We start from the raw sequence: 114,191 nt of genomic DNA on the forward strand, positions 1-114,191 counted from the left end.
ACTTGGGGTTCCGGTGGGTTCCCCCAAACATACTGCCACACCCCACGGGTGGGGGGGCCACTCCATGCTTGGTGGCTGTTGTGGTTGGCCCCCGCGCTGGCAACAACCACAACTGACAGTCAGGTGGGTCTTACTTGATCAGTGCCGCGGCCTGGTTGACGAGATCCACTGCCCTGGCGATCGCCTCTGCCTCGGTCTTGCCGCCATAGGCCAAACCGGTGATGACGACGCCATCCTTTGCACCCCGGACCAGGATCGTGGACTGCGTTCGCCCGTCGGCGAGGACCGAGTCGGTCCGCAATGCCATGGAGAGCGGAGTGGATACCGTCGCTTCGATTTTTCGTGCTCTAAGGGTCACTGTCGTTTCCCCCATCGTCATTGTCATCCCAGCGCAATCGCTGATTTGATCCTGCTTCGCGAAATCCGCCTGAATAAACTCCTCGTCGAGTCCGGAAGACAACGTGACACCGGTGGACGTACCGGTGGAGGTATCGAGGCTTGTCCCCACAACACCTTTCACATTATCGGTGGGGAGAAGGCTTGCCAGCATCAGTTCCTTGCACGCGGCTGGCTCGATGACAGCGCCCTCAAACATCGCCCGGCTCTGCTGTTCCACTCCACTGGCGTCGGCCATGGACATAACGGACAGTTTCAGCCCGTTGGCATCACGCAACTGCAGCGCAATCGCCGTGAGCTCCTCCGAGGTGTACTGCTTAGCCGGTGTGGGCGACGGCGTGGGTGTCGTAGTCGCTGTCTCGCTTACAGGTACCGAAGCGGCCTCATTTGACACAGCTGGCCCGCCACAAGCAGTGAGCCCCACTATCAGCAGTGCAGCGGCTCCAAATCCGCGCAGCGCTATTTTATTCATTTGTTCCCCAACGAAATTTGAGTGAAGTGCTGACAGACGTCAGCGGAGACAAGAATACAAGCAGGAAGCCGCAGGCCTAGAAAAGAACCGTGGCGAAGGTTCCCACTTGTTCGAAGCCCACCCGCTCATAGGTGGCGCGGGCTTTGGTGTTGTAGTCATTGACGTAAAGACTCGTCACCGGTGCGAAGGTTCGCGAGAGATTTACGACGGCGGCCATGTAGCCTCCGCTTTGGCCACGCCCCCGCAACTCGGGATTCATCCACACCCCTTGGACCTGCGTGACATCCCGCGTGACTGCCCCCAGCTCGGCTTTGAAAACCACCGTGCCGTTGGCGTCGATGTGGACCAGCGAGTGGCCCTCCCGAATGAGCCCTGCAACGCGCCTGCTATAGAACTCCTGCCCTCCCAGGAACGGAGAGTAGCCCACCTCTTCTTCGAACATGGCGGCGCAGGCGGGCAGAATGCGATCGAAGTCCCCCATGGAGCCAAAGGTCAGGGACGGGTTGGCGCCGACGATGGGCGGGCCAGAAATGGTGAGCAGCGGTTGCTGGGAGCGCACTTCGTGCGCAGCGTGGCCCAGTTGCTCGAAACGGGCATAGAGCGCCATGACAGTTTCGGCCGGACCGAAAATGGAGGCGTAACGGCGCCCTGTTTCATGGGCAGCGGTGGCCACATATCCCGCAAGGCCGGGATCGAGCTGAACCGGGACCAGGTTTGCACCCGCCCAGCATGCGCCGAGAAGCGTTTGGCCCTCGAAAACTCCGAAAATACAGGCACCACCGCTGGTTGGCGCTGCTGAACCGGTACTTTCCAGATGGGCGAGGATGAACACGTTGGCCACCGCATCCTCGCTTGCAAGCGCGCGAAGAGCCAGGGTGTCGGCACTTCCGAGCACCCTGACTCCCAAGCCGTTCTCGTTACGAGACGCTAACCACGGGGCTACCCTTGACAGCATCTTCGCCATCGGCCTCCCCCATCTCTTCGGCGATGCGCATGGCCTCTTCGATCAGTGTCTCAACAATTTCGCTCTCAGGCACAGTCTTGATGACTTCGCCCTTCACGAAAATCTGGCCCTTGCCGTTTCCGGAGGCCACCCCAAGGTCGGCTTCACGGGCTTCGCCGGGTCCGTTGACGACGCATCCCATTACGGCCACCCGCAACGGAATCTCCATGCCTTCCAAGCCTGCGGTGACCTGTTCGGCCAACGTGTACACGTCCACCTGGGCGCGTCCACAGGACGGGCAGGAAACGATCTCGAGCTTGCGCGGACGCAGGTTCAAGGACTGCAGGATCTGGTTGCCCACCTTGATTTCCTCCACCGGAGGGGCGGAGAGGGAAACGCGAATGGTGTCCCCAATGCCGCGGGACAGGAGCGCGCCGAACGCCGTGGCGGACTTGATGGTGCCCTGGAATGCCGGTCCGGCTTCAGTGACGCCGAGGTGCAGGGGCCAGTCGCCCTTCTCGGCGAGCATCTCGTAGGCGGCCACCATGATCACGGGGTCGTTGTGCTTGACGGAGATCTTGAAGTCGTGGAAGCCGTGCTCCTCGAAGAGGGAGGCTTCCCAGACGGCGGATTCAACCAACGCTTCCGGGGTGGCCTTGCCGTACTTCTTCATGATGCCGGGTTCAAGGGAGCCTGCGTTGACGCCAATCCGGATGGATGTTCCGTGGTCCCGGGCCGCTGCAGCGATTTCCTTGACCTGGTCATCGAATTTGCGGATATTTCCCGGGTTCACCCGGACTGCGGCACAGCCGGCCTCAATTGCGGCGAAGACATACTTCGGTTGGAAGTGGATATCCGCGATCACGGGAATCTGGGACTTACGGGCAATGATCGGCAGCGCCTCGGCATCGTCGGCAGACGGGCAAGCAACGCGCACGATGTCGCATCCGGACGCCGTCAGTTCAGCGATCTGCTGGAGGGTGGCATTGATATCCGTGGTGGGTGTGGTGGTCATGGACTGAACGCTGATGGGCGAGTCAGAACCGACGCCAACGGACCCTACCTTGATCTGCCGCGTCTTACGGCGCGGGGCAAGGACGGGGGGTGGGGCTGCTGGCATTCCCAGGCTGACCGAGGTCACGTGGACTCCTTGGGTTAGGGGTGGATCGTTGTGGTGAAGGACGTCCGGGCTAGGACACGTGGGCAGCCAGGACACCGATGATGGGGGCCCATTCCGTGGTGCGGATACCGGCGATCACGCCTGCTTCGGCGAACGGATCCTGTTTGAGGAGGTCATTGAGTTCGGTTTCGTCAGCGGACTTGAAGATCAGCAGAGCACCGGCGCCGTCACCGTAGGGGCCACTGGCAAGCAGTTTGCCTTCCTCGGCCAGTTCCCCGAGCCAGGAACGGTGGGCGGGGCGGGCTTCGTCGCGGAGGGCGCCCGAATCGGCGACGTATACGTACTCAACAGCGAAAACAGTCATGGAGCTAGCCTATCCCGCCTGCTGAGCGGAAAATGCTCACTCCTCAGCCGAAAATGTTCACGGGCTTGACGATGTCCGCGTAGATCAGGAGTGCACCCATGGCCATCAGCAGCGCTGCCACGACGTACGTGGCCGGCAGCAGCTTGGCAATGTCGAAGGCGCCCGGGTCCGGTTTGCCCATCAGCTTGGCCACCCGGCGTCGGGCACCTTCGTAGAGCGCGCCGGCCACATGGCCGCCGTCCAGGGGCAGGAGCGGGATGAGGTTGAAGATGGCCAGCGCAAAGTTGAGTCCGGCGAGCAAGCCGATCAACGTGCCGATCCGTGCCTGCATGGGTACTTGTTCCATGGCCGCTACCTCGCCGGCAACCCTGCCGACGCCCACCACGCTGATGGGCCCGTTGGGGTCACGGGGTTCTTCGCTAAAGGCTGCTTTTGCCACCCCCACCACTCTGGCCGGCAGGTTGAAGATCACACCGGAAATCTGTTTGATGTTCTCCCCTGCCATGGGCAGAACGGCCGACGCCGGTTGGGGAACCAAAGCGCTTTGGGCTCCAATACCCAGGAAGCCGACTTCCTGGTACTGCAAAACTCCGTTGGCGTCTTGTGCCTGCCGACCGTCGGGGCCCACCACGGGCCGGGAGGAGAGCACAGGCGTTACCGTGGTCTCCACGGGAGCCCCGTTGCGCGTCACGGTGACGGGAACGTCCTTGCCGGCGGAGGTCCGGATCCAGCTGGTGAGTTCGTCCCAGCTGGTGACGGCTTTTCCGTCGAAGGAGGTGATGGTGTCATTTGGCTGGAGTCCTGCGGCCGCGGCCGGGGTCAGCTTGCAATCGGCCGAGTCGGGGTCAACGGTCTCCCCGGCGGCAACCTGGCATTTGGAAACGTCCGCGATGGTGGTGGTCGCCTGGGCAGTGCCGAAGCCCATGAGCAGGACGGCCAGGAGGATCAACCCGATCAGCATGTTCATGGCGGGCCCGCCGAGCATGACGATGATTTTCTTCCAGACAGGCAGCTTGTAGAAGACTCGGTTCTCGTCGCCAGGACCCACTTCCTCGTGCGCCATGGACCGCGCCTCGGTGGCGAGGGTCTGGAACATGCCTGTACTGGAGGGGCGAACGGTGCCGTCTTCTTTGTTCGGCGGGTACATACCGATCATGGACACGTAGCCACCCAGCGGAAGCGCTTTGAAGCCGTATTCGGTTTCGCCCTTCTTCCTGGACCACAGCGTTGGCCCAAAGCCGATCATGTATTTGGTAACGCGTACTTTGAAGAGCTTCGCGGGCACAAGGTGGCCTACCTCGTGCAGCGCGATGGAAACAGCTACGCCGATCGCGACGAAGACGACTCCGAGAATGAAGAGAAGGACGGGACTCATGCCGGTGGGACTGCTTCCGTAAAGGTTGTGAGCTACAGGGCGCTGCTGGCTAAACGATCAAGGGTTCGGGCACGTGCCCACCTCTCAGCATCCAGCACGGACTCCACCGTTAGCTCGGAAGAGCCTGAATGTTCGCTGAGGACGGATTCAACGGTATCCACAATGTCTGTGAAGCGGATGCGCCCGGCGTGGAAGGCCTCTACTGCTTCCTCATTGGCGGCGTTGAATACCGCCGGGAAAGTGCTGCCCTGCTTGGCGGCGTCCTTGGCCAGGTCCACGGCCGGGAATGCCACGGTATCCAGGGGCTCGAAGGTCCAACTGGTGGCTTGGGTCCAGTCGCAAGCCTGGGCGGCACGCGGGACCCGGTCCGGCCAGCCCAGCCCGAGCGCGATGGGCAGGCGCATGTCCGGAGGTGATGCTTGGGCAATGATGGAGCCATCCACGAACTGGACCATGGAGTGCACCACCGATTGCGGGTGGACCACAACATCGATCCTGTCCAAAGGAACATCGAACAACAGGTGTGCCTCGATGACTTCCAAGCCCTTGTTGACGAGGCTGGCCGAGTTTGTGGTGACCATGAGGCCCATGTCCCAGGTGGGGTGGGCAAGGGCTTCCTGCGGCGTGACGTTGTGTAGTTGCTCCCGCGTACGGCCTCGGAACGGGCCACCGGATGCCGTCAGGATCAGCTTTTCAACTTCCTGGCCAGTGCCCGAACGCAGGCACTGGGCGATGGCGGAGTGCTCTGAGTCGACGGGGACGATCTGGCCGGGGCTGGCGGCGGCTTTGACGAGGGCGCCACCGACGATCAGTGATTCCTTGTTGGCCAGCGCCAAGGTGGCTCCTGTGCCAAGGGCAGCGAGGGTTGGCGCCAGCCCGATGGAACCGGTGATGCCGTTGAGGACGACGTCGCACTCAATGGCTGCTATCCGGGTGGAGGCGTCCGGTCCGGCAAAGATCTCCGGAGCAAAGTTGCGTACGCGTGCCTCGGCAGCGGCGGCGTCGATCAATTGCCGAAGGGCTTCCGGATCGCCCGTGGCAATTCCCACAGCTTGCGCCCTGGTGTGGACAGCCTGCTGTGCAAGGAGTTCAAGGTTTCCGCCGCCCGCGCTGAGGGCCACCACCTCGAAACGGTGTGGTGCGGCATCGACGACGTCAATCGCTTGTGTGCCGATGGAACCGGTGGACCCGAGGATGACGATCTTGCGCGGCTGCATGACTTAAGTATCCCTGCCACTGCCGGGGGCCGCGAACGGGCACAGGCGTATGTGGAAAATCGATACCGCTTGACCAGCCCCCTCCCGTGCGTACCGTGGAATGGTGGAGTGGTTGTCCTGGTTCGATGCGCGGGACTACGAATTTGCCCGGCAGGTGTTGCAGCGTGGCACAGCCGCGCTGTACGCGGCTGCCTTCCTCTCCACGGTGAACCAGTTCCCGGCACTCCTGGGCGAGCACGGACTGTTGCCGGTACCGGCTTACTTGGACATGGCCCGCCGGCTGGGCCGGCCCACCCTTTTCCGGTGGCGCTACTCTGACGCACTGCTCCGGGTCGTGTGCTGGACGGGCATCGGGGTGTCCATTCTGTTGGTCATCGGCCTCCCCCAAACAGGTCCTCCGTGGCTGCCCATGCTGGCTTTCCTTGCCCTGTGGTTCCTCTACATGTCGATTGTGAACGTGGGCCAGACGTTCTACGGTTTTGGTTGGGAGATACTTCTCCTCGAGGCCGGATTCACTGTGGCTTTCCTCGGTTCAGACCAGACTCCCCCACCTGCGACCATCCTCATACTCATTCTGTGGCTGCTGTTCCGGCTTGAGTTCGGTGCCGGCATGATCAAGATCCGCGGCGGACGCGAGTGGCGGGACATGACGGCCATGTTCTACCACCACGAGACACAGCCGATGCCCGGGCCACTCAGCAGGCAGGCGCACCTGTTGCCGGGTCCACTGCACAAAGTGGAGGTGGTGGGCAACCATTTCGCGCAACTGGTGGTCCCCTTTTTCCTTTTCGCGCCCCAACCGCTGGCCAGCGTCGCTGCGGGCATCATCATAGTGACGCAGTTGTGGTTGGTGGGAACCGGAAACTTCGCGTGGCTGAACTGGGTGGCCATCGTCCTGGCTTTCGCCGCCGTCAGCGACCCCGTTGCACACGCGGTCTTTCCGTTCATCCCGCTGGAGTGGCATCCGGGTGCCGATACCTCAGTGTGGTGGCTCGCCGTCGTCGTGCTGGTGACGGTTTTGTTGCTGGTGTTCAGCTACCGTCCGCTCCTGAATCTCTTCTCCAGTCAGCAGTTGATGAACGCCAGCTTTAACCGCTGGCGACTGGTCAATGCCTACGGCGCTTTCGGGACGGTGACAAAGCAGCGCATCGAGATGGTGGTTGAGGGCACCATGGACGAGGATCCGCAGGCGCCGGACGAACAATGGTTGGAGTACGGCTTCAAGGGCAAACCTGGGGATGTACGCCGACTCCCCCGGCAGTGGGCGCCTTACCACCTGCGCTTGGATTGGCTCATGTGGTTCCTGCCACTGAGAACAGTCCACGAGGACTGGTTTTACGCGTTCCTGGACAGGCTCCTGCAAGCCGATCCACCAACGCTTGGGCTGCTTCGACAGGACCCGTTCGACGGCGAACCACCCCGTTGGGTGCGGACGCGCAGTTACCTGTACCGTTTCGCCAGCCGTGGGGAGTTCCGTGGGACGGGCGACCGTTGGGTGCGGGTGCTGCTGTATGAAGCAATCCCGCCGGTGCAGCTAGACCCGGGACGGCGACTTTCCGGGTGAGGCTGATTCCCGGGGTGGCGCTGTGGATTCTCGAACCACCAGGTGGGTTGCAAGCTCCACGCGCCGGGAGTCGATCTCTTCACCCTGCATTTGGCGAAGGATGAAGTTCAGCGCGGAACGCCCTATCTCCTGAAGCGGCTGGCTCACCGACGTCAAAGGTGGCGTGGATTCTTCCGCCTGGTAAGTTCCATCGAACCCTACGAGGCTCATTTCCTCGGGGATCCGGATGTCCTGCCTCCGCGCCTCGGCCAGGACTCCCATGGCGATACTGTCGCTTCCGGCGAACACTGCAGTGGGCGGATCTTCCAAAGCCACCAAGGATTTGAAGGCTGCCGCTCCGGTCTCGGGCCGGAACTGGCCGGCGGAAACGTATTCGTGTTCCACGGTGATTCCCTCTGCCATCAGTGCGGCCATGTAGCCGTGGAGGCGGGCCTGGCTGCATTCGGCGGTGGCAGGCCCCCCAATATAGGCAATGCGTCGATGCCCTAGCGCCAAAAGATGCGTGGCGGCGGCTTTCCCACCGGCCCAGTTGCTGGAGCCCACGCTGAACAGATCAGCAGGTGGCGGGTTCAGGGGGTCGATCACCACGATGGGAATCTGGCGCCTTTGGAAGGCTTCGAGCTGCGCTGTTCCAAACGCCGAGGTCACCACGATCATGCCGCTGCGGCCCTCATCGACCATGCGCTGTGCACGTTGCTCCGGGCCCAGCGGAGGCGCTGCCTGCAATCCGGTCACCGAGAGGATCACCTCCATGTCCGAAGCGTTGGCCTGCTCCATGATCCCCTTAAGGACTTCCATGTTGTAGGCCGAGTTCAGTGAGTCAAACACCGCTTCGACAGTCCGCTGGACAGGGTTGCCCTTGCGCTGGAGGGGCGATTTGTACCCGGTCCGCTGCAGGGCTTCCAGAACGCGGGCACGGGTCCCCTGGGCCACGTCGCCGCGCCCGTTGACCACTTTGGACACGGTGGGTACGGACACTCCTACCTCCTGCGCAACGGCAGAAAGGGTCAGCTTGGAGGGTCGTTCATCTGGGCTCACAGTTACCGCTTTCGAAAAGTTTCGGTTGCTGACAGTCTGCACGGGGAGAGGTCTGAGCGTCAAATAGGCAGCAAACTACCTAATTTTCGTCTCTTCCGGGCCTTGACGGTGTTGCGGGTCACGGCTAAGTTTGGTTGGCACTTCCGAAAGGACTCTCGAAACATTTCGAAAAGTTGCTGGAGCTGGGTATCGAAGTTGATCCGCAGACCGCGAAGTGCGGCTTTTATACGCACAACCGGGCAATCAGCGTCGAGCCCGAAGGACGAATGGAACTGCACATGAATAATCTCAAGTTGCGCACCGCCGGAATGGCCGTTTCTGCAGCCGCATTGTCGATCTCACTCGTAGCCTGCGGATCCTCAGGTCCGGCCGGAACAGGTGCCTCGGCGGACTCGGCAACCATGTGGGGACTGACCGGTGGTGACCAGCCTGTGTTCCAAGCATCCGTGGAATCGTGGAACAAGTCCCACCCCGACTCCGCCATCAAGCTCGACTTCTTTGCCAACGACGCCTACAAGACCAAGGTCCGCACCGCCGTCGGCGCAGGCCAAGGACCCACGCTCGTTTACGGCTGGGGCGGCGGAGTCCTCAAGTCCTACGTCGATGCCGGCCAGGTGGATGACCTGACGGGATTCCTCAAAGAAAACCCTGACGTCCAAAGCCGTTACCTTCCCTCCATCCTCGAGAGCGGCGTGATCGACGGTAAGACGTATGCACTGCCCAACAACAAGGTCCAGCCCGTAGTGCTCTACTACAACAAGGAAGTCTTCGACAAGATCGGGGCAGCTGCGCCCAAGACCTGGGATGAGCTGATGGCGCTGGTGCCGAAGTTCAAGGCTGCCGGAGTGGCACCGTTCTCCCTGGGCGGCCAGTCCAAGTGGCCTGACCTGATGTGGCTTGAATACCTTGTGGACCGGATCGGGGGCCCTGAAGTCTTCGCAAACATCGCAGCCAACAAGCCGGGCGCCTGGTCCGACCCCGCAGTGATCGAGGCGCTGACCAAGATCCAGGAACTGGTGGATGCCGGCGGCTTCATCAACGGCTTCTCCTCCATTGCCGCTGACAGCAACGCAGACCAAGCCCTGTTGTACACAGGCAAGGCAGCCATGATTCTGCAGGGCAGCTGGATCTACCAAGGCATGAAGAAGGACGCCGGCGAGTTCGTATCAAGCGGCAAGCTCGGTTACACCCCCTTCCCCACCGTTGAGGGTGGCAAGGGTGATCCGGCCAACGTTGTGGGAAACCCGTCCAACTTCTGGTCCGTTTCGTCCAAGGCCACAGAAGAGCAAAAGAAAACCGCCCTGGAATACGTCAAGGACGGAATGTTCAACGATGAGAACGTCCAGGGCTTGATCGACTCAGGCGCTGTACCTGTGGTCACCGGCATTGAGGACAAGCTCGCAGCCTCCCCGGACAAGGACTTCCTGAGCTACGTATATGACATGGCCAAGGATGCCCCGGACTTCACGCTTTCCTGGGACCAGGCACTGAGCCCCGCCCAAGGAGATGCGATGCTGGCCAACCTCGACCAGATCTTCCTGAAGAAGATCACTCCCGAGCAGTTCGCTTCCACCATGAACGCGACGATCGGGAAGTAATTCGGTGTCCACTACAACCACCACCCCACAGCGGGAGTTGGGCACCGGACGCACAACAGGCACCCGGCGGACCTTGGAAAAGGGTCCGTCAGGGTGGCTCGCTGTCCCCGCGCTCGCCTTTTTCATGCTCTTCGCCATCCTCCCACTCCTGGGAGTCCTGTTCCTGAGCTTCACCCGATGGGACGGCTTGGGCGAAATCAAGCTTGACGGACTGTCCAGCTGGAACACCGTCCTGGCCGATCCCGTCACAGGCAACGCCCTGTTGGTGACGGCCAAGATCATGTTCTTCTCCTTCATCGTCCAGGCACCCATCAGCCTCCTGCTCGGCGTCTTCACGGCTGCAAGTCAGAAGTACCGGGCGGCTTTGGCTGTGCTCTACTTCGTGCCGCTGCTCCTGTCATCTGCCGCGGTAGCCATCGCTTTCAAGGCGCTGCTGGATCCGAACTTCGGGCTCGGCCCGGGCCTGGGACTGCCGATCCTGGCGCAGGACTGGCTGGGTAACTCTGATCTGGTGTTGTTCGTGGTGGTCTTCGTGATCGCCTGGCAGTTCGTGCCGTTCCACACCCTGATCTACCAAGGCGGCGTACGGCAGATTCCTGCCTCGCTGTACGAAGCTGCCCAGATTGACGGAGCCGGCCGTGTCCAGCAGTTCTTCAACATCACCTTGCCGCAGCTGAAGTACACCATGATCACTTCCTCCACCCTCATGGTGGTGGGATCCCTGGCGTACTTCGACCTGATCTTCGTCCTGACCGCCGGCGGACCCGGCTACTCCACCAGGCTCCTGCCACTGCACATGTACCTCACCGGCTTCAAAGCGAACGATATGGGGGCTGCGAGCGCCTTGGGCGTCATCCTCGTTGTCATCGGCCTGGCCTTGGCATTGTTCCTGCAACGACTCGGCGGCAAGAACCGCAACGCCAGCCAATTGGAAGGTGCGTAATGGCTTCCACCACTGAACTCCCCCCAGCACCGGCGGTGTTGCCCCAAGCGGTGACCACCCGCCGTCGGCCGTCAAAACTTGGCCGTTCGCGGCCAAACTTCCTGGGCGGCCTGGGCGGCTGGATCTGGCTGGCAATCATCATTGTGCCCGTGTACTACGTGGTCATCACCAGCCTGAAAAACCAGGCAGGCTTCTTCACCTCAAACCCGATGCTCCCACCGGCAGAGCCAACCTTGGACAACTACAAGCTTGTCCTGGAGAACGACTTTGCCAAGTACTTCACCAACAGCCTCATCGTTACCGTGGGCAGTGTGGTTCCGGCGCTTTTCGTCGCCTTTATGGCCGCTTACGCCATTGTCCGCGGCAAAGGCAGATTCCTCAGCTGGACCAACAACGTCTTCCTCCTGGGCTTGGCCATTCCGCTGCACGCAACCATCATCCCCATCTACTGGATGATCACCAAGGCTCATATGTATGACACCTTGTTGGCTCTGATCCTGCCCTCCATTGCCTTCGCTATCCCGGTGTCGGTGCTCATCCTTTCGAACTTCATGCGGGATGTCCCCAATGAACTTTTTGAGTCGATGCGCTTGGACGGTTGCTCTGACTGGGCCATGATGTGGCGCCTGGCGTTGCCCATGACCAAGCCTGCCGTCATCACAGTGGGCATCTACAACGCACTGCATGTGTGGAACGGGTTCCTGTTCCCGCTGATCCTCACGCAAAGCCCTGACACCAGGGTTCTGCCGTTGTCGCTGTGGACGTTCCAAGGTGAATTCAGCGTCAACATCCCGGCGGTGCTCGCCTCCGTGGTACTGGCAACGCTTCCGTTGCTGGTGATCTACGTGGTGGCGCGCCGGCAGTTGCTCAGTGGCCTCACCGCAGGTTTCAGCAAGTAACCGGCGAACCAACCAGAAAGGACTTCCGTTGACAGAGACTCGACCCCTGCGCGTGGGCATGGTGGGGTATGCCTTCATGGGCGCCGCCCACTCCCATGCGTGGCGTACTGCTCCACGCTTCTTTGACCTTCCCCTCGCTCCGGAGCTGACTGCCGTGGCGGGCAGGAATGAGGAAGGTGTGCGGGCAGCAGCCGGCAAATATGGCTGGGCGTCCATCGAGACCGACTGGCGCAGACTCATTGAACGCGATGACATCGACCTCATTGACATCTGCACTCCCGGCAACACCCATGCCGAGATAGCGATTGCAGCGCTCGAGGCCGGCAAGCATGTCCTCTGCGAGAAGCCGTTGGCCAACTCGGTGGAAGAAGCCGAGAAGATGACCCAGGTGGCTCAGGCCGCGGCGGAACGCGGGGTGCTCTCCATGTGCGGCTTCAGTTACCGGCGCACCCCTGCTTTGGCACTGGCCAAGCGGATGGTGGACGAGGGCCGTCTGGGCGAGATCAGGCACGTCCGCGCGCAGTACCTTCAGGACTGGCTCAGTGACGCCGACGCGCCGCTGACCTGGCGCCTGGACAAGTCCAAATCCGGGTCCGGTTCACTGGGCGACATCGGCGCGCACAGCATCGATGCCGCCCAGTGGATCACGGGACTGAACATCTCCGGCGTCTCGGCACTGCTGGAGACCTTCGTGAAGGAGCGCCCGGTGGGTGGCGACTTTGTGGGCCTGGGCGGTCACGGCGGCTCTGACGGGCCGCGCGGCCCGGTGACCGTGGACGACGCCGCGCTGTTCACCGCCCGTTTTGAGGCCAAGCACGACGGCGGTGCTGACGCCGGCTCCCGCAGCCGGACCGCGGCCGGACCAATCGGCATCTTCGAAGCAACCCGTTTTGCCTTGGGACGGAAGAACGCCATGCGCCTGGAACTGAACGGCACCAAGGGTTCCATCGCCTTTGACTTCGAAGACATGAACTCACTGCAGTACTACGATTCCGCGCTGGAACCTGACGCCGGCTTCCGCAAGATCATGGTCACTGAGCCGTCCCACCCCTACGCCGCCAACTGGTGGCCTACCGGTCACGGCCTCGGATATGAGCACGGCTTCACCCATCAGGTGGTTGACCTCGTCACTGCCATCGGCGCAGGCGAGCAGCCCACGCCGTCGTTCGCTGACGCTTTGCAGGTGCAAAAGGTGCTGGCTGCAGTAGAAGCCAGCGCGGAGAACGCCAGCCGCTGGCAGAACGTCTGACTGATATGAAAACGCCCGAAACGAAGGAAACCATGACAAGCATCAACAAAACAGCGCTGGTGGTCCGCGGCGGCTGGGACGGACACCAGCCGGTGGAAGCCACAGAGCTGTTCATCCCCTACCTGAAGGACAAAGGTTATGACGTCCGGGTGGAGGAATCCCCCAAGATCTACGCCGACCCTGATTACATGGCGGGCGTGGACCTGATCGTGCAATGCATGACCATGAGCACCATTGAGAAGGACGAGTTCGAGGGGCTCCGCGCGGCCGTTGAAAACGGTACGGGTCTGGCTGGCTGGCACGGCGGGATCGCTGATTCCTACCGCAACAACTCGGACTACCTGCACCTGATCGGTGGACAGTTCGCCTGCCACCCCGGCAAGCATGCTGACGAGCGGATCGGCGAGCAGTCCGACAATTACGTCCCTTATACCGTCAACATGTTGCCCGCTGCCTCCCACCACCCCATCACTCAGGGAATGGGCGACTTCGATCTCGTCACGGAACAGTACTGGGTCCTCTCCGATGACTACGTCGACGTCCTGGCCACCACCACCCAAAAAGTCCGTGACTGGGACCCGTGGAACCGCGAAGTCACCTCGCCGGCCATCTGGACCCGCCAGTGGGGCAAGGGAAAAATCTTCGTCTGCACGCCGGGCCACCGCGTGGAAATCCTTCAGGACAGCAACGTCCGCACCATCATTGAAAGGGGCATGCTGTGGGCAAGCCGCTAAACGTGGGAGTGATTGGCTGTGGCGCCATCATTGCCCAGTACCTGAAGAACTTCCGCCGGCTCGATTCCATCAACCTTGTGGCCGTCGCGGACCTTGACGCGGCGCGAGCGCAGGCGGTTGCCGATTCGTATGACGGCGTCCGGGCACTGAGCGTGGACGAGCTCCTGGCCGCCGAGGACGTGGACCTTGTCCTGAACCTCACCATCCCTGCCGCCCACGCTGACATTGCGCTGAGGGCCATCGCGGCCGGAAAGTCCGTCTACGGCGAAAAGCCGCTGGCTGCCACCACGGCCGAGGCCCAGCAGGTGCTGGATGCGGCGGCTGCGGCGGGAGTTACTGTGGGCTGCGCGCCGGACACCGTGTTGGGAACCGGAATCCAGACAGCCCGCAAAGCCATTGACGACGGACTGATTGGGGCGCCAATTTCGGCGACGGCCACCATGGCGACGCCCGGCCACGAGCGTTGGCACCCGAACCCCGATTTCTACTACCAGCCTGGCGGCGGACCACTGCTGGACATGGGCCCGTACTATGTCTCTGCACTCGTCACGCTGCTCGGGCCCGTGGTGTCGGTGGTCGGCGCTGCCAGCCACACCCGCGACGAACGCATCATCGGTTCGGGCCCTCGTCAGGGGCAGGTGATTCCGGTGGACGTCGACTCGCACGTCACCGGCGTCCTGGTGCATGCGTCCGGCGCCCTGTCCACACTGTTCATGAGCTTCGACGCCGTCAAGACCAAGAGCCCCAACATTGAGATCCACGGTGAAACCGGCTCCCTGATGGTCCCTGACCCTAATCACTTCGACGGCGACGTGCAGCTTTTCGCACTCGGCGCCGAGGATTGGGAGACTCTCCCCGTCTCGGCCGGGTACGTGGACTCGGGGCGCGGCTTCGGCATCGCCGACCTCGCCAACACACCGTCCGGCCAGGAACCACGGGCCGGCGGTCAGCTGGCCTTCCATGCCTTGGACGTTATGGAATCAGTGCTGGAATCAGCCAGGAACGGGCAGGCGGTAGCCATCAAGAGCACTGCCTCCAGACCCGCTGTGGTTGAACTGACGGAACTCACGACGTCGGTACTCACCTAGGGCTCTGCCGGCCAACGAGTCCGGTCTTCGTCCGCTCTGCATGCCGTTCTACGGTGTGTAGGGCGAACGAGGGACGGATTCGTCGTTAGTGCCCGGCCCGGCGAAGTGTCGCTTGGGCGTGTTTGAGGATAGGGCCGTCAATCATCTTGCCGTTGAACTGGAACACTCCTGTCCCGGCAGATGCTGCGGCGTCCAGGAGTTCGGTAGCTTGGGCTACGGCTTCGTCCGTGGGCGCGTATGCTTCCTGCACCACTGCCACCTGCTGAGGATGGATGCAGGCTTTGGCTCCAAAACCACTGGACACGGCGTCCTGCGATTCAGCCAGCAAGCCTTCAAGATCCGGGATGTTCACGTATACGGAGTCAATTGCTTCCTTGCCTGCGGCTTTGGCGGCGAGCAGTACGGCGGAGCGTGAGTGAAGAGCGACAGCCCGGTACCCGCCGTCGTCGTTCCTGCTGGAAAGGCCTCCGAGGGAAGCCAGCAGGTCCTCAGCGCCCCACATCAGCCCCACCACGTTCGGCTCGGCGGCGATGGCCGGGGCGTTGACGATGCCCGCCGCGGTTTCGCACAGCGCGATGACCTGATAGCCCGCCAAAGACTTGAGTTGCTCCGCGTTCTCCGCCTTGGCCAGCATGACGGTGCGGTATGGCGTCTTCGCCAAGGTCTGGAGATCCAGCTCGAACTCCGGTGTCCCCACGGGATTGACCCGAATAATGGTCCGGTTTGGGTCCAGGCCGCCTGTACCCAACTGCTCGATAATCGCCTCGCGAGCCCCCGGTTTGTCTGCAGGGGCTACTGCATCTTCAAGGTCCAAGATCACGGCGTCGGAACGATCAGCCGCCTTTCCGAAACGCTCAGGCCGGTCCGCAGGGCAGAAAAGGAGGGCCGGCCCCATGGTGAACGGAATCGCGTCTGAAGAAAGCATGAAAGTCCTTGCTGCTGGTGCCCGACAAAGGTATGGAAAGGGTGGGTCAGGATTGCGCGGCGTGCGCTTCCTTTGTCCACATGAGACAGGTCCGGGTTGCCAAGGCCACCACCGTCCCGTCCTGGTTGCGGCCGGTGTGCTGCATGGTCACCACGCCTTGGCCGGGCCGCGACGACGACAGCCGTTTACCTGTGATCACTGTTTCCGTGTACAGGGTATCGCCGTGATAGAGCGGGTGCGGAAAAGCGACATCCGTCAGGCCCAACTGCGCGATGATGGTGCCCTGCGTCAGCTGTGTCACGGACTGCCCCACCATGGTGGACAAGGTGAACATTGAGTTCATGAGCCGCTGCCCGAACGGCTGCCCCGAACTCCAGGCCGCGTCCAGATGCAGCGCCTGCGTGTTCATGGTCATGGTGGTGAAGAGGACATTGTCCGTCTCCGTCACGGTGCGGCCAGGCTTGTGCGCGTAAATCACGCCCTCTTCGAGCTCGTCGAAATAGAGTCCGCGCTGCTCCACAACCCGCGTCATACGGTCAGTTCCTGGTCTTCTTCGAACAGGTCTGCGCCCGTGGCCGCCACGACGTCGTCCAGGGTGACGTTGGGGGCCAGTTCGCGGAGGACCAAACGCGGTTCGCCATCATCCTTCACCACGTCGATCACTGCGAGATCAGTGATGATGCGATCCACGCAACCTTTTCCTGTGAGCGGGAGCGTGCAGTCCTGGACAATCTTCGGCCTGCCGTTGCGGTCCACGTGTTCCATCATGACAATGACTTTCTTGGCACCAAACACGAGGTCCATTGCTCCGCCCATGCCTTTGACCATCTTGCCGGGAATCATCCAGTTGGCCAGATCTCCGTTCACAGCCACCTCCATGGCACCCAAAACGGCCACGTCCACATGCCCGCCGCGGATCATGCCGAAGGACGCCGCCGAATCAAAGAAGGCAGCCCCGGCGCGAGTGGTGACCGTTTCCTTGCCCGCATTGATGAGATCCGGATCAATCTTGTCCTCAGCCGGGTAAGGACCCACGCCGAGGATTCCGTTCTCCGAGTGAAGAATGACCTCCACGCCGTCCGGAATGTAGTTGGGGATCAACGTGGGCATCCCGATGCCCAGGTTCACGTACTGCCCGTTGGTCAGTTCCTTGGCCACACGGGCGGCAAGTTCGTTGCGGGTCCAGCCTTTTGCGTCGTGATGGTCGACGTCGGCGCGACGGTACTCGTGTCGGACGGCCTCCGGGCGGGGCGGGATGTCCTGGGACGTGTTGTCGGTCATCGTTCCGCTCCTGCCTGGTCTGTTCCGGATTGGCCTGCATCAGTAGTGGGGGTTAAAGCCACGGTCCGCTTTTCTATCCGCTTCTCGCTGGACGTTGCCAGCACCACCCTTTGAACGAAGATCCCCGGCGTGTGGATATGCTCCGGGTCCAGCTCGCCGGGTTCAACCAACTCCTCCACCTCGGCGATGGTGGTCCTTGCCGCCATGGCGCAGAGGGGGTTGAAGTTCATGGCTGTCGCGTGGAAAACGAGGTTCCCGTGGCGGTCACCTTTCCAGGCATGGACCAAGCCGAAATCAGGTGTCAGGGACTCTTCCAACACGTAGTCCGCGTCGTTGAAAGTGCGCACCTCCTTAGGCGAGGAGGCAATCGCAACGTTCCCGTCGGCGTCGTACTTTTGCGGAAGTCCGCCTTCGGACACCTGCGTACCCACCCCGGCTTTGGTGTAGAAGGCCGGGATGCCGGCACCTCCAGCACGGAGCTTCTCGGCCAAGGTGCCCTGTGGGGTGAGGACTACCTCCAGTTCCCCCGACAAGTACTGACGGGCGAATTCCTTGTTCTCGCCGACGTAGGAACTGATGGTCCGCCGGATACGACCATCCTTGAGGAGAATGCCAAGGCCCCAGTCGTCCACACCGCAGTTGTTGCTGACCGTCTCAAGATCCGTGGTTCCCTGCTGGTACAAGGCGTCGATCAGGGAAACGGGGATGCCGCATAAACCGAAACCTCCGACGGCCAACGAGGCACCGTCCGGGATGTCCTTCACCGCTTCCGCGGCGCTGGCAACAACCTTGTCAATCATCCTTGATCCTTCCCCTACGGTTACAGACCCAGCTCGCGGGCGATGAGCATCAACTGCACCTCCGTGGTGCCCTCCCCGATTTCAAGGATCTTGGAGTCGCGGTAATGGCGTGCCACCGTGAATTCGTTGATGAAGCCATAGCCGCCAAACACCTGGGTGGCGTCCCGCGCGTTGTCCATGGCTGCCTCGCCTGCGACCATCTTAGCGATGGCCGCTTCGGTCTTGAACGGCTTGCCTGCCAGCATCCTGGACGCAGCGTCGTAGTAGGCAAGGCGGGCAGTGTGGGCCCTTGCCTGCATCCGCGCGATCTTGAACTGGATGGCCTGGTACTTGCCGATGTTCTGCCCGAACGCGCTGCGCTCCTTGGCGTACTTCACGGACAGGTCCACGCACCCTTGGGCTGCGCCCGTTGCCAGTGCAGCGATGGCGATGCGGCCCTCGTCCAAAATGGACAGGAAGTTCGCATAGCCACGGCCGCGCTCGCCCAGGAGGTTCGCTTCGGGAACGCGGACATTGTCCAGGGTCAGCGGGTGCGTGTCGGAGGCGTTCCAGCCCACCTTGTTGTACGGTTTTTCCGCGGTGAACCCGGGCGTTTCCGTAGGCACAAGGATAGTGGAGATCTCCTTCTTGGTGCTGCCGTCCGCGTTTTCCTTCTGCCCCGTCACCGCCGTGACCGTCACCAGCGTGGTGATGTCCGTACCGGAGTTGGTGATGAACTCCTTGTTGCCGTTGATGACCCACCCGCCGTTGTCCAGATGGGCGTTAGTCTTGGTCCCGCCCGCATCCGAACCTGCCTCGCGCTCCGTCAGGCCGAAACCGGCCAAAGACCGTCCGGACGCCAACTGCGGCAGCCACTCCTGTTTCTGTTCCTCTGTGCCGAAGCGGTACACCGGCATCGCACCGAGCGACACCCCGGCTTCCAGCGTGATGGCCACCGACTGGTCAACGCGGCCCAACTGCTCCAACGCCAAGGCCAGGGCGAAGTAGTCTCCGCCCATCCCGCCGAACTCCTCGGGGAACGGCAGGCCGAACAGCCCCATCTCCCCCATCTGCTTCACAACCTCGTAGGGAAAACTGTGCTCTTCGTCGTGCTTGGCGGAGACGGGTGCCACCACTTCGTCGGCGAACTCGCGGACGGAGTCGCTCAGGTCCTGATACTCCTCATTTAGTTCAAACGTGCTCATGGCTGGACTTCCTCGTCTGTGCTGGTGCTGTCTGTGTCTACGTGAATGGTGGCGAGTACCTGGTCAGCTTTGACGAGGTCGCCCGGTTTGCTGGTGAGATGGACGGTTCCGGCAACGGAGGCCACCAGTTGGTGCTCCATCTTCATGGCCTCCACAGCAAGGAGCGGCTGCCCCTCCTCCACGGTGTCTCCGTCGGCTACGGACACGGAAACCACCGTTCCGGGCATCGGTGAACGCACCTCCGGGTCCGCCGCACCTTCGTCACGTTGGATCCCGGCGAGCATCCGACGCAAGCGCTCAGCCCGGTTCAGGACCTCAAGCCTGCAGGACCAGCCGTCGTTGCCCACAAAGAGTTCGCGGACGCTGTTGCGCCCGCCCGGCGCCGCGCCAACCGCGAAGGTGACCGGGCCGCCGTCGAACTCCACCCTGATCGTGTTGTTCCCGCGATCCGCCACCTTGACGTTGACCGGACTCCCGCCGTCGACGCTTGCCCTGACGGCGCCGTCCTCCTCGATAATTGACACTGTTGCGATGTCGGCGCCCGGAACACCAAAAGTGGCTGTCCACGCGCCGCGTCCACCGGCGCGCCAAGCGTCGGCAGTCTTCCACGCGTCGCCCGCGAGCGCCGGACCCGTACGGTCGAGCCAGAGTGTAAGGGCAGCGGCTATCAGCTCAGCAGGACCAACGTGCCGGAACTCCATGGACGGCAGCCTGCGCTCAATCAGTCCCGTATCGAGGTGCCCGGCGATGACCTCGGAATCGTTGATCAACAAACGCAGATACTCCACATTCGTATCCACACCGAGCAGCGTGTAGCGGCCCAGCGCAGCGTCAAGCGTATCCAGCGCCGAGGCCCGGTCCTCACCCCACGCGATGACCTTCGCCAGCATGGGGTCATAGTCCCCCGTAACCTTCAGGTTGTCCCGCATGGCTGAGTCGATCCGCACCTTCGCATGCGCTGGTTGCTGCCCCGAAACGGTTGCATCAGGTACGCCCTCCTCAGCGAGCGCCACGATCCGCCCCATGGACGGCATGAAGTTCCGCTCGGGTACCTCAGCGTAAACCCGCGCCTCCACGGCGTGGCCTTTAAGCACGACGTCGGACTGCGCCACGGTGAGCACCTCACCGGCGGCGATCCGCACCTGCCATTCAACGAGGTCGATGCCCGTGACCATCTCTGTGACAGGGTGCTCCACCTGAAGCCGGGTATTCATCTCCATGAAGAAGAACTCGTCGGGGTGTTCGTCGGAAACCAGGAACTCCACGGTTCCTGCGCCACTGTAACTGACCGAACGGGCCGCATTGCAGGCCGCCTCGCCAATCCGGGCCCGCTCCTGCGCACCGTTGGGCAATGATTCAAAAAGGGCGGACGGAGCTTCTTCGATCACCTTCTGGTGGCGCCGCTGGAGAGAACACTCGCGCTCGCCGAGGTGGATCACGTTGCCGTGGTTGTCCGCCAGAACCTGAACCTCGATGTGGCGAGGGGTACCAATGAGCCGCTCGAGGAAGAGGGTGTCGTCGCCAAAAGCGGACGCTGCCACGCGCCTGGCCGTGACGAGCGTGGAGGCCATATCCTCCGGCTTTTCCACCACGTGCATACCTTTGCCCCCACCACCTGCCGAGGGCTTGATCAGCAAGGGGAAACCGACTTCCGAGGCGGCCTGGATCAGGTCCTGATCGCTGAGACCTGGTTGTGCGATGCCCGGAACACACGGGACGTCATAGGCCATCACATGGTTCTTGGAACGGATTTTGTCGCCCATGACGTCAATGGCTCCAATTCCGGGTCCAATGAAGGTGATGCCCGCCGCGTCCAGTGCCTTGGCGAACTCCACATTCTCGGACAGGAAGCCGTAGCCCGGGTGGACTGCGTCCGCGCCGCTTCGACGGCAGGCCTCGATGATGGCGTCGATCTTCAGGTAGCTCTCTGCCGGTGCCGTGCCACCGATGGCGACGGCGGTATCGGCGAGGGCCACGTGCTTGGCATTCTTGTCGGCATCCGAGTACACAGCGACGGAGCGGATGCCCATCTCCTTCAGGGTCCGGATGACGCGGCAGGCAATCTCGCCACGATTGGCAACGAGGACAGCATTGAAGGTTCGGGCTTCCACCACCGGGCTTGGCGGGGCTGGGGCTGTAGTTGGCGAAGTCATGGTCACATCCTGAAGAGGCCGAAGGAGGTCTCGGGCAGTTGTTGGCGGGAGACGACGTCCAGGGCCATCCCCAAGACTCGCCGGGTGTCAGCGGGATCGATGATGCCGTCATCCCACAGCCTTGCGGTGGAGTAATAGGGGCTTCCCTGGTCCTCGTACTGTTGCTTGATGGGAGCTTTGAAGGCTTCCTCGTCCTCGGCGGACCATTCCTGTCCCGCTGCCTCATACTGGTCCCTTTTGACGGTGGCCAGGACGCTGGAAGCCTGGTTTCCGCCCATGACCGAGATGCGGGCGGCTGGCCACATCCAGAGGAATCGTGGCGAGTAAGCCCGGCCGCACATGGAGTAGTTGCCTGCCCCAAAGGAACCGCCGATCACCACCGTCAGCTTGGGCACCCGGGCCGTGGCCACTGCGGTGACCATCTTGGCGCCGTTCTTGGCGATGCCGCCCTGTTCGTAGTCCTTACCCACCATGAAGCCGGAGAGGTTCTGCAGGAAGATCAGAGGGATGCCGCGCTGATCGCAGAGCTCAATGAAATGAGCGCCCTTTAAGGACGACTCGCTGAAGAGGACCCCGTTGTTGGCCACGATGCCCACGGGATGACCGTGCAGGTGCGCGAATCCGGTCACCAGGGTGGTGCCGTAGTTCTTCTTGAACTCATGGAATTCGGATCCATCAACCAGTCTGGCGATGACTTCCCGGACGTCGTATTGGGCGTTGACGTCCGTGGGAACAACACCGTAGATCTCTGCAGGCTCGACGACGGGCGGCAGGACGACGTCGGACACGTCCCAGACCGGCTGCGCCGGTTTCGGCACCGTGGCCACAATGTCCCGAACGATCTCCAGCGCATGCTGGTCGTTCTCGGCGAGGTGGTCCGTGACTCCGGAAATCCTTGAATGGACGTCGCCGCCGCCCAGCTCCTCAGCAGTGACGATCTCGCCAATGGCTGCTTTGACCAAGGGCGGGCCACCCAGGAAGATGGTGCCCTGATTCCGGACGATGACCGTCTCATCGCTCATGGCCGGTACATAGGCGCCGCCAGCCGTGCACGATCCCATGACAGAGGCGATCTGCGGGATCTTGGCCGCGGACATTTTGGCCTGGTTGAAGAAGATCCGGCCAAAGTGCTCCTTGTCCGGGAAGACCTCGTCCTGCTTGGGCAGGAACGCTCCGCCGGAATCGACGAGGTAGATACAGGGAAGCTTGTTCTCCAGGGCGATTTCCTGAGCCCGGAGGTGTTTCTTCACGGTCATGGGATAGTAGGTCCCACCCTTGACCGTGGCGTCGTTGGAGATCACCAGAACATGGCGGCCATGGACCAAGCCAATGCCCGCAATGACGCCGGCGCCCGGGGACTCGTCGTTGTACATGCCATTGGCAGCCAGAGGCGCGATCTCAAGGAACGGGCTGCCGTCATCGAGCAGGTAGTCGATCCGTTCACGCGGCAGAAGTTTCCCGCGGGCGATGTGCCGCTCCCGCGACTTTGCCGGGCCGCCGAGGGACGCCGTCGCGAGCCGTTCCTTCAGCTCCTCCACCAAGGCCAGCTGCGCCTCACGGTTGGCTTCGAAGGTGCCGCTGGTGGATGCCATCAGGTTGGCGAGTGTCTCCATTGACCGTGTTCCATTCCCGGCCCCAGGCCATTTCGGTTAGTGCCACGTAACTGAAATTTAGGTTAGTCTTTATTAACTGTGATGTCCAGCACAGCATGGCCCGCCAGGCCTGCTGAGCCGGCATGGGCGCCAAGGAGGACCACATGACCGTAAGCCCGGAAGCAAATACCAACGGCACCGGTGCGGCTACAACGCAACGAAGCCAGGCCAAGGAGCTGCGCCGCATGGCGTTGCTGTCCGCAGCCGCAGGTCTCTTCGCGGAAAACGGCTTTAGCAGGGTGTCCCTCGAAGACCTCGGAGCAGCGGCAGGCGTCAGTGGACCAGCCGTGTACCGCCACTTCCCCGGCAAACAAGCGGTCCTCGGCGAGCTACTCCTCAGCGTCAGCCGGGACCTGCTGGACGGTGGCCAGCGCGTAGTCTCCGAAGCGGAGGATGCCCTTTCCGCGCTCACCGGGCTGATCCGGTTCCAGGTGGACTTCGCCCTGAGCAATCCGGAGGTCATCCGGGTCCAGGACCGGGACTTCGGCAGCCTCAGCGACGACGACCAAGCCAAGGTCAGGTCCCTGCAGAGAAGCTACGTGGAAACCTGGGTGGACGTCCTGGCACGGCTCCACGAGGGCGCCGACATTGCAGGGCTGCGCGTCCGGGCACACGCAGCCTTTGGACTCATCAACTCCACCCCTCACTCCGTACGCCATCACGGCAGGAAGATCGCGGTGAAGTCCGCCCGTCCCATCCTGGAACAGATGGCTCTGGCGGCACTGACCTCCGTCTGATGGCAGGTCTGCCTCGCTGTTCTTGGCTGGCTGTTCGTAATGTCCTTCATTGTCCGGCTGTGTCTTGCTGCGTCCCGCTAAAAATGTCAGACCCCAGTGAAATGATTAATTCATGGAGAAATTGGCGCAGTTGATGGCATCTTGGGCGGAACCGTCCCCTGCTGTCGCTGCCCTGGCTGCTCTTCGGTCACAGCGCGTTGAGGACATGCCGCACTTGGCCAAGGCCGGTGGCACTGATTCCACGGCGCCCATCACCGTGATCGAACATTTCCACGGAACTGGATTGGCCCACGGTGCTGGCCGATTCGACGGCGTCAAGCGGCCCAAGGACGCTGGGCTGCCCAACGGTGCCGCCTGGCTCAACGCAACTGTCCCTGCCAACCGAACTGACCGGGTCAACAGTACTGACTGGTTCAGCGGAACTACCCTTCCCAACGGCACTGGCTGGCTCAACGAAACTGGCCCGGTCAACAGCGCTGGCCGGCTCAACAGTACTGGTGCGCTCAACGGTGCAAAGCAGCTCAAGAGCCAGGCCAAGGACGCCCGGGCTGCAGAGTCCACCGGCGCCAAAGCCACAGACACCGGACCCCCGGGCGGCACGGAGGCAGATGCTTCGGTAATCAATGCCGGATGTGTGTCCGGTCCACGGCGGGAAGCCCTGACCGGCGCCAGCCCGGATCCTGACCAGTGGATCCAACGTCCGCGCGGGCTGCGTCTTGACCCCGTTTCGGTTTCGGGAGTGGAGTTGGGTGAACTTCTTGACGACGCCGCTGCACTTCTGGACTCCGCACGATTGTCCGTCATCGATGAGGTGCGGTTGTTGGGGTTTGTTGGGGCTGCTGATTTTGCGGGCAGGGTCGAGGAGTTGTCCCGGTCGGTGGAGTTTTTGCAGGTGGTCGCGGCCCAGGCTGTGGAACGGACCCGTAGAGAGGCACAGCAAGTCGGTCCGGGGTCCTCGGCGGCAGCACCGGAGTGGCGGACGGGCTGGACCGAACCAGCCACGGGCGCAACGGTTCCGGGGGCGACCAAAGCTGTAGATGACGGGCGCAGTGTGGTGGATGACGGGTACCGGGACGCGGCGCAGTTCCTTCGGGCACGGTTACGGATCAGTATCGGTGAAGCCCGGCGCAGGCTCGCCCTCGCCCCCGAGGTCCTCCCCCAAACCGGAATGACCGGACAAGACATCCCGGCCCGCCGCGAAATCCTCGCCGACGCTGTCGGGGCCGCGTTGGTGCCTTCCCGGTCCGCGACGATCATCAGCACCGCCCTGGACAAAGTCCGGCACCTCACCGACGACGAAACCATCACCCGGATGGAACAAGCCCTCACCGGCACCGCGGTGGAGACCGACCCGGACTTCCTCACCAAAATGACCAAACGCTGGATCGACTACATCGACCACGACGGCCCCGAACCTTCCGAAGAAGTCCTCCGTCAGCACCAAGGCGCGTTCCTGCGCCGCCGACGCCGCTACGGACTCCACCACATCGAAATCTTCGCCACCGACGAACAATACGAAACCCTCACTACCGTCATGAACACCGCCACCAACCCCAGACTCACCACCACCACAGAGTCCGACGCCGGATCTGAGTCCCAATCTGACACTGGAGCCGGAGCGGGGCCGGTCCTGGACCTGCGTACCCGGCCCCAGAAACACCTCAACGGCCTCCTCGGGGCCTGCAGTGTTGCGATGACCACCGGGAAACTACCCTCCAACGGCGGACTCCGACCCCAACTCACCGTCACCATCGGCTACCAAGAACTTCTCAACCAACTCAACGACACCCGCCCCCACGAAGACCACGGCCGTATTAGAACCGGCTCGAACCACGGCAACGGCAACGGCGGCCTTCCCAGCACCGGCGCCGGTACCGGGACCGGAACCGGGACCGGCGCCGGAAAAGGCACGGGCACCGGGACAAGGACAGGGTCTGGGTCAAGGCCTGGGTCTGGGTCAAGGTCGGTGTCTGGGTCAAGGTCGGGGTCTGGGACGGCGACGTTCCTGGGCCCGATCCACCCGAACACCATCCGCAAAATCGCCTGCGACGCGGACATCCTCCCCGTCCTGCTCGGCAGCGACTCCCGCGTACTGGACATCGGACGGACCACCCGGATCTTCCCACCCCACATCCGCAAAGCCATCACCGCCCGCGACGGCGGCTGCGCCTTCCCCGACTGCACCATGCCCGCACCCTGGTGCGAAGCCCACCACACCACCTACTGGTCCCACGGCGGCACCACCAGCACCGACAACGGCACCCTGCTCTGCAGCCACCACCACCACCTCATCCACAAAGAACAATGGCGCATCGACATGACAACAGGGGTCCCCTGGTTCATCCCCCCACCCCACATCGACCCCCAACAAACACCCCGACAAAACCACCACCACACACCCCAAAGAACAAAGAGAACGCAGAGAACACAGCAAACACAGAGAAGGTAGAGACAGAGCGCGGCGTCACTGCGCAAGGGAACTTGGGAGCGCTCATGTGAAGCCCGGGTCAGGTAGTGTTCTGCGCAAACCGGCAACCCGCGTGCCCTGCGCAAACCGGCAACCCGCGTGCCCTGCGCAAACCGGCAACCCGCGTGCCCTGCGCAAACCGGCAACCCGCGCAACCCGCGTCGGTCCAGTGTTCCTAGGACTCACAGGGCCTGCTTCAGGGGCTGTGCCGCTCGAGCGCGCCGCCTAGGGTTGGACGTGACCGGGTTGCATGTGACCCGGTTGGACGTCACATTCGACGATCCGGAATAGCCACTACGAAGGATCAGACCATGAGGATTGCTGTCACGGGCGGAAGCGGAAAACTGGGTAGGAGTGTGGTCCGGCGGCTCACGCAGGATGGCCACCAGGTGCTCAACATGGACTGTGCCGGAACCCGCGGCAAGGGCTACGTCAACGTTGACCTCCGCAACTACGGACAGGTCCTGGATGTCATCCTGGGCCTGGACGATCAGCACAGCGGCTTGGACGCTATCGTTCACTTGGCCGCCATCCCCGCGCCGGGTCTTGCCCCGGACGCCGCGATCTTCGAGAACAACATGGTGTCCACGTACAACGTCTTCCAAGCAGCGCGGAGGGCCGGCATCAAAAAGGTGGTCTATGCCTCCAGCGAGACCGTCCTGGGTCTGCCTTTCGAGATCGACCCTCCCTACATTCCGGTAGATGAGGAGTACGCTGCCCGCCCGGAAAGCACCTACTCGCTGGTCAAGCACCTCGAGGAGCAGATGGCCATCCAACTCACCAGGTGGGATCCGGACCTCAGCATCACCGCCCTGCGCTTCTCCAACGTGATGGACCCTGAGGATTACGACGCCTTTCCCTCCTTCGATTCCGATGCCACGTTGCGCAAATGGAATCTATGGGGCTACATCGATGCCCGGGACGGTGCACTTGCAGTTGTCAGGGCGTTGGAGCATGGCGAACCGGGTTTTGAAGCCTTCATCATCGCAGCTGCCGATACCGTGATGAGCCGGAGAAGTGCCGAGCTGGCTGCGGAAGTCTTCCCCGGCGTCGAGGTCCTCAAGGAACTGGGCGAGCACGAAACCATGCTGTCCATTGACAAGGCGCGCAGGCTGCTGGGTTTTGAACCAGAGCACAGCTGGCGCACCGTCCACTCCAACCGCACCACACCAACCGAGGACTAAGACTGGCTGGCGCTCCCCCGGGTTGACGCGCGACGGCCCACCCCTTAGCTGCAGTTTCCTGCAAGCACTCGTAAAGGGATGGGCCGGCGCAGCTTCAGTTGCACCCTAAATCATGGTCATCACCATGGCGGGGTCGGACAGGATGGCACCCAGATCGGCAAGGAATCGGGATCCCTGCTCACCGTCCACCAAGCGGTGGTCGAAGGACAGGCTTAGTGACATGACCTGTCGCACGGCCAACTCATCGTTGACCACCCACGGCGCCTTCCTTACAGCGCCCAGGGCCACGATGGCGGCCTCGCCCGGATTCAGGATGGGCGTCCCGGCGTCGATGCCAAACACGCCGATGTTGGTGATGGAGATGGTGCCACCTGACAACTCCGACGGCGACGTCTTGCCTGCTCGTGCGGTGTCCGTGAGTTCGGTCAGCGCCGTGGAAAGCTCACGCAGCGTCAGCTTGTCCGCGTCCTTGATGTTCGGAACGGTCAGGCCTCGGGGTGTGGCGGCCGCGATGCCCAGATTCACGTAGTTGAACTGGACAATCTCCTGGCTGGCCTCATCCCACCGTGAGTTCAGCGATGGGTTGTTCCGGAGCGCCACCAGGACAGCTTTGGACGCAATGGTCAGCGGCGTCAGCTTGTATCCGTCGAACGCCTTGTTGCCCTTGAGCCTTGCCAGCAATTCCATGGTTGCCGTGACGTCCACCGTGAGGAATTCCGTGACATGCGGCGCAGTGAAAGCGCTTTGCACCATGGCAGCGGCCGTGAACTTACGGACGCCCTTGATGGGCGTGCGGGTCTCGCGTTCGTCTTGCCCGGCAACATCGGGAACCCCGGCCGGGACCTCAACTGCGCCGGTGAAGTTTTGGACATCCTCACGGGTAATGAGCCCGCCGGGTCCGGTACCTGGGACGAGTTCCAGCTCAACACCAAGATCGCGCGCAAGTTTACGCACGGGCGGGGTTGAGCGCGGACGCTCAGAGTTCTCAGCCTCTGCCTGACGAGCCACCACAGGCTCGGTGACCGCCGGAGCCGCCGGGGGTGCAGCCTTCACGTCCTGGACTTGGCCGCGCGCCCGGCGGGTGGGTCGTCCGGAATGCTCGACGACGGCGCCGTACCCCACCAGGTTTGGCTCACGTTTCGCTGGGGCTCCCACCGCTTGAGCACCGGCATTTGCCGGCGAACCCTTGGCGGATGCGTCGACGGCGGCCCTGTCGCCAGCGGACTGGTTCCCGGCGGACTGGTTCGCGGCGGACCCAGCACCAGCAGACCGTTCACCGTTACCCGGTACACCGCCACCCGGTACACCGCCACCCAAGGAGGACCCGGCGTCGTCAACCTCAAACGAGACGATCGGCTTGCCAACTTCCACCACAGTGCCAGGCTGCTCATGAAGTTCAGCCACCACTCCTGCGAAGGGCGAAGGTAACTCAACAACGGCCTTGGCGGTTTCAACCTCAGCGATGACCTGATTCAGTGTGACGGTGTCCCCCACCGCTACCTTCCAACTCAGGATTTCCGATTCGGTCAGGCCCTCGCCAAGGTCCGGCAGCCTGAATTCCTTGATCATGGTGGCGGTCATCCTTCCAGTCCGCTCAGGGAGTTGTGCCGGCCAAGGGCGCGGTCCACGCCGTCAAGAATCCTGTCCAGATCCGGCAGGTGGTGCATTTCAAGTTTCGAGTACGGATACGGAACATCGAAGCCGGTGATGCGGACCGGGGCGGACTCCAGGTAATGGAAACAGCGTTCGGTAATGCTGGCGGCGATTTCAGCGCCAAGGCCTCCGGATTGGCCGGCCTCGTGCGTGATGACCAGGCGTCCGGTCTTACGGACAGAAGCTTCCACTACGGGGTAGTCCACGGGGGCCAGCGAGCGCAGATCGATGACTTCCACCGAAATGCCTTCGTCGGCCGCGGCCAGGGCAGCATCCTTGGTCGTCTTGACCAGAGGGCCGTAGGCAACCAGCGTGACATCAGAACCGGTGCTGACCACGGCAGCTTTATCCAGGGGAAGGGCAGTGGAGAGGTCCAGGGTTTCGTCCACGTCGCCCTTGTCGTGATAACGACGCTTGGGCTCAAAGTAGAGAACGGGATCATCGGAAGCGATGGCCTGCTGGATCATGGTGTAGGCATCCTGCGGGTTGGACACAGCTACCACGCGGAGGCCGGAGGTGTGCGTGAAATATGCCTCGGGCGATTCGGAGTGATGCTCCGGGGATCCGATGCCGCCACCGAAAGGAACGCGAATGGTGATGGGCATCTTGACCCGCCCCTGGGTCCGGTAGTGCATCTTGGCTACTTGGCTGACGATCTGGTCGAATGCCGGGTAGATGAATCCATCGAACTGGATTTCGCAGACCGGCCGGTAACCGCGGTAGGCCAAGCCAACCGCGGTGCCGATGATGCCGGACTCAGCCAGCGGCGAATCGATCACCCTGTGTTTGCCGAAGTCTTTCTGAAGCCCATCCGTGACGCGGAAGACGCCACCGAGCGAGCCGATGTCTTCTCCCATGAGGACCACTTTGGGGTCGTTTTCGAGGGACTTCCGGAGGCCGGCATTGATAGCCCGGGCAAAAGTGAGCTTGGACATCAGAGTGCACCTTCCTCGACGGGCTGGTTGAAGCTGTTCAAATAGCGCGAGTAGTGGTCCTTCTGGCGCTCAATCCAGGAATTGGGAGTGCTGTACACATGATTGAAGACATCCAGCGGCTGCGGGTCCGGCATATCGATGCAGCTGGCCCGAAGTTCGGCGGCCACAGCATCGGCCTTGGACTTCACCCGGGCTTCCACGTCGTCAGTCAGCAGGCCCTTGGCCTCGAGTAGTTTGCGCAGCCTCAGAATGGGGTCCTTGGCGGCCCAGTCCTCCAACTCGATGGGGTCACGGTATCGGGTGGGGTCATCGGCAGTGGTGTGCGGACCCATGCGGTAAGTAACAGCCTCAATAAAGGTTGGTCCTCCGCCTTTGCGGGCGCGGTCCAAGGCCAAACGGGTCGCAGCCATGACGGCCAGGACATCATTGCCGTCAACCCGCATGCTGGGAATACCGAAACCGCTGGGCCTATCGGCAAGCTGGACGTGCGACTGTACGCGAACGGGCTCCGAAATTGCCCAGTGGTTGTTCTGGCAGAAGAACACCACGGGGGCCTGGTAGCTCGCAGCAAACACCATGGCCTCGTTGACGTCGCCTTCACTCGTGGCGCCATCGCCAAAGTAGGCAAGTACCGCGGTATTGGCACCATCGAGTTGCACACCCATGGCATAGCCGGTGGCGTGCAGGCTCTGGGAACCAATGATGATCTGGGGCGTCGCCAGGTTGATGCGCAGAGGATCCCAACCATAGGAGGCGTTGCCGCGCCATACCCGGGCGATCTCGGAGAGGTGGGCGCCCCGTACATAGGCCACTCCGCTTTCGCGGTAGCTGGGGAAGACGAAGTCATCGTCCCTGAGTGAGCGGCTTGAGCCGATCTGAGCCGCCTCCTGCCCCAGCAACGGGGGCCACAATGCGAGTTCGCCCTGCCGCTGGAGAGCCGTGGCCTCCGCATCGATACGGCGAATGACTGTCATGTCCTCATACAGGGAACACAGGTGCTCATCACCGATGTCCTTGACCCAGATATCGAATTCGGGATGGCTGATGCGTTCGCCGTTCGGCGACACCAACTGGAGCAGATCTCCGCCAGTCCTCAAGGGAGTTTGTGCACTTTGTCCTGGGCCCGGAGTGTGGTGGTCCACTCCCTTGCCCGCCTGATCCGTCAACACAGGTGATCGCAACCTTCCGGCTCGTTTTTGTCGGCGCTGGCGGGACTTGTGATCCTGCCGCAGACCGGCCCTCCGGCACCTTCGCCGAAGTTAACTGTGACCCTACTCACAAGTGTCACGGGGTACAACTACCACTCTAAAGATTGATCATTTTGCCCTGTTTCACGCTGCCCGACCGTGCTAATCTTGCGCATTATGCAACCCTTGGATGGCACTGATACCCGGCTGCTTTCGGCCATGGCCAAAGATCCCCGAGGGACCGTAGTGGCCCTGGCTCAGAAGCTCGGCCTGTCCAGGAATACCGTCCAAGCCCGCATGGCGCAGCTTGAAAAGAAACACGCGTTCCTCTCCTTCGAGCGGCGCATCAATCCCGCAGCGCTGGGGTACCCGCTCACGGCCTTCATTACGGTCCACGTGCAGCAACAAAAACTAGCCTCACTCTCCGAAGACCTCGCTGACATACCGGAAATCCTTGAAGGATTCGGCCTGACCGGCTCCGCTGACCTGCTCTTGCGGGTGGTGGCTTTGGACGCAGAGGACCTCTACCGCATCAACGGAAAGATCCTCGGCTGCGACGGGGTGGAACGGACTGACACGGCGCTTGCCATGCGGGAGATGATCCCTTACCGGGTGCAACCGCTGCTGGGCCGGCGCTCCGGCGAGTGAGAATCGCCCTTCACCTGCAGCCCCTTCACCTGCAGTAATGGGCCGTGCGGTACTTGCCCACCGCACCCGCATAGGATTTGATGCAAGTGGACGCATCGGGGGCCGGCCAGAGGACCCCGGCCATGTGGTGGCGCTGCCGAAGGCTACCGAAAGGGGCACTACCGTGAGCAACCCGCAACAATCAAACCAGCCCGAGCAACCCAACCAGCCGGCACAATCCAACCAGCCCCCGCAACCCAACCAGCCCGCGCCGAACTATCCGGGCCAGAATCCGCCCCCGGTTCCCCCGGGCCCCGGGTATCCCCCGCAGACTGGAGCCTCGCCGCAGTGGCAACAGCCGCCGTCGAACGCTGCTCCCCAGGGCAACCCGCAGTACGCGGCGCCAGGCGGCGACCCCTCCGCGCAAAACCCGTACCCGCAAACTCAAAACCCCTACCCGCAGGGGCAGTACCAACCCGGCCAATACCCTCAGGGCCAGTACCCCCAGGACCAGTACTCTCAGCACCCCTACGGGCAGCAGCCACCAAAAAAGAGCCGGAAAGTACTGTGGATTGTCCTCAGCATTGTTGCTGGTGTGATCGTGCTGGCCGTGGTGGGTGTCCTCCTGCTCGTCAACCTGGTTGGGAACGCGACGTCCAAAGCCAGGACCTTGGCGGACGAATTCACCAACCTGGTGGTCTCCGGCCAAACGGAACAGGCCTACGACAACTACTTGAGCCAGCCACTGAAAGACGAACTGGATAAGCAGTCGTTCGTGGACGGCATTGCCAGCCTGAACCTGGACAGCTCGTGCAAGCCGAACTACAACTCCGTCAGCGTGAACTCGGAAAACGGAAACAACAAAGCCAACCTCGCGGGGACGTTGCAGTGCGACGGCAAGACGATCAACCTCCAGTACGTCTTCGAGGGCACCGACGACCTCAAAATGAGCAGTATCCGCCTCCGCCCCTAGGCGATGGGGAAATAATTCCGCTAAGCACCCATCCACCTGCGCATATGGTCCGAATCACTGCCTGAGAGCCCCAGCCGGGGCTCAGCAGGACGGCCGGGTTTTCCGGCCATCATCGGAAGGTTCGGACCATGCGTACTTCGCCCAATCGCCTGATCGCCACCATCTTCGGAGCCGTATACCTCTTGGTAGGCGTGCTCGGATTCTTTGTCACTTCGGGAATCGGCTTCTTCGCCACCGAGGGTGCCAACCTGATCATCTTCGCCGTGAATCCGCTTCACAACATCATCCACTTGGCCATTGGTGCTGCGCTGCTCTATGCAGGCATGAACAGCGTCACGCTCTCCAAGGGAGTCAACACCACTGTGGGTGGCGTCTACCTCCTGGTGGGCATCCTTGGACTCTTCCTGGTGGGTTCCTCGCTGAACATCATCGCCCTCAACGGTGCGGACAACGTCCTGCACCTTGCCAGCGCCGTGGTCCTGCTGGGCGTCGCACTGTCCCAGGACAAGGCCGCCGTAGCTTCCGCCCGCGCCTGATCAGTCACTGAAAGCCTCTTAAGAGGCATCTGATCAGCGTTTGACAAGCGACGTTTGACAAGCGAGAGGACGGCGACGAGCCATGGAACGCAAAAATCACCCCACGCTCAGCGCAGCGACCCTGCTGTTCGTGTACTTCGCAGCAATGGCCGCCGGGATGGTGGAGCTTTCCCTGGCCGCCGGATATCTCACAGGAACTGAAGCGGTGACACCCGGCCTGGTTGCTGCCGGTGCCGCAACCCTCACGGGCGGCCTCGCATTCTTGGCGTGGTCGCTGTGGGGGCTGCACCGCAACACCTTGGTCCTTGCCCGATACGCACTCCCCGTCCTCGCCCTGACTGCTGCTGCACATCTTGTGGTGACGGTGGCCGGGGTCAGCACCCAGCGCTCATTGAATGTGAGCCACTTTGCCGCTTTCGGCCTGACGCTCATGGCAGTTGCCGGGGCTGGCTGGTTGAGGCGGCATTACAAGACCAACGACGGCGGCGCCCACGGCCAGCCAAGGACCGGGCGGCTTCTGGCAGCCGCGTTCGGAGCCGCCGTCGTTGTTGCCTCAGTAGCAACACCAGGCCTGGCCGCCTCGATGGCAGGGCAGCATGCCGTCCCGCACGGGGAGCACGGCCAGTCGCCACACGAAGAAAGCGGCCAGGGCTCCAATCCCGCCCTGGACCCGGGTCACCACCACTAGTTGGCAGTGACCGAACCGGCGCACCATCAACACTGCCCACTGTTGATGGTGCGCCTTGTTCGTGGATCATGGAGCCATGGATCCCCTTGAGGCGCTCGACGAAATCTCTTTCTGGCTCGAACGAAGCCAAGCCCCCACTTTCAAGGTCCAGGCGTTCCGAAAAGCAGCCGACGCCGCACGGCAGCTTTCGCCCGAGGACCTAAAGAAACTCGTGGGCTCAGGACGCATCACCAGTCTCAAAGGCGTAGGCAACCGCAGCGCCGAAGTCATTACCCAGGCCTTGGAAGGCCGGGTTCCCGGCTATCTGGCTGATTTGCGTGAGCGCGGCACGGAAGCGCTGGCCGCCGGCGGCGACACTCTGCGGGCGGAGTTACGCGGGGACCTGCACAGCCACAGCAATTGGTCCGACGGCGGGTCCCCCATCGAAGCCATGGTTGCCGCAGCACGCACACTCGGCCGCGAATATCTTGCCTTGACGGACCACTCCCCCAACCTCACCATCGCCAATGGCCTCAGCGTGGAACGGCTGGAGAAGCAACTTGGTGTGGTGGACGGTATCAATGCCTCACAAAATGGCTTCCGGTTGCTCAAGGGAATCGAGGTGGACATCCTTGAAGATGGAACCCTTGACCAGACCCCGGACATGCTGGACCGCCTGGACGTGGTGGTGGCCAGCGTTCACTCCAAGCTTCGATCCGACACAAAGACCATGACCACGCGCATGTTGGGCGGCATCAGTGATCCCCATACCAACGTCCTGGGGCATTGCACAGGCCGCTTGGTGCAGGGTTCGCGGGGAACCCGGCCCGAGTCCGAATTCGATGCCGCCAAAGTCTTCAAGGAATGCGCGGAGTGGGGCGTGGCGGTGGAAATCAACTCCCGGCCCGAACGCCAGGACCCGCCGGATAACCTCATCAAAATGGCCCTCGACGCTGGCTGCCTGTTCAGCATCGACAGCGATGCCCACGCTCCCGGCCAGCTGGATTTCCTGCAGTACGGTGCGGAGCGGGCTGAAGCCCTTGGCGTGCCCAAGGAACGGATTGTCACCATCTGGCCATTGGCCCAGTTGAAGGAGTGGTTGAGCCTGAAGAAGTGAGGGCAGCGCGTCCACCACAAGGGCTCCTCCTGCGACTATTCGCAGGAGGAGCCCTTTGGTGATGGCATGGTGGTGCGGAGTTAGTGGTCTACCGCCTTCTCAGCTCCGACACCGGTCAGCGAGCGCACTTCCATCTCCGCCTGCTTGACCGGATCTTCGCGCCGCTTGTCCAGGACCGTTCCGAGCCAGCCGAGGAAGAAAGCCAGCGGGATGGACACAATACCGGGGTTGCTCAGCGGGAAGAGGGCGAAGTTCGCTCCCGGGATCATGGAGGTCTTGGCGCCGGAAACCACTGGTGAGAACGTGATCAGCAGGATGGCCGCAGCAAGGCCGCCGTACATGCTCCACACCGCGCCCTGCGTGGTGAACTTCCTCCAGAACAGGGAGTACACGATGGTGGGCAAGTTCGCAGACGCCGCGACGGCGAAGGCTAGGGCCACCAGGAACGCAACATTCTGGCCGTTGGCGAAGATGCCGCCAAGGATGGCCAGGACACCGATCACCACCACGGTGCGTCGAGCCACCTTCACCTCGGTGTCCGCATCGGCCTTGCCCTTGGAGATGACGTTCGCGTAGATATCGTGGGCGAAGGATGCGGCCGCCGTGATGGTCAGGCCGGCCACCACTGCCAGGATCGTGGCGAAAGCGACCGCCGAGATAAAGCCCAGGAGCAGCGGCCCGCCCAGATGGAATGCCAGCAGCGGCGCGGCTGAGTTCACTCCGCCGGGTGCGGACTTGATGGTTTCTGCGCCCACCAGCGCGGCTGCCCCGTAGCCCAGCACCAAGGTGAAGAGGTAGAACAGGCCGATCAGCCAGATGGCCCAGACTACGGATTTGCGGGCTTCTTTGGCTGTGGGCACGGTGTAGAAGCGCATCAGGACGTGCGGCAGGGCTGCTGTTCCGAGGACCAGTGCCAGGCCCAAGGACATGAAGTCGAGCTTGGACGTTTCGGTCTTTCCGTACTGCAGTCCCGGGTTGAGGACGGCGGGGTTGTTGGCGGCCTCGGCTGCCGAGCCCAGCAGGCTGGACACGTTGAAGCCGTAGATGGCCAGCACCATGGCTGTCATGACGGCGGCGCCGGCGATCAGCAGGATCGCCTTGATGATCTGCACCCAGGTGGTGCCCTTCATGCCACCAATGAGTACGTACATGATCATCAAAGCGCCGACGACGATAATCACCAGGGCTTGTCCGCCCCAGTCGCTGATGCCCAACAGGAGCGAAATCAGGCTGCCTGCGCCAGCCATTTGGGCGAGGAGGTAGAAGAAGCAAACCGCCAGCGTGGACAGTGCTGCCGCAATGCGAACCGGGCGCTGGCGGAGCCGGAAGGACAGGACATCGGCCATGGTGAACTTGCCGGTGTTGCGGAGCAGTTCAGCCACCAGCAGCAGCGCGACGAGCCACGCAACCAGGAAGCCTATGGAGTACAGGAAACCGTCGTAGCCGTTAATGGCGATGGCACCGGTGATGCCCAGGAACGAGGCCGCGGACAGGTAGTCCCCGGCAATGGCGGTTCCATTCTGGGAGCCCGTGAATGACCGGCCGGCTGCGTAGTAGTCTGCAGCTGTTTTGTTGTTCCGGCTTGCCCGGAACACAATCACCATGGTGACCGCGACGAAGAGGGCAAAAATGCCCATGTTGAGTAGCGTGGTGTCCTTCAGGGCTTCGACGTTCACTGCCGGGACCAAGGTGTTCATTTCTTAACCCCGCTGATCACATTGCCGTCCTTATCGAATTCGTGGCCCTCAATCTCGTTGCGGATCTCAGCAGCGATGGGGTCCAGCTTCCTGTTGGAGTAGCTCACGTACCATGCCGTGATGCCGAAGGTAGTGACGAACTGGAGCAGTCCGAGAATCAGTCCGACGTTGATGTTGCCCCAGACCTTGGTGGACATGAAGTCCACCGCATAGGCGGCCAGAAGAACGTAGGCGAAATACCAGAGCAGGAATACGACGGCCATCGGGAAGACAAAGCTGCGGTGCCGCTTGCGCAGTGTCTTGAACCGTTCCGTCTGCTGGACTTCCTGGAAGTCCACGGACGCCGTTGCGTCCTGGGGTTGGGCCTCATTACCCATGGTTCCTCCTGAGTGTGATGTGTCCACATCAGCTGCACACGCTTTGCCAATGTGACTGCAATCACTATGGAACGTGCTGCGGTAACTGTTCCAGAGAATCGTTGGCTGCCGTCGCTCAGCGGTTGTGATGCTGCGCCAAACGGTGGCTGCGCAGGAACATCCGGGCAATGGGCGGACGTGCGGCTACGCTGGCCTCATGCCCGATTCCCCACTCTTCACCGCAGCGGCGATCGCCGTGATCGTGCTGGCCGTCGCCGTCGTGGTGGGTGTTGGCCTCAAGGTGATCCGATCATTCCGCGACCTGGGCACGGACGCCGAACGAGCCACCTACACCACCCTGCATGCAGCATCGCGCGCCGGGCAGCACCTTCGCGGCGGCCTCCACCCCGCCGGCGCAGCCAAGGCAAGCAAGCAACTGCGTGTCCTTCTGGGCTGCGATGCGTTGGCCATCACTGACATGGACTCCGTGCTCGCCTGGGACGGTGCTGCCGAGGAACTCCGGCCAACATTGATGCGGCTCGCGGCCGAGGTTCTGGACACCGGCCGCACGGTAGTGGTTCCCCGCGCCGGTCACCCGGCCACCTCCGATCATGGACATCACGACTTCAGCGCTGTGATCGCGCCGATCAGGGCTGGATCCAGTGTGGTTGGTTCGGTGGCCGCACTGGCTCCTGCTGCCGGGGCCGGGCTGGTGAGAGCCACCAGCGAGGTGGCCGACTGGATTGCCGCGCAGCTTGAGCTGGCAGAGCTGGAATCTTCGCGTACCCTCCTGATGGAAGCTGAGGTCCGGGCACTCCGTGCGCAGATCAGCCCGCACTTCATCTACAACTCGTTGAATGCCATTGCCTCGTTCATCAATACTGATCCGGCCCGGGCCAGGGAGCTCGTGGTGGAATTCGCCGATTTCACCCGGTACTCGTTCCGGCGGCACGGGGACTTCACCACCGTGGCGGAGGAACTTCGCTGCATAGACCGCTACCTCCTGCTGGAACGGGCCAGGTTCGGCGAGCGGGTCCAAGTGAGCCTGCGGATCGCTCCCGAAGTCCTCAGCACAGTCATCCCGTTCCTCAGCCTTCAACCGCTGGTGGAGAACGCTGTGCGGCACGGTTTGGAAGCCAAGGAAGGCCCGGGGCACATCACCATTTGCGCGAACGATTCCGGTGCGTTCGCCGAGGTGACCATAGAGGACGACGGCGTGGGCATGGACCCGGAGCACTTGCGGTCCGTGCTCGCCGGACACACTGACGGCGACCACGTGGGACTTCGCAATGTGGATGCCCGTTTGCGGCAGGTCTACGGCGACGAGCACGGGCTCGTCATCGACACGGCGCCCGGCGAGGGGACCATGATCACCATGAGGGTGCCCAAATCCCAGCCCGATCACGACGCCTGAGCCTGCCGTTAGTCTATTAATCATGATCAACGTGCTCGTCGCCGATGACGAACTGCCCGCCGTGGAGGAGCTCGCCTTCCTGTTGGGACGGGATGAGCGCATAGGCGCCATCCATCGGGCATCATCCGGTGCCCAGGCGCTGCGGACCTTGGAAACAGAGTCCGTGGACGCGGTGTTCCTCGATATCCACATGCCGGCGCTCTCCGGGCTGGACATCGCACGCGTCATTTCCCGCAGCAGCCGTCCGCCCGCCGTCGTGTTTGTCACCGCGGACGAAGACTGCGCGCTCGAAGCTTTTGACCTCGCCGCCGTCGATTACCTGCTCAAACCCCTCAGGGCGGAACGGCTGTCGCGTTCCGTGGACCGGATCAGTGAGCTCATCAAGGACGGTACTCCTGCACCTGAGATGATCACGGTGGACCTCGGCAGCACCACCCGCATGATCCGCCGCGACGATGTCACCTATGTTCAGGCCCAGGGCGACTATGCACGACTGCACACCGCCGAAGCCAGTTACCTGATCCGGGTTCCGCTGAGCGATCTCGAACAAAAGTGGGCGGACGCCGGGTTCATCCGGATCCATCGCTCGTATCTGATCGCCCTGAACCATGTACAGCACGTGAAGCTTTCCGCGACGGCGCCGAGCGTCGCGGTGGCCGGCGCTGTTCTGCCCATCAGCCGCAGGCACCTGCCATCGGTGCGGGACAAGCTGCACACCACCCGCATCCGGCCGCAAGGATGACACGCGTCCGCGTGACGGGTCCACGGCAATCAGCCACGGCCGCACCCGGCAGGTCGCTTTATCCCCGAGAGGTTACCGAGGACTCCGACGCCGGACGGATTTTTATCAGGTCGCTGATCCGTTCCCAATTGCGGTTGGCCTTGGTGGTGGCCTGCGGATTCCTGATTATTCTCGCCGTGTTTGCTGTGTTCCTGGTCTACGGCCCCGGCGTGGCAGAGACCCGCATCTTCGGTATTCCGCTGGACTGGCTGGTCCTGGGTGCCGGCATCTACCCTGTGATCGGACTCAGCGCCTGGCTCTACAATCGCGCAGCAGCCCGCAACGAGGCGCGCTACCGGGATCTGGTGGAGGACAAGTGAACCCTGCCGTTGGCCTCGTCGCTTTTCTGGCCGTTTCCCTCGCGACGGCGGTCATTGGCTTCTACGGCCTGCGCATCTCACGTACCACCGGTGACTTCTACGTAGCCTCGCGAACCGTCCCGCCCTGGTGGAACGCTTCGGCAATCGGTGGCGAGTACCTGTCAGCCGCCAGCTTCCTGGGCGTCGCAGGGCTGATTCTGCTTTCAGGAACCGACGCACTGTGGTTCCCGGTGGGATACACCGCCGGTTACCTCATGCTGCTGCTCTTCGTGGCCGCTCCCTTGCGACGCTCCGGTGCCTACACCATTCCGGATTTCACCGAAGCACGGTTGGACTCCAAGCTGGTCCGCCGGGTGACCAGCCTGATGGTGGTGGCCGTTGGCTGGCTGTATATTGTGCCGCAACTCCACGGGGCAGCCCTCGCCATCAGGATCACCACCGGCCTGCCATCGTGGGTAGGCTCAACGGCGGTAGTGGTGGTTGTCTGCCTGACAGTGGCGGCAGGCGGCATGCGCTCAATCACGTTCGTTCAGGCTTTCCAGTACTGGCTGAAACTGACTGCCCTGGCAGTACCCGTAGTGTTCGTGCTCCTGGTTCTGGCCGGCAACAGCACTCAGCCAGTGGCTCCCCTGCCGGTCAATCCCACCGGCCAAGGTGCGGCCGGGGCCTACCAAAACATTTCTCTCCTGGTTGCATTGCTCTTCGGAACTCTGGGCCTCCCGCACGTCCTTGTGAGGTTTTACACCAACCCGGACGGCCAATCGGCCCGCCGGACAACGTTGATTGTGCTGGGACTGCTCTCCGTCTTTTATCTCTTTCCCACACTCTCCGGCGCCCTCGGACGGATGTTCGCACCGGAGCTGGCACAGTCCGGGCAAGCCGATGCTCTGGTCCTGTTGTTGCCCGGCAAACTTGTGGGAGGCATGGCCGGCGAGCTTCTGTCCGCCTTGGTGGTGGCCGGAGCCTTCGCCGCCTTCCTGTCCACCACGTGCGGGCTGGTTGTTTCGTTGTCCGGCGTTATCAGCCAGGACCTCTTCGGAGGAAGCGTGAGGGGCTTCCGCCTCGCTGCGGTACTCGCCGCCGTCGTGCCCTTGGGTTTTGCCTTGATGACCGACACCCTGGCGCTGGCCGGCAGCGTCGGTTTGGTCTTTGCCTTTACAGCATCCACCATTTGCCCGCTGCTCTTGCTGGGGATCTGGTGGCGCGGACTGACCGACGTGGGCGCCATCGCGGGCATGCTGACAGGGGCTTTCCTTTGCGGCGGCGCCATGGTGGCCGGCACCCTCATGGGGCCTGGGAATGCCCCTGCGTGGCTGGCTCAGCCTGCAGCATGGAGCGTCCCTGCTGCCTTCGCGGCCACCGTGACGGTGTCCATCATGACCAAGAACCGCGTTCCGGCCTCGGTCAACCGCGTGATGTCGCGCCTGCATGTGCCGGAGAGGCCGGTAGTGACGGAGAGGTAGCGGCGCGCAAACCGTTGTCCGCTGCCCCCGCAGGGTGGACAATGGCGCCATGTCCGAGGAACCGGGCGCGGCCAGTCCAGAACCACCGTCGCCCACACCGGAGGTGTCCCCCAGTGTCCGCGCGCAAATACTGGCCACGGAACACTGGAGCCTGCTGGCATCAAGGAGCACTACCCAAGGCGAAGTCCTCACCCGCATCAGCATGTTCCTGACCTTCACGTCGGCCAGCCTGCTGAGTGTGGCACTGGTGGGCAACGCCACCCAGTTTTCAGACGCTTTCAGGGCCTTCGCGCTGACCATTCTGTGCATCGATCTTGTAGTTGGCCTGCTCACCCATATCCGTGTGATGAGCGTGGGCATGGAGGACCTCATGTATGTCCTGGCCATGAACCGCCTGCGGGCCGCTTACCTTGACTTGGACCCCGGGGTCCGTCCGTACCTCATGGCCGGGCACCACGACGATGAGGAAGGCGCCAAGCGAACCTACTACTTCCTGGGAGGGCGGACCGACTTTAGCCAAGTGGCCGGCAGCAGCATGGTGTTCATGGGTTTCGTCAACTCAGCCCTGCTTGCCTTGCTGCTCGGCTCGGGGATGTTGACCGCCGGGATTCCCCCGATCGCCGCTGTGCCCATTGCGGCCGTGGCGGCGCTTGCCTTTTTCGGCACGTCGCTGGTCCGCGGACATCGGCGTTATCTGAACGTGTGGAGGGACAATCCACCCATTTCTCCCACGCCCCGATAGCACAGGGGCGGTTTAGTCGATGGCTGCCATGAGCTCTACAACGCGGGCGAGAAACGCATCCACCTGAGCCTCTTCGTAACCGTCAGCGCCTTTTGCGGCACGGAAAACAGCCCGGCGCACGGTGTCCACGCTCAGAGCCTGATCGTGCTCGAGGTACCCGATGAGCTCATCGCACAAGGCGTCAACATCCTGGACGTTATAGCTGCGGGTCCGTTTCCCGGACGGGCGGCGGAACCGTTCGCCGTCGGGCCTGTGAAGCCTGCCGCGGAGAATGCCTGAGAGCTTGCCGATCTGTCGCAGCCAGGCTTCCTCGCCCTGCTGGCTGATGAGGTCATCCCTCTCGCGGCGGGCAAACGCATCTTCCAGCCTGTCCAGCGCGGCATCGACGCTGTGAGCGTCGTAGCCACCTTTGACGGGATCAAAAGCCACGGCCCTCACGTCAACGCTGGCCACTTGGTCCGCGGTGCCTACGGGGTTCTCAAACGATGTCCGGGCGCGCTGGAGGAACTCGTCCACTTGCTTGGCGTTATAGCCGTATTTGCTGCGCTCCACACGATCAAACGTTGCGGGAATCTGGCGTCGAATATCCAAGGCCACTAGTTTTCCTTCATTGGGTTGTCAGACGCCGCTCAGCAGCGCGAACAGAACATAGGCTACAGGGGCGGCGAACACTATGGAGTCCAGGCGATCCATCACGCCCCCGTGGCCGGGCAGGATGCTGCTCATGTCCTTGACGCCAAGTTCGCGCTTGACCATGGACTCGGCAAGGTCTCCGGCGGTTGCTGCGGCCACCATGCCCACGGCCAGGATGAGACCTACCCACCACGGCCTGTCGAGCAGGAAGATACATGCCAGGACGCCGATCACCATGGCGCCGCCGACGGATCCCGCGAAGCCTTCCCACGACTTCTTGGGGCTGATCTTGGGGGCCATGGGGTGCTTCCCGAAGGAGGCTCCAACGATGTACCCGAACGTGTCATTGGAAACCACCAACAGCAGCATGGACGCGATCTGCCATGCGCCTTCGGGGATGCCTTCCGGCCAAAAACCGACAGGAGTAGGCCCGCTGGTGGTGTGCAGGGACAACGACGCAAAGCTGATGAGGAAAGGGATCCACGCCAGCGTAAAGACACCGGCGAACACGCTTCGCGGCGCTCCGGCGGCACTCTCGATGGAGCGCCACAGCAAAACGGCCACGGAGCTGGCCGTCATGGTGAAAAGCAAGCCTTCGAGCCCACCGAAGTAGGCCGATACCGGCATCACCAGGCTGCCGATCATCACGGGAATGATCGGCATCCGGGTGCCCTGCGCCTCAAGCGCCCTGAAAACCTCCCAGACGCCAAGTACCGCGAAGGCGGTAGTGAGCAGGACGAACCCCAACGGGAGGAAAAGCAAGCCGCCTAAAACGGCCAAAAGCATGGCAAGCCCGACGCCGATGGCGGCCGGAAGATTCCGGCCTGCCTTCGGTGTGGGGTTCTTCCGCACGCGTCTGGCGCGCTTAGGGGTATCGCGTGTCGGGACCCGCTCAGCGGGCGCCGGCTCAGCCTGGTTCATCAGACCTCGAGCAGCTCGGCTTCCTTGCGCTTGAGCAGCTCGTCGATGCTGTCAACGTGCTGCTTGGTCAGGGCGTCGAGTTCCTTCTCAGCGCGTGCACCCTCGTCTTCTCCGGCTTCGCCATCCTTGACAAGCTTGTCCAAGGAATCCTTGGCCTTGCGGCGGATGCTGCGGATGGAAACCTTGGCGTCCTCACCCTTGCCCTTGACGATCTTCACGTACTCCTTGCGGCGCTCCTTAGTGAGCTCCGGGATGGTTACGCGGATGACGTTGCCGTCGTTGGAGGGGTTGGCTCCAACCTCGGAGTCGCTCAGGGCCTTCTCGATGTCACGCAGTGCGGTCTTGTCGTAAGGGGTGATCAGGATAGTGCGGGCATCCGGCACGCCGAAGGAGGCCAGCTGCTGCAGCGGAGTAGGCGTGCCGTAGTACTCGACGATCACCTTGTTGTAGAGGGCGGGGTTGGCCCGGCCAGTACGGATCGAGGCGAAATCGTCCTTGGCTACCTCCACCGCCTTGTCCATCTTCTCGCCGGCTTCGAGCAAGGTCTCTTCGATCACGGGTTTCTCCTCAGAAATAGTTGCTGCCCAACTGCAGGCGGCAATGCACAGTAAAGCAATGCACAGTAAAGATCCGCCACCAGGGGCGGACGGTCCTAGAAATATCCTAGCCCTTGCTAGGGAGTAACCAGGGTTCCCAGCGTTTCGCCGAGGATGGCACGGGTAACGTTGCCCTCGCCCTCCATGCCAAAGACCACCATGGACAGGCTGTTGTCCTTGCACATGGTCATTGCGGTCTGGTCCATCACCCGGATGTCACGGCGCAGGGCGTCGTCGTAGCTGAGGACGTCCAGCTTCTCGGCCAGGGGGTCCTTTTTGGGATCTGCGGTGTAGACGCCGTCCACACCGCTCTTGGCCATGAGGACCACGTCGGCGTGCACTTCAAGAGCACGTTGCGCGGCGACGGTGTCCGTGGAGAAGTAGGGCAGTCCGGCACCCGCACCGAAAATGACCACGCGGCCCTTTTCCATGTGCCGGATGGCACGGCGCGGAATGTAGGCCTCTGCAACCTGCCCCATGGTGATGGCACTCTGGACGCGGGTTTCCACCCCGGCTTGCTCCAGGAAGTCCTGCAGGGCAAGGCAGTTCATTACGGTGCCCAGCATGCCCATGTAGTCGGCGCGGGAGCGATCCATGCCGCTTTGCGACAGTTCGGCGCCGCGGAAGAAGTTACCCCCGCCTACGACGATTGCCACTTCTACTTCGGTGACCGCAGCCGCGATCTGCTTGGCGATGGCGCGCACTGTCTCAGGATCGACGCCGAGCTTGCCTCCGCCGATGACCTCGCCGGAAAGTTTCAGAAGTACACGTCGGCGGGTCTTCTCGGGCTGGATAGCAGTGTTGACGGTTTCCATGGTGCCTTCCCGTTGGTGGACTCTGGCTAGATTATCGTGCTGTGGGTCCGCGCAGGTACTACCCGGACGGGTGCATGAAAAAGGGGCGGCCACCGAAGTGACCACCCCTTTTCATGAATTACTAGTTTCCGACGCGGAAACGGGTTACTGCGGTTGCCTTGACGCCGGCTTCTTCGAGGACCTGTGCAACAGTCTTCTTGGAATCCTTGGCGAATGCCTGGTCAACCAGAACCTCACCCTTGTAGAAGCCCGTCACGCGGCCTTCCACGATCTTGGAAAGAGCAGCTTCGGGCTTGCCTTCAGCCTTTGCGGTCTCTTCCGCGATGCGGCGCTCGGACTCGACCAGTTCGGCCGGGACGTCGTCACGGGTCAGGTAGTTCGGGGCCATGGCTGCAACGTGCACAGCGATGTCGTGTGCGGCGGTGGAAGCGGCTTCGCCTTCACCGTCAACAGCGAACAGAACGCCGACCTGGGCCGGGAGGTCCTTGGACGTCTTGTGCAGGTAGGCGTCAACCGTGGTGCCCTCAACGCGGGAGATACGGCGGACAACAACCTTCTCGCCGAGGACTGCGCCCTCTTCGACAACAACCTCGGACAACGGCTTGCCGTCAACCTCGGTGGCCAGGAGGGTTTCGAGGTCGGCTGCGCCAGACTCGACTGCAACGTTGAGAACCTTGTCAGCCAGCTGGATGAACTTGTCAGCCTTGGCAACGAAGTCAGTCTCGCAGTTGACCTCGATCATTACGCCGACGCCGCCGTTGACCTTGGCAGCAACCAGGCCTTCAGCAGTGGAACGGCCTTCGCGCTTGGTAGCGCCCTTGAGGCCCTTGATGCGGATGATCTCGATGGCCTTCTCGGCGTCACCGTTGGCTTCATCAAGAGCCTTCTTGACGTCCATCATGCCGGCGCCGGTGCGCTCGCGCAGGGCCTTGATGTCAGCAGCAGTGTAGTTCGCCATGTGAACCCCTCTGTCTAGAAATTTTGTGTGTTTACGGACTGACAGGACGGCAGCCCACCGTGTGAGCCGCCATCCTGTCAGTTGCCCCCGACGCAGTCTCCAGCGTCAGGGAAGGTCCAGATTTACTTGGCTTCTTCGGCTTCGCCGGCTGCAGCTTCAGTTGCTGCGGGAGCCTCAGCTGCGGGAGCTTCAGCTGCCGGAGCCTCGGTTGCCGCTGCTTCTTCGGCCTTGCTGCCTTCGAGGAGCTCGCGCTCCCACTCAGCCAGCGGCTCTTCCGGAGCTTCGGTGGTGCCCGTTGCGCGCTGGTTGCGGGCGATGAGGCCCTCAGCTACGGCGTCGGCAACAACGCGGGTGAGCAGGTTGACGGAGCGGATGGCGTCGTCGTTACCTGGGATCGGGAAGTCAACTTCGTCGGGATCGCAGTTGGTGTCCAGGATGGCAACAACCGGGATGTTCAGCTTCTTGGCTTCGTCAACAGCAAGGTGTTCCTTCTTGGTGTCAACAACCCAGAGAACCGAGGGAGCCTTGGTCAGGTTGCGGATACCACCGAGGTTGGACTCGAGCTTGGTGAGTTCACGCTTGAGGAGCAGGAGCTCCTTCTTGGTGTAAGCCGAACCGGCGACGTCGTCGAAGTTGATCTCTTCGAGTTCCTTCATGCGCTGGATACGCTTGGCGACGGTCTGGAAGTTGGTGAGCATACCGCCCAACCAACGCTGGTTGACGTACGGCTGGCCAACGCGGGTAGCCTGCTCGGCAATTGCTTCCTGAGCCTGCTTCTTGGTGCCAACGAACAAGACGGTGCCGCCGTGGGCGACAGTAGCCTTGACGAACTCGTAGGCGCGGTCGATGTAGGACAGCGACTGCTGAAGGTCAATGATGTAGATGCCGTTGCGCTCCGTGAAGATGAAGCGCTTCATCTTCGGGTTCCAACGACGGGTCTGGTGTCCAAAGTGGACGCCGCTGTCAAGCAGCTGGCGCATAGTTACGACGGGCATGCCGACGCTCCTTCCGGCAGGTCATTCATGAGAGAGCCCAAGGGGCTGCTCTTACCCTGCCAATAGTTGACGGTTGTTTAGCCTTTGCCCGGATGGGCGTGGCTCCTGGCATCCATTGCACTTCTCATCCGACATGGAGCCTGGGCTCGGACGGACCGCAAGAGGCGCAATCCCCCGCAGCACAAAGCCATGAGGCTTAGCTGGTGGAGGGCTGGATACGCGTAGTCAGCCTGGGACCCTCACATATCTGAATGAGACATGCTCCTGAACAAGCTTGAGGGCACAGCAAACTGCTCCACCAAGTGTACTACAGCGACCCCACTGATTTGACCGCGCGCTGCCACCCGTTGTCCACATACGGAAGGCCGGGGATCGACCCGGGTCCATGGTCACGGGAGGCTGGGTTCATGTCCGCTCTGAAGCTCATCATGTCCACAATTCTCGCCCTTGTTGTCGCGGTTGTCGCGGGAGGGACGAGCAGCTCTGCGCCGGCGCCGGAGTCATCCCCGCCCGAGACCCGCTGGAGCTGGCCCCTCTCCCCCAAGCCTTCGGTCCTGCGGACCTTCGACCCGCCTGACAAGCCGTGGCTCAGCGGGCATCGGGGCGTGGATTTAGGGCCAACGCCCGACGGCGCCCCGGTCACCGCGCCGTCCGATGGTGTGGTGACGTTCGCCGGTGTGGTGGTTGACCGTCCTGTATTGACCATCGATCAAGGTGATGGTCTCAAGAGCAGTTTCGAGCCGGTGACCAGTGAGCTAAAGGCCGGTGACACCGTGCGCAAGGGACAACTCATCGGCAGCTTGGAACCGGGCCACTGCAGCAGTGCCACCTGCCTGCATTGGGGCGTGCGGCGCGGCGAGGACTACGTCAATCCGTTGGGCTTCGTGGAAGACATGCGGCCGTCCATCCTGCTGCCGCTCCGGTGAGTCCCCGCAAGCCCGGGTACACGCACTTGAGTCCCGCCGCGCCAGCGAACGTTCTAGACGATGGCCGAAACGCCCGTGATAGCTCGGCCGGTCACCAAGGTGTTGATCTCATGAGTGCCCTCGTAGGAGTAGATGGCCTCGGCGTCGGAGAAGATCTTGGCCATCCCATAGTCCGTGACGATTCCGTTGCCACCCAGGATGCTGCGTCCCAGCGCAACGCTTTCGCGCATGCGTGCCGTAGTGAAGGCCTTCGCCAGAGCCGACTGCTCGTCCTTGGCCACACCCGCGTCTTCGAGTTGGGCCAGACGAACCATCATGCCCATGGAAGCTACTGTGTTTCCGAGGATCTGGACCAGCTGATTTTGCACCAACTGGAAGGCCGCCAGTGGGCGCCCGAACTGCTGGCGCTCCACGGCGTACTGTCGGGCGACATCAAAGGCCGCCATCTGCAGCCCAACGGCCTGCCAGGCCACTGCCAGGCGGGTCACCTTGAGGACCTTGTTGGTATCGCGGAAGCTGTTGCCGTTGGCAAGCTTGAAGAAGTCGGGCACCACCACGTTGTCCAGAACGATGTCCGCATTCTGCACCGTACGCAGGGAGATCTTGTTCTCGATCTTGCTGGCGGAGTAGCCCGGCAAGGTGGTGTCCACCAGGAATGCCTTGACCTGGTTGTCGGCCACATCCTTGGCGTAGATGACCACCCAGTCGGAGAAGGTGGCGTTGCCGATCCAGCGCTTGGCACCGTTGAGGATCCAGTTATCGCCGTCAAGCTTGGCAGTAGTGCGCGTTCCACCGGCTACATCCGAGCCACCCAAGGGCTCGGTCAGACCGAAGGCGCCGATCTTCTTCAGGGAGTAGATGTCCGGCAGCCAAGCATCCTTCTGCTCCTGCGACGCCAGCGCCTCGATGGAGCCTGTGAAAAGGCCGTCGTGAACGCCCATGAACGTAGCAATCGAGGCGTCAGCGCGGGTCACTTCAGCGTGGAGCATTCCGGCGAACAGATTGGAGTACCCCTGCCGACGGACGGGGCTGACCAGATCCAGTTCGCCAAGCTTCGGGATGAGGTCCATCGGGAACTCGCCACGGTTCCAGCAGTCCACGGCAATGGGCTTGACTTCGCGGGCCAGGAATTCCCGAACCTCCGCGAGGCGGTCCTGCTCTTTTCCTGTCAGCATCTGCTCGAAGGCGTAGAAGTCGCCGTCAGCATACGGAAGGTTGGTGGCATCGAATGCAGCGTTGGACATATTCGCTCCTTCAAGGGTGGTCACCTGCGACCAAGACTAAGTTACTGATGAGTAACATACCGCACTGGAGGGGGAACGCAAAAGAGCCGTGGCCGACGAAGATGAATCGTCGGCCACGGCTCCCGTGTGAAATGTAGGGCTACTCGGACTTGAACCGAGGACCTTAGGATTATGAGTCCCGCGCTCTAACCAGCTGAGCTATAGCCCCTTGATGCCCGGTCCGGCCACCGCAAAGCAGCAGTTCCGGGCAAAGCACTCCAGCAATTCTAATAGCTGCCAGGGAGTGCTTTTGTCACACCACCATGTCCTCGTAAGTGGCACCGCGGTAGAGGTCCTCAAAGGTCTGGAGGGTGCCGTTGATGCTGTGCGGCTCCACCATCTCGCGGCTCAGCTTGCCCATCGCCTCAAGCTCGTCTTGGGGAAGCCCCACCAGCTGAGTGATCCTGTCCGCGAGCTCGTTGCTGTCATTGGGGGTGAAGAGGTAGCCGTTCTCCCCGTCACGGACCAGATGCGGCAGTGCCATGGCGTTGGCCAACAGCACAGGAGTGGAAGCAGACATGGCTTCCAAGGTCACCAGAGACTGCAGCTCGGCCGTTCCGGGCATGCAGAAGATATCTGCCTTGATGTAGGCCTCCCGCAGGTCCTCGTCGCTCGCGAGCCCGAGGAACCTCACCCGGTCGCCCAGTCCAAGCTTCGCCACCTGGGCCTCAAGGGCCGGACGGACTTCGCCGCCGCCCACGATTTCCAAGTTCACATTCAGTTCGCGCGGGGTCTTGGCCACGGCATCAATCAGCACGTCGATGTGCTTTTCTTCGGCAAGCCGGCCAACGAACAGGACTGTGGGGTTGGCGTGCGGCTCGATGACTTCACCGGGCTGCAGCTCGTAAGCGGACGAGTCGATGCCGTTGGAAAGAGGCAGGACCTTACGCAGGAAAGCGTGCTGGTGCATGGCCTTGGCAGCGAGTGGCGTCGGCGTGGTGACCACGTCCGCTTGCCCCATGACCTTGCCCATGTCCTTCCACGAGATCCGGCCAACGATGTCCTTGAACCACTGCGGGAACGGAAGGAACGGGTTGAGGTTCTCGGGCATGAAGTGGTTGGTGGCCACAATCCGGATTCCGCGCTTAACAGCCTCGTAGAGGACGTGCTCGCCGATCATGTAGTGGCTCTGGATGTGAACGACGTCCGGTTGGACCCGATCGAAAAGAAGGCTGATTTCCTTCTTGATCTCCCAGGGGAAGCAGATTCGGAAGTACTCGTGGGTGAAGACGCCGTGGGAGCGGAGCCGGTGAACGGTGGCTTCGTCGCGGAACTCGGTGTAGCTCTTGCCCGTGTCCGGACGGCAGGCCAGCACGTGCACGTTATGCCCGCGTGCCGTCATCCCCTTGGCCAGGCGGTAGCCGAACTGGGCGGCACCGTTGACGTGCGGCGGGTAGGTATCCGCGGCAATCAGTATGGTAAGGGGTTTGGTGGTGTCGGGAATGGTCACGTGGAGAACTCCTGATGGTCACGGTGCGGACAGCACTGCTTGTGGCAATGCTGCGGTGTCGCCGGGTTGCCGTCCGCAATAGCGGTGGCGCAAGGTCAAGCTTTGCCTTGGGCCTTCCGGTTGGCAGCCGCCTTCGCGTCCTTCTTGCGTTTGGTGACTTCCGGATGGTGCCGGCTCAGGGCAATAACCCCCACGATAGCAAGCGTAGCGGCCGCGGCCATGGCGATGGCCATCACGGCGTGGACATCGGGACGAAGCTCACCCAGGATCACAATGCCGATTGCGATGCCCACCATGGGGTCGATCACGGTCAGTCCGGCGATGACCAGGTCCGGCGGACCCCCGGAATAGGCACTCTGAACGAACCATGAGCCCAGTCCCCCGGCGGCCACAATCGCTATGAGGGTGTACCACTGCACGTTGAGCAGGAACAGCCCGTTGGGGTCGAGCAGGTGCTTGCCGATGATGCGGGTCAGGACGGCAACAAAACCGAACAGGACACCGGCGCCCAAAATGTAAATGAAGGCGCTCATCCGGTGTTTGAACAGGACGGCCAGTGTCCCAAAAATGCCCACTGCCAGCGCCAGCAGCAGGACAATGGTCAGTTCGTCCTCAGTATTGACGTGGTGGTTCTCTTGCGTGACGTTGACGGCCAGGAGTACGAACAGTGCTGAACCCGCGACACAGGCGCTGATGGCCACCACGGTTGCACGGTTGATGCTCAGGCCCTGGTCCTTGGCGTTGACCACCGTAGTGATGACCAGCGCAATGGCACCAATCGGCTGCACCACCGTGAGGGGTGCTGACACCAGGGCGATCGCGTTCATCACCATTCCGAGGGCAAGGAACAACAGTCCGAGCATCCAGCGGGGATTACGCAGGAGCCGCAGGAACCCATTGGAACTCAGCGCCAGGCCGCCCGTATCGGCTTTCACGGCGCTGCCCTGCCGTTGGGCGCCGATGGCAAGGAAGAAGGCACCAAGTACCGCGAGAAAAACCGCCAGCCAGACCATCAGCCTCGTCCGCCGTCGTCGGTTTTCAATTCTTTTCCTTTGCGCAGGATGGCCCAGTAGTAGTTATACGCCGCTATCCAGTGGCCGATCAGGCCGAGGCCCAAGAACGTCCAAGCTGCCACGAAGTAGACCTCGGTCAACGCAATGGGCAGCTTGGACAGGACAAGCAACGGAGTGCCGACCAGCAGCAGCGCCGTGCGGATCTTTCCAATGATGCTCACCGGAAGGTCAGGGTGGCTTCGGAAATAGATCAAGGATGCAATGGCCAGGACTGCGTCCGGCACCAGCAGTGCGGCCAGGTACCACCACTGCACGACGCCGGCAATCGCCAGAGTGAAGGCGACCGCCAGCAGCGCGGCACGGTCAGCCATGGGATCGAGGATCCGGCCGAGCTTGGACGTCTGGTCGAAGCGTCGGGCAATGTAGCCATCCACCCAATCGGTGCTGCCCATGATGACGAGCACCAGGACCGCGAAACCATACTCCTGTTCGGACAGGACGAGCCAGACAAAGAGCGGCACGCCCATGAAGCGAAGGACTGTGAGGATGTTGGGAACAGTGAAGATGAGGTCGTGATCAACCTGCGGCCGGTCGGGTCGCGACCCAGCTCCGATCAATCTCATCCTGTCCCCCTTGCTTGTCTTCAGTGTCTGATGGCGCGGCTGGCTTCTACTTCTTCAGTAACTTCCGCAGCGCTACAACGAAGACCACGGCAGCGGTGGCGAAAGCTGCGAGGTCCTTCCACCGGGCGGCAAGCCTCTCGGTGAGGCTCTCAGGGACAGAGTCTCCGAGGTCGGCAAATTTCGCGGCAGCGAATTCCTTGCTCTCCTGGAACTTCCCGTTGGCACTCTCGAACAACGCCTGCCCCTGCTTCTTGACGTCGAGCTGTTCACCGAGCTCGTCGCGCACGCCAGTGAGGTGTTCGCGGCGGCGCTTCAGGCGCGAGCGAAGCTCAGCTTCGGTGGGCGCCTTGACGGCGTCCGCTTCCTTGGCGGCTTCCTTGGCAGCCTTTTCAGCCTTGGCCTTCTCTGCGGCCGCTTCCTTTTCAGCCTTGGCGGCTTTGGCGGCGGGCGAGTTGGGATCGAGGATGGACTCGTCGAAGTCGGAGCCTTCCTTGGCAATTCCAAGATCATGTTTGATTCCCCGAATGGTGTCCTCAGGAACCAAAGGCATGGCCTTTTTGAACTTGGCTATTCCTATCAGGGATGCGATGGCCACGATCACCAGGAAGAATGCCGCAACCACCAGGGCTGCAAGCCAGCCGGGCATGATGGTGGCCAACCCCAGGATCGCTGCGACAACCAGCGCAATGACCAGGAGTGCCAGGAAGACCAGCGCCACTCCGAAGAAGGCGCCGGCGATGCCAACCTGTGTGGCCTTTCGCTTAAGTTCGACCTTCGCCAAGGCGATTTCGTCGTTGAGTTGCCTCGGAGCCAGCCTTGCAACGAGCTTGAGGGTCTTCGGCAAACTACGAATGGCTGGCCCTTGACTGGGCCGGCCTGTGTGACGTCCACTCATGGGTTCCGCCTAACTGCTTCCTCTGGGCATCGTGTAAGGCGAACGCGGCGGAAAACAATCCCCGCGTACACCTGTTCTCAAAGCTATCATTCAGGTTCCTGCTGAACTTTCGGGATCGGGCCCCGGCGCGCCCGTCATACGCCCAATAAATATGATCCGGGCCATAGGATAGATGATCGTGACCTCTCCCATTGCTCCGGGCGATTCTCTGAGCCGACGTGAAAAACTTGTCTACATTCTGCTGTTGGGTGCCCTGACTGCCCTGGGTCCTTTCACCATCGACCTCTATCTTCCGGCGTTCCCCGCGTTGGAAGAGAGTTTTGACGTCTCGGCGGCGGCAATCCAGCTCACGCTGACCGGTACAACGGTTGGCTTCGGGCTCGGCCAGCTTTTGGTGGGACCCTTCAGCGACAAGGTGGGTCGTCGGCTACCTCTGATCCTGGCCACTGCCGTGCACATCGGCTCATCGCTCGGTGCAGCCCTGGCCACAGACATCGGAATGCTGTCCTTGTTCCGTGTCCTGATGGGAATCGGTGCTGCCGGCGGCGGCGTGGTGGCCATGGCCATGGTCAGGGACCTCTTTCACGGATACTCCATGGTCCGGATGTTCTCGCGCATGTCACTGGTCAACGGACTGGCCCCCATCCTGGCACCAGTCATCGGGTCCCAGTTGCTGCTGGCCTTTCCCTGGCCGGGCATCTTCTACTTCCTGGCCGGCTACGGCCTGCTGGTGATCCTCGCCTCGATCTTCTTCATCCGCGAGACGCTCCCGGCGGACCAGCGGGGCAAGTCCGCCGTTACGGTGCGGCAACGCTACAAAACAGTCCTGACGGACCGGATCTTCGTCGGCATGGTGCTGGTGGGAAGCCTCAACTTCGGCGGCTTGTTCGCCTACCTCTCGGCCTCCACCTTCCTGTTCCAAAACGTCTACGGGTTCTCACCACAGGAGTACGGCATCCTGTTCGGCATCAACTCACTGGGCATCGTGGCAGGCGTGCAGATCAGCTCGCGCCTCATCAGGCGGGTGGCCCCGCAATGGATCGTGGCAGGAGCAACCCTCTTCATGGTGCTCATGGCCGCCCTGATTGTCGTTCTGGACCTGTTCCATGTGGGCCTCTGGGGCATCCTCATCCCGTTGTGGTTCTACATCTGCGCAACCGGCTTCATGTTCCCGTGCGTTCAGGTCCTCTCCCTGGCCAACCACGGCGCACAAGCAGGCACGGCTGCATCGCTCCTGGGCGCATCCCAGTTCATGATGGCCGGTATCGTCCCGCCGGTGGTCGGTTGGCTCGGCGTCAGCTCCGCCGTGCCCATGGGTGCCGTCATGGCCGCTTGCATCACGGGCTCCATTGCCGCGCTGTGGCTGGTTGTCCGGCCCCGGTCGGTTCCATCCATTCATTAGAACCGGCCCCGTAGGCTGTGATCATGACTAACAAACCGCACCGCAACGGCAGGGGCCTCTTCCTTGGTGCCTTGCTTGGCGCCGTCGCCGGTGCTCTTCTCGGTCGCGCCGCCGGCAGCGCGCTGTTTGGTGCCATCCTTGGCGCCGTGATTGGCGCTGCTATCCTCTACCGCGTGAATCCTGGCCCTTGGAAGCGGGACTAGCCGGCCTCCACAGGCGACCCGCCGGCGTCGGGAATCACCAAACCCTCCCCTAACTGCGCACCGCAGGGCAGAATGGTGGCCAGCCGGGGTAACCGGTGCTTGAACCGGTGAAGGGGACATCACATGAGCACGGCTGTTGTATTTCAGGGCAGCGCGCGCGGCCTGGCAACCCTGCGGAAGCTGCCACTGACGCTGGCCTTGGTGGTACTGCTCTGGGTGCTGGGGGCCGTGTCCGGCAGCCTCATCAACGGTCCCGGCCAAGAGCTGCTGGACCAAGTGGGACTTGGTTTGGCGGTGGAACCAGGACCTTGGTGGTCAATCTTCACGTCGGCGTTCTTCGCTTCATCCTTGCTCGACTACCTGGCCTGCACAGCGGCGATCCTGGTGGGTGTGGGCATCGCCGAACGCGTCATGGGCCCTTGGCTGGCCTTGACTGCCTTCGTTGCCGGTTCCGCCCTCAGCGCCCTGGTCCTGGTAGTACTCGTAACTTTTGGAACGGATGCCAGCGACCAATGGCTCAGTTTCCTGGGCGGCGAATATGTTGTGGGTGCCTATGGTGGCGCTGCCGCCGCGTTGGGATGCTCGACGGCGGCACTTGAGGCCCTGTGGCGTCGCCGCCTGAGGACGTGGCTGCTGGCCGCCACGCTGATGTTTGCCCTGTTCGTTGGAGTCGCCCAAACCCTGCAGGCCCTGGCCGGGGCCGTGATCGGGATCCTGGCAGGTTGGGCCATCCAATCGCTGGCCCTGCGCCGACGGGCGGGATCGCTGCACTCCTCAAGCCTTCGCGAAACACGGTTCCTGGTGGGCACCGTGGTGGGTGTCTTCGCGGTGGGACCATTGCTCACGCAGCTGACCGGAACGTGGGAAATCGGCCCCCTGTCCGTAGTTTCCGAAGTGATGCTCCAAGCAAGTCCCGACGCCGATGAGGTTCAGGAAGCGTGTAACAACGACAACAACTGTGTCACCCTGCAAAGCATCGTGGGCGTCCAGAGCTTTGGCGCGGCAATCCTGACGCTGATTCCTGTGCTGCTGCTCCTTGTCTGCGCCGAGGGGCTGAGGCGCGGCCGGCGGCTGGCATACCGGCTGACACTCGTTATCCAGCTGTATCTGGCAGCCGTGACCGTCCTGTCCATCGTCCAGTACGTTACTGATCCGGGGGTCACAGTAGGCGATGACGACTTCGCGTACCTCCTGCTGTACGCGGTACCCGCAGTCCTCGCCCCTGTCATCATCGCTGTGCTGCTGTTGGTAAACCGGCATAAGTTCCGCGTCGAATCCAGCGACGCCGGGTACCGGGTCCTCGGCCGCACCTCGCTCATCCTTGCTGTGGCAGCCGTGCTCCTCTATGTGGTGTTCTGGTTCATTGAAGGCAATCCTGGCCGCTCTACGCTGGTGGACCTTGCCGGGCAACTGACCCACATCCTGGTTCCTTTCCCTGTCCCGTTCGTGGTGGCCCTCCCCCAAGGCGTCCTGAGCACCGTGTTGTACGGCCTGGGTGGAGACGTCATCTGGCTCTGCATTCTGGTGCTTGTCCTGAACAACTTCCGGCGATTCAGGATGCTGGCCACCGATCCCGCAGCGGATCTGGGGCACACCCGGGAGCTGTTGCATGATGGCGGCGGCACGTTGTCCTGGATGGCTCTCTGGGACAACAACCAGTACTGGTTCACCCCGGACAGGAAAGCTGGAATCGCCTATCAGGTCCACAACGGGGTTGCCCTCACCGTTGCCGGTCCTTTTGGCGCCAGCGAACACCACGCCGATGCAGCTACGGGTTTCGTCAAGCACTGCGCCAATCTGGGGCTGATCCCGTGCTTCTATTCCGCAACGGCAGAGCTGGATGTCCCACTCGTACCCCATGGCTTCAGAAAACTCGAGGTGGCGGAAGAGACACTCCTCAACGTCCAAGCCATGACCTTCAAGGGCAAGGAATGGCAGAACGTCCGGACCGCCCTGAACCGTACAGACAAGCTTTCCATCAAAGATCGCTGGTACCCCTACCCTGAGATGCCTCCGGGAATCAGGGCGCAGCTGGCGGAGATCTCCGAAGAATGGGTAGCTGACAAAGCGCTTCCTGAGATGGGCTTCACCCTGGGTGGCTTGAACGAGCTCAAAGATCCCGAGGTGCTCTGCTGCGTGGCCGTGGATGACGACGGACTAGTCCATGGAGTCACCAGCTGGCTCCCCGTCTTCAGCCACGGGGCCATCTCCGGGTGGACCTTGGACTTCATGCGTCGCCGGACCACAGGATTCAAGGGCGTCATGGAGTTCCTCATCGCCTCTGCAGTGACCCACTTCAAAGAAGAAGTACCCCAGATCTCGTTGTCAGGCTCGCCGCTCGCCAACGCAGGCGGCGGTGCCGGGGACGAAGACCGCAGCACCCTGGACCGCGTCCTGGCACTTCTGGGGAACGCCCTGGAACCCATGTACGGCTTCAAATCCTTGGCCGCCTTCAAATCAAGGTTCCAGCCTGAACACCGGACCCTCTACATGTACTACCAGGACCCGTTGGCCTTGCCGTCCATCGGCATCGCGGTGGGTTCGGCCTACCTGCCGGGACTGTCCCCCACGCAAAGCGCCGGGCTGTTGCGGCAAATGGTAGCCAAGGAGCCAGCCGCATGACGCCCGAACGGACCGCGCGGCCATGAACGACCTCCTGAAACTCGAGATCAGCGGCCCCGTAGTCATGACGATCGCCGGAGTGATCGGCGTCGGGTTTTTCCTGCTTTTGTTCCTCCGGCCGTCAGCGCGCTGGGCCCTCACTGCGGTTACGGCGATAGTGGTCGCGGGTCTGTTCGGGTGGTTGACCGTGTGGCTCGTGGAGGACGTCCTGGACGTCTTCCACGTGGGGCTGACACCTCGGGTGTGGTTCTGGGCCCTCGCCTGCTTCGCCGCCCTGGGCCTGGCCGTGGTCAGTTTCCGTCATAGCCCGCGGTGGCGGAAGGTGGTGGCCGCGGTATCGATCCCCGTGTTCGTCATGGTGGCCGCGCTCGGCATCAATACAGAGTTTGGACTGAACAAGACGCTCGGCTCGGCGCTGGGGATCTCCACGGAGGGCGCCATCCAACTGGCAAAGCCGGACCCTGACGCCTCCGTACCGGCAGGTCCGCTGTGGCAGAGCTGGCAGCCCCCGGGCGACCAGCCAGCCAAGGGAAGGGCAGGCACCCAAGTCATTCCAGCCACGGCGTCCGGTTTCGATGCCAGGCCGGCGGGCATCTACTTGCCCCCTGCGGCCCTGACGGCCCATCCACCCAAGTTGCCCTTGTTCGTCCTCATGATGGGCCAGCCAGGACTCCCTGATCCGCAATACGTTTCCGCTGCCCTGGACCAGTTCGCCGCAAAGAACAATGGCCTGGCCCCCATCGCGATCGTCGCAGACCAGATCGGCCCGGACCAGGATGACACCCTCTGCCTCGACACCGCCAAATACGGCAACGTGGAGAAGTACATCAACGAGGACGTTGTTAACTGGGCCAAAGCCAACTTGAACATCCTCCCGGACCGCGAACACTGGACCATTGCCGGCTACTCCAACGGCGGGCAATGTGCCATTTCCTTCGCGGTCAAATACCCGGAGATGTGGGGCAACGTGGTGGATATCTCAGGCGAGGAATTCCCCGGTGCGGAGGATCCGGCAGGCAACCTGGCATCGATCTTCAATGGCAACCAGGCTGCCTACGACGCGCAGAAGCCCATCAATATCATGAAGGGAAAGCAGTTCCCCAAGACAACGGCAGTCTTCACCGTGGGCTCGGACGACACCACCTACGTCGCGGCCGCCCAGGCAGTCTCGGCAGCGGCCCGGGAGGCAGGGATGGCGGTGACGTACTACGAGGTGCCCAACGGCGGCCACGTTGGCCTGGCATTGAACGCGGGACTGACCAAAGGATTCGAAGTGCTCTACCCCCGGCTTGGCCTCTCCAGATAGCACTCGCCCTTTTGCAGGACCCGTACCGGCGATAAAGTTGTGATGTGCCCCCTTGGCAAGAGCTGCAGCCGCTTCCGGCACCCTGGCAGCGTCGGGATGAACGCATCCTGCCGCTGTGGTGGGACCGTCTGTGCTCGGTGACCAGCCCTCAGTCGGCTGCCCTCTACGCCGCCGGGCTTTTCACCGATGACCGTCGCCGCCCCATTGCCCAGTGGCACAACCCGGAAACGGGGGCCGCGCTGCTGGTCGCCCCCGAGACCTCGCCCGAGTGGCCAGTCCAACGCTTCGGCATCTTCTACGCGCCTCCTGGAGGCGGCTTCACCCGCGTCTACTCGGCTCCCCACGAATGGCATCCCCGGGAGCCCAGGACGCCGCCCACTGAACAGGATTCGTTCCTCGCCGCGGTGGCCGAGGCAGCCCGTTTCCTGCAAGTGGAGATGGACTTCGTCTAGGAAAGTCCAGGAAAAAAACGAACCCCGTACCAGCTAGAAAGCCGGTACGGGGTCCTGATGCTCCTCCGACTGGACTTGAACCAGTAACCCTTCGATTAACAGTCGAATGCTCTGCCAATTGAGCTACGGAGGAATGAAGCGGTTATGACTTTAGCAAAGGTTCTACCGGAATGCTAAATCGGCGCCGCATACCCCTCGGGGGTATAAAAATACCCCCGTTCCGAGTGATCGAAACGGGGGTATTGCGCGCTCCTCCGACTGGACTTGAACCAGTAACCCTTCGATTAACAGTCGAATGCTCTGCCAATTGAGCTACGGAGGAATGAAGCGGTTACTAGCTTAACAGGGGCCCGCCGGAAAGTGAAATCGGCGTTTTCAGCCATCCGAGCGGAGCGCCCTGCGCTCCATTTCAAGTTGCATCAGCTCACGGTTCAGCCGCTGAAACTCCTCCGGATTGGCTCCCGCGTCCAAGCGCTGCAGCTGCCCCATCTTGTCAGCCTTGATCCTGGTGATCTGCAATTCGAAAAGGCGGGCCAGGATGTCACGGCAGTACCGCTGCATCGCCTCGGCCGTGCTCGCCGGCAGGGGCGTCACCGCTAATTCGGAGACCAAAGCGCGCAGGGGCTCGGGGACTTCCTGGCGGACCTGCTCCACCCACGCCACAGGGTCATCCGAGTGGGCCAGGCCGGCGGCCCGTACGGCGGTGTGGACGGCCGCGTAGGCAGGAGTGTTGAATTGTGAGGCTTCGAAGCGCTCCCAGGCTCCCCCGCCCAGCACACCCGGCTCTTGGAGGACCACTTCCAGCGCTTGGCGTTCCATGCCGGCTATGGGGTCCCTGGGATCGGGCCGCTGGAAGACGGGACCGCTCGACGCCGGTGCTGCTGTGGTGGCCGCCGGGCCTGCGGGGCTGGCGGCGCCGCCACCGGATGCGGCCCGCTTGGCCGCTGCTCCCACGTAACCGCTGACTTCTTCGATAGGCATTCCCAGCCAACCGGCCAGGTTGCGCGTGTATCCGGGCCTCGTGGCGGAGTCCCGGATCTGCGCCACCACGGGGGCGGCTTCCCGAAGGGCAGCCACACGGCCTTCCACGGTATCCAGGTTGTGCCGCCGAAGAGTGGCCCGGATGGCAAACTCGAACAGGGGCTTGCGGGTGCTGATGAGTTCGCGCACCGCGGCGTCACCCTTGAGTTGGCGAAGATCACAGGGGTCCGCACCGGAGGGTTCCACAGCGACGTACGTCTGGGCGGTGAAGCGTTGGTCTTCTTCGAAAGCCCGCAGGGCAGCCTTCTGGCCGGCGGCGTCGCCGTCGAAGGTGAAGATGACCTCTCCCCCGCTGCCGTCGTCCGAGAGCAGCCGCCGGGCTACCTTGATGTGCTCGGTACCGAAGGCAGTACCGCAGGTGGCCACCGCCGTCGTGACCCCGGCAAGGTGACAGGCCATGACGTCCGTGTATCCCTCCACCACTACCAATTGCCGTTCCTTGGCGATGTTCCGCTTGGCGATGTCGATCCCGTAGAGGACCTGGGATTTCTTGTACAACGTGGTTTCAGGGGTGTTCAGGTATTTGGGGCCTTGGTCGTCCTCAAAGAGTTTGCGGGCACCGAACCCAATGGTGTCTCCCGCGATGTCCCTGATGGGCCAGATCAGCCTTCCGCGGAAGCGATCGTAAATTCCGCGGTTTCCTTCCGAGAACATCCCTGTGAGTTTCAACTCAGCATCCGTGAATCCACGGCCGCGGAGGTGCTTCAGCAGTCCGTCCCAGCCTTGGGGTGCGTAGCCCACGCCAAAATGTTCGGCGGCGGAGCGGTCGAATCCCCGGCCATCGAGGAAGTTGCGCCCTTCGGCCGCTCCGGGGGTCAGCAGCTGCGCGCGGAAGAACTCATCGGCGATCTTGTGGGCGTCCAACAGGCGTTGGCGTTTGCCCACTTCCTCGCGGCTGGGACCGGTTCCACCGTCCTCGTAGCGCAGCTCGTAGCCGATTCTGGCGGCCAGCTTCTCAACGGCCTCGTGGAACGAGCTATGGTCCATCTTCTGGACGAAGGAGATGGCGTCCCCGTCTTCGCCGCAACCGAAGCAGTGGTACCTGCCCACTTGCGGGCGGACAGTGAAGGAGGGTGAGCGTTCGTCGTGGAAGGGGCACAGGCCCTTGAAACTGCCCAGCCCGGCGCCCTTGAGGGTGACGTAACCGTCAACGACTTCCTTGATATCCGTGCGCTGGCGTACTTCGTCGATATCTTCACGTTTGATCAGGCCAGCCACGTGACCATCCTAGTCGCTTGCCCCACGAGTCCCCGCCGTTAACGGAACGCAGGAAGGGTTTACCAGAGGGGTTTACCAGAGCGAGGGAAGGCTGCCCACAAGCCGCTCGTACATTGCCAGCGCGGAGACGTCCGTCAGCGAGGCAACTTGGTCGATCACCACGCGCAGCCGCGCGCCGTCGTCGACGGCGTCACGCCAGTCCGCGGCGAACATCGGCTCCAAGTGACGGTCACCCGTGGCGTTCAAAACACCTACCAAGGCATGCAGCACCTCGCGTTGACGCTCGTACACCGGCTGGCGGTGGTCTGTGGAGATCACAAACGTGGTGGCAAGGCCCTTGAGGACGGCGATCTCGGTGACGGTGTCCTCGGGAACCATGAGCTCGGCGTCGTATCGGGTGAGGTTGGCCGGGCCGAAATGGGCGCGGGTGGTTTCCATGGCGCTCTGGCAGAACCGGCCGATCAGTTGGCTGGTCATGTCTTTCAGGGCGGCCATGGATTTCCGGCTGCCGTCTGCTTCGCGGACCCACACCTTGGTGGCCTCCAGCCGGGCAAGGGCGGCGTCAATTTCTGCGGGATCGTTGTGCGGCAGGTACCACTGCTTGGTGTAGCCCACAACGCGCGCCCGATGGTCCGGGTTCTCCATCCACTTCAACTGGAAGTGGCCGGCGACGATCGCGTCCTCCACATCGTGGACCGAGTAGGAAATATCATCTGCCAGGTCCATGACCTGCGCTTCGATGCAGGAACGGTTGCCCGGCGCACCCTCACGCAGCCACTCAAACACGGGAAGATCGTCCTCGTAGGCACCGAATTTGCTGGTGCGGTGGCCGTGGATCACGGGGGCGTCGACGGCGGACCACGGGTACTTGGACGCGGCGTCCAGGCTGGCGCGGGTCAGGTTCAGTCCTGCCGGCCTGCCGTCCTCGGCGAGCACTTTGGGTTCGAGCCTGGTCAACAGCCGCAGGGTCTGGGCGTTACCTTCGAAGCCGCCAATGGTGTGCGCTACTTCGTTCAGGGCGGACTCACCGTTGTGGCCGAACGGTGGATGACCAAGATCGTGGCTCAGGCATGCAGTATCCACCACGTCAGGATCACAGCCGAGGGAGCGGCCCAGTTCGCGGCCTACTTGCGCCACTTCCAAGCTGTGGGTCAGCCTGGTTCGGACGAAGTCATCCGTGTCCGGGGCGACTACCTGCGTTTTTGCACCGAGCCTGCGCAGTGCCGAAGAGTGCAGGACCCTGGCGCGGTCCCGCTCAAAATCGGAGCGATAGTTGCTCTTGCGCGGCTCTTCAACCCACCGCGCGGAATCGGCCTCGGCGTAACCGGGAATGGCCAGCACAAAATCATGTGCCGTCCCGTCGTGGCCAAGTATCGCTTCGGTTCCCATGGGTATCTGCCTCCTTCAAGCGCCGGGGTGTGGAGCTTCTAGAGTCAGTCTTACACGTGTGAGGCTAGCCGCCCGAAACGTCCAGCTCCGCGGCTGAGATATCCGCGCTCTGTTCAGCGTTCAGCTGACGGCTCACCAGCCAGTCCTTGGGCAACGCAGGCTTCTTTGGCGAGCCCGCACGGCCGCGGGGGCCCTCGGAATCGACTCCCGGGTAAGGCGAGTCCATGTCCAGCTCATCAAGGTATTCGCGCAGCACCTCGAGGGTGGGCACGGTGGCCAGCTTGGCGCGGAGTTCTCCGCCCACCACGTAGCCCTTGAAGTACCAGGCCATGTGCTTGCGGATTTCGCGCAGCGCCTTGTATTCGTCGTTGCCGAAGGTCTCCACCATCAGCTCGGCGTGGCGGTAGACGCCCTCAGCCACTTCACGGAGTCCGGGGCGGTGCCGCTGGTCGCTGCCTTCGAAGGCCGCCTGGAGGTCGCCGAAGAGCCAGGGGCGGCCCTGGCAGCCGCGGCCCACCACGACGCCGTCCACGCCTGTTTCGCGCACCATGCGGACTGCATCTTCCGCGGACCAAATGTCGCCATTGCCCAGCACCGGGATGTCCGGCAGAGCCTCGCGGAGGCGGGCAATGGCGGACCAATCGGCCTGGCCGGAATAGAACTGCGCGGCCGTCCGGCCGTGAAGGGCGACGGCGGCCACTCCTGCGTCGCGGGCGATGCGGCCGGCGTCGAGGTACGTCAGGTGGTCCTCATCAATGCCTTTACGCATCTTGATGGTGAGCGGAATGCCGCCCTTGGAGGCTTCCTTGACCGCTGTGTTGACGATGGAGGTGAAGAGGTCGATCTTCCACGGGAGGGCTGAACCGCCTCCGCGCCGGGTGACCTTGGGCACGGGGCAGCCGAAGTTAAGGTCGATGTGATCGGCCCGGTCCTCGTCAACGAGCATGCGAACCGCGGCACCCACGGTCACCGGATCCACGCCGTAGAGCTGCACAGAACGGACTTTCTCGTCCTCATCGTGCGAGATGATGCGCAACGATTCCGGTGTCCGTTCCACCAGGGCACGGGACGTCACCATCTCCGCCACGTACATGCCGCCGCCGTATTCACGGCAGAGCCTGCGGAAGGCAGAGTTGGTGATGCCCGCCATGGGGGCAAGGATTACCGGGGTGTCCACGGTAATCCCGCCGAGCTTCAAAGGCGGGAGCTCGAGCTTTGGTGCGGGGGGCGTTGCTACTACAGTCACCCATCCATTGTTGCAAATGTGGGCAAATCGGGGGCTGCCCTAAAGAAGCCAGCCGTTGTCCTCGGCCAATCGGACCGCTTCGGCCCTGGTTCTTCCCCCTGTCTTGGCCATCGCCGCGGACAGGTAGTTCCGCACTGTCCCTTCGGAGAGCATCGCGGCTTTGGCAATGTCTGCCACGGTGCCGCCGTCGGACGCTGCCCGAAGCACCTCTGCCTCACGTTCGGTCAGCGGGCTGTCACCGGAGGCCAACGATTCGGCGGCGAGGGCGGGATCCACCACCCGCAGTCCGCGATGCACGCGCCGAACAGCCTCGGCGAGCTGCCGCGCAGGCGTGTCCTTGACCACGAACCCCGAAGCGCCGGCCTGCATAGCCCGCCTGAGGTAGCCGGGCCGCCCAAAAGTGGTGACCATGAGGACCCGGCATGAAGGAGCCGCCCGGCGGACAGCAGCTGCGGCGCTGATGCCATCCAATCCGGGCATCTCGACATCGAGCATCGCTACGTCCGCGGAATATTCCACCACGGCGTCTGCCACCCCAATGCCGTCGCCCAGCTCTGCAACCACCTCGATATCCGGTTCGAGACCCAGCAAAGCGGCCAGAGCCCCACGGACCAATGCTTGGTCATCGGCAATCACCAAACGGATAGTCATACCTCAACAGCCAATCTGAACCCTCCCAGGTCACTCGAGCCCACATGGACGCTGCCACCGGCAGCCGCTGTTCTTTCCCGGATGCCGGTCAGGCCGTTACCGAAGAATTCCGAGGCACCCGGGCCCACGCCGTCGTCCTCCACCAACACGCTCGACGCCGTCAACAGGACGCGGCAGCGCCCGGCGCCTGAGTGCCGCACCACATTAGTGATGCCTTCCCGGAGCACCCAGCCGAACAGCTCCCGGTGCCTGGCCGGGACTTGTTCCACGGTGCCCGGCAATTCGGCAGTTATCCCAGCCGACTCCAGCGCTGTCCGGGCCGCTGCGAGTTCGGCGAGGACGTTGACGCCCCGATACCCCGCAACCGTTGCCCTGACATCCGCGAGCGCGCCGCGGGCAAGATCCTGCACATCGCTGATCTCAGCGGCCGCCCGGTCCGTGGCCGGACCCGGAGGCGATCCTTCCATCAACCGTCCTGCCAGTTCGGCCTTGATGGCGATCACCGTCAAGGAATGGCCCAGGATGTCATGCATGTCCCGGGCAACCCGGCTTCGTTCCGCAGCAACGGCGGCGTCAGCCAGTTCGGTTTGGGCCGCACGCAACTGGACAGTCTGCCGGATCAATCGGGCGAAGGAGGACATCATCAAACCGAGCGACAGGATCAGGGCCGGCTGGAAGAGCGCCTGCTCCGGGGTGCCGGTGGCCAGTTCCGTTGCCAAGGACACAGCCGCCATGGCGACGATGAGGACGAAGTCCACGAAGGGCGGCAGCACCGTCATGGCGATGGCACAAGCGAGGAAAGGCCACGTCCATAGCGCCTCCTTGCCGATCATGAGAATGACCAGGCCGTTCAATGCCAGCAGGATCCCCGTACATGCGAGTCCTGTCCGGGGGCCGCGGCTCCGGCTGAACATCGGCAGGACGGCGTAGGCGGCGAAGAAAGCCACCAGCGACGCGGAAGCGGCGACCTTCCAGAGCACAGGTTCGTCCACCGACCACACCAGGTTCCACGTGGGCCAGGCCCACAGGATGATGGAGAATCCGGCTCCGACAAACCATTTGCGGGGTCCGGGCCCACGGAACGTATCACCAAGGCTCGGGCTGCTCATGGATCCCACAATAGTCACTGCAGGACGGGCTCAGACACGCTTGGTGTCACGGCGGAAGGCCATGGCGGCCCCGCCAACAAAGATGGCCAGCCACACCAGGACATTGACGATCCACACGGCATCAAACTCGCCAGTGATAGGGCTGCGCGCCAGCTGCCCGATCCCGTAAGCGGGCGTGAACCTGGCAATCTCGCCAAAGGTGTCCCCCATGATTTCTATCGGCATGAACAGCCCTCCCAGCATGGCAAGGATGGCAAGGGCCGGGCCAAGGATCTGCATGACGTTCTGGCTTGGCATGAGATAGCCGACGAACAAGCCAAGAGCCGCGAAAACAAGGGATCCCAGCCAGGCGACCAACCCGGCGGTCAGCCAGATCCGGGGGTCCATGGTTACCCCGGCCAAAGCACCAATAATGAACTGGGCGATGACGGCCATCAGGGACAAGGTCAGCGCTGCCGCTGCCTTGACCGCGATATAAGCGCCAGGCAGCAACGGGGTGAGGCGCAATTGCCGGCTCCAGCCCTGCGCCCGCTCAACGGCTACTTGGCTGCCCGCCCCTGTGGCTGCCGTCATGGCGGCGTAAACGGTGAGACTGATCAGGATGTACTGCCCATAGCTATGGCCGTTGGGAAGAAGCTGGTCCTTATTGGACAGTCCAAAGATGAAGAAGAAAATCGCGGGCATGAGGACCGTGAAGATGATGGTCCTGCGGTTACGGAGCATCCGCTTGATTTCGATCCACAGGAAGGTGCTGTTGATGCCTCCGGCGGAAGGTTTGCGGTCCTGGATGGCTGTTGTCTGGCTCATGCCCGGTCTCCTTCAAGTGCGTGCTGGACTCCCGTGCCGGGTTCGTCCGCAGTGAGGGCCACGAAGGCTTCCTCGAGGTTGTTGGCCACTACTTCAAGGTCGTGGGCACCGGTGTTGTTGAGCAGGTAGCGGACTACGGAATCCGAGTCGGCGGTACGAACGGTGACCCGGCCGGCGTCGTACTCCACTGCGGCGGCAGGAGGCAGTCCTGCCAGCCGTTCCCGGTCCCCCGGCGGCAGTGTTGCGCGCACGGTCCTTCCGGAGGCCAGGTTCTTGACCTGGGCCGCGGTGCCATCGGCAACGATGGTTCCCTGGCGCACCAGCACAATCCGGTCAGCGTAGGCGTCCGCTTCTTCGAGGTAGTGGGTGGCGAAGATGACAGTGCGCCCTCGCGAGGCATCGGCCCGGATGGCGGACCAAAAGTCACGGCGGCCGGCCACATCCATGCCGGTGGTTGGCTCGTCCAGGATGAGAAGCCCGGGGTCGGAGACCAAGGCCATGGCGAAGCGAAGGCGCTGCTGCTGGCCACCGGAACACTTCTCCACCTTCCGGTCAGCAATGTCCAGGATGCCGGCGCGGGTCAGGACTTCGTCCACAGGGCGGGAGGAGTCGAACATCGCCGCGGTGAGCTGCACGGTCTCACGAACACTGATATCCCGCAGCAAGCCGCCCGTCTGCATCACCGCAGCTACCTGTCCCCTGGCAATCGCTGCCCGCGGTGTACGCCCGAAAACGGACACGGTGCCCGTGTCCGGGGTGCTGAGCCCCAGGATCATGTCGATAGTGGTGGTCTTGCCGGCGCCGTTGGGTCCCAGGAAGGCCACAACCTCCCCCTGCTGCACCGTCAGGTCCAGCCCGCGGACAGCGTGGACCTTCCCGAAGCTCTTGTGAAGTCCTTCAGCCTGAATTGCCGGCACATCTGTCATTGTCATGGCTCTCCCTGGAATTGGCGTGGTCTACCAATTCAAGCCGGGAAGAGCCTCATGCACCCGTAGCGGGTGTCACGCATCCTGGATGACAAATGTCATGAGCGCTTACTCCGGGCTGCGCCGCTCCGCTTCGCGCTGGGCGCGGCGGCTGCCCGGGCGTGCCGGTTTGCCAGGAGCGCCAAGGCGCGTCTCGGCGTCGTGCGTGTCTTGCGGACCGGAACCCACGACGGCGGCAGCTGCTGCCAGCGAACCGGTGTCCTTGAGGTCATCGGCACTAACAGCCGGTCCAGCCGATGAGGCGAGCCGCTTCATGCCCGTGGCTTTAACCACCAGGACGGCGATCAGCGTGGTCACCGGAATCGCGAGGACCAGACCAATGGAACCCACCAAGGTACGGATGACTTCTTCGGACAGCTCGGCACTGGTCAGAGCCTCAGCGAGCGGCCGGTCGTACAGCATCACGATGATGAGGATCGGAAGCGCTGCGCCCGCGTAGGCAAAGGCGATGGTGTACACAGTGGAGGCGATGTGGTCCCGGCCGATCCGCATGGCCGAGGAGAACAGCTTGCGGGCACTGGTATTGGGGGCCAGCTCGTAGAGCTCCCACACTGCCGAGGACTGGGTAATGGTGACGTCGTTGAGCACGCCGAGTCCGGAAACAATCAGGCCGCAGAGGATGATCCCGGAAATGGAAATCTGCGGTGACATATTCACCAACGTGGAGGCGTCGTGGTTCCCCACACCCGCCAAATTAGCGGCATCCGTGGCCCACGCCGCTAACAGCGCGGTAATGCTGAGCCCAAAAATAGTGCCCAGCAAAGCCGTCGACGTCCGCGCAGAGAATCCATGCGCGAAATACAGGACCCCGATCATGATCACCGTGGAGCCCACCAAAGCCAGCAGCAGCGGCGGCTTGCCTTCCACCAAACCCGGCAGAATGAAACTGACCAGGACGAAGTACGCACCCACAAGGCCAAGAAGCGCCCGGAAGCCACGCCAACGCGCCACCGCGATGACAACTGCTGCGTACAGGACAGCAAGGAAGGCTATGGGGATGCTGCGGACGAAGTCCACAAAAACGTAGGCGGGAGCGCCGCTGCCGGCATTGGTACCTTGGACGGCGGACAGGTTGAGGTACCGGATGGAGTCCCCCACGTCCACGCCGTGGGACATGGCGACATCAGGGTTGATGACCACCTTGACTACGTCCCCGCCCTTGTCCGGCTCCGTAAAGGCGAACGTGCACTGGGATCCGGCGGACTGGTTGTTCTGGTTGGAATCCGTTTGACTTTGATCCGTTTGGCCAGGTGTGGACTGGCCCGTCTGCGTGCAGCTTTCCACCACCACGCTTTGGATCCGGCCGGTATCGAAGGTGACCCCCGGAGCGGCCTGATAAGGACTCGAGAACGAGATTCCTTCCCGGCTGCCGGAGGGCCACAGGACCATCATGGCTACGAGCGTCAGGACGCCCACTGGAACAAGAATGGCCGCGAGAATCCAGTTGGCCCTCTTCCGCGACGCGAGCGCCTGCGGGGTGGGATCGGACTCTTCAGAACGTCCGTGGGAGTGACCGTGGCCCATCAGCAGCAAAACCTCATGCCTTAACCCTACGCGGGCAGGCAGAGCTCTCCTGACTCAGACAGGCGCGATGTTCTGGTTTGCCCGGAAGAGATTGCCGGGATCGTATTTGCCCTTGATGGCCACCAGTCTCTCCCAATTTGGTCCGTAGTTGTCCGCCACCCGGTTCTGGTCCTCGGAATCCATGAAGTTGATGTAACCGCCGGCCTCCGAATGCGGCGCGAGGGCCGCTGCGTACTGACGTGCCCACGCGATGTTGGCTGCGTTATCCGCCGGGTCCGGCCACTGCGTGGCGATGACCGGAGCGAACTTCATGTCGCGGTGGGCGAAAGCGGTGTCCTGGACACCCACGCGGGATACTGCCCCGTCGATCGGGTAAACATGCACCGCGGTGTTTACGCTGGTAACAGTTGCTCCGAATTCGGCATGGGCGCCGATGGCACCGTCATTGAGGTCACGGAGGAAGTTGGCCTTCCAATAGCCTTGCATCCCTTTCTGGTTGAGACCGTCGAAGGCCACGTTCAGGGCTGGATAGGGCATGGGACCCACCATCGATCCCGCTACGGGAGCGGCCTCGAGGAAGGGTTGCCAGCGTGCTTCGCCTTCGGCCGGATCGCCAGTCCACATTCCCACCACCACGCACACAGACTTGCCATGCCACTCCTCCGGAAGGAAAGGTACGGGCGGTCCCTGGTGGAAGCCGAGGAAGGCCCCGAATTCCTCGGGCGCGGAAGCTATGTACTCGCGGTAGAAGCGAGCCACGGCGGGGATGTTCTCAGCCCCGTAGATGATGATGCCGGCATAGACCATGTCCACGGGATGGAGCTGAAATTCCAATGACGTCACCACCCCAAAATTTCCGCCCCCGCCCCGGATGGCCCAGAACAAGTCTTCATTACGTTCGTTGTTGGCGATGAGGAAATTGCCGTCAGCGGTCACCACATCTGCCGAGACCAGGTTGTCGCAAGAGAGGCCATGTTTACGGGTCAAGTACCCTATACCCCCTCCCAGCGTCAGCCCGGCCACCCCCGTGGATCCAACGATCCCGCCGGTAGTTGCCAGCCCAAAGGCGTGTGTGGCGTGGTTGAAGTCGGCCCACGTGGTACCCGCTTCGGCACGCGCCGTGCGTGCTTCCGGATCCACCCTTACGCCGGTGCGGTTGACGAAGTCCAGCACCAGCCCATCGTCCCAGGTGCCGAAGCCTGGTGCGCTGTGCCCACCGCCCCTGATGGCAAGCGGCATGTGGTTCTCGCGGGCAAAGTTCACTCCGGCGATGACGTCGGATATTTGCGAGACACGGAGGATACCCACGGGGCGCTTGTCCACCATGGCGTTGAAGACGGCCCGAGCGGAGTCGTAGTCAGGATCGTCGGGAGTGATGAGTTGCCCGCGCAACTGTTCCCGCAGCCCATCGAGGGCTATTTGGTTCATTTTCTTTACCACCGATACAGATGAGAGACCGATCAGTTCCACACGCCGCTTCCCTCCAGCGGTGGCAGCGTGGGGGTTTACTCCGATAGGCCTACTCCTGCACCCGGGCAGCGTCAATCATCTTTATTAACCAGGCCGGTCCACGGCAGCGACGGGCTTAAACACAAGGATCCTGCCGTCCGCTGTAGTCAGCGGGAGGCAGGATCCTGACGTGCAGAAACAGTGGTCAGTCGCTCACAATCAGCGTATCTGCGCCGCGAACATGGGCCTTGCCGGATTCCAACAGCGGATCAAGAACCGTGCGGAGCGCCGTCATGGACTCGTCAACTTCCAACAAGACCGGGTGCTGGTAGGCGATGAGTGCCAGCAGGTCCCGGACCGCGGCCGCTGCTTCCTCGGCGGAGAGCAGGGGGTCGTGTCCGAGGAAGACATCCGAAGGCTCGTCGGAGTCGCCTTGGGCATAGCTGATGGCGAACGCCTGGATCTTGCCCTTGCGGCTGGCAGGAACGCCTTGGCCGAAAGCACTCGCTTTAGGTGCGCGCAACACAATGGCCCCATGGGCTCCTGTGAGGTCGTGCAGGAACAAGCGCTGCACGGTGGCAATGCTCAGTTCCCCGGGGCTGTCCCAGTGGTGGACATGTGAGTAGTACTTGCCCACCACATCGCTCAGTTCCACCGAACCCGTAGCCAGGTCCTCCACGCGCTCTGCAGCAGCTTCCTCGGAACCGTCGCCGAAGCGCGGCAAAGACAAGGGCTCCGGCTTCACCACCACCAGCTGCGAACGCTGGATGGGGGCAAGTCCCGCTGCCGCAGCAAATGCCGCACCGGCAGTGTCCGGCTCCACTTTGCTGCGCAGTTTGGAAACGCCCGACGGCGAGTTCCCGGCTTCACGGCGCAACATGGTCAGCAGGGTGGCACCCACGCCTTCACGGCGGTGGTCCTTGGCAACCTCAACGTACGCCCAGAGTCGTTCCGGGTGCAGCGAAGCTTCATGGACTACACCGGCCGCGACGGGAATCCGGACACCGTCCACCACGTCCTCCGCCACGATGCAGCGGCGCCACGGCTGGTTGCTCGAAGGCGCCAGTGCCGCACGGAACTGCTCCGCGGGAAGAGTCTCCGGGCCGCCCCAGATTTCCAGGAGGGCGAGGTCGTCGCCGTCCTTCCATTCGCGGTAATCCAAAGCCACGGCTAAGCGCCGATCAGGTGTGCTGCCAAGTAACCCTCAACCTTGTCCAGGGACACGCGTTCCTGGCTCATGGTGTCGCGCTCACGAATGGTGACGGCCTGGTCTTCCAGGGTGTCGAAGTCCACGGTGATGCAGAACGGGGTACCGATTTCGTCCTGGCGACGGTAGCGGCGGCCGATGGCGCCGGCGTCGTCGAAGTCGATGTTCCAGTTCTTGCGCAGCTGGGCGCCCAGCGCCTTTGCCTTCGGGGACAAGTCCTCGTTACGGCTCAGCGGCAGGACGGCGGCCTTGACCGGGGCCAGGCGCGGATCCAGCTTCAGCACGGTGCGGACATCGACGCCGCCCTTGGCGTTAGGTGCCTCGTCCTCGGTGTAGGCGTCGATCAGGAAGGCCATGAAGGAGCGGGTCAGGCCGGCGGCGGGCTCGATGACGAACGGGGTGTAGCGCTCGTTGGTGGCCTGGTTGAAGTAGCTCAGGTCCGTGCCGGAGGCCTTGGCGTGCGTGGAGAGATCGAAGTCCGTGCGGTTGGCGATGCCCTCAAGCTCGCCCCACTCGGAGCCCTGGAAACCGAAGCGGTACTCAATGTCCGTGGTGCCCTTGGAGTAGTGGCTGAGCTTCTCCAACGGGTGCTCAAAGAAGCGCAGGTTGTCTTCACGAATACCCAGGCCCGTGTACCAGGACATGCGTTCCTTCATCCAGTACTGGTGCCACTCTTCGTCCGTGCCGGGCTCGACGAAGAATTCCATTTCCATCTGCTCGAACTCGCGGGTACGGAAGATGAAGTTACCCGGAGTGATTTCGTTACGGAACGACTTGCCGATCTGGCCAATGCCGAACGGCGGCTTCTTCCGGGAGGTGGTGAGGACGTTGTTGAAGTTCACAAAAATGCCCTGGGCAGTTTCCGGACGCAGGTAGTGCATGCCCTCGTCGCTGGCCACCGGGCCGAGGAACGTCTTGAGCAAGCCAGAGAATTCCTGGGGCTCGGTCCACTGACCGCGGGTGCCGCAGTTGGCGCAGGCGATGTCCGCGAGGCCGTTTTCTGCCGGGCGGCCCTTCTTTTCCTCGTACTCTTCCTCGAGGTGGTCGGCGCGGTAGCGCTTGTGGCAGGAAAGGCACTCAACCAGGGGGTCGGAGAAGACATCCACGTGACCGGATGCTTCCCATACCTGGCGGGGAAGGATGACCGAAGAGTCCAGGCCTACAACGTCCTCGCGGCCGCGAACCATGCTCTGCCACCACTGGCGCTTGATGTTTTCCTTCAGTTCAGCACCGAGGGGACCGTAGTCCCACGCCGAACGGGAGCCACCATAGATTTCACCGGCCTGGAAGACAAAGCCCCTCCGCTTGGAGAGGGAAATGACCTGGTCAAGGACGGATTTTGCTGCCATGGGTAACTCCATTTGTTCTACAGGGCCGCTGGGTGCGGTCCGCGGTGGTTTGCCCCGGAATCCGGACGAGGTTGTCCGGCGGGGTGCTGGGGGAAAGTTTGTTGTAAGTACTGTGCTCTACTGCGGGAAAGTACACGGAAATACTGTCCGATACTTACCCTACCGGCCTTTGGCCGTTGATCTTCGTGCGAAAGCTCCCTTGGGCCAGGGCAGGGTGGCCACGATGATCGCGGCGAGCGTCAGCACCGTACCCAGCACCGTGGGCAAGGCGACCACTGCGCCGGGACTGGGGATCACGACGTCGAGCACCAACGAGCCCACCAACTGCCCGGCGATCATGCCCAAACCCGTGATCAGGACGCCAAGGCTGCGGACCAGCAACGCCGCCAGGCCGATGAAGAGGCACCCCATGGGGCCACCGAGGTAGTACCACCACTCAGCGGGCAGCGGATTTCCCGGCCCCGCCACGGCCAGCTTGATGATCCACGCGATCCACAAAATGGCTGACCCGGCAATGAAGTTCACCAGCGTGGCGGCGATTGGCGTCCCATAGTGCACGGTGGCGGTTCCGTTCATTGCCTGCTGGAAGCTCATGAAGAAACCGGCGGCCAACGGCAGCAGGATGGGTAACACGAGCGAGGCGATGTCGGCGTCGCCGCCGAACCGAGGTGAAACAGCCCAGGCGACGGCGGCCACGGTGAGGACGCTGCCCAGGATCCGGACGCCGGTGATGGCCCGTTTACCTCCCGGGCCGATTCCCATGCGGTCCACAAGCAGGCCACTGAGCGTTTGTCCGGTGACGGCCGCGACGGTGAACAACGCAACACCCAGCAGTGCCACAGTGAACGACTGGGCAAAGACAAACAACGCGCCGATGGCACCGGCCATGACATAGAAGCGGGGAAAACTACGGTTCCGGACGGCAGGAATGATCCGCTGCAGGCCGGCCCTGCCCCGGGGTGTGGCCAGAGAAATAGCACTGATGAGCAGGAGCCCTGTGGTGAAGCTCACCACAGACGCGGCGATGCCGTCGTCCAGTTTCGCGCCGAGAGCCCCGTTGATCCTTGCTTGGAGAGGGATGACCAGGCCGGTCGCTACGGCAATAGGGAGGCCAATGACCAGCGGGAGGGTGGGACGGGGAGAAGGCTGCGGCACCGTCACCACACTACTTCAGGCATCATTGCTGTATGAGCAACCCCGAAATTGAAGAGATCCCCATCCGCGACGACATGATCCGCCTGGGCCAGCTGTTGAAGCTCGCCAACTTGGTGGAGGACGGCGTTGAAGCCACGGAGCTCATCAAGAACGGCTTGGTTAAGGTCAACAACGAAATTGACGACCGCCGCGGACGCCAACTCCACGTCGGCGATACCGTCACCGTCAACGGCCAGACGGTCCGGATCACCACCGCCTGATGTCCCCCGCTAGTCAGTGAGGACCTTGTGGGTGAGGAATTCGCCCACGTGTCCGATCTCCTGCTGGTTGATGCCGTGCCACATCCCCGTGTAGAGCACTTTGGTGAGGTCAACGTGCTTTCGTACCCACCCCATGGTGTATTCGATCTTGTCCTGGGTGATCACGGGGTCCTGCTGGTCACGGCCCCAGAACATCGGCAACGTTCCATCCAGTTCATCGTCCCGGAAGGCGGCGTCAGCGCCGGCGTCGATCACAAAGCCTGACAGCCCGACGACGGCGGCGAAGTCCGCGGGACGGTAGCGGAGCATGGTGGTGGCCATGGCCATGCCCATGGAGAAGCCCAACAACGTCACTGACGAGTGGTTCGCTTTGACCGTGTCCAGCCATTCAAGGGCGTACTCGGCCGCTTGCTTCACGGCGTCCAGTGAGTAGTCGATGGATGCTGTCAGGGGGAACCAGGTGAAGCCCGGGCCCATGGGCATCGGCGCGCGAAGGGCAGCTACTACAAAGCCTTCGGGAAGCAACCCGGCCAAGCTGAAGAGGTCGTCCTCGTTGGAGCCGTAGCCGTGCAGCAGGACCAGGAGGGGCTTGCCTGCGCGTTCGGCTTCGTCGTGGGACCACAGGACAACGGGGGCTGGAAATGAGGGTGCTTCAGTCATGGGTCCATTCTTGCAGTTACCCACAAGTAACAACCTACGGTGGCGTAGGGTCGACGTCACGGTGCAGGATATGAGCGTGAGTGAGAACAATCCTTTACTGAAGCCGGGCGAGCCTCTACTGAAGCCGGACGAGCCCGTTCAAAAGCACCCATGGACCCGCTATGTGGCCTTGGGTGACTCCTTCACCGAGGGCATCGGCGACCCCGAACCCAGGAACCCCGGCGGTCACCGTGGGTGGGCGGATCGGGTGGCCGAGGAATTGGGCCGCGGTCAAGAGGACTTCGCCTACGCCAACCTTGCCATCCGCGGCAGGCTCCTGCAGCAGATCATCGATGAACAAGTGGGCCCCTGCTTGGAACTGCAGCCGGACCTGGTGTCCATTTCGGCTGGCGGCAATGACCTCATCCGCCCAGGCGGCGATCCCGACCTGTTGGCCGAAAAGCTCGACGCCGCCGTAGCTGAGCTGAGCTCGGGCGGCGCTACCGTGGTCCTTTTCAATGGTCCGGACACGGCAGCATCGGTCCTGGGGCGTATCCGCGGCAAGGTTGCCATTTACAACGAGAACCTCCGGACAGTGGCCGCACGCCACGACGCCATCATCGCGGACATGTGGTCCTTGCGGCAGTTGTCGGACCCTCAAATGTGGGATGCGGACCGCCTGCATTTCTCGCCGCTTGGCCACCACACCATCGCCATGATGGTGCTTGAAGCACTGAACGTCCACCACACGCTTGAGCCCTTGCTGCCTAAGTCCCTGCCGCCCCGCACCTGGCGTGAGGCAAGGTCATCCGACCTCGTGTGGGCCCGCGAGTACTTTGTTCCGTGGGTGATCCGGCGGCTTCGGCACCAGTCCTCCGGCGATGGCATCACTCCAAAGCGTCCGACGCCGGGACCCGTCTTCGGCTCTACCGGCACCCTCCTGCCGCGCCGCTGACGTGACGCCCGTTCCTGCACCTGGGGAGACTATTCGGCGGACGCGCCTCCGGCGGCAACAGTTGCGGGCTCCCTACGCCGCAGGGCCCGGGGAGGTGGTCCGCAACCTCCTGGCCGTCCAATCACAGGAATTCCCCTATGCGCGGTGGACGCTCTCGCAAAGAAGCTCCCCCAATCATTCGTCCATGGTCACGGCCTCGGATGTTGAGCAGGCCGTAGCTGATGGAACCATTCTGCGGACACACATCCTGCGCCCCACCTGGCACTTTGTGCACCGGGACGACCTCGGCTGGTTGATGGGATTGTCCGCAGATCGCCTCCACCAGGGCAACAAAGGCATGTATCGCCAAACAGGAATCGATGAGGACGCTGCTGCAAGGAGCGGCCAAATCATGGCTGCGGCAGTGGCGGACGGGGCCCACAAGACACGCGAGGAACTGGCCCAGGTCCTGGGAGAGGCGGGCTTCCCCAGCAAGGGCCTGGGCTTCATTTACCACCTCATGCATGCCGAAATCAGCCGCGTCCTGGTCAGCGGCTCCCCCGTCCGATCCGCAGGGGGTGCCCTGAAACAGACGTACGCCCTGTTCGAGGAACGCGTTCCCGGTTTCCTCGCCGCACCGTTGGCCGGGGAGGATCGTGAACAGGCGCTTGGGCAATTGACGCTGCGGTACTTCAGCAGCCGGGGCCCCGCAACCGTGAAGGACTGTGCGGTGTGGTCCGGGCTGACCATGAAGGACGTGAAGCGTGGCATCCAGGTAGCCCAGGACATCTCTCCCGGCAGTTTGGGCACCCTTCTGCTCGATGGGCTTGAGTATTATCTGGCTGCGGAGGAAGTGGCCACCCTCGCCAGCGGGGACCCCTCCTGGACGACTGAGGATCCTGAGCTCCCCCGCATTGACCTCATCCAGTGCTACGACGAGTACGTGATGGGCTACTCGCAGTCCCGGCACTTCCTGGGCGGAACGGCGCCCTACTTCCCCGAGGACAACGGACCCATGCACGTGGTCCTGTTGGATGGCAGGTTGGCCGGATGGTGGCGTCACGGATTCTCCGGCGGGGCGTGCGAGCTGGACGTGCGAATGAACCGGCCTGCCACTGCGCAGGAGCAGGCCGCCCTGCAGGCCGAGGTGGATCGTTATGGCCGGTTTCTGGGCATGGACGTCACGCTGGTGTGACGTGGCGGGAACGGTCCAAGGGCACAGGACTAAGCTGGGGTGAGACCTAGGAGGCCTGCACTGTGAACAATCTGATCTTCTGGATCATCGTCTGCTCGTGGCTGATTCCACTCGGAATCCGCATGTACAACCGCTCCCGGGCGCGCCGGATCCAACACGGAGACTTCCGCGCCCCCGAGTACCCGCAGCAGAATCTGCCCGGCCCAGGCTACCCGCAGCAGGACTACCGGGGGCAGGATCACCCGGGACAGGGCTACCCCGGGCAAAATTACCCGTCGCAGAATTTCCCGTCGCAGAGCTCCCCGGGTCAGGGATACCCAGGCCAGAGCTATCCGGGTCAGGGCTATCCGGGCTATCCGTCCGAGCCGGCCGTCATCCGCCCGGTGGATGACGCGCCGCAGTCCGGGCCGCCGTCGAGCCCGTCATCCCCCAGCACGTTTCCCGCAACGAACGGTTCTGAGCCGCAGGGATACCGGGCGCGCAAGCTGGCAGAGCTGGACGCGAAGTTCAGCAACGGCGAGATCGCCATGGAGGATTACATGAGGCAGCGCGGCGACATCATGAACGGCTAAAGCTTAGGCAAAAAATGCTTCGCGGAGCTGCTCGGAGAGCTGGCCGATTTCGGTGAGGAAGCCATCGTGGCCAATCGGAGCCTCAATGACGTGAACCGGCACTTCGCCGGGGAGCGCTGCGGCCAGTTCCCGTGATTGAGCCGGGAAGTAGAGCCTGTCGCTGTCCACGGCCGCCACGAAGAACTCAGCCGTAGCACCGGAAAGCGCCGTTTCCAACGAGCCGCGACCCCTGGTGACGTCGTGGGACATCAATGCCTCGGTGATGGCGATGTAGCTGTTGGCGTCAAAGCGGCGGACCAGTTTGGTTCCTTGGTGGTCCAGGTAACTTTCCACTTGGTAGCGGCCGCGCTCGCCCAATACGGCGGCCAGCGGAGTCTCCTGGTGCTGGGCTTGCCGGCCAAAGCGGACGTCCAGCTCCAACGCCGAGCGGTACGTGATGTGGGCGATGCGCCGGGCCAATGCCAAACCGTGCTCGGGCGCGGTATCTCCGTAGTAGTCGCCGTTGTTGAAGTTCGGGTCCTGCTTGATGGCAAGGGTTTGGGCTTGGGCGAAAGCAATCTGCTCGGCCGTGCTGTAGGCGCCCACCGAAATGACGGCACAACGTTTTACCCTGTCTGGGAAGGTCACAGCCCACTCAAGGGCGCGCGCGCCACCCATGGATCCGCCCAATACGGCGTGCCAGGCCTCGATTCCCAGGGCATCGGCGAGGCGCGACTCAGCCTCAGTGCTGTCGCGCAGGGTGACCAGCGGGAAACGTGAGCCCCACGGGCGTCCGTCCGGAGCTTCTGATGATGGGCCGGTGCTGCCGTAACAGCCGCCCACGATGTTGATGGAGATGACAAAGAACTTGTTGGTATCGATGGTGGCACCGGGACCAACGAGTTGCTCCCACCATCCTTCCTCGTCAGTGGCTCCGCGGGCTACATGCGTACTGCCAGTGAGTGCGTGCTGGATGAGCACCGCGTTGGAGGCATCGGCGTTCAGCTGCCCCCAGGTCTCATAAGCGAGAACGACGTCGGGCAGGAATCCGCCGGCTTCGAGTTCCAGCGGACCGACGCCGGCGTACTTGACGGTTCCGTCTTCTTCTCCGGATTTTGGAAGGGCTGTAGCAGTAATGGTCATTCCTTTGACACCTTAACCTCGCGCTTGCCCGTCGCCTTGCGTGCGAACAGGCCAGGTCTTCACCCGGGGCACCCCACCGCGGAGGAGGGTTGCCGGCCAGCAAGCCGGGGCTGTGTGCTGGCACTCATGACCTAATACGACGAGTCTAGGAAACACAGGGGGGTTATGGCGAAGAATGTGACAACAGTGTGACGGTTTGAGGTCTCTTCGTTCACGAACCAGGGCCCGGAACTGCCGCCCGGCGAATAATCGTCGGCGCGGGCGGCAGCCGGGTCAGTGCTTTGGGCGCGAGGCGTCAGGCGCCCTTGGCTGCCCGGAATCCGGCTTCGAGGTCCGCGATGATGTCATCCACGTGTTCGATGCCCACGGACAATCGGACCAGGCCGGGGTTGACGCCTGCAGCGAGCTGCTGTTCCACCGTCAGCTGGCTGTGCGTCGTCGACGCCGGGTGGATGACCAGCGAGCGGACGTCACCGATGTTGGCAACGTGCGAGTGCAGCTCCAGTCCGTCCACGAAACGCTTACCGGCTTCCACGCCGCCCTTGATGTTGAAGGCAACAATTGCCCCCGTGCCCTTGGGGCCGTACTTCTGGCCCCGCTGGTACCAAGGGCTGGATGGCAGGCCCGCATAGGCGACCGATTCGACGTCGTCGTGGCCTTCAAGCCATTCGGCCACCTTGGTGGCGTTGGCAACATGACGTTCCACGCGCAGGCTCAGTGTCTCCAGTCCTTGGGCGATGAGGAAGGCATTGAACGGCGACACAGCCGAGCCGAGATCGCGGAGCAACTGGACACGGGCCTTGAGGATGTAGGACAGGTTGGCACCCAGCGCACCGTCCTTGCCCAAATCCCGGGCGTAAACGAGCCCGCTGTAGCTGGGGTCCGGGGTGTTGAATCCGGGGAAGCGTTCCGGATCCTTGCCGAAGTCGAAGTTGCCGGAATCCACAATCACACCTGCGATTGCGGACCCGTGGCCGCCCAGATACTTGGTTGCAGAGTGGACCACAATGTCCGCGCCCCACTCGATGGGACGGATGAGGTACGGCGTTGAAAGGGTGTTGTCCACGATCAGGGGCACGCCGGCCTCGTGGGCGGTGCGTGCGATGCCCTCGATGTCCAGAACGTCCTGCCGTGGATTGGAGACAACCTCGCCGAAGAACAACTTGGTGTTCGGCTGGACGGCGTCACGCCACTGGTCCAGGTTGTCCGGGTCTTCCACGAAGGTGACGGAGATGCCGAACTTCTTCAGGGTGTGTGCCAGCAGGTTGTAGGTGCCGCCGTAAAGGCTGGGGCTGGCCACAATGTGATCGCCCGCTTCGGCAATGTTCAGGATGGCAAAAGTCTCCGCTGCCTGTCCGGAGCTGAGCAGGAGTGCACCCAATCCGCCTTCAAGGCTCGCGACCCGCTGCTCCACGGCATCCTGCGTCGGGTTGCCGATGCGCGTGTAGATGGGAGCCAGCTCGGCCAGGGCAAAACGGTTGGCAGCGCTCTCGGCGCTGGGGAACACAAAAGACGTGGTCTGGTAGATCGGCAGGGAGCGCGCTCCGGTGGCGGAGTCAGGCTCCTGACCTGCATGGATCTGGCGGGTTTCGAAAGACCATCCTTGGGACATGGAGTTCTCCTGTTCGTGGCGCATGGGATTGGCAGGCAATGTGGTGCAGCTGAGCTGGGGCCAGTCTAGGAACTGTCCGGAAGCTAAGACAGCTTTATGACGCCGGTGGAATCAACTGGTCTCTTCGCGTCCTTCCATGACGCTCAGAGCGAAAGTTATACACATCCCACCTTAGTTAGGCTTGACTTAGCTGAGACCCCGATCACAAAGTGCCAAGATGAAGCCATGCGCATGGATCACGTCTCTTACGCCTGTGAACGAGATGGCCTTTTGGCCACTACCGAACGAATTTCCGCGGCATTGGGAGTGGACGCTGTCCGGGGCGGAGTGCACCCGCGCTTCGGCACCCGGAACATGATCATTCCCCTTGCGGATAACAAGTACTTGGAAGTGGTGGAGGTCCTGGACCACCCCGCTTCTGACAAAGCACCCTTTGGCCAAGCCGTCCGTGCACGCTCGGCTGCCGGCGGCGGTTGGATGGGCTGGTGCGTCGCCGTTGATGACCTCGCCCCGTTCGAGGACCGCCTCGGCCGCTCCGCTGTTCCGGGCAACCGCAAGTTCCCCGATGGCCGCGAACTGGTGTGGCAGCAGATTGGCATCCTCGGCTTGATCGCCGATCCCCAGGTGCCGTACCTGCTCAAGTGGGAGGGCGACCCCTCACTGCACCCGTCCAGGATCTACGAGAGCGACGTCAAGATGTCCAGCCTCACCATCGCGGGCTCGGCTGAACGCGTCACCGAGTGGTTGGGTGAGCCGGTGGAAAAGCCGCTTGAGGACGTAGCTGTCCAGTGGATGGCCCCGCACGGAACTCCGGGCATCATGGCGGTAACCTTCGAAACCGCCTCCGGAGCCGTCACCATCTAAGGGCTCCATCCAACCCCGGTCAACCGTGTCCGGGCCAAGCTTCGGCCGCCATCAGCGGGTGCCAATGACGTCACCCATGGATGGCGGCCGAATACTTTTAAGAGCCCCCTTCCCGGGCCGCTTCCCAGGCCGCTATACGGCCATTATCCGAGGCCTATCGCCTTGCCGAAGAGGCTGAATCCTACGAAGGCCACGATGTCCAGCACTGCGTGGGCAATCACCAGGGGCATCACCCGCTTGGTCTTGGTGTAGATCCATGCAAACACCAGGCCCATGACCACATTCCCTATGAACGGGCCGAAGCCCTGGTACAGGTGGTAGCTGCCCCGCAGAAGGGCGCTGACCACAATGGCTGCCGGCATGCTCCACCCGAACTTGCCGAAGCGGTCCATGAGGTAGCCCACCACGATCACTTCTTCGACGATTGCGTGGCGCATGGCTGAGAGGATCAGCACCGGCACAGTCCACCAGTAAGCGTCCAGGCCGCTGGGCACAATCGCCGTGGTGATGCCCAAGGCCCGGCCCGCGGCGTACAGGCCCAGCGAGGGGATCCCAATCGCGGCGGCCAGGCCAATCCCTTGAAGAAGGTCCTTGCCGGGCCGTGCAAAGTTGAAGCCCAGCCGTGCAAATGCCGAGCCACCGCTGCCCTCCTTCGCGCCGGGCACGTGGGTGCTCAGGAAGTAGAACACCAAGGCCACAGGTACCAGGGCGAACACAATGTCCAGAAGCTGGTAGGTGAGGTCAAAGTATTCGCGGGTGCTTTGGGACCTGTTCAACGTCGACGTAGCGTCGGCCAAGGGCGCACGGGACATTTTGTCCAGCAGCTGCACTACTGAGTAGACGGCCGACTGGCCCAGGGACAGGCCCAGCACAATGAGCACTTCGGCTCGCAGCCGTCTGCGGGAAGCAAGGAACATGTACCTATCTTGCCCTTACAACCTGCCACTTTGCCGGGAACCGCGCACCTTGCCGGACCACGCGTGGCAGCCGCCCTATGCTTGGTGGGATGGGCGCCCCTGAGAGAATCTTCATGATCCGGCATGGACAGTCTGCCGCAAATGCCGACACCACCATCTACAACCGCGTGCCGGACTACCGGATCCCGCTGACGGACCGTGGCGTGGAACAGGCGAGGGTTGCCGGGGAGAAGCTACGACGCAAGCTCGATGGAGAGCAGGTCTGCGTTTATGTCTCCCCCTACCTGCGCGCCTACCAGACCCTGGAGGCCATGAATCTCGGTTCCCTGATTGAGCGGGTGATTGAAGAACCCAGGCTTCGCGAACAGGATTGGGCCAACTTCCAGATCGCCGGGGAGATCGAGGACCAGAAAGAACTGCGCAACCTCTACGGTCACTTCTTCTACCGGTTCCGCGAGGGCGAGTCCGGCTCGGACGTGTACGACCGTGTGTCGTCGTTCATGGAGACGCTGTATAGGCACTGGCAGAAGCCCAGCTATGCGCCGAATGCGCTGCTGGTGACCCACGGGCTGACCATGCGCCTGTTCTGCATGCGCTGGTTCCACTGGACTGTTGAGTACTTCGAGTCCCTCAACAACCCGGACAACGCCGAACTGCGGACGCTGATCAGGAACGACGGCGATCAGTACAGTCTGGACTTACCGTTCAGCCAGTGGGTGCCCAGGGATGTGGACGATTCGGTGCTTCACGCACCGAGGATGCGGTTCTAGCCGGCAACCTTAGCTGGCGGGCGCGACGATGACTTCGGTGCCCTTGGCTTCGAAAGCCGCCCTGTCCTCCGCGCTGATGCCGGAGTCCGTGATGAGGTGCCTGAAATCATAGCCTGCCATCGCGGCGAAGGAGCGGCGGCCCACCTTGGAAGAGTCGGCCACCACATAGGACTCCGTGGCCCGGCGTGCCATCACGGTATTGACCATCGCTTCGCCTTCATCGGTGATGGTGGGGCCAAGATCGGGATCCACACCGTTGACGCCAATGAACGCTATGTCCAATGCGACCTTTTGCATGATGACGTCCGTGTAGGGACCCACCAGCTCATAGGAGCGCGGGTTCAGAATGCCACCGGTGACCATGATCTTGATGTTCGGCCGGACCGCCAACTGCGAGGCGATGTTGATTGCATTGGTGACCACGGTCAGCGTGGGCGTGTGGGACGGCGCGTTGAGGTCCTCGCGGGTGGACAGCAATTGAGCCAAGGCGGTGTTGGTTGTTCCACCGCTGAGCCCGATCACGGCACCGGGACGAATCAGCGCAGACGCTGCCAGGGCGATTTCCTGCTTGGCCACGGCATGGTCGTCCCTGTTGTAGCGGCCGGGGAGGTCGTAGGCCACTGATCCAGTGGTGGCGCCTCCGCGCGTGCGGCTCAGCAACCGCTGCTTGGCCAGGCTGTCAAGATCCCTGCGGGCCGTGGCAGGTGACACGCCGAGGCGGGTCACGATGTCCTCGACCTCCACATGGCCCGACTCGGCCAGGAGGTCGAGTATGGCGGTCAGCCGATCGGTGCGGGTCATGACGAGCCTTTCGCGGGTTCCAGCTAGTTCGCTTTAGCGAACAGCGTCAGCATACGTGCGGACTCCAGCACAAGGGCATCCCGGCCGGCCTTGATGTACTTCCGGGAATCCACCACTGCAGGGTTGGCATCGAGGTACTCACGGACGGCGCGGGTAAAGAACCCGTTCAAATGTGTGGATACGTTGATCTTAGTCATACCCGCGCGGATAGCGCCTATGAGCATGTCATCTGACACACCGGATGAGCCGTGGAGGACCAGTGGTTTTCCCACCGCGGTCTTCAGCCTGGTAATGAGATGCAGGTCCAGGGCCGCGCTGCGTTCGGTCATGGCATGGGATGAGCCAACCGCTACGGCAAGCGCGTCCACGCCGGTTGCCTCCACGAATGCGTGGGCCTCGGCAGGGTCCGTTCTCACGCCGGGAGCGTGGGCTCCGTCCTTGCCGCCCACTTTGCCGAGTTCGGCCTCCACGTAAACCCCGCGCTCGTGGGCGTAGGCGGCCACGCGCTGGGTGACTTCGACGTTCCATTCGTACGGAAGATGCGCGCCGTCGTACATGACCGAACCGAAGCCGAGGTCCACCGCAGCCAGCGCGAGGTCTTCGGATTCCGCGTGGTCCAAGTGGAGGGCAACGGGGACGGTGGCTGAGCGGGCGATTGCCAGGGCAGCCGACGCGATCGGTTCGAGTCCACCGTGGTACTTGGCGCAGTTCTCGGAAATCTGCAGAATCAGCGGAACACCTGCTGCTTCCGCCCCCGCCACCAGGCCCTCGGCCGTTTCGATGTGGATAATGTTGAACGCGCCTTGGCCTATGCCCGCAGCAGCGGCCCTGTCCATGAGTTCGCGTGTGTTGACCAGGGTCACCGGGTCTCCTTCCATGTCACGATCAATTGCTCTTGAAGTTCCTGGTACCGCGGCGAGATCTCCCCTGCGGCGGGCATCAGCACGGCCGCTGCGGACCAGGCGGTGGCCCGGCGAAGAATCTCGCGGGGCTCGGTAATGCCTTCGGCGAGTGCGACGGCGGCCGCCGCCACTCCGGCGTCGCCCGCTCCTGTGGGGTTGCCGCTGAGCGACTCAGGCAAGCGGGCACTCCAGTACCCTCCCGGGGCGGCGTGGTCGAAGGCGAGCATTCCGTCCGCGCCGGCGCTGACAAGAACGGTCCGGGCACCCATCTCAATCAAAGAGAGGGCCGCAGCTTCAAGGCTGGACTCCCCCGTGGCCTCCGCGAGCTCGTGATGGTTCGGCTTAAGGATGTCGGCCCCGGCTTTTGCTGCGGCGATGATTCCGGGACCGGAGGTGTCGATGATCGCCGGGATGCCGGCGTCGTGGGCCAAACGGACCAGTTCCGGGTAGAAGTCCGCAGGAGCGCCTGGCGGCAGGCTTCCCGAACCCACCAGGACGGAGGCTGGGAGGTTGCGGTTTCCGCTGACGGCCTCAACCACTGCGATCCTGAGCGAGCGCCAATCGTCCGGCAGGAGGGCTTGGCCTTCCTCGTTGAAGATCGACGTTTCCCCCGCGACGGTATCTACCAGCGCGATGCTGCGGCGGGTCTCGGCAGCGACGCCCACGAGGGTGTGCGGCACTCCGCTGGTCCAGAGTTCAGCTGCCAGCGTCTGCCCCGCCGCGCCGCCGGTGGGGGCAATGGCGAGGACGGGGTAGCCGAGCTGGTGCGTTACCCGGGCTACGTTGATGCCCTTGCCGCCGGCACGACTCAACGGCGTGGGCACGCGGTGGCTTGAGCCCTCGGTGATCCCCTGAACGGTGTACGTCATGTCGATCGCCGGATTGGGAGTGACGGTGATGATGCGGTTTACGTTGGCTCGCTTCATCGTGCGCCTTCCAGGAGTGCCCGGGCGTTCAGGGCCGCGCCCAGCAGGCCGGCGTCCTGTCCCAGCTGGGCACGGATGAGTTGGGGTTTGCGCTGGAAGTCCAAAATTCCTTCAACGCGTTGACGCAGCGGCTCAAGCAGGTCCTCGCCGGCTTCCGCGAGGCCTCCGCCGATCACCACTGCTTCGGTTCCGATGATGTTGACGCATTGGCAGATGGTGAACGCAAGAGCGTCAACGGCTTCAGTCCAGATTCGGGCGGCGAGCGCTTCGCCGGCTTTGGCCCTGAGGAGGACATCGCGGGCGCCGTTCACGTTGTTTCCTGACGCACGGTGATACCGCTTGGCAATGGCACCGGCTGAGCCCACTGCTTCCAGGATGGTGGAGGCTGTGGCGCCGGGTCCGGCGTCGGGATCCGGAACCTGGGCGTGGCCGAGTTCGCCGGCGAAACCACCGGCAGTGACTGCCTTGCCTCCGGAGAACACAGCTGCAGCGATGCCAGTACCCACCACCATCACCACAACATCGTTGAACTCTTTGGACCCGCCAAAGCTGTGTTCCACGGCCGCAGCGGAACGGACATCGTGATCGAACGCAACAGGGACGCCCAGCCGCTTTTCGGCCTCAGCGGTGAAGGGGAAGTTACGCCACCCGAGATTGGCGGAATAGACGCCCACTCCGGCCGCGGAGTCCACGATCCCTGGGACGATGATGCCGGCAGCCCGGGCGGGCGAGTCCGGGAACTCGGAAGCCAGTTCGGCAGCGAGCTCAGCAAGCCTGTCCAGGACCGCTTCGCCCGGACGGACCGGGGCCAAGGGCGTGGGGACGCGGCGCATGCCCAGCACGGTTCCGCAGGCGTCCACCAAACCAGCCTTGATGTCTGTCCCGCCAACGTCGAAGGAAAGGACCGCTGATTCCGCGGCTCCGAGAACCATGACCGGCTGCCTAGGCGGAGGCGTCGAGAATAACGGAGCGCGTCAGGTTGCGGGGCAGGTCCGGATTCAGCCCACGAACGCGTGCACGCTCCAGCGTGACTTTGTGGACGCGTGCCAGTTCGGCCAGGGGGTGCTTGTCTGTGTGGATGTACAGGGCACCGGTGATGGCCATGTCGCTGTCCAGGCCCTCAGGCTGGGTTCCGAACAACCAGGTAACGCGGCCGGGGGCTGCGATGGAAATGGGGCCGTGGCGGTATTCCATGGCGGGGTAGGACTCAGTCCAGCCCTGTACTGCCTCGCGCATTTTCAGGCCCGCCTCGTGGGCGAGGCCAACTGTCCAGCCAGTACCAAGGAAGGTGAACTGCTCTGCGTCCAACAGCTCCTGGGAGACCGGGGCACTGACGGCATCGCGGGCGTCCTCGATGGCCTGCTGCACATCGATTCCGAGGCTGCTGAGCAGGTAGACCAAAGCTGTGGTGGCGAACCGGGTCTGAACCACTGAACGCTCATCGGCGTACTGCAGTCCAATCACTGCGTCTGCGAGGTCGATGATCGGGGATGTGGTGTCGCCAATGATGGCAACGGTGGGGACGATTCCCTTCAACTCAGCCAGGATCTCAAGTACCTCAGTGGTGGTACCTGAACGGGTGATGGCCACAACGGCGTCGTACTGGCGATCGGCACTGTTGCTGTTCAGGAAGGCCTCGGAAGCGGCGAACGCATCCGTGACCCCCTTGCCGGCGGATTCGCGGGCAGCGGCGTAGCTCTGCGCCATGAACCAGGAGGTGCCGCAGCCGATGACGGCGATGCGCGTTCCGTCAGCGGGGAGCAGCTGCTCCGCAGCTGCCTGGTCCACGGCCTTCTGCCATACCTCGGGCTGGGAAACCAGCTCTTCTTCCATGAAGGCGCCCAGTGTGTTCTCGCTCATCGTGTGTACCGCTCCCGCTCAGCTTAATGACGTTTTCTGATCTATAGAAACACTAAACGATCATTTTCGATCTCACAAGGATCATCCATCCGGATGTCCGCGCATTAACTGCCTAGCTGGTGATTGATCCTCCGATCAGGGAAAACGTGTGCTGGGATGTGCATTTAAGTTAACTGGCTGTTAACTCTTGTCAACTTCTGTCCAATGCACCAGTCTTAGACAAGTCCGCAAGAACATGACTGTTACTCGCTCGGAAAAATCAAGAAGGAGCATAATGCCCGGCTTGTCATCCCCCAGACGTTTCGCCTCACTGAGTTTGGCCTGCGTCGTCGCCTCATCCTCCTTGGGACTGCTGGCACTACCGCCCGCCGCCGCAGCCCCATCCACCCACCCCACAGATATCGTCAGCATCGCCGACACCACTGCCATCACCTCCGGCCAGCTCACGGTGGACATCTCCACCACCTTCCCGCAGGTCCTCGGCTACACCCACACCGCTTCCAAGGCCCGACTGGATGGCACTGTGACCCGGCTCAACACCGTCACCATCAACGGTGTGGAATATGCGGTCACCGGGACATCCACCGCCTCCGGAAAGGACGCAAGGGACTACGTCCTGAGCATCCCCGAATTCGGCAATACTGTGATCAAGGCCCGCCTGTCCGTGAAGAAGAACGTGGTGTCCTTCAACGTCACGGAGATCAAGGACTCCGCCGAACACCAGGTGAAAACCCTGCAACTCCCCCGGCTGAACCTGGTGACCGTGGGCTCCACGCAGCCTGGAGCCCAGGTGTCCACCGCCAACCTTTCCGTGGACCGAAGCGTCACGGGTGACGAGTTCACGCCGATCACACCTTCGACTCCCCTGGATGCGTCCGCCAAGAGCTCCGCCTACGCGCTGGCAAATACCGCCACCTTGGGTGCTGCCTTTGAATCCAACGCCCTCTATGACACGTCCTCCGGGCCTGGCTCGAAGGACCGCGGCCGCTTTTGGCGCCAAGCCGTCAGTGACGGGGCAGGCGGAGTGTCCATGGGCGTGGCCAGCGGCCAATGGCTCTACCGCGCAGAGGGTTCGGCCACTACCGAGGAACTCCCATGGACACGGGTGGTCATCACTTCCGATGCAAATGCCGACGGCGGTGTGGACTGGCAGGACGCGGCAATCGCCATGAGGTCCATCCAGGTCAGCCCCAACAAGGGTGAGCAGACCCCGGATAACGTGATCACGCACATCCCGTTCAACTTCGCCTCGCAGGCAACCCACCCGTTCCTCCGTACCCTGGATGATGTCAAACGCATCTCCCTGGCAACGGACGGGCTGGGCCAGGTTGCCATGCTTAAGGGCTACACCAGCGAGGGCCACGACTCCGCCAACACGGACTACGGCAACAACTTCAATAGCCGGGCAGGTGGCTTGGAAGACCTCAACAAGCTGGTCAAGGAAGGCAAAGACTGGAACGCCAGCTTCGGTGTCCACATCAACGCCACGGAGATCTACCCTGAAGCCAAGTCCTTCAGCGAAGACCTGTTACGTGCTGACAAGGGCCTGGGCTGGAACTGGTTGGACCAGTCCTACTACATGAACCAGCGTGAGGACATTAATTCCGGGAAGCTCGCCCAGCGCATCAAGGAACTCCGCGAAGCCACGGACAAGAACCTGGACTTCGTGTACGTGGACGTCTATTACGAATTTGGCTGGCTGGCCGAACGCCTGCAGCAGGAGCTCGTCAAGAACGGCTTCCGTGTGGGCTCCGAATGGGCAGACCACCTCTCCCGCAACAACACCTGGTCCCACTGGGCCAACGATGAAAAGTACGGTGGATCCACCAACAAGGGCATCAACTCCCAGATCCTGCGCTTCATCAACAACACCCAGTCGGACGTCTGGAACCCCGACCCCAAGCTCGGCGTGAGCCACATCGTGGAGTTCGAAGGCTGGACCGGGCAGAACGACTTCAATGCCTTCAGCGAGAACGTGTGGACGGCCAACGTGCCTGCCAAGTTCCTCCAGCACCACCAGATCACCAAGTGGACGGCTGACCGCATCGACCTCGCCGACGGCGTAGCTGTCACCGGAAACACCGCCGAGGAACGCAACATCACGGTGGCCGGGGCTTCCGTATTGCAGGGCGGCACGTACCTGCTGCCGTGGTCCTCCAAGGAAAACGGCAAGGCCGACAAGCTCTACCACTACAACCCTGCCGGTGGCGCCAGCACCTGGACCCTCACCAAAGAGTTCGCCACATCAGGCTCCCTTGAACTCTTCAAGCTGACCGACAACGGCCGCGTCAAAGTGGCAGATGTGCCCGTTATCAACGGACAAGTCACCGTCACGGCCGACGCCAAACAGCCCTACGTCCTGGCTCCGAAGAACAACAAGGCTGAGCTGCCCAAGAAGGCCGACTTCGGCGAAGGAACGGCCTTCAACGATCCCGGCTTCAACGGAGCAGACCTCTCACCGTGGACCCCCACGGGCACCATCACCCAGGTCCGCGACGACAAAGGCCGCCGCTACGCCGAAATGGGGGCAACGCCGTCGGCGATCAGCCAGGAAGTGAAGCTGGACGCCGGAACCCAGTCCGTCAGCGCCTGGGTGGAAATCCAGCCCGGCAAGACCCGGCCCACCACGCTCTCCGTGGACATCAACGGCAAGACCGAAAGCGTCACCATCGATTCGTCCAACGCCGAAAACTTCGTAGCTGGCGACGAGAAGCACGGCACAGCCTTCCAGCGCATCCGCGTCCTGGTGGACGTCCCGCGGAACAACACCAAGGCGACGGTTTCCGTGAAAGCGGCCGACGGCGATGCCACAGTACGCGTGGATGACTTCCGGGCGGTGAAGACCGCCCGGGTCGCCACCACCGGCGTGCTCAGCGAGGACTTCGAAAACGTGGACCAAGGCTGGGGACCATTCGTGAAGGGCGACGCCGGTGGGTCCACGGATCCGCGCACCCACATCACCGAACGCCACGAACCCTTCACACAAAAGGGCTGGGACACCAACGTGATCGACGAAGTGCTGGATGGCACATGGTCGCTGATCGCCCACGACGAAAACCTTGCCCCCAATGGCGGACCCGGCATGGTGTACCGCACCACCGAGGCAACCGTGCCGTTCCAGGCAGGCCGCAAGTACAAGGTGTCCTTCGACTACCAGAACTCCAAAGCCGGACAGTACTCCTGGGTGTCCGGTTATGACTCGCAGGCGGGCCCCTCGGTGACGGCCAGCCAGCCCATCGACGCCAAGACGTCCACCACGCGGTTCGAGCAGATCCTCGATGCCGGCTTCTGCGGGGACTACTTCGTGGGATTGCAGCGCACGGGAAGCTCGAACGGTTCGGACTTCACCTTGGACAACTTCCTGGTGGAAGATCTTGGCGCCTCCGAAGCCGTCCCGGCCTGTGCGCAACTCTCGGCTGCGCTCCAGGGCGACGTGGTTCAGCAGGGCAAAGCGCAGGACTTCGTCACCACGTTCGTGTCCGACGAACCGGCAGCCATCAGCGACCTCGCCGTCACCCTTGCACTGCCCGAGGGGTGGACAGCCACCCCGTCCACGACCGCCACGGCCGCAACCCTCCCCGCTGGCGGAACGCTCACCACCACGTGGAAGATCACGGCGCCGGCGTCAGCTGACGGCGACTACCCCATCACAGCCAAGGCCAGCTACACCGTTGCTGCTTCAGGCGCCGATCCCGCGGGCAGCCGCACCATCACCGCCACCACCACTGTGCGGACTCTGCCCAAGCCGCCGCAGGCCACCGTGTTCGCCAGCGACCACCCTTGGGTCAGCGCCATCAACGGTTGGGGTCCTGTTGAGAAGGACCAATCCAACGGCGGAACCGGGGCCGGCGATGGCACGCCGCTCACACTGAACGGCACGGTCTATGCCAAGGGCCTGGGAGCCCACGCCAACGGCAACGTCCGGTACTACCTCGGCGGCTACTGCACTGCCTTCACCGCAACGGTTGGCATCGATGACGCCCAGCCAACGCGGGGAAGCGTGAAATTCTCCGTGGTAGCGGACGGCACCACCAAGGTCACCACCCCGGTCTTGGGCGCCACCAGCGCTCCCCTGCCGCTAACCGTGGACGTCACCGGCGCCCAGTATGTGGAGCTGGTAGCCAACGACGCCGGCGACTCCAATGGCAACGACCACGCAGACTGGGCCGACGCCAAGTTCACCTGTTCCTCAACGTCGCAGGAACCGCCGGCACCCGTACTGACAGGCACTGTATTCGCCTCCGACCTCCCATGGATCGGCAGCACCAATGGTTGGGGACCGGCGGAACGGGACCGCGCCAACGGTGAGCAGAACGCCGGTGACGGACCCGCACTGCGGCTCGACGGCGTCGTCTATCCGAAGGGCATCGGCGTCCACGCCGACTCAAAGATCAGCATCGCCACCGAGGCCAAATGCAATGCCTTCACCGCCACGGTGGGAGTGGACGATGCCAAGCTGAACAAGGGCCTGCACGGATCGGTGGTGTTTATCGTCAGGGGTGATGGGCGCGAACTCCTCCGCACCCCCGTCCTCAGCGCCGATTCCGCGGCACTCCCCCTCAACGTGGACATCACCGGTGTCCAGAACGTCGAGCTGATCGCCGACAAGAACGGTGACGACGCCGGCGACGACTGGGGTGATTGGGCGGACGCGAAGTTCAACTGCGCCTAAACCCCTTCAACCCCAATAAACAGGGGCGGTGTTCTTACCGGAACACCGCCCCTGTTGTGTTCTTAGTCGGCGCGTTTGTTGTTAGACGACCCGCACGCCCGCCCGCCACACCGAATGCGTCAGAGGGATCCCGGGACGGTAGGCAAGGTGCGTGGCCGATGGCGCCTTCAGCATGTGCAGGTCCGCGCGATGCCCCACCGCGAGCGAACCCACCGCCCGTTCGCCGTCGACGTCGTTCCCCGCCTCCCTGCCCAACGCCAAGGCGCCGCCGTACGTCGCCGCGCGGACGGCCTCATGGACGCTCAAGTGCATCTGGAGGACAGCCGTGGTGACGCAGAACGCCATGGAGCTGGTGTAGGAAGTACCGGGGTTGCAGTTGGCGGCCAGCGCGATCTGCACGCCGGCATCGATCAGTTCACGGCCAGGCGCCAGGGGCTGGCGGGTGGACAGGTCGCAGGCCGGAAGGCAGGTTGCCACGGTGCCTTTAGTGCCGGCCCCCGTTGCAGGATCCCAGCCAGCCCACGTTTCCGCGAGCGCTGCGACGTCCTTGTCCGAAAGGTAGTTGACGTGGTCCACGCTCGCGGCCGCAAACTCCACTGCCAAGGCCACGCCCGGCCCTTCTCCAAGCTGGTTGCCGTGCACGCGCAAGCCAAGTCCGGCGTCGCGGGCAGCGGTGAGGACACGGCGGGACTGGTCCTCAGTGAAAGCGCCCCGCTCGCAGAAAACATCTGCCCAACGGACGTGCGGCAAGACGGCGTCGAGCATGGGTCCACAGACCAGGTCCGTGTACTCCTCAGCGTCCGCGCCGGCCGGGACCAGGTGCGCGCCAAGGTAGGTGACCTCGTCCACTTCCGCCGCGGCGATGCGGGCACTGCGGGCCTCGTTCTCCACGTCCAAGCCGTAGCCGGTCTTGCTCTCCAAGTAGGTGGTGCCTTGCGAGACCGCCTCGGCCACGCGGTCCCGCACCAAGCGGGTGAGCTCGTCGTCGCTGACGCTGCGCGTGGCATTAGTGGTCACGGCGATCCCACCGGCACTGTAGCTCTCACCGGCCATGCGGGCCTCAAACTCGGCCGTTCGGTCACCGGCGAAGACAAGGTGCGAGTGCGAATCCACCCAGCCGGGCAGCACTGCTCGGCCCTGGGCGTCGATCTTTTCATCAGCAGACGGGGCGTCAGCGCTGGACCCCATCCACGCGATGCGCTCGCCGTCGAACACGATGGCCGCGTACTTGAGGACCCGGTGCTCCAGGTCCTGCGTCATCAGTTCGCCGATGTTGGTAATGAGTGTGCTGCGCCCGTTCGTGTTTCCGCTCATGACCCTATTGTTCAGCGCCGAATGGACCAACGGACGGCCGCGAGCTGCTCCGCTGTCCGGGATACCGGACTGTCGTCACTTACTTCGCCAAGGATCAGCGCCGCTGCCAGCTCCGCGATGGCTGACGACGTCTGGAAACCATAGCCACCTTGTCCTGCCAGCCAGAAGAAGCCGGGCGCTTCGGCGTCGAAACCCACCACCGGGATTCCGTCCGCGGCTTCGGTCCGGAGACCGGTCCAGGCACGGTCCACGGAGCGGATGCCCATGGACGTTACGGTGTTGAGTCTGTTGATCAATGCCTCTACGTCCCCCGGGTAGGGCTTGGCATCCTCAGCGCCGCTGGGCACGGTTTCCGACGGTGAAATCAGGACCTGATTGCCCTCGGCACGGAAATAGAACGAGTCGTCGGCTGCACACACCATAGGTGTTTCCGGCGTCAACGGGTTCTCGACGTTCACGATCGCGGCGGTCCGCCGGTATGGCTGAAGCCCCAGCTTCTCCACGCCACTGATGACGGCCAGCTCATCTGCCCAGGCACCCGCCGCATTAACCACGACGCCGGACTGAAAACCTTCGGTGCCCGCGCCCAGCTGCCAGCCACTCCCCAACCGCTGGGCAGAGTGCACTTTGGCGCCGGTGATGATGTCCACCCCAGCGGCTTCTGCAGTCCTCCGGTGTTCCTCCAGCAGCAAAGGGGCGTTGCAGCCGAAGGAGCCGTTGTCCAACCCTGCGGCTGTGAAGGAATCAGGGATGAGGGCAGGGCAGAGCAGCATCGCTTCGTCGTGAGTGATGGAGTGCATGTTGCCACTGGCCTCGGCGCGCACGGTCTCCTCGTCACCCACCAGCATGAAACCGCGGGGCGTCAGGATCGGCTCCGCTGCTTGGGCATCCCTTTCCGCCAGCATCTCCAACGTCCGAACAGTCAGGTCCTGAACCACCGCCGGACCATAGCTGGGGATCAGTTGCCGGGCCGAACGTGAGGAAGTGTGGAACGCCAAGGACTGCTCTGCCTCAACCAAGGCAACAGTGCACTTGCCTGCCAGTGCCGCAGCCAAGGAGAGCCCCCCGATGCCGCCGCCAACGATTACCACGTCATAATTCGAAGCCATGGCTCCATCCTGTCAGACCGGATGCTCTCTCACATCCCAAGCCCTTCAGCCCATCCCTCTCTCACATCCCAGCCTTAACCCCGAACGCTCTATCACCTCCCAGCCCTTAACCCCGAACGCTCTATCACTTGCCACAAGGAAGTGATAGAGCGTCCGGTCCAAACACGCGGGACGTGATAGAGCGTGCGGCCCAAACACGCGGGACGTGATAGAGCGACCGGCCCAAACACGCGGGACGTGAGAGAGCGTTTTAGGCGACCGCGGCGCGACTCTTGACGAACGCCTGAACGCAGGCTTCGACGTCGTCCGCGCTGTGCGCAGCGGAGAGCTGCACGCGGATCCGGGCCACGCCCTTCGGCACCACCGGGAAGCTGAAGGCCGTGACGAAGACGCCGTTGTTGAGCATCTCGTCAGCCACCTTGGCAGCGACCACCGCGTCACCGAACATCACGGGGATGATGGCGTGTTCGCCGTCGAGGAGTTCGAAGCCTTCCTCGCTCATGCGGCGGCGGAACAGGGCCGCGTTCTCGAAGAGGCGCGTGCGGAGTTCGCCGGATTCCTGCACCAGCTCAATCGCCTTGATGGTGGCGGCAACGATGGCCGGGGCGAGGGAGTTGGAGAAAAGGTAGGGGCGGGCCTTCTGGCGGAGCATTGCCACGATCTCGCCACGGCCGGAAACATAACCGCCCGAGGCGCCGCCGAGGGCCTTGCCGAAGGTGCCGGTGTAGATGTCCACGCGATCGGACACACCAGCGTGCTCGGGGGTGCCGGCGCCGGTGGGGCCCATGAAGCCGACGGCATGGGAGTCGTCCACCATGACCAAGGCGTCGTGCTTTTCGGCGAGGTCGCAGATCGCTTCGAGGGGCGCGAGGAAGCCATCCATGGAGAAGACACCATCGGTGACGATGATCTTCCGGCGGGAACCCTCAGCCTCCACCAGCTTGGCCTCAAGGTCTGCCATGTCCTGATTGGCGTAGCGGAAGCGCTTGGCCTTGCTCAGGCGGATGCCATCAATGATGGATGCGTGGTTGAGCGAGTCGGAGATGATGGCGTCTTCGGGGCCGAAGAGGGACTCGAACACGCCGCCGTTGGCGTCGAAGCAGCTGGAGAACAGGATGGTGTCCTCGGTTCCCAGGAATGCGGAGACACGGGTCTCGAGCTCCAAGTGGAGGTCCTGGGTGCCGCAGATGAAGCGCACGGACGCCATGCCGAAGCCGCGCTCGTCCATGGCGGACTTGGCAGCGGCAATGATGTCCGGGTGGTCGGCAAGGCCAAGGTAGTTATTGGCGCAGAAGTTCAGGACCTTGTTGGCCGGCTGGCCGAGCTGACCCGCGGCGATGTGGCTTGCCTGCGGGGAATCGATGTGGCGTTCGGTCTTGAAGAGGCCGGCGCTGCGGATTTCGTCCAGTTCGCCCTGCAGCTGGTCTTTGATGGCTGAATACATGGGTGCTCCTAAAGTCTTGTTGGGTCCGGGTGCCGTGGGTCGCGTTACAGTTCGGTCCAGTTACAGTTCGGTCCAGTCGAGGACCACTTTGCCGCCGGTGCCGTTGCGGGCGATCTCGAAGCCCTTTTCCCAGTCCTTTGCGGAAAGCTTGTCCGTGACCACTGCCGAGATGCTGCAGTGCAGCACGGGGTTGGAGGACAGCATGGCGCTCATGGCGTACCAGGTCTCAAACATTTCGCGGCCGTAGATGCCCTTGAGGGTGAGCATGTGAGTGACCACCTTGCCCCAGTCGATGTCGATGGACTGGCTGGGAAGGCCGAGCATGGCGATGCGGCCGCCGTGGTTCATGTTGTCGATCATCTCAGGCAGGGCCGTGGGGTGTCCCGACATTTCCAGACCGATGTCGAAACCTTCGCGCATGCCCAGTTCCTGCTGTGCTTCGCGGACGCGCATTTTGGAGACGTCCACGGCGAGGTCCACGCCCATCTGGCGGGCGAGTTCCAAGCGCGGAGCCGAGACGTCGGTGATGGCGATCTTTCGCGCACCGGCGTGACGGGCGACGGCGATGGCCATCAGGCCAATGGGTCCGGCGCCGGTGATGAGCACGTCCTCGCCAACCAGCGGGAAGCTGAGGGCAGTGTGGACGGCGTTGCCGAAGGGATCGAAGATGGCGCCGAGCTCAGGGGTGACGGATTCGTCCTGGTGGACCCAGACGTTGGTTTCCGGGATGACGACGTATTCGGCAAACGCACCATCGCGCTGCACGCCAACGGACACCGTGTGGATGCACATCTGGCGGCGACCGGCACGGCAGTTGCGGCAGATTCCGCACACTACATGGCCTTCGCCGGAGACCCTGTCCCCTACCTTGACATCCCGGACGTCCTCGCCGATTTCCACTACTTCGCCATAGAACTCGTGGCCGGCGATCAGTGGCGTTTCGATGATGCCCTGCGCCCAGGCGTCCCAGCTTTGAATGTGGAGGTCGGTGCCGCAGATACCGGTGGTCATCACACGGATCTTGACGTCTCCGGAGCCTGCTTCGGGCTCGGGACGTTCGACGAGTTCGAACCCTGCGTGGGGTCCGGATTTGTAGAGAGCCTTCATGGGATTCCTCACTGCCGGGGCTGCTTCGCTGCTGCTGCTGAGTCCATTAGAGCGCCGCTCACGATTTAGCACAACTAGATTCTTCTCAATCAACGATTTAGGATTTGCTAATGGAAATTCATCAGTTGCAGATGCTTCGTGAGCTTGGGGACCTGGGAAGTGTCAAGGCTGTCGCCGAGACGCTGATGGTGACTCCCTCCGCAGTTTCACAACAGCTGGCTCTGCTCCAGAAGTCCGTGGACGTGCCGTTGACGCGCAAAGAAGGCCGGGCCCTGGTGCTCACCGACGCGGGCCGTGTCCTCGCGGAGGCGGGTGCCGCCGTCGTGAATGCCATGGCAGATGCCCGCGCCGCTATCGGCGCCTATCATGACGCTCCCGACGCGCCGGTGAGCGTGAGCGCTTTCCACAGTGCGGGGCAGGCGCTGTTTGCGCCGTTGGCAGCGCATTTGGCGTCCGGGACAGCGTCCGACGGCGGTAAGTCGCCACGCCTGCGGCTGTCCGATGAAGATGTGGCCCAGGAGGATTTCCCGGGGCTGGCTGCCCGTTACGACTTGGTTCTGGCGCACCGGATGGACAACAGCCCACAGTGGCCCCAAGACAAAGTGGCCGTGATTCCGCTCGCGGATGAGCCCTTGGATATCGCTCTCCCCGCGAACCACCCCTTGGCGGCCCGACGCGAACTGAAACCTTCCGACGTCGTGGATGAAAGCTGGGTGACCAGCCGCGATGGCTACTCGCCCGCGGACGTGTTGGCCGCCGTCGTTGCCGTGAGCGGGCGCCCGGCCGAAGTCCTGCACCGCATCAACGATTACTCCACCGTCGCCGCGCTGGTCTCGGCCGGTGGCGCGATCGGGCTGCTGCCTCGCTTCACCGCGCGCCGGGTGTTGGATGCCGGGGTGGTGCTGCGTCCACTGTCAGGGGTGAATTCAGTGCGCAAGATCGACATCCTTGCCCGGCCCGAGACACTCAAACGGAAATCGGTCATGACGGTTTGCGAGTCACTTCAAACCGTCATGACCGAGCTTTCCTCACCTGCCTGACCCGCAAACAGTCAGTCGCGGACCAAGGCGGGCTGGCCTGCGTCGAAGTACTCCACCAGCTCGGCAGGGAGCTCCGGCACCTCGCGGGCAGAGCCATCGCCGCGTAACGATTCCGCCGCCAGGATGCCCGCCACCACAGCTTGGCGCGCGGCAATCGGGCTGGTCTGGGTCCGGCCACCCTCCGACGCGAAGCGAAGGAACTCCTCGACCAAGCGCGGATCGGCGCCGCCATGGCCGCCTTCGCCGTCCTGGATGGTGATGACCTCATCCGGTGCCGCGTAGCCCGAGGACCGGCTGGTCCACACGTTGATGGTCTCCCCCGGCCCGTCGCCGAGGTTCTCAATGCGTCCCTTGGTCCCGATGACGGTGTAGTTGCGCCAGTAGTCCGGCGTGAAGTGGCACTGCTGGTAAGAGGCGAGCACACCGTTATCCAGCACCATGTTCATCATGGAGATGTCCTCCACATCGATCACCTCTGCCAGGTCCTTTTGCTCCGTGGGCGGCCAGTTATCCATGGAGAACCAGTCCCCCATGCGCTTGCCCGCGTTGTTGCTCCGGTTTGCGACGTCGCCGTAGACGGCGAGATCGCCGACGGCGGCAACCCGCTTGGTGTAGCCACCGGCAAGCCAGTGGATCACGTCAATGTCGTGGGCACCTTTCTGGAGCAGGAGCGAGGTAACGTTGGCGCGCTGGGCGTGCCAATCCTTGAAGTAGTAGTCGCCGCCGTGGCCTACGAAGTGTCGGCACCAGACTGCCTTGACCTCGCCGATCCTGCCGTCTTCGATGAGTTGGCGCATCTGTACTACAACCGGCATGTGCCGCATGTTGTGGCCAACGTACAGGCGTGTTCCGCTTTCGTAGGCCGTCGTCAGAATCCGGTCCGCGGCCTCAATGGTGATGTCCAGGGGCTTCTCGCAGAAGGTGGGGATGCCCGCCTTGAGCGTTCGAACGGCGACGGCGGCGTGCTGGTTATCGGGGGTCAGGACCAGGACTGCGTCAATCCCGCTGCTCAACAGTTCCTCCAGGTCCCCGGTGACGCGCGCGGACGGGATGCGTTCAGCGGCGTCCGCCCGTCCACGTTCACTCAGGTCACAGACAATGGTGACCTCCGAGCCTTGGCCCGGCTTGTGGGCGTGCTTCCACAGCCCCGACCGCAGGCCGAAACCTACGATCCCGACCTTCAAATCCTTTTCCATGGTGTGCAATATCCTTCTGCTGTTCTTAATAAAGTCTGGTTGCGGCGCTGCGGTGCGGCGCCGATTCGCGCACGAACAAGTGCCAGGGGAAATCAAGGACGCCAGGGTCCTTTGGCGCGTCCGGGCTGGACTGTGCGGTTGCCCGCCGGAGGAGCAACCGCGCAAGTTTGTCGAAGAAGTCCACGGGACCAACAGTGCTGAGAGAGGGAGACATCCGCTCACCCTCCACCGTGTTGCCCACACCGATGATGTCCACATCCGTACCCACAGCCAGGCCCAGGCGCTGGGCGGCATTGATGGCGCTGACCGCTGCGTAATCCGTGGTGGCGTAGATGGCGGTGGGACGCTCCGGCATGCTGAGCAACCGGGTTGCCGCGGCGTACGCCCCCGCACTGGTGCCATCGAACAAGCCCACGTAGTCCTCACGTTCCGGGATGCCGGCGTCTGCGAGGGCATCGGAGTACGCCCTGTACCTGGTGCCGCCGGACGTTCCTGCCACCGTTGCCGGAGTCAAGCAAGCAATCCTGCGATGGCCGTGGAGCAGGTGCTCCACGGCCATCCGGCAGCCAGGTCCGGCAATGGAACGGATGACGTCGAAGCCTTCCGCTTCCAGCACCTCGTCAAAAACCACCAGGCTGGTTCCGTGCTCGGCAAGTTTCCGCAGCGCGTCCCGCTGCTCTTCACGGACGGCGTCAACAAACACAGCGTCCGCATTGTGTGTGCCAAGCACCTTCACCCAGTCGGCGTCGCCCAGGATCATCGGCGTGATCCCCCGCGGAACCGCCGCCTTCTGCACCGACTCGATGACGGACAGGGACCAGGGATCGGACAGCATGGTCAGCGAGAGGATCACCGTGTTGGTACGGCCCGTGCGGATGGCCCGGGCCGCCTGGTTGGGGCGGTAGCCGAGCCGCTCCGCAGCGGCCTTGACCTTTTCCGCCGTCGGATCCGATACCCCCGGACCGCCATCGCCGCGGCGGCCTGATAAAACGTAGGAAACCGTGGCCGTGGAGACGCCCGCCAGTTCGGCCACCATGCGAATGGTTGGTCTGACCCCGGTGCTGCTCGCTTTTGCCATGGTTCCCCCTGCTGGTGCTTGCTTTGTACGTTTGCGTTGCGTGGTTGTTGGTTTGAGGCTAGCTCCTGAATACCGGCACGTTGGGGTCCAACGCGGCCTGGTACTCATCGCGCATCTTGTCGCCGCCTTCGCTCTTCCAGCGTTTGACGGCGTCCTTGAGTTCGTCGATCTTGGCGCGCCCGGTAATGATGTCCACCACCTTGTCGCGAAGCTGCTTGGTGATCTTGGCGCCGACCTTGGCGTTGGTGTCCGAGTAGGAACCATTGGTGGGGTTGCGCCACGCAAACTCGAGCAGTTTTTCTTCCTGCTGGCTGACGTAGCGGGTGTCGTCGTCGAAACCTGGGTTGAAGATCACGTTCTCCGGGCTGGACATGATGTTCAAGGCTGAGACGAGGCCGGGAGCGTTGGTGGTTCCCGTGTCGGTGCGCGCCGGGTTGCCGGAGCCGTCAATGGTGTAGTCCTGGCCGAGTTCACCGAAGTTCTTCTGCATGTATTCCACGGTGCCGAACGGGGCTGACAGGTAGTTGATGAGCGCGAGCAGTTCGCGGATCTTGCCCTCTTCGGCCTTCTTGAACGGCGTGAAGCCCACGGTTCCGTAGCCCATGTCGTAGACGGGTTTCACCTTGCCGTCTGCGCTGAACGGAACGAGGATGTCGAACTGGATGTCCTTGTTGAGGCTGCGGTAACTCCGGATGTCATGGGGCCCGGAGACAACTTGAGCTGCCACACTGCCGTTGGCGACGCGCGAGCGGATGTCCGTGGCCTTGGAGTCCGGGTAGAAGACCCCGGCCGCGAACATCTTGGCGGTGAACTCCACGCCGGCCAGGTATTCATCGGTTTCGTAGAGGTGGGTGAGGGTGCGGTCCTTGTTGACGGCCCAGCTGTTAGGGGCGCCAAACCATTCCGTGACCATGTGGAGGGCGTTGATGTAGGCCGGTTCAAGCGCGTACTGCTGATCGCCGGGGCGGGTCAGCTCCTTGGCTTTGTCCAGGAATTCGTCAGCGCTGGATGCTTCGAAGCCTCCTACCTTGGCCCACATATCGTGGTTGCCAAGATATACCTGCCCGAACGGGGTACTCGGGATGGGGGCTCCCCAGATTTTGCCGTTGACGACGGCGGTCTTCCAGGAATCGGGCTTCAGTGCAGCCAGGTTGGGGTACTCAAGGACAGCGTCGCCGGAGAGGTACGGCGTCAGGTCCTGGAACTTGGCCTCAAGCATGGGGCCGACGTTGGGGATGCCCTGGTTCGGCGGAACCCACATCATGTCCGGAAGATCGTTGCTGGCAAGGACAGTGGCGAATTTGGCCGGGTAGCCGTCTCCGATGTCTTCTGCGATCTGCAGTTCCAGGTCGCCGCCGAGCTTGGCGTTGAGCCGCTGCCAGAAGGGGTTGTCCTTCAGGCCCGGACTCATGGTGTCGAAGGTTTCGGTCAGGCCGGTCACTTTGCCCTTGAGCGGCGGCGACTTCACGGACTGCACAGCGGTGGGCAGTTTGAAGTATCCGGCCTGGAGGCCCTTGGCGTTACCCGCGATGTCCGGGGTGACGCCGGTAAATTCCTTATACGTGGGCAGTTTGACCGAAGCGGAGGCAGCGGCGCCTCCGTTACTTGCGGCTCCGCCACCACCGCAGGCGGACAAGCCGGCGGCGGTCACGGCCAGGCCTGCGAGGCCAAGGAAACCGCGGCGGCTGAATCCAGCCTGTGAGGTAGTGCTCGTCATGGCATAACCCTTTCTGGTTACTTGCTTCATGGTGTGGTTTTTAGTGCTTGTCAGGTGCCGCGGGTGCGGTCAGCCCTTCACGGCGCCGGTGATGACGCCCTTGGCAAAGTGCTTTTGGAGGAACGGGTAGACCATCAGGATGGGGACCAGCGCTACAACCACCACTGCCATTTGGATGGACTGCGGCGGCGGTGTGGTGGTGATACCCAGCTGGTCCGCTGCCCCACTGCCCTGGACCACGAAGTTGCGGAGAAGCAACTGGATGGGCCACTTGCTGTGATCGTTGATGTAGAGCAGGGCGTTGAAGAACGAGTTCCAGAAACCCACGGCGTAGAAGAGCCCGACGACGGCGATCACGGCTTTGGACAACGGCATCACGATGCGCCACAGGATTTGCCAGTCGTTGGCGCCGTCGATTCTGGCACTTTCGATCAGTTCGCCCGGGATGTTCATGAAGAACGATCGCATCACCACAAAGTTGAAGGCTCCGAAGATCCCGGGAAGGATCAGCGACCACAGGGAGTCCAGCAGACCGAGTTGGCGGATCATGAGGAAGGACGGGATCAGGCCTGGTGCAAACAGGAGCGTGAACAGGACTGCGAGGATCACCGGCCGGCCAAACAGGACCGTGCGGCTGGTGGCGTAGGCCATGGTGATGGTCACGAACAACGCCAGGATGGTGCCCACTGCAGTGACCAGCATGCTGACCCCCAGCGACTGCAGGACCATGGGGCCCTTGAAGATGGTGGCGTAGGCCTCCAAGGTGGGTCGCTCCGGCCAGAGGACGAAGCCGCCGGCTTTCACCAGCTGTTCGGTGTCAGCGAGGGACGTCGATACCACCAGAAGGATGGGTGTGAGGATGGACAGGCTGAAAACGATCAGGACTACCGCTTTGACCGTTTGATACAGGGCGGAAGGCTTTTCCTTCCACACCGGGCGCTTGGGGTTGTAGCTAAGCTCCCGGGGTTTCTTGGTGAAAAGTGTTGTTGCCATGGGGTTCTCCTTGTGCGGCAGCGCGCGGGTCAGCGTGGCTTTCAGCGCACTTGTTTTGCGAAGATTCCGTCTTCGCCGAAGCGGTGGGCAAGTTTGTTGGCGCCGTAGATCAACAAGGCGCTGACCACGCCCTTGGCTAGGCCTGCTGCCGCGCCTGAGCTCCAGCCGCCTCCCACTACGCCGGTGTAGTAGGTGAAGGTGTCCAGGACTTCCGCAGCTCCGGCTCCAACGGCGTCGCGCTGCAGGATGAACTGCTCAAAGCCCACCGAGAGAATGTCGCCGATGCGCAGGATCAGGAGCAGGACGATCACGGGACGCAGCCCGGGGAGGGTGATGTGCCACATTCTGCGCCAGCGCCCGGCTCCATCGGCCGCGGCGGCTTCATAGAGCGAGGCATCGATGCTGGCGAGGGCCGCCAGGAAGATGATCATGGCCCAACCGGCGTCCTTCCAGATCATCTGGACCACCACCATGACCGGGAATGTTTCCGGGTTGGTCATGAAGGGAATGGGGTCCATCCCCAAGTCCCGGAGAAGGTTGTTGACGAATCCTGCGCCGCCCAGCATCTGCTGGAAGAAGGCGATCACCAAGACCCAGGACAGGAAGTGCGGCAGGTAGGCGATGCTCTGGAAGATCCGCCGGACGCGGGTGCTGACGAGTGAATCCACAATCAGGGCCAGCACCAGTGGCACCGGGAAGAGGAACACCAGCTGCCAGGCCGCCAGATAGAGCGTGTTCCAGAAAGCGTGAATGAAGTCCGGATTTCCGAACAAGTCCACAAAGTTCTGCCAACCAACCCACAGGCTGTCTCCGATGCCGAGGTAGGGCTGGTAGTCCTGGAACGCGATGACGTTGCCCAGGATGGGAATGTAGAAGAAGAGCAACAGGAAGGCCACACCGGGCAGCATCATGAGCAGCATCTGCTTGTCCCGTCGCAAACGGGATCGGAAACTCTGCTGCGGGACCTTGTTTCTCTTCCGCTTCTTCGGACCGGATCCGGAGGCGTTTCCACCTGGCGGTCCCGGGACTCGGCGAGCCTCGGGCAATGCCGGAGCCTGTTCCGTCGTCGAGTTCATACTGTCTCCTCAAGTGCGGAGCCTGAGCCATGATGTGATTCAGGCCACGCTCGTTAACCGTTTAACAAACCATAAGTGACAGGGATCTCTTTTTGCAAGATCATGATCGAAACTGATCAAAGAAATCACTTTTCATCACTATTAGGTGCGCTGGTCTCGGAACAGCCGAGGTCCGTTGGGTGCCTCCCTGCTTGCTGCCCGCACCCGCTCCCGCGCATCGCACCCGTTCCCGCCCACCGCCCCCGTAGCAGCGGGTGAGCAAGGTGTCGCGGGATTTACTGTGAGGCCGCCGCACCCGTTTCCGCGCATCGCACCCGTAGCAGCGGGTGCGCCCGGGGGCAAGAGGTGCGCCGCCGGGGTACGACTGGTGCGCACGGCGGGCAACGGGTGCGCACGGCGGAAAGAGGTGCGCCGCCGGGGTACGAATGGTGCGCACGGCGGAAACGGGTGCGCACGGTGTCGCGGGATTTACTGTTAGGCCCTCGCACCCGCTCCCGCCCACCGCCCCCGTAACAGCGGGTGCGCACGGCGGAAAGAGGTGCGCCGCCGGGGTACGAATGGTGCGCACGGCGGAAACGGGTGCGCACGGTGTCGAGGGAAGCACCGTGAGGCCCCCGCACCCGCTCCCGCCCACCGCCCCCGTAAGAACGGGTGCGCACGGCGGAAAGAGGTGCGCCGCCGGGGTGCGAGTGGTGCGCACGGCGGAACGAGGTGCGCCGGGCGAGTATGGGGGCGCCTTTGACGGGCAACCGTACGCCGATAAAGTACAAGCGGTTGGAACTTTGACAGAAGGTTGACATGGCAGATTGCTGTAGCCCGGGCGCCGATGCCAGGGCGCACGAGGAGCCGCGGCTGACGCTCCCCCTACGCGGGGTGGGCGGAAATCGTCAGGCGAGTACCGCCGTCGAACTTTCCGCGAGGGCCGAGTCTTCCGGGACGAAGCAGGAAGCAGGCATCGAACGCGGCGACGTCTTGATTCCCGCCGGAACCTTCTTCATGGGTGATCCCTTCGACGAGGGCTACGAGGGTGACGGCGAGTCACCAGTGCACGAGGTGCGGGTCAGCGGCTTCAGGATCAGTGCCACCACCGTGACGAATCAGCAGTTTGCGGAGTTCGTTGATGCCACCGGGCACCGGACCGAGTCGGAAATTTACGGAACATCAGCGGTGTTCCATCTGGCGGTCAAGGCGGAACAGAACCAGATCCTCAACCGGGTCAACAACGTCCCGTGGTGGCTAAACGTCCGTGGAGCGGATTGGGCGCACCCGGCCGGGGCCGTCTCCCACTGGACGGACATACCGGATCATCCGGTCACCCACGTGTCGTACAACGACGCTTTGGCATACTGCGCTTGGGCTGGCCGCCGTTTGCCCACGGAAGCCGAATGGGAATACGCCGCCCGCGGCGGGTTGTCCGGGCAGCGCTACCCCTGGGGCAACGACCTGCACAACGACCAGCCAGGCGCCGCCGCCCACAACTGCAACATTTGGCAAGGCGAATTCCCTTCCCGCAACACGGTGGACGACGGCTACCTCACCACAGCACCGGCCATGTCCTTTCGCCCCAACGGCTACGGGCTGTACCAAACCAGCGGGAACGTCTGGGAGTGGTGCAGCGACTGGTTCCTGCCCAAGTACTACAAGACATGCCTGACCCAAGGCACCGTGGAAGACCCACAAGGCCCCACCATCGGACGCGGGCGGGTCATGCGGGGCGGCTCATACCTTTGCCACGACTCCTACTGCAACCGATACCGGCTGGCAGCCCGCAGCTCCAACACGCCGGACTCAGCCAGCGGAAACCTGGGATTCAGGACAGTGGCCCTCTAGGTATTACTGAAGGCCGGCGTACTACTGAGGGCCGTGCCCGCGCTTATGCCCGTGGCCCTTGACACCGGCCGGCAGTTCCCCGGACACCACCTTCGTCGCCGTCACGGTGTCGCCGTTCTTGGTGCCACTGACCCGCACTGTGTCACCGGCCTTGAGATCAGCAGTTGTCGCTGACGGCAATGACGGCTTGCCTTTGCCGTTCCGGAGCTCCGACAGGTTGGCAGGGACTTTCGCGATGCTGGTCTCTGCATTGATCGCGTAGCGCTGGGTAAAGCCGTCTTCGCTCTTCACGGTCATCTCGGTTTCGCTAACGGACTCAAGAGTTCCAGTCTGAGTGAGAACAGTCCGGTAGCTTCCATCCTGCTGCTTCACAACATGCTCACCATGGATCGCCCGCCCACGGCCGTCGGCGGACTTTGCTTTGGCGGACGCAGACGGGCTGGGCGATGCGGAAGCGCTCGACGGCGAAGGGCTGGGTTGGGTGCCCGCCCATACAGCGGCGGCACCGCCACCGGTCAACGCGACGGCGATCGCAGCGGCCAGAAGGCCCTGACGAAGGCTTGGTTTGAGAGTGGCCATGCATCCATTGTGCGCCCAAAGCAAAGTAGGCCGCAGTAATAACTGCGACCTACTTTGAGGGGAAAGAAACTGGCGTTTAGCCCTGGACGCCGAGCTTCTCCAGAATCAGCTCGCGGACACGTCCTGCGTCTGCCTGGCCACGGGTGGCCTTCATGACGCCGCCAACAATCGCGCCAATGGCCTGAACCTTGCCGCCACGGATCTTCTCGGCGACATCCGGCTGTGCTGCCAGTGCGGCGTCGATGGCTTCGAGGAGCGGACCGTCGTCGGAAACAACCGCGAGGCCGCGCTTCTCAACGATTTCAGCCGGAGTACCTTCGCCGGCGAGCACGCCATCCAGGACCTGGGTTGCCATCTTGTTGTTGATCTTGCCGTCTTCAACCAGCTTGTTCAGCTCAACAATGACCTGCGGTGTGACGCCGAGTTCGGAAGGATCGACGTCGGCAACCTTGGCGCGGCCAACGATCTCACCCATCCACCACTTACGGGCAACATCTGCGGATGCACCAGCTGCGATGGTTTCCTCGATGGAGTCCATGACGCCAGCGTTGACCACATCGCGGAATTCCAGATCAGAGTATCCCCAAGCTTCCTTGAGGCGCTTGCGGCGCTCGGCCGGCGGCTCGGGAAGGGTGGCGCGGAGTTCCTCCACCCACTCACGGGAGGCGACCACCGGAACCAGGTCCGGCTCCGGGAAGTAGCGGTAATCGTCGGCGTCGGACTTGGGCCGGCCCGACGTCGTCGAACGGGTGTCCTCGTGCCAGTGGCGCGTCTCTTGGATGACCGGTTCACCCGAATCCAGGACGGCTGCGTGGCGCTGGATTTCGTAACGGACGGCGTGCTCTACTGCGCGCAGCGAGTTCACGTTCTTGGTCTCCGAACGGATCCCGAACCTTTCCCGGCCATGCGGGCGCAACGAAACGTTGGCGTCGCAACGGACGTTGCCACGCTCCATCTTGGCATCGGAAACGCCGAGGTTTTTCACGATCTCGCGGACCGCGGCAACGTAGGCCTTGGCCAGCTCGGGTGCACGGCTGCCGGCGCCCTCGATCGGCTTGGTAACGATCTCCACCAGCGGCACACCGGAACGGTTGTAGTCCACCAACGAGTAGTCGGCACCCTGGATGCGGCCCGCGGCGCCACCCATATGGGTCAGTTTGCCGGCGTCCTCTTCCATGTGGGCGCGTTCGATCTCCACGCGGAAGACCGTGCCGTCCTCAAGCTCGATGTCCAGGTAACCGTCATAGGCGATCGGCTCGTCGTACTGCGAGGTCTGGAAGTTCTTGGGGGTGTCCGGGTAGAAGTAGTTCTTCCGGGCGAAGCGGCAGGTCTCGGCAATCTTGCAGTTGAGGGCAAGGCCAATCTTGATGGAGGACTCCACCGCGGTCTTGTTTACTACAGGCAGGACGCCGGGCATGCCCAGGTCAACCTCGTTGACGTTGGTGTTCGGCTCGTCACCGAAGACGTTGGGAGCCGAGGAGAACATCTTGGTCTTGGTGTTGAGCTCCACGTGGACCTCGAACCCCAGGACGGGATCGTACTTCTCCATGGCCTCTTCGAAGCTCAGGGTTGCGTCGACGGACATTAGTTGGAACCTCCGGCGGTGTTGGATACTGCACCAAGGACAGCATTTTTCAGATCCGGCGCCTGCGCAAGCATCGGTCCGCCCCACTTCTCTTCAAGGATGGATTCGAGGACAGCGCCCACGCGGTACAGGCGGGCATCCTGGCGGGCCGGAGCCAGCAACTGGATGCCAACGGGCAAGCCGTCTTCGTCGGCCAGGCCACCCGGCAGGGACAGACCCGGGATGCCGGCAAGGTTTGCCGGGATGGTGGCGACGTCATTGAGGTACATGGCCAGTGGATCGTTGAGCTTCTCCCCCAGCTTGAACGCCGTGGTGGGCGCCGTCGGGGAGATCAGGACATCAGCCTTCGCGAATGCGGCGTCGAAGTCACGCTGGATCAGCGTACGGACCTTCTGCGCCGAGCCGTAGTAAGCGTCGTAGTAACCAGCGCTCAACGCGTACGTGCCAAGGATGATGCGGCGCTTCACCTCATCACCGAAGCCCGCGGCACGGGTAGCACCCATAACGCGCTCAATGGTCATGGGACCGTCCTTGGGCAGGACGCGCATGCCGAACCGGACGCCGTCGAACTTGGCCAGGTTGCTGGACACCTCGGACGGCATGATCAGGTAGTAAGCACCCAAGGCGTACTTCAGGTTGGGGCAGGACACCTCGACGATTTCAGCGCCGGCGTCCTTCAGCAGCTGAAGGGACTCATTGAAGCGGTTCTCGACGCCGGCCTGGTAGCCCTCGCCGTGAAGCTCCTTGATGATGCCGATCTTCATGCCCGCGACATTGCCCACGCGTGCGGCGGCAACAAGGTTGTTGAACGGATCCGTCAGCGACGTGGAGTCGAAGGGGTCGTGGCCGCCGATGACTTCCTGCAGCAACGCCGAGTCCAGCACCGTCCGGGACACCGGCCCAATCTGGTCCAGCGACGAAGCCATGGCAATGGCACCGTAACGGGAAACTGCGCCGTACGTCGGCTTCACACCAACGGTTCCGGTGACAGCACCCGGCTGCCTGATGGAACCACCGGTGTCCGTGCCCAGCGCCAGCGGCGCTTCGAAGGCGGCGACGGCGGCAGCGGAGCCACCGCCCGAACCGCCAGGAATACGGTCCAAGTCCCACGGGTTGCGGGTGGGACCGTATGCCGAGTGCTCCGTGGAGGAACCCATGGCGAACTCATCCAGGTTGGTCTTACCCAGGATGGGCATCTTGGCCGCGCGCAGCTTCTTCACCACGGTGGCGTCATAGGGGCTGTGCCAGCCCTCAAGGATCTTCGAACCAGCCGTCGTCGGCTGGCCGATAGTAACGATCAAGTCCTTCACGGCGATCGGCACACCAGCGAGGGCATGCAGCTCCTCAGCAGCGGAACCGCCGGCGGCACGGGCAGCATCAACCTCGGCCGCAACAGCCAAGGCTTCTTCGCTGTTGACGTGCAGGAAGGCATTAACCTGACCATCGACGTCGGCAATGCGGTCAAGGTGCGCCTGTGTCACCTCGACGGCGGTCACCTCGCGGGCAGCCAGCTTGGCAGCGAGATCAGCAGCGGAATGGCGGATGAGTTCGTTCTGCAGCTCAGTCATAGTAATTAGTCCTCATCCAAAATTGCCGGGACCTTGAAACGGTTCTCGAAAGCATCCGGAGCGCCGGACAGCGCCTGCTCAGCTGTGAACGTGTGGCCCACAACGTCCTCACGGAACACGTTGGTCAACGGAATCGGGTGCGACGTCGCCGGGACGTCCTCCCCCGCAGCTTCACTCACGCTCTTCACCGAATCCACGATGACAGCAAGCTCAACAGCCATCCTGTCCAGTTCTTCGGCACTCATTTCAATGTGAGCCAGACGCGCAAGATGCGCGACGTCGTCACGGTTGATCGCAGCCATGGATCTCCCCTGCAAAGTTCAAATGGTTTTCCGAACCAGTCTACTTGGGTTGGGTGTGCCGGTCAGACGACGGAGTGATGCCCCGATTTTTTGATTCTCCGTCACGTTTGCCCCCTCAGGTTCACTCCTTCACCGAGTCAGCGCGGAACATCGCCCTGACCTCCACCGGGTGCGGTGATCTGATCAAGGAACTGATCCCGCTCCGCGGCGAGGAGAGCCCGGATTCGGAGGCACGGACTTCCCCAAAGGGTCCTCGATCGAACGTGATCTCACCCCGGAAGAACTCCGAGAGGAACTGCGCAAATGACCAAAACAAAACCCAATCGCAAGGTGTGGTTGGTATCGATAATGCTGGGGTGCTTGGTGTTGCCAGGATGCGGCATGAACTCAGCGAATGATGGTCAGCACGGCGAGCCTGGACCCGGAGAGCGGAGCGCCGAGGCGGTGTTTACGGACTTTATGGATGCCATAGATGACACGGTGCAGCACTCAGGGGCAGATTGGCCCAACTGGGACCGTCAGGATACGGCAGGCTATTTCCCTCCCCCGTGCTCAGTTCGTGCCAGGGACGATGGGCGCGCCTATCAGACACAGATCGAGGGCGGCCCTGTTAGTGCCCCCCGGGCTGCCTTGGAACAAATGAAGGCCCATTTGGAGTCCAAGGGATACACCATTGGAAATATCTTCGACAACATGGGCGGAAACACCACAGGCATCCAGCTCAACGCCAGAAGCCCGAGAGGGCTTCTTGTGCAGTTCACACCATCCAAGGAGACAAGCTTCATCAAAGTGGTCGGCGAATGCACGTTGGATCCCACTGCCAAAAAGAGAACCACTTGAGTGGCTATCTCGCCCCGGTCCTGCGCACATGGTCGCATCGCTTAACGCCAAGTCGCGGGTCCGCTGCACAATACGCCGTTGCTGAACGGCGAATTGGTAGCGAACCCGCGAACTCGATACCCGAAGCTGCGGCGAGTTAGCCGATGCCGATGGCTCCGGTCAGGACACCTACAGCCAGCATGACAACCGAGATGACTGCCGTGCGCCAGAGGACCTTCTTGTGGTGATCGCCCAGATCGACCTTAGCGAGGGAGACCAGCAGGAGGATCGCCGGGACCAGGGGGCTCTGCAGGTGGAACGGCTGCCCGGTGATGGAGGCGCGGGCCATATCCACTGCATCCACGCCATAGTGCGCGGCCGTTTCGGAGAGAACCGGCAGGACCCCGAAGTAGAAGGCGTCGTTGCTCATGAAGAACGTCATGGGGATGCTGAGCAGGCCGGTGATGACCGCCATGAAGGGGCCCATTTCGGCGGGAATGATCTGGACGAGCCACTCGGACATTGCCTTGACCATGCCGGTGCCGTTGAGGACGCCGGTGAGGACTGCCGCGGCCATGACCATGCTGACCACGGCCACGATCGACGGTGCGTGGGCGATCAACTGGGCGCCTTGGTCCTTGACCTTAGGGAAGTTGACCAGCAGGGCGATTGCGGAGCCCACCATGAACACGAACGGCAGCGGAACGATGTTGGCCACGAGGACCACCATGACGGCCACGGTCAGGCCCAGGTTGAACCAGAACAGCTTGGGGCGCAGTGTGGTGCGGTTGGGATCCAGTGCTGTATCAGCCATGGCGGTGTCGTGATCGTCAACCAGCGTGGCCGGATCTTCAAGAACCGCGACGCCGGAACCTCCGCCGGCGCCCGGCTTGCCTGAAGTTGACGATGAGCCGTTGCGGCCAAAGTTGAAGCGGCCTGCGCCGAAGCCCGAGCCCGAGCCCGAGCCCGAACCGGCGGCGACGGAATCACCGCGGCCTGTGCCGCCGTCGAACGCGTCGGAAGGATCGGCGACGTCGCCCCAGATCTCGGGAGCGGTGGTGCGGAGGCGGTTGCGTTCCTGCAGGCCGAGGAGCCAGGCGAAGACCAGGACCACGATGAGGCCAACAATGAGTGAGGGGACCATGGGAACGAAGACGTCGTTGACGTCAAGGTGCAGCGCGGTGGCTGCGCGGGCTGTGGGGCCACCCCACGGCAGGATGTTCATGGTGCCGTTGGCGAGGCCGGCGACGCAGGTGAGGACCACGGGGCTCATCTTGAGCCGCAGGTACACCGGGAGCATGGCTGCAGTAGTGAGGATGAAGGTGGTGGAGCCGTCGCCGTCCAAGGAGACCGCAGCTGCCAGGATGGCAGTGCCGAGGACAACCTTGGCGGGGTCGTTACCCAGCTTGCGGAGGATGAACTTCACCAGGGGGTCGAAGAGTCCGACGTCGATCATCAGTCCGAAGTAGATGATGGCGAACATGAGGAGTGCGGCCGTGGACGTCATGGACTTCATCGAGTCCATGACCATGTCGCCGATGCCGAGGCCCGCCCCGGCGAAAAGGCCGAAGACGGTGGGGACGATGATCAGCGCCAGGACTGGCGTCAGTTTTTTGGTCATGATCAGGACCATGAATACCGCAATCATTGCGAATCCAAGCAAAACCAGCACGGCCGGCTCCTTACTACTGTGAATGGCGCCACGTCGGTGTGATGCGCACTACAGACGATATGGTGGCCCCCGTCACTGGCCGGGGTTTCCGGGAATTGTTGGGAATACTGCTCGTTGCGAACGTTTTGCGCATTGTGCTCAGTGATTCAATGGATCAGGAGGAAAGGAGCGAAGGTGCCGCGCAACAGTCGTGTCAGCATGCGTTTCTCCACCCAAACCCTCCTCCTCCAGTTGGGAGTGGTCCTGCTGGTTGTCCTGCTCAGCGGGACTGTCCACGCCTGGCTGGTGTACGAACGGATCGGCACCGAAGCCGAGAATCAGGCGCTTACCCTGGCCAGGACAGTCGCCGCGGATCCCGATATCAGGGCCGGCGTCCAAGCCATCAGTAAAGAAGAAGGTACGCCTCCCCCTGACGTGCTCGCCGTCGGCACCCTGCAAGCAGCGGCCGAAGCCGTACGGATCCGGACCGGAGCACTGTTCGTGGTCATCACTGATGAAACCGGATTGAGGCTGGCACATCCTGAAGTCGCCCGGCTGGGCGAACGCGTCAGCACCGACCCCTCGGTGGCCCTTGGCGGCGAAGAAATCACCACCCGCAACACAGGAACCTTGGGACCATCGGCCGGGGCCAAAGTGCCGGTGTATGCGCCCGGGAGCTCTGAGACCATTGTGGGCGAGGTCAGCGTGGGCTATTCAGTGGAATCCCTCAGTAACAGCCTGGCCCGCGACATCGTGCCGATTGCCCTCACTGCCGGTGGCGCCCTGCTTGCCGGCGTCCTTGCGTCCTTCCTGCTCCGGCGCAGGCTGCAGCGTCTCACGCTCGGCCTGGAACCCGAGGAAATCAGCACCCTGGTCCACGACCAGGTGGCGGTGCTCCAAGGTGTGGATGATGGCGTGATCGGCATCGCCGCGGACGGACGTATCTCGGTGTTCAACGCCGCCGCCGCACGACTATTGGACATGCCCGACGCGACTGGTCAGGACTGGGCTTCGGCGGCCGTTCCCCAACAGCTCAAGCAGCTCACCCAACCTGCAGCCCGTGACGCCGAGGCCGTGGAAATCGTGGCCGGCGGAAGCGTTGTAGTGGCCAGCGCGCGCAAAGCCTGGCACCGGCAAGAGGACCTCGGTTGGGTGGTCATGCTGCGGGACCGGACGGAATTGCAGCAACTCACCCGTCAACTCGACGCCGTGGGCACCATGTCCACGGCCCTCCGCGCCCAACGCCACGAATTCGCCAACCAACTCCACACCATTGCCGGGTTCATGAGCATCGGCCAGCACGACGCCGCCAAGGAGTACCTGGCCAGAATCTCAGCCACAGGGCCCCTGAAGTTTCCGGTTGAACAAGCCGAGCTGCTCCAGGACACGTACCTTCAGGCTTTCGTTGGCGCGAAGGGCGTGGAATCCTCGGAGCGCGGAGTGACCCTACGGATTGGCCCCGAAACCCTGGTCCGGGGCCACGTCGCCGATCCCCAGGACGTAACCACCGTGCTCGGCAATCTGATCGACAACGCGGTGAGCGCCGCCGTCGACGGCTCTTCAGTGGAACGTTGGGTGGAGGTTGAGCTGCTGGACGACGCCACCACAACCGGCGGGACCCTGCACATTGTGGTGGGCGATTCAGGCGATGGTTTGGGGAGC

General features: G+C 62.8%; 102 protein-coding genes, 3 tRNA genes and 1 riboswitch (1 of these 106 running past the window's edge). Of the genes, 37 read left to right on the forward strand and 68 right to left on the reverse strand.

Annotation, left to right across the window (positions count from 1 at the left end):
* Window positions 1–130: 130 nt before the first annotated feature.
* The 6 genes from ACIQH5_RS09735 to dxr all read right to left on the reverse strand — a co-directional run bounded on the left by ACIQH5_RS09735 (window position 131) and on the right by dxr (window position 5,887).
* Window positions 131–868, reverse strand: coding sequence for a hypothetical protein (locus ACIQH5_RS09735; protein WP_400402515.1), 738 nt, complete (start codon window positions 866–868; stop codon window positions 131–133).
* Between the two features lie 76 nt (window positions 869–944).
* Window positions 945–1,823, reverse strand: a complete 879-nt coding sequence (locus ACIQH5_RS09740) for a GNAT family N-acetyltransferase (RefSeq protein ID WP_400403077.1) — start codon at window positions 1,821–1,823, stop codon at window positions 945–947.
* On the reverse strand, window positions 1,786–2,952 hold the full coding sequence (ispG, locus tag ACIQH5_RS09745; protein ID WP_011774258.1) for a flavodoxin-dependent (E)-4-hydroxy-3-methylbut-2-enyl-diphosphate synthase: 1,167 nt from the start codon (window positions 2,950–2,952) through the stop codon (window positions 1,786–1,788). Before ispG ends, ACIQH5_RS09740 begins: the two co-directional genes overlap by 38 nt.
* Window positions 2,953–3,001: 49 nt before the next feature.
* Window positions 3,002–3,295 carry a YciI family protein gene (locus tag ACIQH5_RS09750; protein WP_024820316.1) on the reverse strand — a complete coding sequence of 98 codons (294 nt, stop codon included), beginning with the start codon at window positions 3,293–3,295 and terminating at the stop codon, window positions 3,002–3,004.
* Window positions 3,296–3,338: 43 nt separating this feature from the next.
* Window positions 3,339–4,670 (reverse strand): M50 family metallopeptidase, encoded by a 1,332-nt coding sequence (locus tag ACIQH5_RS09755; RefSeq protein ID WP_400402517.1) that lies wholly within the window; start codon window positions 4,668–4,670, stop codon window positions 3,339–3,341.
* A gap of 32 nt (window positions 4,671–4,702) precedes the next feature.
* Entirely contained in the window at window positions 4,703–5,887 is a 1,185-nt protein-coding gene (gene dxr, locus ACIQH5_RS09760; RefSeq protein WP_400402519.1) for a 1-deoxy-D-xylulose-5-phosphate reductoisomerase, read from the reverse strand.
* 103 nt (window positions 5,888–5,990) lie between these two features.
* Here dxr and ACIQH5_RS09765 point away from each other — a divergent pair, with 103 nt between their 5' ends.
* A complete protein-coding gene (locus ACIQH5_RS09765) occupies window positions 5,991–7,451 on the forward strand; it encodes a lipase maturation factor family protein (protein WP_400403079.1) in 1,461 nt (486 codons plus the stop codon).
* Here the strand turns inward: ACIQH5_RS09765 and ACIQH5_RS09770 are convergent.
* Window positions 7,422–8,489, reverse strand: a complete 1,068-nt coding sequence (locus ACIQH5_RS09770) for a LacI family DNA-binding transcriptional regulator (RefSeq protein WP_400402522.1) — start codon at window positions 8,487–8,489, stop codon at window positions 7,422–7,424. The two genes, ACIQH5_RS09765 and ACIQH5_RS09770, sit on opposite strands and share 30 nt — an antisense overlap.
* A 278-nt stretch (window positions 8,490–8,767) precedes the next feature.
* On the opposite strand from ACIQH5_RS09770, the gene ACIQH5_RS09775 reads away from it, so the two are divergent.
* Genes ACIQH5_RS09775 through ACIQH5_RS09800 form a run of 6 tightly spaced genes read left to right on the forward strand, consistent with a single transcriptional unit; the run spans window position 8,768 to window position 15,000 of the window.
* Window positions 8,768–10,087, forward strand: coding sequence for an extracellular solute-binding protein (locus tag ACIQH5_RS09775; protein WP_400402525.1), 1,320 nt, complete (start codon window positions 8,768–8,770; stop codon window positions 10,085–10,087).
* A 4-nt stretch (window positions 10,088–10,091) separates the two neighbouring features.
* Window positions 10,092–11,030, forward strand: coding sequence for a carbohydrate ABC transporter permease (locus ACIQH5_RS09780; RefSeq protein ID WP_400402528.1), 939 nt, complete (start codon window positions 10,092–10,094; stop codon window positions 11,028–11,030).
* Window positions 11,030–11,929 carry a carbohydrate ABC transporter permease gene (locus tag ACIQH5_RS09785; RefSeq protein ID WP_400402530.1) on the forward strand — a complete coding sequence of 300 codons (900 nt, stop codon included), beginning with the start codon at window positions 11,030–11,032 and terminating at the stop codon, window positions 11,927–11,929. Before ACIQH5_RS09780 ends, ACIQH5_RS09785 begins: the two co-directional genes overlap by 1 nt.
* A 28-nt stretch (window positions 11,930–11,957) precedes the next feature.
* Entirely contained in the window at window positions 11,958–13,178 is a 1,221-nt protein-coding gene (locus tag ACIQH5_RS09790) for a Gfo/Idh/MocA family protein (protein ID WP_400402533.1), read from the forward strand.
* A gap of 32 nt (window positions 13,179–13,210) precedes the next feature.
* Window positions 13,211–13,912, forward strand: coding sequence for a ThuA domain-containing protein (locus tag ACIQH5_RS09795; protein WP_400402535.1), 702 nt, complete (start codon window positions 13,211–13,213; stop codon window positions 13,910–13,912).
* The gene (locus ACIQH5_RS09800; protein ID WP_400402537.1) at window positions 13,897–15,000 is read left to right on the forward strand and encodes a Gfo/Idh/MocA family protein; all 1,104 of its coding nucleotides are present in this window, start codon (window positions 13,897–13,899) and stop codon (window positions 14,998–15,000) included. Before ACIQH5_RS09795 ends, ACIQH5_RS09800 begins: the two co-directional genes overlap by 16 nt.
* Before the next feature lie 85 nt (window positions 15,001–15,085).
* Here ACIQH5_RS09800 and ACIQH5_RS09805 read toward each other — a convergent pair whose 3' ends face one another.
* From ACIQH5_RS09805 to ACIQH5_RS09835, 7 genes are read right to left on the reverse strand one after another with little or no spacing between them, the layout of a single operon-like run.
* Window positions 15,086–15,925: an HpcH/HpaI aldolase/citrate lyase family protein gene (locus tag ACIQH5_RS09805; RefSeq protein ID WP_400402539.1), complete on the reverse strand. Its 840-nt coding sequence runs from the start codon at window positions 15,923–15,925 to the stop codon at window positions 15,086–15,088.
* A 46-nt stretch (window positions 15,926–15,971) separates the two neighbouring features.
* On the reverse strand, window positions 15,972–16,457 hold the full coding sequence (locus ACIQH5_RS09810) for a MaoC family dehydratase (RefSeq protein WP_400402541.1): 486 nt from the start codon (window positions 16,455–16,457) through the stop codon (window positions 15,972–15,974).
* Window positions 16,454–17,206, reverse strand: coding sequence for a CoA transferase subunit B (locus ACIQH5_RS09815; RefSeq protein ID WP_062067486.1), 753 nt, complete (start codon window positions 17,204–17,206; stop codon window positions 16,454–16,456). Before ACIQH5_RS09815 ends, ACIQH5_RS09810 begins: the two co-directional genes overlap by 4 nt.
* Window positions 17,203–18,006, reverse strand: a complete 804-nt coding sequence (locus tag ACIQH5_RS09820; protein ID WP_400402543.1) for a CoA transferase subunit A — start codon at window positions 18,004–18,006, stop codon at window positions 17,203–17,205. The genes ACIQH5_RS09815 and ACIQH5_RS09820 overlap by 4 nt, the downstream gene beginning before the upstream one ends.
* 20 nt (window positions 18,007–18,026) lie before the next feature.
* Window positions 18,027–19,190, reverse strand: coding sequence for an acyl-CoA dehydrogenase family protein (locus ACIQH5_RS09825; RefSeq protein ID WP_400402545.1), 1,164 nt, complete (start codon window positions 19,188–19,190; stop codon window positions 18,027–18,029).
* Window positions 19,187–21,343, reverse strand: coding sequence for an acetyl/propionyl/methylcrotonyl-CoA carboxylase subunit alpha (locus tag ACIQH5_RS09830; RefSeq protein ID WP_400402547.1), 2,157 nt, complete (start codon window positions 21,341–21,343; stop codon window positions 19,187–19,189). The genes ACIQH5_RS09825 and ACIQH5_RS09830 overlap by 4 nt, the downstream gene beginning before the upstream one ends.
* Before the next feature lie 2 nt (window positions 21,344–21,345).
* Window positions 21,346–22,956, reverse strand: a complete 1,611-nt coding sequence (locus ACIQH5_RS09835; protein WP_400402549.1) for a carboxyl transferase domain-containing protein — start codon at window positions 22,954–22,956, stop codon at window positions 21,346–21,348.
* A 143-nt stretch (window positions 22,957–23,099) separates the two neighbouring features.
* On the opposite strand from ACIQH5_RS09835, the gene ACIQH5_RS09840 reads away from it, so the two are divergent.
* From ACIQH5_RS09840 to ACIQH5_RS09850, 3 genes are all read left to right on the forward strand, one after another.
* Window positions 23,100–23,732: a TetR/AcrR family transcriptional regulator gene (locus ACIQH5_RS09840; RefSeq protein WP_400402551.1), complete on the forward strand. Its 633-nt coding sequence runs from the start codon at window positions 23,100–23,102 to the stop codon at window positions 23,730–23,732.
* 112 nt (window positions 23,733–23,844) lie between these two features.
* Window positions 23,845–26,181 carry a DUF222 domain-containing protein gene (locus tag ACIQH5_RS09845; protein ID WP_400402553.1) on the forward strand — a complete coding sequence of 779 codons (2,337 nt, stop codon included), beginning with the start codon at window positions 23,845–23,847 and terminating at the stop codon, window positions 26,179–26,181.
* Window positions 26,182–26,510: 329 nt separating this feature from the next.
* Entirely contained in the window at window positions 26,511–27,383 is an 873-nt protein-coding gene (locus tag ACIQH5_RS09850) for an NAD-dependent epimerase/dehydratase family protein (RefSeq protein WP_400402555.1), read from the forward strand.
* 105 nt (window positions 27,384–27,488) lie between these two features.
* Here the strand turns inward: ACIQH5_RS09850 and ACIQH5_RS09855 are convergent, their stop codons facing one another.
* The 3 genes from ACIQH5_RS09855 to pdhA are packed head-to-tail and all read right to left on the reverse strand — an operon-like array spanning window position 27,489 to window position 31,140.
* On the reverse strand, window positions 27,489–28,964 hold the full coding sequence (locus tag ACIQH5_RS09855) for a dihydrolipoamide acetyltransferase family protein (RefSeq protein WP_400402557.1): 1,476 nt from the start codon (window positions 28,962–28,964) through the stop codon (window positions 27,489–27,491).
* The gene (locus ACIQH5_RS09860; protein ID WP_400402559.1) at window positions 28,961–29,971 is read right to left on the reverse strand and encodes an alpha-ketoacid dehydrogenase subunit beta; all 1,011 of its coding nucleotides are present in this window, start codon (window positions 29,969–29,971) and stop codon (window positions 28,961–28,963) included. Before ACIQH5_RS09860 ends, ACIQH5_RS09855 begins: the two co-directional genes overlap by 4 nt.
* On the reverse strand, window positions 29,971–31,140 hold the full coding sequence (gene pdhA, locus ACIQH5_RS09865; protein ID WP_400402561.1) for a pyruvate dehydrogenase (acetyl-transferring) E1 component subunit alpha: 1,170 nt from the start codon (window positions 31,138–31,140) through the stop codon (window positions 29,971–29,973). The genes ACIQH5_RS09860 and pdhA overlap by 1 nt, the downstream gene beginning before the upstream one ends.
* 195 nt (window positions 31,141–31,335) lie before the next feature.
* Between pdhA and ACIQH5_RS09870 the strand changes: the two genes are divergently transcribed.
* The 5 genes from ACIQH5_RS09870 (at window position 31,336) to ACIQH5_RS09890 (ending at window position 35,078) form a co-directional block, all read left to right on the forward strand.
* A complete protein-coding gene (locus ACIQH5_RS09870; protein WP_024820292.1) occupies window positions 31,336–31,806 on the forward strand; it encodes an Lrp/AsnC family transcriptional regulator in 471 nt (156 codons plus the stop codon).
* A 163-nt stretch (window positions 31,807–31,969) separates the two neighbouring features.
* On the forward strand, window positions 31,970–32,758 hold the full coding sequence (locus ACIQH5_RS09875) for a hypothetical protein (protein ID WP_400402563.1): 789 nt from the start codon (window positions 31,970–31,972) through the stop codon (window positions 32,756–32,758).
* Between the two features lie 128 nt (window positions 32,759–32,886).
* Complete coding sequence (locus ACIQH5_RS09880) at window positions 32,887–33,294, forward strand: DUF4383 domain-containing protein (protein ID WP_024820290.1); 408 nt, start codon at window positions 32,887–32,889, stop codon at window positions 33,292–33,294.
* An 82-nt stretch (window positions 33,295–33,376) separates the two neighbouring features.
* The gene (locus ACIQH5_RS09885; RefSeq protein WP_400402566.1) at window positions 33,377–33,982 is read left to right on the forward strand and encodes a hypothetical protein; all 606 of its coding nucleotides are present in this window, start codon (window positions 33,377–33,379) and stop codon (window positions 33,980–33,982) included.
* Window positions 33,983–34,058: 76 nt separating this feature from the next.
* Window positions 34,059–35,078, forward strand: a complete 1,020-nt coding sequence (locus ACIQH5_RS09890) for a PHP domain-containing protein (protein ID WP_400402569.1) — start codon at window positions 34,059–34,061, stop codon at window positions 35,076–35,078.
* Window positions 35,079–35,158: 80 nt separating this feature from the next.
* Here the strand turns inward: ACIQH5_RS09890 and ACIQH5_RS09895 are convergent, their stop codons facing one another.
* Together ACIQH5_RS09895 and ACIQH5_RS09900 are read right to left on the reverse strand one after the other, a co-directional pair.
* Window positions 35,159–36,775: a cation acetate symporter gene (locus tag ACIQH5_RS09895; RefSeq protein ID WP_400402572.1), complete on the reverse strand. Its 1,617-nt coding sequence runs from the start codon at window positions 36,773–36,775 to the stop codon at window positions 35,159–35,161.
* Complete coding sequence (locus ACIQH5_RS09900; RefSeq protein ID WP_062067452.1) at window positions 36,772–37,152, reverse strand: DUF485 domain-containing protein; 381 nt, start codon at window positions 37,150–37,152, stop codon at window positions 36,772–36,774. The genes ACIQH5_RS09895 and ACIQH5_RS09900 overlap by 4 nt, the downstream gene beginning before the upstream one ends.
* 196 nt (window positions 37,153–37,348) lie before the next feature.
* Between ACIQH5_RS09900 and ACIQH5_RS09905 the strand changes: the two genes are divergently transcribed.
* The 5 genes from ACIQH5_RS09905 to ACIQH5_RS09925 are packed head-to-tail and all read left to right on the forward strand — an operon-like array spanning window position 37,349 to window position 41,851.
* Window positions 37,349–38,545: a sensor histidine kinase gene (locus ACIQH5_RS09905; RefSeq protein WP_400402576.1), complete on the forward strand. Its 1,197-nt coding sequence runs from the start codon at window positions 37,349–37,351 to the stop codon at window positions 38,543–38,545.
* A 22-nt stretch (window positions 38,546–38,567) separates the two neighbouring features.
* Window positions 38,568–39,287 (forward strand): LytR/AlgR family response regulator transcription factor, encoded by a 720-nt coding sequence (locus ACIQH5_RS09910; protein WP_400402579.1) that lies wholly within the window; start codon window positions 38,568–38,570, stop codon window positions 39,285–39,287.
* Window positions 39,284–39,646, forward strand: coding sequence for a hypothetical protein (locus ACIQH5_RS09915; protein WP_062067446.1), 363 nt, complete (start codon window positions 39,284–39,286; stop codon window positions 39,644–39,646). Before ACIQH5_RS09910 ends, ACIQH5_RS09915 begins: the two co-directional genes overlap by 4 nt.
* Window positions 39,643–41,109 carry a cation acetate symporter gene (locus ACIQH5_RS09920; RefSeq protein WP_400402581.1) on the forward strand — a complete coding sequence of 489 codons (1,467 nt, stop codon included), beginning with the start codon at window positions 39,643–39,645 and terminating at the stop codon, window positions 41,107–41,109. Before ACIQH5_RS09915 ends, ACIQH5_RS09920 begins: the two co-directional genes overlap by 4 nt.
* Before the next feature lie 49 nt (window positions 41,110–41,158).
* Window positions 41,159–41,851 carry a hypothetical protein gene (locus ACIQH5_RS09925; protein ID WP_400402584.1) on the forward strand — a complete coding sequence of 231 codons (693 nt, stop codon included), beginning with the start codon at window positions 41,159–41,161 and terminating at the stop codon, window positions 41,849–41,851.
* A gap of 12 nt (window positions 41,852–41,863) precedes the next feature.
* Here the strand turns inward: ACIQH5_RS09925 and ACIQH5_RS09930 are convergent, their stop codons facing one another.
* The 6 genes from ACIQH5_RS09930 to rpsB all read right to left on the reverse strand — a co-directional run bounded on the left by ACIQH5_RS09930 (window position 41,864) and on the right by rpsB (window position 46,769).
* Entirely contained in the window at window positions 41,864–42,448 is a 585-nt protein-coding gene (locus ACIQH5_RS09930) for a DivIVA domain-containing protein (protein WP_062067436.1), read from the reverse strand.
* Between the two features lie 21 nt (window positions 42,449–42,469).
* A complete protein-coding gene (locus tag ACIQH5_RS09935) occupies window positions 42,470–43,405 on the reverse strand; it encodes a phosphatidate cytidylyltransferase (RefSeq protein WP_400402587.1) in 936 nt (311 codons plus the stop codon).
* Window positions 43,405–43,962, reverse strand: coding sequence for a ribosome recycling factor (gene frr / locus ACIQH5_RS09940; protein ID WP_011774219.1), 558 nt, complete (start codon window positions 43,960–43,962; stop codon window positions 43,405–43,407). Before frr ends, ACIQH5_RS09935 begins: the two co-directional genes overlap by 1 nt.
* A 116-nt stretch (window positions 43,963–44,078) precedes the next feature.
* Entirely contained in the window at window positions 44,079–44,816 is a 738-nt protein-coding gene (pyrH, locus tag ACIQH5_RS09945) for a UMP kinase (protein WP_024820277.1), read from the reverse strand.
* A gap of 121 nt (window positions 44,817–44,937) precedes the next feature.
* Window positions 44,938–45,774, reverse strand: coding sequence for a translation elongation factor Ts (gene tsf / locus ACIQH5_RS09950; RefSeq protein WP_024820276.1), 837 nt, complete (start codon window positions 45,772–45,774; stop codon window positions 44,938–44,940).
* 122 nt (window positions 45,775–45,896) lie between these two features.
* A complete protein-coding gene (rpsB, locus tag ACIQH5_RS09955; protein WP_062067424.1) occupies window positions 45,897–46,769 on the reverse strand; it encodes a 30S ribosomal protein S2 in 873 nt (290 codons plus the stop codon).
* A 407-nt stretch (window positions 46,770–47,176) separates the two neighbouring features.
* Between rpsB and ACIQH5_RS09960 the strand changes: the two genes are divergently transcribed.
* The gene (locus ACIQH5_RS09960) at window positions 47,177–47,695 is read left to right on the forward strand and encodes a M23 family metallopeptidase (protein ID WP_400402592.1); all 519 of its coding nucleotides are present in this window, start codon (window positions 47,177–47,179) and stop codon (window positions 47,693–47,695) included.
* 53 nt (window positions 47,696–47,748) lie between these two features.
* On the opposite strand, the gene ACIQH5_RS09965 is transcribed toward ACIQH5_RS09960, so the two are convergent.
* From ACIQH5_RS09965 to ACIQH5_RS09990, 6 genes are all read right to left on the reverse strand, one after another.
* Window positions 47,749–48,939, reverse strand: coding sequence for an acyl-CoA dehydrogenase family protein (locus ACIQH5_RS09965; RefSeq protein WP_400402595.1), 1,191 nt, complete (start codon window positions 48,937–48,939; stop codon window positions 47,749–47,751).
* A 134-nt stretch (window positions 48,940–49,073) separates the two neighbouring features.
* Window positions 49,074–49,147, reverse strand: a tRNA-Ile gene (locus ACIQH5_RS09970).
* Window positions 49,148–49,231: 84 nt separating this feature from the next.
* Window positions 49,232–50,428, reverse strand: coding sequence for a glycosyltransferase (locus tag ACIQH5_RS09975; RefSeq protein WP_062067411.1), 1,197 nt, complete (start codon window positions 50,426–50,428; stop codon window positions 49,232–49,234).
* Between the two features lie 95 nt (window positions 50,429–50,523).
* Window positions 50,524–51,441 (reverse strand): DMT family transporter, encoded by a 918-nt coding sequence (locus tag ACIQH5_RS09980; protein WP_400402598.1) that lies wholly within the window; start codon window positions 51,439–51,441, stop codon window positions 50,524–50,526.
* A complete protein-coding gene (locus ACIQH5_RS09985; RefSeq protein ID WP_400402600.1) occupies window positions 51,441–52,064 on the reverse strand; it encodes a CDP-alcohol phosphatidyltransferase family protein in 624 nt (207 codons plus the stop codon). The genes ACIQH5_RS09980 and ACIQH5_RS09985 overlap by 1 nt, the downstream gene beginning before the upstream one ends.
* 46 nt (window positions 52,065–52,110) lie before the next feature.
* Window positions 52,111–52,959, reverse strand: coding sequence for a phage holin family protein (locus ACIQH5_RS09990; protein ID WP_400402602.1), 849 nt, complete (start codon window positions 52,957–52,959; stop codon window positions 52,111–52,113).
* A gap of 172 nt (window positions 52,960–53,131) precedes the next feature.
* Here ACIQH5_RS09990 and ACIQH5_RS09995 point away from each other — a divergent pair, with 172 nt between their 5' ends.
* The 5 genes from ACIQH5_RS09995 to ACIQH5_RS10015 all read left to right on the forward strand — a co-directional run bounded on the left by ACIQH5_RS09995 (window position 53,132) and on the right by ACIQH5_RS10015 (window position 58,944).
* Complete coding sequence (locus ACIQH5_RS09995; RefSeq protein WP_400402605.1) at window positions 53,132–54,361, forward strand: multidrug effflux MFS transporter; 1,230 nt, start codon at window positions 53,132–53,134, stop codon at window positions 54,359–54,361.
* Window positions 54,362–54,384: 23 nt separating this feature from the next.
* Complete coding sequence (locus ACIQH5_RS10000; protein ID WP_024820266.1) at window positions 54,385–54,564, forward strand: glycine zipper domain-containing protein; 180 nt, start codon at window positions 54,385–54,387, stop codon at window positions 54,562–54,564.
* A gap of 123 nt (window positions 54,565–54,687) precedes the next feature.
* The gene (locus tag ACIQH5_RS10005) at window positions 54,688–57,186 is read left to right on the forward strand and encodes a bifunctional lysylphosphatidylglycerol flippase/synthetase MprF (protein ID WP_400402608.1); all 2,499 of its coding nucleotides are present in this window, start codon (window positions 54,688–54,690) and stop codon (window positions 57,184–57,186) included.
* A gap of 22 nt (window positions 57,187–57,208) precedes the next feature.
* Window positions 57,209–58,492: an alpha/beta hydrolase gene (locus tag ACIQH5_RS10010; protein ID WP_400402610.1), complete on the forward strand. Its 1,284-nt coding sequence runs from the start codon at window positions 57,209–57,211 to the stop codon at window positions 58,490–58,492.
* 44 nt (window positions 58,493–58,536) lie between these two features.
* Window positions 58,537–58,944 carry a hypothetical protein gene (locus ACIQH5_RS10015; RefSeq protein WP_400402613.1) on the forward strand — a complete coding sequence of 136 codons (408 nt, stop codon included), beginning with the start codon at window positions 58,537–58,539 and terminating at the stop codon, window positions 58,942–58,944.
* Window positions 58,945–59,004: 60 nt separating this feature from the next.
* Here ACIQH5_RS10015 and ACIQH5_RS10020 read toward each other — a convergent pair.
* The 14 genes from ACIQH5_RS10020 to ACIQH5_RS10085 form a co-directional block, all read right to left on the reverse strand.
* Window positions 59,005–59,077: transfer RNA gene (locus ACIQH5_RS10020), tRNA-Asn, on the reverse strand.
* 116 nt (window positions 59,078–59,193) lie between these two features.
* Window positions 59,194–59,266: transfer RNA gene (locus ACIQH5_RS10025), tRNA-Asn, on the reverse strand.
* 53 nt (window positions 59,267–59,319) lie between these two features.
* Entirely contained in the window at window positions 59,320–61,203 is a 1,884-nt protein-coding gene (gene dnaG / locus ACIQH5_RS10030) for a DNA primase (RefSeq protein WP_400402615.1), read from the reverse strand.
* A 72-nt stretch (window positions 61,204–61,275) separates the two neighbouring features.
* Entirely contained in the window at window positions 61,276–62,592 is a 1,317-nt protein-coding gene (locus tag ACIQH5_RS10035; RefSeq protein ID WP_400402618.1) for a deoxyguanosinetriphosphate triphosphohydrolase, read from the reverse strand.
* Window positions 62,593–62,656: 64 nt separating this feature from the next.
* Window positions 62,657–63,838, reverse strand: a complete 1,182-nt coding sequence (gene dusB / locus ACIQH5_RS10040; protein WP_062067380.1) for a tRNA dihydrouridine synthase DusB — start codon at window positions 63,836–63,838, stop codon at window positions 62,657–62,659.
* A 39-nt stretch (window positions 63,839–63,877) separates the two neighbouring features.
* Window positions 63,878–64,489 (reverse strand): response regulator, encoded by a 612-nt coding sequence (locus tag ACIQH5_RS10045; protein ID WP_400402621.1) that lies wholly within the window; start codon window positions 64,487–64,489, stop codon window positions 63,878–63,880.
* A complete protein-coding gene (locus tag ACIQH5_RS10050) occupies window positions 64,486–65,598 on the reverse strand; it encodes a sensor histidine kinase (RefSeq protein WP_400402623.1) in 1,113 nt (370 codons plus the stop codon). Before ACIQH5_RS10050 ends, ACIQH5_RS10045 begins: the two co-directional genes overlap by 4 nt.
* 30 nt (window positions 65,599–65,628) lie before the next feature.
* Window positions 65,629–66,405 carry an ABC transporter permease gene (locus ACIQH5_RS10055; RefSeq protein WP_400402626.1) on the reverse strand — a complete coding sequence of 259 codons (777 nt, stop codon included), beginning with the start codon at window positions 66,403–66,405 and terminating at the stop codon, window positions 65,629–65,631.
* On the reverse strand, window positions 66,402–67,337 hold the full coding sequence (locus ACIQH5_RS10060; protein ID WP_400402628.1) for an ABC transporter ATP-binding protein: 936 nt from the start codon (window positions 67,335–67,337) through the stop codon (window positions 66,402–66,404). Before ACIQH5_RS10060 ends, ACIQH5_RS10055 begins: the two co-directional genes overlap by 4 nt.
* 102 nt (window positions 67,338–67,439) lie before the next feature.
* On the reverse strand, window positions 67,440–68,915 hold the full coding sequence (locus ACIQH5_RS10065; RefSeq protein WP_400402630.1) for a YibE/F family protein: 1,476 nt from the start codon (window positions 68,913–68,915) through the stop codon (window positions 67,440–67,442).
* Window positions 68,916–68,969: 54 nt separating this feature from the next.
* Window positions 68,970–70,343 carry an FAD-binding oxidoreductase gene (locus tag ACIQH5_RS10070; protein ID WP_400402632.1) on the reverse strand — a complete coding sequence of 458 codons (1,374 nt, stop codon included), beginning with the start codon at window positions 70,341–70,343 and terminating at the stop codon, window positions 68,970–68,972.
* 226 nt (window positions 70,344–70,569) lie between these two features.
* The gene (locus ACIQH5_RS10075) at window positions 70,570–71,532 is read right to left on the reverse strand and encodes a GNAT family N-acetyltransferase (RefSeq protein WP_400402634.1); all 963 of its coding nucleotides are present in this window, start codon (window positions 71,530–71,532) and stop codon (window positions 70,570–70,572) included.
* 2 nt (window positions 71,533–71,534) lie between these two features.
* Entirely contained in the window at window positions 71,535–72,920 is a 1,386-nt protein-coding gene (locus ACIQH5_RS10080) for a glycine--tRNA ligase (protein WP_062067374.1), read from the reverse strand.
* Between the two features lie 159 nt (window positions 72,921–73,079).
* Window positions 73,080–74,084 carry a DMT family transporter gene (locus ACIQH5_RS10085; protein WP_400402636.1) on the reverse strand — a complete coding sequence of 335 codons (1,005 nt, stop codon included), beginning with the start codon at window positions 74,082–74,084 and terminating at the stop codon, window positions 73,080–73,082.
* 23 nt (window positions 74,085–74,107) lie between these two features.
* Here ACIQH5_RS10085 and ACIQH5_RS10090 point away from each other — a divergent pair, with 23 nt between their 5' ends.
* The gene (locus ACIQH5_RS10090) at window positions 74,108–74,335 is read left to right on the forward strand and encodes an RNA-binding S4 domain-containing protein (protein ID WP_400402638.1); all 228 of its coding nucleotides are present in this window, start codon (window positions 74,108–74,110) and stop codon (window positions 74,333–74,335) included.
* A gap of 9 nt (window positions 74,336–74,344) precedes the next feature.
* Here the strand turns inward: ACIQH5_RS10090 and ACIQH5_RS10095 are convergent, their stop codons facing one another.
* Window positions 74,345–74,995 carry an alpha/beta hydrolase gene (locus ACIQH5_RS10095; RefSeq protein WP_400402640.1) on the reverse strand — a complete coding sequence of 217 codons (651 nt, stop codon included), beginning with the start codon at window positions 74,993–74,995 and terminating at the stop codon, window positions 74,345–74,347.
* A 70-nt stretch (window positions 74,996–75,065) separates the two neighbouring features.
* Between ACIQH5_RS10095 and ACIQH5_RS10100 the strand changes: the two genes are divergently transcribed.
* The 3 genes from ACIQH5_RS10100 to ACIQH5_RS10110 all read left to right on the forward strand — a co-directional run bounded on the left by ACIQH5_RS10100 (window position 75,066) and on the right by ACIQH5_RS10110 (window position 77,675).
* Complete coding sequence (locus ACIQH5_RS10100) at window positions 75,066–75,929, forward strand: SGNH/GDSL hydrolase family protein (protein WP_400402643.1); 864 nt, start codon at window positions 75,066–75,068, stop codon at window positions 75,927–75,929.
* A 61-nt stretch (window positions 75,930–75,990) separates the two neighbouring features.
* Window positions 75,991–77,103, forward strand: coding sequence for a winged helix DNA-binding domain-containing protein (locus ACIQH5_RS10105; RefSeq protein ID WP_400403081.1), 1,113 nt, complete (start codon window positions 75,991–75,993; stop codon window positions 77,101–77,103).
* A gap of 62 nt (window positions 77,104–77,165) precedes the next feature.
* Window positions 77,166–77,675, forward strand: a complete 510-nt coding sequence (locus ACIQH5_RS10110) for a hypothetical protein (RefSeq protein ID WP_400402645.1) — start codon at window positions 77,166–77,168, stop codon at window positions 77,673–77,675.
* A 3-nt stretch (window positions 77,676–77,678) separates the two neighbouring features.
* Here ACIQH5_RS10110 and ACIQH5_RS10115 read toward each other — a convergent pair whose 3' ends face one another.
* Window positions 77,679–78,797: a homoserine O-acetyltransferase gene (locus ACIQH5_RS10115; RefSeq protein ID WP_400402648.1), complete on the reverse strand. Its 1,119-nt coding sequence runs from the start codon at window positions 78,795–78,797 to the stop codon at window positions 77,679–77,681.
* A gap of 15 nt (window positions 78,798–78,812) precedes the next feature.
* Window positions 78,813–78,929: riboswitch (SAM riboswitch) on the reverse strand.
* 163 nt (window positions 78,930–79,092) lie between these two features.
* On the reverse strand, window positions 79,093–80,433 hold the full coding sequence (locus ACIQH5_RS10120; RefSeq protein ID WP_400402650.1) for a bifunctional o-acetylhomoserine/o-acetylserine sulfhydrylase: 1,341 nt from the start codon (window positions 80,431–80,433) through the stop codon (window positions 79,093–79,095).
* 201 nt (window positions 80,434–80,634) lie between these two features.
* Here ACIQH5_RS10120 and ACIQH5_RS10125 point away from each other — a divergent pair, with 201 nt between their 5' ends.
* The gene (locus tag ACIQH5_RS10125) at window positions 80,635–81,273 is read left to right on the forward strand and encodes a VOC family protein (protein ID WP_062067351.1); all 639 of its coding nucleotides are present in this window, start codon (window positions 80,635–80,637) and stop codon (window positions 81,271–81,273) included.
* Between the two features lie 143 nt (window positions 81,274–81,416).
* Here ACIQH5_RS10125 and ACIQH5_RS10130 read toward each other — a convergent pair whose 3' ends face one another.
* Window positions 81,417–82,190, reverse strand: coding sequence for a CPBP family intramembrane glutamic endopeptidase (locus ACIQH5_RS10130; RefSeq protein ID WP_400402654.1), 774 nt, complete (start codon window positions 82,188–82,190; stop codon window positions 81,417–81,419).
* A gap of 89 nt (window positions 82,191–82,279) precedes the next feature.
* Here ACIQH5_RS10130 and ACIQH5_RS10135 point away from each other — a divergent pair, with 89 nt between their 5' ends.
* Window positions 82,280–82,960, forward strand: a complete 681-nt coding sequence (locus tag ACIQH5_RS10135; RefSeq protein ID WP_400402656.1) for a histidine phosphatase family protein — start codon at window positions 82,280–82,282, stop codon at window positions 82,958–82,960.
* Between the two features lie 9 nt (window positions 82,961–82,969).
* Here the strand turns inward: ACIQH5_RS10135 and ACIQH5_RS10140 are convergent, their stop codons facing one another.
* Genes ACIQH5_RS10140 through ACIQH5_RS10160 form a run of 5 tightly spaced genes read right to left on the reverse strand, consistent with a single transcriptional unit; the run spans window position 82,970 to window position 87,449 of the window.
* Entirely contained in the window at window positions 82,970–83,761 is a 792-nt protein-coding gene (locus ACIQH5_RS10140) for a DeoR/GlpR family DNA-binding transcription regulator (protein ID WP_062067343.1), read from the reverse strand.
* Between the two features lie 23 nt (window positions 83,762–83,784).
* A complete protein-coding gene (locus ACIQH5_RS10145) occupies window positions 83,785–84,639 on the reverse strand; it encodes a ketose-bisphosphate aldolase (protein WP_400402660.1) in 855 nt (284 codons plus the stop codon).
* Complete coding sequence (locus ACIQH5_RS10150; RefSeq protein WP_400402663.1) at window positions 84,621–85,589, reverse strand: 1-phosphofructokinase family hexose kinase; 969 nt, start codon at window positions 85,587–85,589, stop codon at window positions 84,621–84,623. The genes ACIQH5_RS10145 and ACIQH5_RS10150 overlap by 19 nt, the downstream gene beginning before the upstream one ends.
* Complete coding sequence (locus ACIQH5_RS10155) at window positions 85,586–86,521, reverse strand: ROK family protein (RefSeq protein WP_400402665.1); 936 nt, start codon at window positions 86,519–86,521, stop codon at window positions 85,586–85,588. Before ACIQH5_RS10155 ends, ACIQH5_RS10150 begins: the two co-directional genes overlap by 4 nt.
* A gap of 10 nt (window positions 86,522–86,531) precedes the next feature.
* A complete protein-coding gene (locus ACIQH5_RS10160) occupies window positions 86,532–87,449 on the reverse strand; it encodes an SIS domain-containing protein (protein WP_400402668.1) in 918 nt (305 codons plus the stop codon).
* A gap of 274 nt (window positions 87,450–87,723) precedes the next feature.
* On the opposite strand from ACIQH5_RS10160, the gene ACIQH5_RS10165 reads away from it, so the two are divergent.
* Entirely contained in the window at window positions 87,724–92,121 is a 4,398-nt protein-coding gene (locus ACIQH5_RS10165; protein WP_400402671.1) for an endo-alpha-N-acetylgalactosaminidase family protein, read from the forward strand.
* Window positions 92,122–92,202: 81 nt separating this feature from the next.
* Here ACIQH5_RS10165 and hutI read toward each other — a convergent pair whose 3' ends face one another.
* From hutI to tdh, 4 genes are all read right to left on the reverse strand, one after another.
* Window positions 92,203–93,435, reverse strand: a complete 1,233-nt coding sequence (hutI, locus tag ACIQH5_RS10170; protein ID WP_400402674.1) for an imidazolonepropionase — start codon at window positions 93,433–93,435, stop codon at window positions 92,203–92,205.
* A gap of 11 nt (window positions 93,436–93,446) precedes the next feature.
* Window positions 93,447–94,544, reverse strand: coding sequence for an NAD(P)/FAD-dependent oxidoreductase (locus ACIQH5_RS10175; RefSeq protein WP_400402676.1), 1,098 nt, complete (start codon window positions 94,542–94,544; stop codon window positions 93,447–93,449).
* A gap of 250 nt (window positions 94,545–94,794) precedes the next feature.
* Window positions 94,795–95,988, reverse strand: a complete 1,194-nt coding sequence (locus ACIQH5_RS10180; RefSeq protein WP_062067335.1) for a glycine C-acetyltransferase — start codon at window positions 95,986–95,988, stop codon at window positions 94,795–94,797.
* 60 nt (window positions 95,989–96,048) lie between these two features.
* Window positions 96,049–97,095, reverse strand: a complete 1,047-nt coding sequence (gene tdh, locus ACIQH5_RS10185; RefSeq protein ID WP_400402679.1) for an L-threonine 3-dehydrogenase — start codon at window positions 97,093–97,095, stop codon at window positions 96,049–96,051.
* A gap of 110 nt (window positions 97,096–97,205) precedes the next feature.
* On the opposite strand from tdh, the gene ACIQH5_RS10190 reads away from it, so the two are divergent.
* Window positions 97,206–98,135, forward strand: coding sequence for a LysR family transcriptional regulator (locus ACIQH5_RS10190; protein ID WP_400402681.1), 930 nt, complete (start codon window positions 97,206–97,208; stop codon window positions 98,133–98,135).
* Between the two features lie 11 nt (window positions 98,136–98,146).
* Here the strand turns inward: ACIQH5_RS10190 and ACIQH5_RS10195 are convergent, their stop codons facing one another.
* The 5 genes from ACIQH5_RS10195 to ACIQH5_RS10215 form a co-directional block, all read right to left on the reverse strand.
* Entirely contained in the window at window positions 98,147–99,340 is a 1,194-nt protein-coding gene (locus ACIQH5_RS10195) for a Gfo/Idh/MocA family protein (RefSeq protein WP_400402683.1), read from the reverse strand.
* A 16-nt stretch (window positions 99,341–99,356) separates the two neighbouring features.
* The gene (locus tag ACIQH5_RS10200) at window positions 99,357–100,409 is read right to left on the reverse strand and encodes a LacI family DNA-binding transcriptional regulator (RefSeq protein WP_400402685.1); all 1,053 of its coding nucleotides are present in this window, start codon (window positions 100,407–100,409) and stop codon (window positions 99,357–99,359) included.
* Window positions 100,410–100,467: 58 nt separating this feature from the next.
* The gene (locus tag ACIQH5_RS10205; RefSeq protein ID WP_400402687.1) at window positions 100,468–102,126 is read right to left on the reverse strand and encodes a sugar ABC transporter substrate-binding protein; all 1,659 of its coding nucleotides are present in this window, start codon (window positions 102,124–102,126) and stop codon (window positions 100,468–100,470) included.
* A 69-nt stretch (window positions 102,127–102,195) separates the two neighbouring features.
* Window positions 102,196–103,119 carry a carbohydrate ABC transporter permease gene (locus ACIQH5_RS10210; RefSeq protein WP_400402690.1) on the reverse strand — a complete coding sequence of 308 codons (924 nt, stop codon included), beginning with the start codon at window positions 103,117–103,119 and terminating at the stop codon, window positions 102,196–102,198.
* Between the two features lie 41 nt (window positions 103,120–103,160).
* Window positions 103,161–104,195, reverse strand: coding sequence for an ABC transporter permease (locus tag ACIQH5_RS10215; protein ID WP_400402693.1), 1,035 nt, complete (start codon window positions 104,193–104,195; stop codon window positions 103,161–103,163).
* A 798-nt stretch (window positions 104,196–104,993) separates the two neighbouring features.
* On the opposite strand from ACIQH5_RS10215, the gene ACIQH5_RS10220 reads away from it, so the two are divergent.
* Complete coding sequence (locus ACIQH5_RS10220) at window positions 104,994–106,025, forward strand: formylglycine-generating enzyme family protein (protein ID WP_400402695.1); 1,032 nt, start codon at window positions 104,994–104,996, stop codon at window positions 106,023–106,025.
* Between the two features lie 21 nt (window positions 106,026–106,046).
* Here the strand turns inward: ACIQH5_RS10220 and ACIQH5_RS10225 are convergent, their stop codons facing one another.
* The 4 genes from ACIQH5_RS10225 to gatC all read right to left on the reverse strand — a co-directional run bounded on the left by ACIQH5_RS10225 (window position 106,047) and on the right by gatC (window position 110,059).
* The gene (locus ACIQH5_RS10225; RefSeq protein ID WP_400402697.1) at window positions 106,047–106,604 is read right to left on the reverse strand and encodes a hypothetical protein; all 558 of its coding nucleotides are present in this window, start codon (window positions 106,602–106,604) and stop codon (window positions 106,047–106,049) included.
* Window positions 106,605–106,680: 76 nt separating this feature from the next.
* A complete protein-coding gene (gene gatB, locus ACIQH5_RS10230; protein ID WP_062067306.1) occupies window positions 106,681–108,189 on the reverse strand; it encodes an Asp-tRNA(Asn)/Glu-tRNA(Gln) amidotransferase subunit GatB in 1,509 nt (502 codons plus the stop codon).
* Window positions 108,189–109,757, reverse strand: coding sequence for an Asp-tRNA(Asn)/Glu-tRNA(Gln) amidotransferase subunit GatA (gene gatA / locus ACIQH5_RS10235; protein ID WP_400402700.1), 1,569 nt, complete (start codon window positions 109,755–109,757; stop codon window positions 108,189–108,191). Before gatA ends, gatB begins: the two co-directional genes overlap by 1 nt.
* A gap of 5 nt (window positions 109,758–109,762) precedes the next feature.
* The gene (gene gatC / locus ACIQH5_RS10240; protein ID WP_062067300.1) at window positions 109,763–110,059 is read right to left on the reverse strand and encodes an Asp-tRNA(Asn)/Glu-tRNA(Gln) amidotransferase subunit GatC; all 297 of its coding nucleotides are present in this window, start codon (window positions 110,057–110,059) and stop codon (window positions 109,763–109,765) included.
* A gap of 303 nt (window positions 110,060–110,362) precedes the next feature.
* On the opposite strand from gatC, the gene ACIQH5_RS10245 reads away from it, so the two are divergent.
* Complete coding sequence (locus ACIQH5_RS10245; RefSeq protein WP_400402703.1) at window positions 110,363–110,899, forward strand: hypothetical protein; 537 nt, start codon at window positions 110,363–110,365, stop codon at window positions 110,897–110,899.
* Between the two features lie 136 nt (window positions 110,900–111,035).
* Here ACIQH5_RS10245 and ACIQH5_RS10250 read toward each other — a convergent pair whose 3' ends face one another.
* Window positions 111,036–112,550, reverse strand: a complete 1,515-nt coding sequence (locus ACIQH5_RS10250; RefSeq protein ID WP_400402705.1) for a CitMHS family transporter — start codon at window positions 112,548–112,550, stop codon at window positions 111,036–111,038.
* A 198-nt stretch (window positions 112,551–112,748) separates the two neighbouring features.
* On the opposite strand from ACIQH5_RS10250, the gene ACIQH5_RS10255 reads away from it, so the two are divergent.
* On the forward strand, window positions 112,749–114,191 hold the 5' portion of the coding sequence (locus tag ACIQH5_RS10255; RefSeq protein WP_400403083.1) for an ATP-binding protein. 258 nt of this gene lie beyond the right edge of the window; only the first 1,443 of its 1,701 coding nucleotides appear in the window; its start codon is at window positions 112,749–112,751; its stop codon lies beyond the right edge, outside the window.

This window comes from Paenarthrobacter sp. NPDC091711, assembly GCF_044756605.1.
Taxonomy (GTDB): domain Bacteria; phylum Actinomycetota; class Actinomycetes; order Actinomycetales; family Micrococcaceae; genus Arthrobacter.

Coding starts and splice junctions, on each gene's coding strand:
- ACIQH5_RS09735 (WP_400402515.1), bottom strand. CDS start 868: ATGAATAAAATAGCGCTGCGCGGATTTGGAGCCGCTGCACTGCTGATA.
- ACIQH5_RS09740 (WP_400403077.1), bottom strand. CDS start 1,823: ATGCTGTCAAGGGTAGCCCCGTGGTTAGCGTCTCGTAACGAGAACGGC.
- ACIQH5_RS09750 (WP_024820316.1), bottom strand. CDS start 3,295: ATGACTGTTTTCGCTGTTGAGTACGTATACGTCGCCGATTCGGGCGCC.
- ACIQH5_RS09755 (WP_400402517.1), bottom strand. CDS start 4,670: ATGAGTCCCGTCCTTCTCTTCATTCTCGGAGTCGTCTTCGTCGCGATC.
- dxr (WP_400402519.1), bottom strand. CDS start 5,887: ATGCAGCCGCGCAAGATCGTCATCCTCGGGTCCACCGGTTCCATCGGC.
- ACIQH5_RS09775 (WP_400402525.1), top strand. CDS start 8,768: ATGAATAATCTCAAGTTGCGCACCGCCGGAATGGCCGTTTCTGCAGCC.
- ACIQH5_RS09785 (WP_400402530.1), top strand. CDS start 11,030: ATGGCTTCCACCACTGAACTCCCCCCAGCACCGGCGGTGTTGCCCCAA.
- ACIQH5_RS09795 (WP_400402535.1), top strand. CDS start 13,211: ATGACAAGCATCAACAAAACAGCGCTGGTGGTCCGCGGCGGCTGGGAC.
- ACIQH5_RS09805 (WP_400402539.1), bottom strand. CDS start 15,925: ATGCTTTCTTCAGACGCGATTCCGTTCACCATGGGGCCGGCCCTCCTT.
- ACIQH5_RS09810 (WP_400402541.1), bottom strand. CDS start 16,457: ATGACGCGGGTTGTGGAGCAGCGCGGACTCTATTTCGACGAGCTCGAA.
- ACIQH5_RS09815 (WP_062067486.1), bottom strand. CDS start 17,206: ATGACCGACAACACGTCCCAGGACATCCCGCCCCGCCCGGAGGCCGTC.
- ACIQH5_RS09820 (WP_400402543.1), bottom strand. CDS start 18,006: ATGATTGACAAGGTTGTTGCCAGCGCCGCGGAAGCGGTGAAGGACATC.
- ACIQH5_RS09825 (WP_400402545.1), bottom strand. CDS start 19,190: ATGAGCACGTTTGAACTAAATGAGGAGTATCAGGACCTGAGCGACTCC.
- ACIQH5_RS09830 (WP_400402547.1), bottom strand. CDS start 21,343: ATGACTTCGCCAACTACAGCCCCAGCCCCGCCAAGCCCGGTGGTGGAA.
- ACIQH5_RS09835 (WP_400402549.1), bottom strand. CDS start 22,956: ATGGAGACACTCGCCAACCTGATGGCATCCACCAGCGGCACCTTCGAA.
- ACIQH5_RS09840 (WP_400402551.1), top strand. CDS start 23,100: ATGACCGTAAGCCCGGAAGCAAATACCAACGGCACCGGTGCGGCTACA.
- ACIQH5_RS09845 (WP_400402553.1), top strand. CDS start 23,845: ATGGAGAAATTGGCGCAGTTGATGGCATCTTGGGCGGAACCGTCCCCT.
- ACIQH5_RS09850 (WP_400402555.1), top strand. CDS start 26,511: ATGAGGATTGCTGTCACGGGCGGAAGCGGAAAACTGGGTAGGAGTGTG.
- ACIQH5_RS09855 (WP_400402557.1), bottom strand. CDS start 28,964: ATGACCGCCACCATGATCAAGGAATTCAGGCTGCCGGACCTTGGCGAG.
- ACIQH5_RS09860 (WP_400402559.1), bottom strand. CDS start 29,971: ATGTCCAAGCTCACTTTTGCCCGGGCTATCAATGCCGGCCTCCGGAAG.
- ACIQH5_RS09870 (WP_024820292.1), top strand. CDS start 31,336: ATGCAACCCTTGGATGGCACTGATACCCGGCTGCTTTCGGCCATGGCC.
- ACIQH5_RS09880 (WP_024820290.1), top strand. CDS start 32,887: ATGCGTACTTCGCCCAATCGCCTGATCGCCACCATCTTCGGAGCCGTA.
- ACIQH5_RS09885 (WP_400402566.1), top strand. CDS start 33,377: ATGGAACGCAAAAATCACCCCACGCTCAGCGCAGCGACCCTGCTGTTC.
- ACIQH5_RS09890 (WP_400402569.1), top strand. CDS start 34,059: ATGGATCCCCTTGAGGCGCTCGACGAAATCTCTTTCTGGCTCGAACGA.
- ACIQH5_RS09895 (WP_400402572.1), bottom strand. CDS start 36,775: ATGAACACCTTGGTCCCGGCAGTGAACGTCGAAGCCCTGAAGGACACC.
- ACIQH5_RS09900 (WP_062067452.1), bottom strand. CDS start 37,152: ATGGGTAATGAGGCCCAACCCCAGGACGCAACGGCGTCCGTGGACTTC.
- ACIQH5_RS09905 (WP_400402576.1), top strand. CDS start 37,349: ATGCCCGATTCCCCACTCTTCACCGCAGCGGCGATCGCCGTGATCGTG.
- ACIQH5_RS09910 (WP_400402579.1), top strand. CDS start 38,568: ATGATCAACGTGCTCGTCGCCGATGACGAACTGCCCGCCGTGGAGGAG.
- ACIQH5_RS09915 (WP_062067446.1), top strand. CDS start 39,284: ATGACACGCGTCCGCGTGACGGGTCCACGGCAATCAGCCACGGCCGCA.
- ACIQH5_RS09925 (WP_400402584.1), top strand. CDS start 41,159: ATGTCCGAGGAACCGGGCGCGGCCAGTCCAGAACCACCGTCGCCCACA.
- ACIQH5_RS09935 (WP_400402587.1), bottom strand. CDS start 43,405: ATGAACCAGGCTGAGCCGGCGCCCGCTGAGCGGGTCCCGACACGCGAT.
- pyrH (WP_024820277.1), bottom strand. CDS start 44,816: ATGGAAACCGTCAACACTGCTATCCAGCCCGAGAAGACCCGCCGACGT.
- tsf (WP_024820276.1), bottom strand. CDS start 45,774: ATGGCGAACTACACTGCTGCTGACATCAAGGCCCTGCGCGAGCGCACC.
- rpsB (WP_062067424.1), bottom strand. CDS start 46,769: ATGCCCGTCGTAACTATGCGCCAGCTGCTTGACAGCGGCGTCCACTTT.
- ACIQH5_RS09960 (WP_400402592.1), top strand. CDS start 47,177: ATGTCCGCTCTGAAGCTCATCATGTCCACAATTCTCGCCCTTGTTGTC.
- ACIQH5_RS09965 (WP_400402595.1), bottom strand. CDS start 48,939: ATGTCCAACGCTGCATTCGATGCCACCAACCTTCCGTATGCTGACGGC.
- ACIQH5_RS09980 (WP_400402598.1), bottom strand. CDS start 51,441: ATGGTCTGGCTGGCGGTTTTTCTCGCGGTACTTGGTGCCTTCTTCCTT.
- ACIQH5_RS09985 (WP_400402600.1), bottom strand. CDS start 52,064: ATGAGATTGATCGGAGCTGGGTCGCGACCCGACCGGCCGCAGGTTGAT.
- ACIQH5_RS09990 (WP_400402602.1), bottom strand. CDS start 52,959: ATGAGTGGACGTCACACAGGCCGGCCCAGTCAAGGGCCAGCCATTCGT.
- ACIQH5_RS09995 (WP_400402605.1), top strand. CDS start 53,132: ATGATCGTGACCTCTCCCATTGCTCCGGGCGATTCTCTGAGCCGACGT.
- ACIQH5_RS10000 (WP_024820266.1), top strand. CDS start 54,385: ATGACTAACAAACCGCACCGCAACGGCAGGGGCCTCTTCCTTGGTGCC.
- ACIQH5_RS10005 (WP_400402608.1), top strand. CDS start 54,688: ATGAGCACGGCTGTTGTATTTCAGGGCAGCGCGCGCGGCCTGGCAACC.
- ACIQH5_RS10010 (WP_400402610.1), top strand. CDS start 57,209: ATGAACGACCTCCTGAAACTCGAGATCAGCGGCCCCGTAGTCATGACG.
- ACIQH5_RS10035 (WP_400402618.1), bottom strand. CDS start 62,592: ATGGGAACCGAAGCGATACTTGGCCACGACGGGACGGCACATGATTTT.
- ACIQH5_RS10045 (WP_400402621.1), bottom strand. CDS start 64,489: ATGACTATCCGTTTGGTGATTGCCGATGACCAAGCATTGGTCCGTGGG.
- ACIQH5_RS10050 (WP_400402623.1), bottom strand. CDS start 65,598: ATGAGCAGCCCGAGCCTTGGTGATACGTTCCGTGGGCCCGGACCCCGC.
- ACIQH5_RS10055 (WP_400402626.1), bottom strand. CDS start 66,405: ATGAGCCAGACAACAGCCATCCAGGACCGCAAACCTTCCGCCGGAGGC.
- ACIQH5_RS10060 (WP_400402628.1), bottom strand. CDS start 67,337: ATGACAATGACAGATGTGCCGGCAATTCAGGCTGAAGGACTTCACAAG.
- ACIQH5_RS10065 (WP_400402630.1), bottom strand. CDS start 68,915: ATGGGCCACGGTCACTCCCACGGACGTTCTGAAGAGTCCGATCCCACC.
- ACIQH5_RS10070 (WP_400402632.1), bottom strand. CDS start 70,343: ATGAACCAAATAGCCCTCGATGGGCTGCGGGAACAGTTGCGCGGGCAA.
- ACIQH5_RS10080 (WP_062067374.1), bottom strand. CDS start 72,920: ATGGCAGCAAAATCCGTCCTTGACCAGGTCATTTCCCTCTCCAAGCGG.
- ACIQH5_RS10090 (WP_400402638.1), top strand. CDS start 74,108: ATGAGCAACCCCGAAATTGAAGAGATCCCCATCCGCGACGACATGATC.
- ACIQH5_RS10095 (WP_400402640.1), bottom strand. CDS start 74,995: ATGACTGAAGCACCCTCATTTCCAGCCCCCGTTGTCCTGTGGTCCCAC.
- ACIQH5_RS10100 (WP_400402643.1), top strand. CDS start 75,066: ATGAGCGTGAGTGAGAACAATCCTTTACTGAAGCCGGGCGAGCCTCTA.
- ACIQH5_RS10115 (WP_400402648.1), bottom strand. CDS start 78,797: ATGACCATTACTGCTACAGCCCTTCCAAAATCCGGAGAAGAAGACGGA.
- ACIQH5_RS10120 (WP_400402650.1), bottom strand. CDS start 80,433: ATGCGCCACGAACAGGAGAACTCCATGTCCCAAGGATGGTCTTTCGAA.
- ACIQH5_RS10125 (WP_062067351.1), top strand. CDS start 80,635: ATGCGCATGGATCACGTCTCTTACGCCTGTGAACGAGATGGCCTTTTG.
- ACIQH5_RS10130 (WP_400402654.1), bottom strand. CDS start 82,190: ATGTTCCTTGCTTCCCGCAGACGGCTGCGAGCCGAAGTGCTCATTGTG.
- ACIQH5_RS10135 (WP_400402656.1), top strand. CDS start 82,280: ATGGGCGCCCCTGAGAGAATCTTCATGATCCGGCATGGACAGTCTGCC.
- ACIQH5_RS10140 (WP_062067343.1), bottom strand. CDS start 83,761: ATGACCCGCACCGATCGGCTGACCGCCATACTCGACCTCCTGGCCGAG.
- ACIQH5_RS10145 (WP_400402660.1), bottom strand. CDS start 84,639: ATGGAAGGAGACCCGGTGACCCTGGTCAACACACGCGAACTCATGGAC.
- ACIQH5_RS10150 (WP_400402663.1), bottom strand. CDS start 85,589: ATGAAGCGAGCCAACGTAAACCGCATCATCACCGTCACTCCCAATCCG.
- ACIQH5_RS10155 (WP_400402665.1), bottom strand. CDS start 86,521: ATGGTTCTCGGAGCCGCGGAATCAGCGGTCCTTTCCTTCGACGTTGGC.
- ACIQH5_RS10160 (WP_400402668.1), bottom strand. CDS start 87,449: ATGAGCGAGAACACACTGGGCGCCTTCATGGAAGAAGAGCTGGTTTCC.
- ACIQH5_RS10165 (WP_400402671.1), top strand. CDS start 87,724: ATGCCCGGCTTGTCATCCCCCAGACGTTTCGCCTCACTGAGTTTGGCC.
- hutI (WP_400402674.1), bottom strand. CDS start 93,435: ATGAGCGGAAACACGAACGGGCGCAGCACACTCATTACCAACATCGGC.
- ACIQH5_RS10175 (WP_400402676.1), bottom strand. CDS start 94,544: ATGGCTTCGAATTATGACGTGGTAATCGTTGGCGGCGGCATCGGGGGG.
- ACIQH5_RS10180 (WP_062067335.1), bottom strand. CDS start 95,988: ATGTATTCAGCCATCAAAGACCAGCTGCAGGGCGAACTGGACGAAATC.
- tdh (WP_400402679.1), bottom strand. CDS start 97,095: ATGAAGGCTCTCTACAAATCCGGACCCCACGCAGGGTTCGAACTCGTC.
- ACIQH5_RS10190 (WP_400402681.1), top strand. CDS start 97,206: ATGGAAATTCATCAGTTGCAGATGCTTCGTGAGCTTGGGGACCTGGGA.
- ACIQH5_RS10200 (WP_400402685.1), bottom strand. CDS start 100,409: ATGGCAAAAGCGAGCAGCACCGGGGTCAGACCAACCATTCGCATGGTG.
- ACIQH5_RS10205 (WP_400402687.1), bottom strand. CDS start 102,126: ATGACGAGCACTACCTCACAGGCTGGATTCAGCCGCCGCGGTTTCCTT.
- ACIQH5_RS10210 (WP_400402690.1), bottom strand. CDS start 103,119: ATGGCAACAACACTTTTCACCAAGAAACCCCGGGAGCTTAGCTACAAC.
- ACIQH5_RS10215 (WP_400402693.1), bottom strand. CDS start 104,195: ATGAACTCGACGACGGAACAGGCTCCGGCATTGCCCGAGGCTCGCCGA.
- ACIQH5_RS10220 (WP_400402695.1), top strand. CDS start 104,994: ATGGCAGATTGCTGTAGCCCGGGCGCCGATGCCAGGGCGCACGAGGAG.
- ACIQH5_RS10225 (WP_400402697.1), bottom strand. CDS start 106,604: ATGGCCACTCTCAAACCAAGCCTTCGTCAGGGCCTTCTGGCCGCTGCG.
- gatB (WP_062067306.1), bottom strand. CDS start 108,189: ATGTCCGTCGACGCAACCCTGAGCTTCGAAGAGGCCATGGAGAAGTAC.
- gatA (WP_400402700.1), bottom strand. CDS start 109,757: ATGACTGAGCTGCAGAACGAACTCATCCGCCATTCCGCTGCTGATCTC.
- gatC (WP_062067300.1), bottom strand. CDS start 110,059: ATGGCTGCGATCAACCGTGACGACGTCGCGCATCTTGCGCGTCTGGCT.
- ACIQH5_RS10245 (WP_400402703.1), top strand. CDS start 110,363: ATGACCAAAACAAAACCCAATCGCAAGGTGTGGTTGGTATCGATAATG.